We start from the raw sequence: 113,722 nt of genomic DNA, 5'->3' as shown, positions 1-113,722 counted from the left end.
CGTCTACAGCGTCGGGGACGAACTTGTCAGGCACATGGCGTTCGCGTGGTCGTGGGGCTGGCGGCAGCACAGTCATGTTTCAGAGGGTAGCTTGATGACAGATCAACCAAATGCACCAGCGGACTTTAATTCTGCAACGCCGGCAATTACCAGCTTTGGTGGGTTTGAGGCTTATCACGAAACCGACCACACAGAGGTAGACATGAGGCGCATCACGGGTGCGTGCTTCTATGAGGTGGTTTGGCCAGATGGTTCAGTTGAGACGCTGTATACCAGCCTACGACCCGGCGAAAACTTCGGTTGGAGCCTTAAGGTAATCGAAGCTGCTCAGGCTTGGCGAAATGCTGGCGGTGTTATTCCGGAATGGGTTCCGCCAACACCTGAAGAAATACGGGCGTTGATGCCAACTTTGACGGCCCGGCAGTTCCGGCACGGTTTGCTGAACACCAACACATTGCCGTCTGAAGTGGACGCGATCATTGCGGAAATCGAAGACGAATTTGAAAAGGAAGCCGCCCGGATCGATTGGGAACACGCAAACGGGTTTGAGCGGCTGCACCCTCTCGTCGTGGCTTGGGGGGCGCGGTTGGGGTTCACACCGGAAGTCATTGACGATCTTTGGGAGTATTTCCAAACGATCTAACCTGCTGCCAAGACCGAAACATCCCCCGCCTTTGAGGCGGTTTTTTTATGCCCGAAAGGCTCTGACTTGAAACTGGTTTCAGACTGGTGCGCGGTCCTGCAAAGGGCTTGGAGCGTACGCCTTATGCTGTTTGCCGCGCTGCTCTCTGGCGCGGAAGTGGCGTTGCCCTTTCTGGGCGACTTCATTGCGCCGGGCTTACTCGCTGCCCTTTCTGCGCTGACTGTGTCGGCCGCCTTCGTGGCCCGGCTTCTCGCACAAAGGAATATGAACGATGGGACGTAAAACCCGCCTTGTCGGCGGCATCGGCGCGGCTGCGATTGCGCTGGTCGGTGCCTGGGAAGGTCTGCGCCTGACGGCATACCGGGACGTTGTTGGCGTTCCAACCGTCTGTTACGGCGAAACGCTCGGCGTCAAGCTTGGAGACAAGCACACACAGGCCGAGTGTGACGCAATGCTGTTGGCCTCGTTGCAGCGGCATGAAGCCGGAATGAGAAAGTGCCTCAAGCGGCCGGATGCCATTCCCGCAAAGTCCTATGTCGCGTTTGTCAGCCTCACCTACAACATTGGGGTCGGGGGCTTTTGCCGGTCGACTGCGCGCAATCGTCTCGATGCCGGGGACGTGCGTGGCGCCTGTAACGCAGCCAAATGGTTCAACAAGGCAGGCGACCGGACGATCCGGGGACTTGTAAACCGCCGGGCGGCCGAGCATTCGCTATGCCTGGAAGGGCTGCAGTAATGCCGGTGATCGCCTGGATACTCCAAAGCCGCACCGCGTGTGCTGCCCTCGCCATTGCCGCCGTTCTGGGCGGCTTTTTTGTTTGGCACAAGGTCGACAAGTCGAGCGCGGTTCGCCGGGCCGTTGTCGAGTATGTGGCCGACGCGGAATTGACCGCAGCCCGGGTGCAGCTTGAAGAACTGAAACGCCGGAAGGTTGTCACGGAACGGGCAAACCGGCGTTTTCTCTCTCTTATCGATCAGGCCAACGCGGAAGCGGAAGCCGCAGCACAGGAGTTGGAACACTATGTTTCGACCGTTGGGGATGGCTGCACTTTGCAGCCTGATCTTTTTGAGCGCTTGCGCAACCAATGACGAGCGGTTGCGAAGGGCCGCCGCACTCTCGGCGCAGGTGGAAGCCTCGAAAGAGTTGCCGGGCTATCCGGACGACTGCAGGCGGAAGGAAACGTCCGGCGTTCAGATCGGCGAGCCGCTGGATGTTGCCCTTATCCGGACAGACCTGGCGCTTGGCCGGGCCAATGCCCGCGTGATGCGGTGCGGCCGGTGGTACAACGAAATCAAACAGGGTTACGCAGGGGGCGTGCAGTGAACGAAGATCAGATGCGGGAAATTGCCCGCGAAGGCGGCAAGGAGGTCGGCCGGGAAGCCGCGCAGGAGGTTCTGCGAGCACTTGGCGTCGACATAGAACATCCGTTGGAAGCTCAGAAAGACATGCACTTTCTGCGTGATCTGCGCAAAGGCACCTCCAGCGTCAAGGGCAAGGTGATCAATACCATTGTGGGGGCACTTGCACTGGCTGGACTGTACAAACTCTTGTCAGGAATTAGATGGGGAGCCTGAAATCTCTAAGGGCATCGTTCGGTGGCTTGACGCACTGTTCACCAATCTAAGTCTAGTTGTTAAAAATTTTGAAGACTATCTCCAAATATCGAACAGAAACTTTTGCGTTGCAAAACTTTGGAGATCAAAATGTCCGAGCCGTTTAAAACAATCCTACATATCAATGCCTCTGCTCGTGCCACCGGTTCGGTGACGCGTGACCTCGGGCAGACCTTCGTGGCACGTCTATTGGCAAAATCACCAGATGCTGAAGTCATTGCACGTGATGTCTCCAAGGGACTGCCCTTTCTCAATGAGGAGTGGATTGGAGCGACTTTTACAGATCCTGCTGCACGGAGTGCAGAACAGAATGAGGCGCTTGCTTTGTCTGATACGCTTGTTGGAGAATTGAAGGCCGCGGATACCATTGTAATTGGCACGCCTGTCTACAACTTCTCTGTTCCGGCGGCGCTGAAAGCCTGGATCGACATGATCGCGCGGGCAAGAGAAACATTCCAGTATACCGAGAATGGGGCGGTGGGGCTGCTTCAGGGTAAAAAGGCCTTTATCATCATTGCCTCGGGTGGCACCAAAGTCGGATCAGAGATTGACTTTGCCGGGACTTATCTTAAGCATATCCTGGGCTTCATCGGCATTACCGATGTCACGATTATTGCCGCTGATCAGTTGATGATTGATCCTGACAACCGAGATGTCGCACTGGCTCAGACATTGGAGCTAGCCGCCTGAGTGAAGTCCCGGGTTGAGGACGCTGAAGCGATTTATGAAATTGCAGAATGCAACTGGCGTCATTCTGGATAAAATTTTTAGTTGTATTTCTTTAGTGGAAAAAGTTGGCCCTTTTCAGGGAGGGAAGTTACGCTTTCCTTCCCGCAAAACCTGGCAAGCTAACAATAGCTGCTTCCGCCCAGCGACTTTTACGGCTGCACCTTCTGGTGCAGCCGACTACGCCGGGAAACTATTTTTTTTTGTTGAATTGTCCTGCCGTCCACTCAGCGCAGCTCGTTTTCTTTTATTTCCTGCCGTTTGGTTCAGATGACACCAACTACGATTGCAGCCAAAAATGCAAAGGCTGCGAGGAAGGCAATCATGTTCAGGTTCCGTACAAGGGTCATATGTCCGCTCCCGATTACCTCTTTCTGACTGGGCGATACTAAGTCAGCACAATGCGGAAACGAAGCAAAAAAGATGCTGCAGCGCAGCGGAGGTGTGCATTCCAGGGTTGTGGTTGTTGAGGAAGCATTAAGTAAAGCCTTGAATGGAAACGGTCCCTGCCGTTCCGTGGAAAAACAGACCTGATTTGCCCAGGCGACGCCAACGCGGGCTGCGAAGAATGGTTTGGCGGATCGAATTGATTGCGGGACGGCCGTCCGGTTTCATGCACTTCATCCAGGTTTGCCGACGTCAACGGTAGCTTAATGTTAAGAGCCGACTGGTAAGGCTTACGCATACGCGACTGGCGCGTCGGGGTGTTGATGTTCAATCTTGCGAAACTTGCTGAACTGGCGCGAGACTCAAGTGCTGCGGGGCGCAAAAGCCTGGTCGGCACGCTGACTGACCTATTCGTGAGTTCCGGCGATGATCGCGATGAGCAGATCAGTCTGCTTTTCGGGGACATTGTTCTGAAGGTGCTCGGTCAGCTGGAAGAAGAAACCCGGATCATTCTGTCCAAACGTGTTTGCAAGGAAAAAGACGCACCCCGTGATCTGATGGTCAAGCTGGCGCAAGACGCGTTTCCCGTTGCTGGGCCTGTCCTGGAAAACTCGCCTGCTCTTACTTCAGACGATCTCGTAACGATTGCATCTTCTGCCTCGATGGAGCACCTGGGAGCAATTGCCGGACGTGAAACCGTCGACAAGGCAGTCACCAGTGTATTGGTCGACCGCGGAGATACGTCGGTCTTGAGCAAGGTTGCTGAAAACCAGGGGGCAGAGTTCGCAGATGCATCGTTTCTGAAATTGGTAGAAAAAGCCAGGTCAAGCGAAGCAATCCAGGCGGCATTGATTAACCGCACGGATTTGCCGGAAGAAGCCGCGCATGCCTTGTTACCTTTCTTGACAGAAGAGTTGAAGGAGAGAGTGAGCGCGCTCGGGGCCGACAATACGCTTGTCCAGCTTCTAGCCGAGCGCGCTGCTACTGAAGTGGCTGCCCGTGCCCACAAGCTCGAAGAGGCCCGCGAACAGTCCAATGCCTTGATCCGCGACGTGGTCAGCAAGAAGACCAAAATAGATGAGGCCGTGACGTTGTTCGCGCGGTCTGACCGAACAGCGGAACTTGGGATCCTGCTTGCCAAGGTCAGCAACCTGCCACCTGCGGCCGTATCTCAGCTTTTGTTCAGCTCAAGTGACAAACCATTGATCATTCTTTGCAAGGCAAACGGGGTCACTTCCGAAGCCTACAAGGATATTCTGACGATGCGCGCCCGCCGGTTGCGCATTGGCGGATTGGAGTTGAATGCCGCCATCCAGCGCTATGCCGCGCTCAGTGAAGACGGAGCGCGCAGGTCACTTGAAACTTTGAAACAGTCGGGTGCAAATTTCGGTCTGAAGACCGAAGAGGAAAAAACCGAAGCTGTTCGGACCAAGAAAAACATTCCCTTCGCGTCCAATCGCTGAGGTTGCTCTTCTTAATTTGCAGATCTTTGCAACGTCGCCGTCATAGCTGCGGCAGAGATCAGGAATGCACCGCCTACCCTGTTTATAAGCTTCAGCAAAGACGGGTTTCTCAGTTTTTGGCCGAGAGCCGCCGCCGCGTAGGCGTAAACGGCTGCATTCATGATCCCCAAAACAACGAACGTCGTTCCCAGAAGTGCGAGTTGTGGAACAACAGGGGCTTGGGGGGCGATGAAGTGAGGCAAGAAGGCCATGAAAAAAACGATACCCTTGGGGTTGAGCGCTGTAACCACATAAGCGTGCCAAAATATCTTTTGAGCAGGGACATCAGCAACCTGATGCGGGCCGAGGGCTGTCGGCCGGCTTCTCCACATCTTCACTCCAAGCCAGACCAGATAGATTGCGCCGACCCACTTGAGTATGCTGAAAGCCGTCGCCGAAGTTGCCAGAATGGCGCCAAGACCCATGAGTGATGCGGTTGCCGCTGTTGCGTCTCCCAAGCCCACCCCGAGAACACTGGCAACTGCAGACTTACGCCCCTGAGTGAGGGCATAGCTGACAACAAGCATGATAGTTGGTCCTGGGATCGCTAGGACGATCAAGGTGGCGACCACGTAAGCGGCGAAAAGCTCAAGTGTCATGAGGGTCCCTCAATTTGACCTCATTGCAACCATAGACGCGGGACACGCGTTGTTCAATCATGACGGTTGTTAATCATCGAAGTTGGCGGATCAGGGAATGCAGATAAGCCTCGTGTTTGTTTCCGCAGTTTTGATGGTGCATTTCCTTCTGCCTCTGCACGCTTACGCAAGCCCTCCATTGCCGAAAGAAAAACCCATTCAGGAGCTCGGTGAAAGGGGCTTTATTGAGGGGATCGACGTGCCGGAAGCCAAGCCTGCTAAGGACGCCAAATCGTCTCCTACAGCGCCAGTTGAAGGTGGCAGAAAATCGTCAACAACTGAAACGCCTGAGCTTGCGTCCTGTGATATCCAAGGGGCAGTGTTTGATCGACTTGCCCCGTTGCATGGAGATGAGGGCAACGAGGGTTGTGGGATTGCTGTGCCTGTAAATTTGACAGGGGTAAGCAGCGAAAGTGTTGAGGTGGCCTTCCCGACCAATGCCACTTTGTCTTGCGGGTTTGTCAAGACGCTCACCGAGTGGGTTATTCAAGATGTCGTGCCACTGGCACAGGCAGAATTTGGGAAACCTGTATCGGAGTTTTTCACGGGGCCAGGTTATCAGTGTCGCCGAAGAAACAATCAGCCAGACGGAAAGCTCTCGGAACATGCGCTTGGAAAAGCCATCGATATCACGGCTTTCCGATTGAGTGATGGGACCGAGATTTCAGTTGAAACGGATTGGGCAAGTAAGACCAAGAAAGGCAACTTCTTGGCGTCTGTCCACAAGGCCGCCTGCAAACGCTTCACAACCGTGCTCGGGCCGGATGCAGACCCCAATCACAAGTCCCACTTTCATCTCGATATCGGGTGCCATGGCAAAAGCTGTACCTACGTTATTTGCCAATAATCCGATCCCAGCTTGCAAATCAGCCGCAAGCTTGGTCCTTTCTACCCGATGACTTCTAACGCCGGAACGACTGATGGAACGATATAAAACAGCAATTGACGCCGCCCTGGATCTTCGTCCCGATCAACCCGTTTATTGTTTCCGACCGGACGTGCTGAAACACGACGCACAGCAATTTCAGTCACTCTTTCCCGGCAAGACCGCTTATGCGGTCAAGACAAATGGAGAACCGTTTGTTCTTGAAGCACTCGCAAAGGCCGGAATCAGCTGTTTCGATGTGGCATCACCGGCCGAATTTGCTTCTGTGAAGAAGGCCGCGCCAAAAGCCGAGATGCTTTACATGCATCCCATCAAAGCGCAGTCAGATATTCGATTGGCACTTGAAACCTACGGTATTCGAACGCTTTCACTCGACCATGAAGACGAGGTCGCGAAGATCCTGCGCATTGTTCGGGCCCTTGATATTGATCCTGGAACGATCACGCTTTTTGTTCGTATCGCGACCAAGGGGCACGCAGCCTACGAATTGTCGAAAAAGTTTGGGGCAGCTCCCGGCCATGCGGTTGAGTTGCTGCAACGGATCAACCGCATCGGCTTCAAGTGCGGTTTGTGTTTTCACGTTGGCAGCCAGATCGAAGAGCCTGAAACCTACGAACGGGCGCTGGCTTCTGCAGACTGGATCAGGTCACGTGCCGGGGTCCCCATCGTTGAACTGGATGTCGGAGGTGGATTTCCTGCCGTTTATGGTCACGATCCCCGCCGTAAGGTTCCGGAGATGCCCACACTTGAGGAGTTGATGGGGCAACTGAAGGCCGATATCGCCGATTGGCAGTTCGATGACCTTCCTCTTGTCGCCGAGCCGGGGCGCGTGATTGTTGCCCGGTCAATCTCGCTTATTGTGCGGGTGCTGCTGAAAAAAGGCCGGCGCCTTTACATCAACGATGGAATTTGGGCTTCTCTTTCGGACAGTTGGACTGGAAAGATCACTCTGCCGGCTCGTTTTATTCCCGACCCGGCTCGCAAGACGCGCGCGGGACAGCCCGACAAGATTGTGCCCTTCAAGGTCTGCGGGGCCACTTGCGACAGCGTGGACATTCTTTCCAGGCCTTTCTGGCTGCCGGAAACGGTCGATACAGGAGACTGGATCGAGATTGGCCATATCGGTGCCTACAGTTTGTCGCTGCGCACGCGTTTCAACGGGTTTTATCCCGACAAGGTGATTGAGGTCGCTACCCCCTTCGACGCAGGTGAAGCACCGGAAGGTTTTGCTTCCATCGAAACCATGGCGGATTAAACGACAGAGCCGGTTCAACGAAACGGCTTGGCTGCGGTTGGTGCTCATTGGGGTTCGGCACATCGATGCGTGCCGGGTTATCAGAAAAAAGGCAACAAACGGGTGATCGGTACGGCCGATCTGTCGTTTGTTGCCGCAAGTTCTTGAGTACCACCAAGGCCTAAGCTTATTGACAGAAACGCTGTTCACCCTGGTAGGTGGTGTAGGTGCCGGTTGATGGGTTGAACGACCGATATTTCGAAGAACAATATTGATACCAGGCAGGGCTCCATGGCTGATAGCCGATAGCCGTTTGGACTTGGCCCGGATACGGTGCTGGGTAGGGCGCCTGCGGGTAGTGGTTCACTGGCGGTGGGCCTGCGTAGCTTGGCTGGCGGGTCGCACCCAGCAGGATTGCACCAGCCGCCAGACCAATGACGCCCGCAGCGACGGCTGCGCCCAGATTATCATTGTTTTTGTGTCGGTTATGATTTCGGTTATGGTGTCTGTTGCTCTGGTGGTGGCCGCCACGGTGGTCACGCCAGCCGTGGCGCGAACCGGCTTCTGCGGACGCGAAGGTCGGCAAAAGAAGGGCGCCCGTCAGGGCGGCGGCAACGAGACGTTTGCTCATGGTCTTCATCGGTTTTCTCCAAAGGCAGGCGCTGTTTCCGTTGGCGCCGTATCTGATGGTGAGACATTCGCATAGAAGGGCTGAACCGGTTCTGAGATGGCTGTTCATCTGATGTTCAGGTTCAGTGGCGGGGTGCAACCATGAGATTGGAAGTTGATCTGGCCGAAAGGCAGCAGAATTTGGAGGGGCCGTGAGCCTGGAAAAAGAACCGAAATCAGTGATCCGTCCGACCGATGATCAAGCCAGAAGGTTGGCGAAGGAACTGATAAGAACGGCTAGATTTGGCGCGTTGGCGGTAATTGAAGCTGAAACACGGCATCCGCTGGCGAGCCGCGTGGCAGTTGCGACTGACCTCGACGGTACGCCTGTTATTTTGACAAGTACCTTGTCCGGGCATACCTCGGCAATACTTGCGGACCCTTCATGTTCGCTGCTGGTAGGTGAACCGGGAAAAGGCGATCCACTCGCGCATCCGAGAGTTTCTCTCTTTTGTTCGGCATTGAAGATCGCAAGAGAAAGCGCCGAGCACGAACGACTGCGAAAACGATACCTGTCTCGGCATCCGAAAGCGGAACTATACATTGATTTCGGAGATTTTTCCTTTTTCAGACTGGAGCTTTCACGAGCAAGCCTGAACGGAGGATTTGGCAAGGCTTTCGAGCTGGAAAAACAGGATCTGCAAACAACTGTCAGTCCTCTTGAAGACTGGGCCTCCATGGAGGCGGGGGCGGTTGCGCACATGAACTCTGATCATCGGGATGCTGTAAAACTCTACGCGCAAACCCTTCTGAAAGCCGGGGAAGCCAACTGGCGGCTTGCCTGTCTGGACCCCGAGGGACTTGATCTCGTTGCAGGAGACAAAGTTGAGCGCCTCTGGTTTGCGAACCCATTGAAGGATCCGTCAGAACTTCGGCCCGCATTGGTGGCCTTGGCTTTGCAAGCGCGCAACACCTGACGGTAATTCGACTGGCATACGTGAGAAGATGCGAGGTTACCGTTGTGTGTTGTTGCTGCCAGCGGTATCGAAAGTCTTCTTTTTCAATCTGGACGTTTGTTTTGCCAACACTCTGACCGGTCATCGATCCCGCCATGCATTCACTTGAGTGCGTCATGAACTTGTTCGTCCTGGCGGCGGATCGGGGCCGGTATGGCTTGGCCATGCGCATCTGATCCTGTTCAGGTTCATCGCTCATATTTCCATTTTTCCAGCCAAACTGAGCGCCGTGAGCTGACGCTTTCGGCCGTCCCGACTGCCTGTGACGGACTTCCCGTGCGAGGAAGACCCGCGGAATGTCGTCTATATTGAACGTTGAATGGATTGTTGTCCGTTCTGAAACTCCAAGCATTAAACGCCCATGCCAACGCTGCGGAAGTGCGAAGCCTTTCGGCTCCACCGGCAAATTTCGATTGAACGCGAATGGTGGCCAGCTCGACGCATGGTTGATTTATCGCTGCAAAGATTGCGGCAGCAGATGGAACAGGACCATGTTTGAACGCCGACCTGTCGGTAGCCTGCAGCCAGAACTGCTGGAGGCATTGCAGGGAAACGATCAAAGGCTGGCAAACACCTTTGCCTGCAAACTTGCCGGGGTTTCCGGGGCTTGTCCCGATACGGGTTTCGGTCTTGAAAGCCGGCTGGTGTCCGGTGTGAGTGCGCACGCTGAAAAGGCAGTGCTAACGCTGCTCAATCCGAACCGCGTGGAAGCGCGAGGTGACAGGGTGCTTGCGATGGGGCTCGGTCTGTCGCGGAGCGGCCTTGCCACTATGGTGAAACAAGGGTCCCTGAAAGTGCCGCTGAGCACCGCGAAGGTTCTGAAGAGGCGTGTTCCCGAACAGCTTGTTATTGAATTCGTCCGCTCTGCAGGATCGGATGAAACGGTCCCGTTTGGACGGTTGCTCGCTATCAACCTTCCATAAATAGGGGACAAGTCAGAAGCTGAAATTCAGGGCTGACGAGATCCTTGCGACGAGACGAAATTTCCCCCGCATGGAAACGCTTGGCTCTGTTGCCAGCCTTTATACCTTGTCCGATTTGCTGGTTTCCGTGTCCGCGTTGCGGACACGGGCGGTTCAATGTTTGGTGCTTAAAATGTTAGAAAGGCAGAGATGAGCGTCCGCATCGGTCATGCTGCGCGCAGATGTCCCAGAAAATCACTCAATCCGTCTCGTATTGTCGTGATCTGAGACGAGATGTTCTGGATGCTGCTGACAACCTCTTCAACCCGGTCACCTGAAATCTGGGCCGCTTGGTTTACCTGGGAAATGTTGGCTGTGATGTCAGCGCTGCCTTGCGCGACCTGATGGGCGTTCTGGGCTATTTCTGAAGTGACGGCGTTCTGTTCTTCGATCGCCGATGCAATTCCGGATATCTGTTCCCGAATTTCCATCATGGCCTTTACCACAGTGGTAATCGCATCGGAGCAGGTTGCGGCACCTGTCTGGACACCGCTTAGCTGAGAGCCGATCTGGTCGGTTGCCTGTCCGGTTTGAGTTGCGAGGGTTTTCACTTCAGATGCGACAACGGCAAAGCCCTTGCCTGCTTCACCGGCTCTTGCCGCTTCAATTGTTGCGTTCAGGGCAAGCAAGTTCGTTTGGGCAGCAATGTCGCTGATAAGCTTGAGAACATCCGTGATCTCTTCAGCAGATGCTGACAGCTTTCCAACGGTCTCACCGGAGACTTCCGCCTGTTCAGATGTGCGCGATGTGGACGAATTGGCAAGCGTTATCTGCCGGCTGATTTCGTGGATGGAACTTGCCAACTCCTCAGATGCGGACGCAACGGATTGAACTGAAGCCGTCGCCTGTTCAGCTGCGGCAGCAACTGTGTTGGATCTCTCAATGGTCTCATGACTGTTCCGGGCCAATTCGTCGGCACCGATTGCAAGTTCGCTCAAGGCGGATACGGCCGTATCGCAGCTGGTCATCAGAAGTTTTTCAAGTTCATCTGCCAACCTGAGCCTGGTGTCCCGGCGGTCCGCTTCCGCCTGGATTTCCTCCTCGCGCGCCTGATCCTGGAGGCGCTTCATTTCGATAGTGTTTTCCCGAAACGTTTCGAATGCCCTTGCGACCCGGCCGATTTCGTCTCTTGTACGAACATTGACTTCCACATCCGTGTTGCCTCTCGAAAGCTCAAGAAGTCCTGTCGTGACCTGGTGCAACGGGCGGGAAATGAGAAACTTCGCAAAAAGTACCGAACCAATTATGCAGAATATCAAAGTCAGTCCCGCTGTGATCGCTATTTGCCGAAAGGCCTGTTTTTCGTGATTTTCTGCTGTGGTTGCGGCTACTTGGGTAAAGCGTTCTATCTCGGCCAGCAACGAGACAAGTTCATGATCCAGACGGGTCTGTTCTTTTTCCAGTTCAGCGAGCAATTCACTTGCACCCGTCAAATTGTTCTGTTCGATTTTCTGCAAGATCTCTGCAATTTCAGCCGAGTAGATCTGATATTCACTTTCGATGCGTTTCAACTGTTCCAGTGTTTTTGAAAACTCATCTCGTTCAATCGTGCTGGAAGATTTTTCGAGTGCCAAGTTGGCGAGAGCTTCCGCTTTCAGGATTTCGCCGGAAACCTGTTCATTCAAAGCCGCCAAGGTCGATTTCAGCTCATCGGTCGATGAAGCGTCGTCTTCAGATGTGAGGCCGGAGACGCGCATGATCCGTTCAATGACTGCTGCCTGTTGCAACTGATGGCTGGCAACCTGACTGATCGCCTGCGAGAGTGGAATATCCTTCTCGGCAATGTTCTGGAGTTCCTTACCGATCAATCCCATCTGAATAATCGCAACGGCAGCCACGACAAGCAGACCGAGGCTGAGTAAGGCAACCAACGCGAGAATTTTCGCTGCAACCGAGGTTGCAATGGGATTTGTTGCCAACATTATTCAAAAACCCGAATTTCTCTGCACTATAGGCAGTACCTGAGTTGAAGCTGGTTAAGTTTAGGCGGACTCAGGTTGAAAAAACGGTAAACTTTTTACCTGAGAGATAAGATATTTCCCGTCTGGGTAGAAATGACGATGTTGTATTCCCGGAGGTAACTACAAAAAAACGGCCGCCTCGACAGGCGGCCGTCGTTACTCATCAAATCGTGCGATTTGGGCTCAGGCTTTGCCCCATCCACCGGCCGTGGGGGTGATCACAGTGACCGCTTCGCCTGCTTCAAGCACAGTCTGATCACATCCTTCGAGCTTTTGGATTGTACCGTCCAGTCTTCGAACTTCGGTTCGGCCGAGCTCGCCGTCGCTGCCGCCAGCCAGTCCTTTTGGCGGAACGGTGCGGTGCGACGCCAGGATCGCGCAGTCCATTTTCTCAAGGAACCGCAGGGTCCGTTTGGTGCCATCTCCTGCGGACCACTTGCCTTTGCCTCCGGTGCCCTTGCGGATGTGGAAGTCTTCCAGGAGAACCGGGAAACGGAACTCCAGAACTTCCGGGTCAGTGAGGCGAGAGTTGGTCATGTGGGTGTGGACGCCGTCCGTACCATTGAAGCCAGGTCCTGCTGGCGACCCGGAGCAGATGGTCTCATAGTATTGATATGTGTTGTTGCCGAATGTCAGGTTGTTCATCGTTCCCTGAGCATTGGCCATGGCACCAAGCGCTGCGAAGACGGCGTTGGTAACATGCTGTGATGTTTCCACGTTACCTGCCACGACCGCTGCCGGATAGGACGGCCGCAACATGCAGTCGTCCGGAATGATGATGTTGATCGGCTTCAGACAGCCGGCGTTCATCGGAATATCGCCGTCTACCATGACCCGGAAGCAATACAGGATTGCCGCGCGGGTTACAGGTTCCGGTGCATTGAAGTTGTTCGGCTTCACACCGGAGGTGCCGGTAAAGTCGACCGTTGCCTCGCGCTTCGATTTGTCGACGGTGATCTTTACCTTGATCACGGAGCCCTGGTCTGTCGGATACTCGTATTCTGAGTCCTTCAGAGCCTCGATCACGCGGCGAACACTCTCTTCCGCGTTGTCCTGGACGTGCCCCATGTAAGCCTGGACGACATCCAGTCCGAAATGGGCGACCATCTTGCGCAGTTCCTGAATGCCTTTTTCGTTCGCGGCAATCTGTGCGGACAAGTCAGCAACGTTCTGGTGCGGATTGCGGGCAGGGTAGGGATGGTTGGTCAGGAGCTCAACCAGTTCCTGCTCGCGGAAGCGGCCTTCGTCAACGATCTTGAAGTTGTCGAACAGAACGCCTTCTTCGTCCACGTTGGTTGCACGCGGGGTCATGGAGCCGGGGGCTGAGCCTCCGACATCGGCATGGTGGCCACGGGACGCCGACCAGAACAGGATCTCTTTACCGTCGTCATCAAAGACGGGGGACACCACAGTGATGTCCGGCAGGTGCGTTCCACCGTTGTATGGGGCATTGAGCGCGAACACATCACCCGGCTTGATCTTGCCCTTATTGAGCTTGATCACCGTTTCAACGGAACGGTCCATGGAGCCCAGGTGCACAGGCATGTGCGGAGCATTGGCAACGAGCGCGCCGTCCGCATCGAAGACCGCGCAGGAGAAATCCAGCCGTTCCTTGATGTTGACCGAATAGGCCGTGTTCTGAAGCGTGACACCCATTTGTTCGGCGATCGACATGAACAGGTTGTTGAACACTTCAAGCATGACAGGGTCAGCATGCGTGCCGATGGCTTCAGCGCGCTTCAAGGGCACGATACGTTTCAGGATCACGTGGTCCTTTGAATTGACTTCGGCCTGCCAGCCATCTTCAACGGCGATTGTCGCATGTGGTTCAATGATCACTGCAGGGCCGGTCACCTTCATGCCCGGTTTCAAGGTCTCGCGCTTGAAGATACCCGCCTTGTGCCAGCTCCCTTCGGAGTAGATGCTGGTGGACGTGTTCGGAGAGGGGGACTCGGAGGACAATGTCAGGTCCGGCTCGGTGAGGCCTGCGCCGCCACCGGCAGTTTCGACTTCGAGAGCTTCCACGACCACCGGCTTCTTCTCATAGGCAAAGCCGAACTGTTTCTTGTGCGCATCCTCGAAGGCCGCCCGCATTTCGGACACAGACCCGAGCGGGACAGGCAGCGGAGTATCCGTGCCGTCGTAGCGCAGATGGGCAGTCGCAGTCGTGCGGCGGGCATTGGCGGAGATCGACTGCCTGTCGAGTTCCGCTTCCGTCTGGCTGGCAAGCTGGTCGCGAAGGGCCTGAAGCTCCGGAATGAGCTCGTCCGTCAGCGTCTTGACGACGGCCTGTTGCCGGTCTGCCCGGATATCGGCCAATCCCATGCCGTATGCGGAGAGGATGCCTGAGAACGGATGCAGGATGACAGTCTTCATGCCGAGACTGTCTGCAACGCGGCAACCAGTCTGACCACCTGCGCCCCCAAAACACGTCAGGGCATATTCGGTCACATCATATCCGCGCTGGACAGAGATCTTCTTGATGGCATTAGCCATGTTCTCGACCGCGATTTTCAAAAAACCGTCGGCGACGTCTTCCGGCGAGCGGCCGTCGCCGATGCGCATGGCCAGATCCGTGAAGCGTTTGCGGACTACGTCGCCGTCGAGCGGCTGATCCTGATCCGGGCCGAAGATTTTCGGAAAGAACTCCGGTGCGAGCTTGCCGGTCATCAAGTTGGCGTCGGTGACGGTAAGAGGGCCGCCGCGGCGATAGCAGGCTGGTCCCGGATTAGCGCCTGCGGAATCCGGGCCAACCTGAAAGCGACCGTCCGCATAGTGAAGGATCGATCCGCCTCCGGCGGCAACCGTGTGGATCATCATCATCGGCGCGCGCATGCGTACACCGGCGACTTCCGTCTCGAATGCGCGTTCGTAGTCGCCATCATAGTGGCAGACGTCAGTCGATGTACCGCCCATGTCGAAGCCGATGATCTTTTCGAAGCCCGCCATACGGGAGGTTTCGACAGCGCCAACGACACCACCGGCCGGACCGGAGAGGATCGCGTCCTTTCCCTGGAAGAGATCTGCGGCGGTGAGACCACCGGAAGACTGCATGAACATCAACCGGGGGCCTTCGCCCAGTTCTTCCTGAACCTGGTTCACGTAGCGGCGCAAGATCGGCGACAAATAGGCGTCCACCACGGTGGTGTCGCCACGGCCCACCAGCTTCATCAGCGGTGACACTTCGTGAGAGACGGAAATCTGGGGGAAGCCGATGTCTTCCGCGATCTTCTTCAGAAGCTGTTCGTGCGCCGGATAGGCATAGGCATGCATCAGCACGATTGCGATGGAACGAATTCCGTCGTCCCACGCAGCCTGCATTTCATTGCGCGCCTGCCCTTCATCCAGCTCAAGTTCCAGTTCCCCGTCGGCTCGTACGCGCTCGACGATCTCGTGGACACTCTCGTAGAGGAGTTCGGGCTTAATGATTTCCTTGGCGAAAATGTGCGGGCGGGCCTGATAGCCTATTTCAAGGGCGTCCCGAAAACCTTTGGTGATGAACAATGCTGTCCGCTCGCCCTTACGCTCCAGTAGGGCGTTGGTGGCAACGGTTGTGCCCATCTTGACGGTCGAGATCTTGTCCGAGGGGATGGCAGCGCCTTTTTCCACGCCAAGCAATTCCCGAATGCCCTGGATGGCAGCGTCACGGTAAGCCTCCGGATTTTCGGAGAGCACCTTGTGCGGATGCAACGTGCCGTCAGGCGACCGGCCAACAATGTCGGTAAACGTGCCGCCGCGGTCGATCCAGAAATCCCACTTGGCTGTCATGATCTTCCCTCTGATGCTGCCGGCTTCGGGAACTCGCGATTCCGTGCCGGTGATTAGCGTATTGATAGCAGATGATTTTATGCTGACATTTTATCGATAAAATGTCGATGAAAAAATCTGAATAGGTTTGCATTTGATCTTTTTATCGCTTCCACCGTTCCCATATGTCCCTGTGAGACAAAGAGAAATCGAGAAAGCGCCGATGTCGGATAACGAAAGATCAGGAGACCGGGACCCAATCTTGTCGCGTCTGGTGGATGCAGTCGATTTTACGATCAGCGTTCTGACTGCGGACATCTGGTTTGTTGCTCTCGGCCTGCTGATTGCGTTGCTATTGGGCGCTTCTCTGTTGGGGCTGCTCTTGGAGTTTGCAATTGGCGCACTCGTGCTTGCCGTCGTAGCGCTCTGTTTCTGGCTGTATTCGGAGTGGGGTCCAGTCGAGTGAGTTTATTCTGCCTGCCCGCGCTCCAGAAGCGTAAGGCCACTCGCGCCCCATCCAAACCGTCTTGCTGCCGGGGAGTTTCCCCTCGGACTGAAGGCTTCTTCCGCTGCGCGCATTTCCTCACTGCTGGTGTGGACGACCAACAGCCATCGCGCATTTTCAGTGCCTTGTCTAAGTTCATCGACTGTCTCGACTGCCGTGAAGGCGTCCGGATCGCGGAGATAATAAGACAGGGCAGGGGCGGCAAAGCCTTTGTATAGCAGCAGATGATCTCCTTCGCCTGTCAGCGCGCGATAATCTTGTGCGATCTGTCGCCACTCCGGGCGAATTCTTTCCAGCAGCGTGAATTTCAGTTCGGGGTAGCTCAGCCATATGGCTAAAGCGAGTAAAGCAACCGGCGCGACACGTGGAGCCAGGCGCTGGGCAGTTGCAGAGGCCAAGAGGATAACTCCCGGCCAGGCGGCAATCAGATATCGGTCGAAGAGGATCGGCTGCACGAAAATGGAATAGAGATAGGCCAGAAGCGGCGGACCTGCAGTGTAGGCAAGGCAGATGAGGACAGCGTTTGCGCTCTGCGGCTTGCCGAAATATCTGCCTGGCAGGTGGAGGCAGGCCAGGAGACTTGCCAAGGCTAGTCCTGCCAGGATCCAGAACAATGGCAGCGACCCGGCCAAGCTGAAGGCAATATTGGCGAGAAATGCCGTATCCGGATAGGCAATCCAGAAGCCTTGTTCGGCCACCGACTTTACCCGCATAGCCAGAATGATCAGCCAGGGCAGGAAAGCTATGGTGCTCACAGCCATCGCGAAGCAAATCGTAAGTGCGTTGGAAAGAACGAAACGTCCGGAGCGGAACATGCTGCTCAAAGCGAGGATTGCGCAAGTTATGCCGACTGAGGCAAATCCCAACAGCGCATAGATATGACTGTACAGGAACAGGGCCCCTGACAGGGCTAGTGCGATGAGCCGCCACGCGGATGGCTTCTCCAAGGTTTTCAGAACCATAAGCAGGAAAGCGAGACCGCAAGCAGCCAGCAAGGCGTACATGCGCGCCTCAGTCGAATACCAGATATGGAACGGGGAAACGGTCAGAAGAGCTGCTGCCAGCAGTCCCGTGGTCTTTCCAGCCAGGGTCTTGCCTGTCAGATAGATCAGCCAGACGGCAAGAACGCCGAGCAACACGGAGGGGAGCCGCAACACCGTTTCGCTGTCTCCGGCGATGGGCATCGTCAGCCAGAGAATGATGTTGTGCAGTGGCGGGTAATTATCTGCCGCAACGGCGGTGAGCAGCTCAGTCAATGATCCCTTGGACTGGTTCCAGCTCACGGCTTCATCATACCAGAGGCTCGTTCTGTCCAGGTTCTGAAAACGAAGCAAAGCCGCTGCCGCCAGAATGAGTGCCAAAGTCACTTGGTTGGCTCTCAATCCGGCCAGGACGCGATTGTTGTGTGGCAGCGCCAATTCAGGTTTCCTCATTGTCTGGCCTGAACGCTAGCCAATCCTGTTGACGGAGGAAAGCTCGCTATGCTTTTCGATAATCACAATTTATCGATAAATTGTTGATGTTGTCGCTTTTTCCGTCTAGTGTTCTGGCAGATGCGCTTTCCAAGGTGTTCAAAGAATGCACCCAGAGCAGCATCCCGACGGGCAATTCCCGCTTCCAAGAGGAGAAAACCATGCTGCAATCTCGTTTCCTGACCCGGGCCGGAGTTCATCTGGCTGCCGCCGCTGCATTTAGCCTGGCGGGTTTGACCGCTGTTTCCGCTGAAACAAAGTGGGACATGCCAACGCCTTATGGTGACAGCAACTTTCACACACAGAACATTGCCGCCTTCGCTGAAGAAGTGAAGGAAAAGACGGATGGGTCTCTCGTCATTCAGATCCATTCGGCCGGGTCGCTGTTCAAGCATCCCGAAATCAAGAATGCCGTCCGCAAGGGTCTTGCCCCGATTGGCGAAGTCCTGGTCTCCCGCCTTTCCAACGAAGATGCTGTCTTCGGGGTGGATTCCGTTCCCTTCCTCGCACCGTCCTATGATCAGGCCTGGAAGCTTTACCAGGCGTCGAAGCCGGCACTTGAAGAGAAGCTCGGCGAGCAGGGGCTGCAACTGCTCTATGCCGTGCCGTGGCCGCCCCAGGGCATCTACGCCAAAAAGGAAATCACCAAGGGTGACGACCTCAAGGGCCTGAAGTTCCGTGCCTACAACACCGCAACCGAGCGTCTTGCCCAGTTGGCTGGTGCAGTGCCGACACAGGTTGAAGTTCCGGATATTCCGACAGCCTTCTCCACCGGCCGTGTCGAAGCCATGATCACGTCGCCGTCCACCGGTGCAAATTCCAAGGCGTGGGACTTCCTGAGCCACTATCACGACACTCAGGCCTGGTTGCCGAAGAACATGGTAATCGTCAACAAGGGCGCTTTTGATGCCTTGAGCGACGAAGAAAAGGCAGCAGTTCTGGGAGCCGCAGAGGTTGCGGAAAAACGCGGCTGGGAAGCCTCCAAGGTGGAGACCAAGACGCAGACCCAGGTTCTTGTCGACAACGGCATCACTGTCGTTCAGCCGAGCAGCCAGCTGATCCAGGATCTTGCTGCAATCGGTGAGACAATGGCCGCCGAATGGCAAGAGGAAGCCGGTGAAACCGGGCAAGCTGTTCTCGAAGCCTATAAAAACTAAACAGCTAGAGAAGCGCCGGACCAAAAAGTCCGGCGTTTTTTTAATATCAGCTGCACATCCGGTAGGGGAAGCCGATGCGAAAGGCTTTGAATGCGCTTTATCAAGCGTCAACGGCCATGGCTGCGTGTTGTCTCGTCGTCATTGCCAGTCTCGTGGTTCTTCAGGTATTCGGGCGTATATTCGACTGGGCCAGAACGGTCGTCGGTCTGGAGCCGCTTGGACTACAAGTTCCATCGCTTGCAGAAATTGCAGGTTTTCTGTTGGTAGGCGCATCTTTTCTGGCGCTTTCCGGAACGCTTCGGAATGGTGATCACATCCGTGTGGCGATCCTGCTTCAGTCCGTGCCCAAGGTCGGAGCGCGCATTCTGAACGTCTGGGCGGTTGCGGTCGCGCTTGCTCTGGCGGTGTTCTTTACCTGGAACGCCGGCCTGCTCGCTCTCGACAGCTACAAATTCAACGAGACCTCCTATGGCGTCATTCCGATCCCGCTGGTCTTTCCGCAGTCGGTGATGACCTTCGGTCTGCTGGTGTTTTCCATCGCACTGCTGGACGACTTCATCATGGCTCTCATGGGCAAGGCGCCCAGTTTTGAATCGGTCGTGAAGGCCGATCCGATCGAGGGGAAAGAATAATGGATCTCTCCCTCATCGCCCTCCTGCTAGGCCTTGGAATGCTGGCGGCGCTTGCGACCGGTATCTGGGTGGCCGTTGCTTTGTTTTCGGTCGCGCTGGCCGCAATGATGGCACTTGTCTCGGCGCCTGCCGGTCCTGTGCTGGCAACGACGGTCTGGGGCGCTTCTAATTCCTGGGACCTGACGGCACTGCCCATGTTCATCTGGATGGGCGAAATCCTGTTCCGCTCTCGTTTGTCGGAGGACATGTTCGCTGGTCTTTCTCCCTGGATGCGCAACCTGCCGGGCCGGCTGCTGCATGTGAACATTCTCGGATGCGGTATCTTCGCCGCTGTTTCGGGATCCTCTGCTGCCACAACCGCCACGATCGGGCGCATGTCGCTGCCGGAACTGAAGCAGCGTGGGTATGACGAGCGCATGGCCATCGGTACGCTGGCGGGTTCCGGTACTCTTGGCCTGCTCATTCCGCCATCGATCATCCTGATCGTCTATGGCGCGGCGACCGAGCAGTCGATTGCCCGGCTGTTCATGGCGGGCGTTCTGCCCGGGGCTATGCTTTGCCTCCTGTTCATGGGGTATGTTGCGATCTGGGCGCTGCTGAACCGGGATAAGATGCCCGCGAAGGAGGAGGTTGTTCCTTTTCTCGAGCGTCTTCTTGCGACACGCAGGCTGTTTCCGGTTATCGGTCTGATCGTGGGTGTGATCGGATCGATCTACGCGGGCCTTGCATCGCCGACAGAGGCCGCCGCTATCGGTGTGATGCTGGCCTTGCTTTTGTCGTGGATGAGCGGAACCCTGAACCGCAAGAGTTTCTCGGAAGCTTTGATGGGGGCAACACGTACCTCCTGCATGATTGCGTTCATCTTGGCGGGGGCAGCATTCCTGACCGTTGCCATGGGCTACACCGGCATCCCGCGCGAACTGGCGGCGTGGATCGGCTCGCTGAACCTGTCACCCTATGCCCTCCTGATCGCCCTGACCCTGTTCTTCGTGGTGCTCGGCTGCTTTCTAGATGGCATTTCGGTGGTGGTGTTGACGACGTCGGTGATCCTGCCGATGGTCGAGCAGGCCGGCTTGGATCTTATCTGGTTCGGCATCTATCTGGTGCTGGTCGTTGAAATGAGCCAGATCACCCCGCCTGTCGGGTTCAACCTGTTCGTGCTGCAAGGCATGACCGGGTACAATATCTTCAAGGTTGCCCGCATGGCCTTGCCGTTCTTCCTGTTGATGATCCTGGCAATCGTCTTGATTGTGGCCTTTCCGGGCTTGGCTCTTTGGTTGCCGCAGACGATGTTGAGCAACTAGTGCATTTCATCCGTCCCTTAACGGGGGCGGATGGCGCGCACCTTCGAAACGATCAGAAAACGGGCCACCAGCCGGTTTTTGTAGGTGGCCCGCTGAAACATTAAACTGTGCCGGAGATCAGATGTGACGGATAATCCCGACTCCAGAAGCGATGCCCCTATCGGGCCTGTTGTCTCTGCTGCGCATCTGGCCTCCGGCGCGATGCCTGCCCTGTCTGAGATCGAATTCGCGGTGACCATGATGGTCAATGCCTATCACCGCTGGATGGTGCGCTGCATGGCGGCCAGCGGATCTCAAGGGCTCGGGCCTCTGGATGTGCTTGTGCTTCATTCGGTCAATCACCGCGGCCGTGCCAAGACACTCTCCGACATTTGCCTGGTACTGAACATCGAAGACACGCACACGGTCACCTATGCGCTCAAGAAGCTTGAAAAGGCCGGTCTGATCGCTTCCGGCCGTCGGGGCAAGGAAAAGACCGCCGAAATCACCAAGTCCGGCGAAACCGCCTGCCTTGAGTATCGACGTCTGCGTGAGGCTCTTCTGGTAAAGCCCATGAAAGCGCTGGGCTTGGACGAAAACGAACTCTCCAAACTTGCCGCCACATTGCGTCTGGTTTCTGGCAATTACGATCAGGCCGCCCGCGCCGCTGCTGCCATGTGACAGCAAATGCGAAGAGGACCAGAGGCTTCATTTGTTGAATATTCCAAAATTTCTTGTAGTGTCGAATTATGGAAGATCAGGAAGCCGTGTCCGCATTGGGCGCCTTGGCACAGGAAGACAGGCTGGCAGCGTTCCGGTTGCTGATGACGGTTGGGCCGGGTGGGTTGCCGTCCGGCTCGGTTGCCGAGCGGCTGGACATACAGCCGACCAGGATGTCGTTTCATTTGACGACGTTGGAGCGGGCCGGGCTGCTGACGACGCGCCGGGAGGGAAGGCACATTCTTTATGGGGTCGATTATGACCGCATGCGGGAACTCCTCGGCTTCCTGATGGAAAACTGCTGCGGCAACGATCCTGCCGTCTGTTGTTTTCCGACTACCTCTTTCAAGAAACCTGCGGGACTTTGACAGGACGAAACTTCATATGAGCATGATCATTTATCACAACCCGAACTGCGGCACGTCCCGCAACACGCTGGAGATGATCCGCAAATCCGGCGTCGAGCCTCAGGTCATCGAATATCTGAAAACGCCGCCGAGCCGGGAAGAACTCGTCGATCTGATTGCACGGACGGGTCTTCCGGTGCGCGATATTCTTCGCCAGAAGGGGACTCCCTACGATGAGCTGGGTCTTGGGGACGACAAGTGGACGGACGATCAGCTCATCGATTTCATGATGGAACATCCGATCCTGATCAACAGGCCGATTGTGGTATCGGAAAAAGGTGTCCGCCTGTGCCGGCCCTCCGAGAAGGTTCTTGACTTGCTGCCGCAGGACATAGGTTCCTTCACCAAGGAAGATGGCGAAGTGGTCTCCTCCGGAGCATCCGATGCCTGACGGAATGTCTGGTGACGACCTGAAGAACGTAAGCGCCGCAGACTTTAGGCAAATCGACCGGGAGCAGTTGCTGGCGCAGGACGGGCCGTCCCATCCGCCCCGGATATTGTTGCTCTACGGTTCGCTGCGCGAACGGTCCTACAGCCGCTTTCTGGTTCTTGAAGCGCAAAGGCTGCTGCAGGCCTATGGGGCGGAGACCCGGATATTCGATCCTTCCGGTTTGCCGCTGCCCGACGACAGCGGTGCCGATCATCCCAAGGTTGCCGAACTGAGGGAGCTTTGCGCCTGGTCCGAGGGGCAGGTCTGGTGTTCGCCCGAACGTCATGGCGCGATGACCGGTGTTCTCAAATCCCAGATAGACTGGATTCCGCTGAGCTTCGGGGCCATTCGGCCAACACAGGGCAAGACACTGGCCTTGATGCAGGTGTCGGGCGGCTCTCAGTCTTTCAACGCGGTCAACCAGATGCGTGTTCTCGGCCGCTGGATGCGGATGGTCACCATTCCCAATCAGTCGTCGGTACCCAAGGCCTATCAGGAATTCGACGATGACGGGCGGATGAAGCCATCTGCCCTCTATGACCGCGTCGTCGATGTCATGGAAGAGCTCGTCAAGTTCACACTCCTCGTCAGGGGTCGGTCGGACTATCTTGTCGACCGCTATTCCGAACGCAAGGCGGACCGGGAAAAGCTGTCGGCAGCTCAGGAAGCGGCGGTCGGGGCATTGGGACGTCCGGTTCAGCCCCTTCAGCCAAATCGGGACTAAGGGAGAGCCGTCTTCATTCTGCGACCAGAGCGCTATTGGGGACAGAAGGCCGTTGATCTGGTCAAACCCACCCTGTGCCGATAAGAGTCTGCAACGCATCGATTCATGCGGTTCGCGGCAAGCTGTCCTGCCTGCCTTTTCCTACCGGCCCAGCGGGAGCTGAACAGTGAGTGTCTGGAGCAGCATCGGAGCAATTGTAAGTGCGATCGGAACGGGGGGCGCGCAGATCGTCGACCGCCTGGTTCAGCTTGTGCTTGCGCGTCCGGAGGGAACCAGCAGTGTCGGCTTCACGGTCGCGATGATTGCCCTGTCAGCCAAGATGGCCAAGGCGGACGGTGTGGTCACCACGGATGAAATCCTGGCGTTCCGCGAGCTGTTCGATGTGCCGCCCAACGAAGAACGCAATGTCGCGCGCCTATTCAATCTGGCGCAGGAAGATATCGCGGGTTTTGAGGTCTATGCCAAGAAACTGGCGGATCTGTTCCCGTATGACCGCAAGACGTTGCTCGATATTCTCGACGGGCTTTTTCACATTGCCAAGGCGGACGGCGTCGTCCACGAAAGCGAAATAGGGTACCTTTCCCGTGTCGCGGAGGTGTTCGGGCTCGATGATCGGGAATTTTCCAGGATCCTTGCCAGGCACGTGCGCAATGACGGCAATCCTTATGAGGTCCTCGGCTTGGGACCGGAAGCAAGCGATGGCGAGCTCAAGGCTCACTATCGCCGCGAGGTTCAGGAAACGCATCCGGACCGGCTAATCGCCAGGGGCGTTCCGGAAGAGTTCGTCAGGATCGCGAACGACCGACTGGCGGCCCTGAACGAAGCTTGGGCGAAAATCTGCGCGGAAAGAGGCATATGAGCGTTGCGACTGATACCGGTGTGAAGGCCAGGGTCCATCCGTCTCCCAATCATGGTGAGAGGCCTGAAGGGGTCGCGGTGGATATGGTCGTGCTTCATTATACCGGCATGCCAAGCGCCGAAGCGGCCTTGCAGCGCCTATGCGATCCTCGCTCGGAAGTCTCCGCCCACTATGTCGTGAACGAGGATGGAAGTATCCTGCAATGCGTGCCTGAAGCGCGCAGGGCCTGGCATGCAGGCAGAAGTTCCTGGAAGGGCGCGAGCGACATCAACTCCCGCTCAATCGGTGTCGAGATCGTCAATCCCGGACACGAACACGGCTATCGCCCCTTTCCGGAGGCGCAGATCGAGGCCGTCATCGCACTTGTCGGCGATATTTGCACCCGCCACGGTATCCAGCTCTGGATGGTGCTGGGGCATTCGGACATTGCCCCGGCCAGGAAGGAAGACCCAGGTGAATTGTTTCCCTGGGACCGCCTCGCGGAAGCCGGGGTCGGTCTTTATGTAACGCCGTTTCCTATTCGCACCGGCCTTCTGATGCAGGAGGGCGACAGTGGCCAACCGGTTGAAGCGCTGCAAACGATGCTGGCGCTTTATGGATACGAGTTGGACATCACCGGAGACTTCGATTTGAAGACACGGCAGGTGGTTGCCGCTTTTCAACGCCATTTCCGGCCGGAGAAGGTTGATGGTGTTGCTGATCAGTCCACGATCGAAACGCTGAATGCGTTGCTCCGGAAGCTGCCGTCCCTCTCTAGCTGACTGGTGGCCGACGCTTCGTTTGGTGTGATCGGACGTTCCAGCCAACCGACAAAACGCACAGTCGACAGATTTGGTTCCCGCTTCGCTGGCTTCCTGGGGCGGCCGGAACAAGAAGCTGTCACATAATATCTTCTGATGGCCAATCGATGGTCGAATTGCTTGCAAGTTTTCGCCATAAACTACACAAAACACCTAAAAATCACATAAAATCGCAGTCATTTCCTGAAATAAATTGAAATAATTCGTGATCATTTAGCGCCCAATTTCGTCCCATAGCTCCGGCATTCCTCCGCCCAGATTTTAACGCAACGAAAACCAAAAGGGCTGGACTGAATGTTACGGTCATTCCAAAAACTCACTGGGGCGCTGTGCCTTTTCGCCTACGCAACCACTCTTGCAGCACCGGCTGCAATGGCAAGCGGTACGGGGTCCGGTTCGGAACCCATTCTCCACATCATCGATCCGAACAAGAAGAGCGAGACTGCAGAATCCCGCCCGTCGGTCGGTTCGGGTTCCAAGCCGATCCTGCACATCATCGAAACCGATAGCCAGGAAGCGCAGGACAAACCTGCCAAGAAGACGAGAACCGCCAGCCTGACGCGCAACGTGTCGCCGAAGCGGACAGCAACCGTCAGCAACGATAAATACGCAAAGCTTATCCGCAAGGCTGCCGCCAAACATGGTGTGCCGGTCAAGATCGCCAAGGCGGTCGTACAAGTGGAAAGCAATTTCAACCCGCGTGCACGTGGCAGTGCCGGTGAGGTCGGACTGATGCAGATCAAGCCGGCAACCGCACGGGGCATCGGCTACCGCGGGTCGACCAAGGCACTCTATGACCCCGAGACCAATCTGGAATGGGGCATGAAATATCTTGCCGGAGCACACAAGAAGGCAGGTGGCGACGTGTGCGGCACCATTCTGCGCTACAATGCCGGTCATTTCGCAAAGCGGATGAATCCGGTCAGCAAGCGGTACTGCTCCAAGGTCAAGCGGATCATGGCGTCCAGCTAATCTCCGCAGGGCGGTCAGCCGTGGGCAAATTGAAAACCCCGCCGGAATATCCGGCGGGGTTTTCTTATGTCTTTCAGGGCTATTGGCTCATGCAAATTTCTTGCGGGCGGCGGGCACGGACGCAGGAACCCGTGTTTCTGCGGGAACATCCGGCGCGGACAACGGTTGGCCGAGAGCGGTTACGACCGGCACGACACCTGCCCAGATATCCGTTCCAAGGTCTTCCTTGTCATCCACCGGTCCACCTGTGCGGACCTTTGTGCTGACATGATCGATCTCCAAGACAAGTACGCCTGTTGCCTTGTGCTCCTTCGACATCATTTCCCGGCATTCGTCCCAACGGCCCGGCAAAAGGTGGTCGGTGATGGCAGCAAGGGCGTCGATCTGTTCCTGCTGGCTTTCCACATGTCTCGCAGTGCCATGCACGATCGCACAGCGATAGTTCATCGAATGGTGGAAGGCCGAGCGCGCGACCACCAGTCCATCCACCAGCGTGACCGTGAGGCTCAGCGGTACACCTTCCGCGTTTGATTGGATGATACGGGTGGTGCTGGCTCCATGAATATAGATGCGGTCCCCAATCCGGGCATAAGCCATCGGGATCACCATCGGCCGGTCTTCGTGAATGAAGCCGCAATGGGCGACAAGGCCTTTGTCCAGAATGTCATAGGCAACGGCCCTATCATAACCGCCGCGGTTCATCTGGCGGATCCTGGCATAGCCGGGCAGGTTCTTCGCTTGCCGTTTCTCCAGGGTGGACATAATCGCGTCTCCATTTGACTGTCTGTCTTGTGATTTGCTGTTTCTCCGATAAATTGGCTCCAAAGAAGGTCCGGTTTTTGGAAAATGAAAGAACCAGTTTTTCCTGAAGGCATCTTGTCTCTCAAGCGGTCGGGAGAGATCCCGCTGGCGGAGCAGATTTATCGCGGGTTTCGGGAAGCCGTGCGCACAGGCTTGCTGCGGTCCGGAACCAAGCTGCCGTCTACGCGGCGGCTGGCTGTTTCGCTCAACGTCGGGCGAAACACTGTCAACACGGCGTATGACCTGTTGCAAGCCGAAGGCGTGATCACCGTACGCACCGGGGCCGCGCCTCGCATCACCGAAGGGCTGTTGCTTGAAGGCAGTCGCCCGCAGCGAACGGCTGATGCATGCGGCCCAGCACTGTCCCGGCGCGGAAAGACGCTGAGTGCCAATCTGCGCGGCGAAGGGTGGGCCTATCGACAGGGGGGCTTGCAACCTGGTGCACCGGCGCTTGATCTCTTTCCGTATGAAGAATGGGCCAGATGTTTGCGCAGGGCTGCGCGGCTCGAACGCAGTGCGGATCTCCACTATCAGAATTTCGCCGGTCTTGAGGCCCTCAAGCAGCAGATTGCCCGCCACCTTGCGGCCGAACGCGGGGTCAGGGCTGAACCCGACCGAATTCTCATCACCAGTTCGACGCAGGCGAGCCTGACGATGCTGACGCAGGTGCTTACAGATCCGGGGGATGAAGTCTGGCTTGAGGAGCCTGGGTATCTTGGAGCCCGTACGGCCTTTTCTGGCGCCGCATTGACGATCCGCCCCCTGCCGACAGACGGCGAGGGCGCTGATCCTTCGAAGATGGAGCACCTCAAGTCCCCGCCGAAGCTGATCTACGTCACCCCCTCGCATCATTATCCGTTGGGCGCGCGCATGCCGTTGTCGCGGCGTCTTGCGCTTCTTGACGCGGCGCGGAGCTGCGGTGCGGTTATCCTGGAAGACGACTACGACAGTGAGTTCCTGTTCGAAGGGAGGCCGGTTGCCGCATTGCATGGATTGGCGGATGAAGGACAGGTCATCTATCTGGGCACCTTCGCCAAGAGCCTGCTTCCGGGGCTGCGGATTGCCTATTGCGTCGTGCCGGATGTTCTTGTCGCTCCGCTCACCCAGACTATGCGCAACATAGGCTGCTCCGCCAACGTGCAGGCGCAGGCAGCGCTCGCCCATTTCATGGACAGCGGCGCTTATCAGAAACACCTGAAACAGATCCGTCCGGTCTATCTGGAACGAGGAACACGGCTTGCGGACACGCTGAAGCACCGGCTGGGAAACCGGGTTGAAGTCGCGCCGCTTACCGGCAATGTGCAGTTGACCGTGATGTTCCGTGAGCCGGTCAACGATATTGCCGTTGCACTGGCCATGCAGGACCGAGGTTTTGCCGTTTCACCGCTCAGCAACTGTTATCTGTCGGAGACTGGCCGGCCGGGGTTGATTGTCGGATTTGCAGGAGCGAACCCGCGGCAGATCGAGGAGGGTGTCGACGCTCTTGCCAATCTGTTGGGGGCGGACGAGGCCTGCTGATCAGGCATGATCAAAGCCGCATCGCCGGAACGTCGCCGTGCACGATCAGCGATGCTTCAGTTGCCGTCAGAACGTCATCGACACTGACGCCGGGCCCGGTTTCGCGCAGCACCAGGCCGTCCTCCGTCGGTTCGATCACAGCCATTTCCGTGACGATCAGGCTAACACGCCGGCGGGCCGTCAGGGGCAGGGTGCATTCCTTCAGGATTTTGGGTCGCCCCTTCGCCGTGTGGACCATTGCGACGATCACCTGCTTCGCACCGGCAACGAGATCCATTGCGCCGCCCATGCCCGGAACCATCTTGCCGGGGATCATCCAGTTGGCGAGATAGCCCCGCTCGTCCACCTGCAGACCGCCCAGAACGGTCATGTCCAGGTGGCCGCCACGGATGAGGCCGAAACTCATGGCGCTGTCGATGGATGCGGCTCCAGGAACGGCGGTGACGAAGGCTCCGCCGGCGTCGGTCAGGTCCGGGTCCTCCATACCTTCCGGTGGGCGTGCGCCCAGGCCGATCACGCCGTTTTCGGCCTGAAAGAAGACGTGGACTTCCTTAGGAAGGTGGTTGGCAACCAGCGATGGCAGGCCAATGCCGAGGTTGACGAGCGTATCGGGCCGGATTTCCTGGGCCACGCGCCGGGCGATGATTTCCTTGTCGTCCATCAGGCTGCCCTTTCCAGAAGATGATCGACCAGAATGCCCGGAGTTTTCACGCTGTCTGGCGAAATTACGCCCACGGGCACGATGGAGTGGGGCTCTGCAATGACGGTCTTGCCTGCAAGCGCCATGATCGGGTTGAAGTTGTGGGCCGTGAGGGAATATTCCAGATTGCCGACATAATCCGCCCGGTACGCGGCCAGAAGGGCGAAATCACCGTGGATGGGCGTTTCGAGAAGATACTCTTTTCCATCAACCGTGATCTTCTGCTTGCCGTCCTCGACAAGCGTGCCGATGCCCGTGGGGGTGAGGATGCCACCCAGACCGACGCCGGCGGCCCTTATGCGTTCGACAAGGGTTCCCTGAGGCACCAGTTCAACGTCAATTTCGCCGGAAATCATTTTCTGCTGGGTTTCCGGGTTCAAACCGATGTGCGAGGCGATGATCTTCGAAACGCAGCCCGCGCTGACCAGCTTGCCGATGCCGCGCCCGGGCATTGCTGTGTCGTTGGCGACAATTGTCAGATTTCTGGCGCCTTTGGCAACGATGGCGTCGATCAACCGATGCGGTGACCCGACCCCCATGAACCCTCCCACCAGAAGGGTGGCGCCGTCTGGAATGAGATCCGCGGCGTCCTGAGTCTTGAGCGCGTGTTTCACGAAAAACGTCCCCTGGATTGAGATCCTGAGGGGACGTTAGCCGTTGGCGGTGCACAAGCAAAATGAAGTTTGTGCGATGCAGTGTTTTTACGGAGCCAGCACGCTTTGCGAGTGCTGGCTCAGGGCGGCTTATGCGGCGCGGACCTTGCCAAGGAATTCCTGCATGGCGTGGCGCAGAGTGCTGGACTGTTCGTGCAACTCTCCCACGGCCTCGTCCATGGCGGAACTCAGGTTCGCAGTTTCGCTGGCGGCGCTGCTGACCTCGGAAATGGATCTCGAAACACTCTCGGTGCCCTGGGCCGCCTCGGAGACACTGCTGGCGATTTCGGTCGTCGCCAGGTTTTGCTCTTCCGTTGCACCCGACATGGCGTGGGTGTTTTCCGAAATCTTCTGAACGAGGCCAGCAACAGATTCCGTCGCTTCTGTCGAAGCATCCGCAGCCTGGCGCATTTCGGTGATCTGCCGGTCGATTTCCTCGGTCGCCTTCGAAGTCTGTTCGGCAAGCGCCTTGACCTCGGATGCCACGACGGCGAAGCCCTTTCCGGCTTCACCGGCACGGGCTGCCTCGATGGTTGCATTGAGAGCGAGAAGATTGGTCTGTTCGGCAATATCGGTAATCAGTTTCGTGACATCGCCGATGCGCGAAACCACCTGCTGCACTGTTTGCACCGCTTGGTTGGAGCGTCCGACTTCGCTTTCTGCTTCCTGCGCAATTTGGGAGGAAGAACGGACCTGATCCGTGATCGCGCGGATGGAGGCGGAGAGTTCCTCTGTCGCGCTGGCAACGGTGTTCACGTTTGTGGTTGCCTGCTCTGCGGCCGCCGAAACGGCCAAAGCCTGTTCGGTCGTGTTGTTGGCAATTGTCGACAGCGATCCGGCTGAACTGGTCAGGGCGTCAAGCCTCGTAATCATGCTGTCGCAGATGGCGAGAACCGTCGCTTCGAAGTCGCTGGCGACTTTCTCCATTTCCTCGCGCTTCATCTTCTCGGCATTGAGCCGTTCCGCTTCGGCCTGTTCTTCCAGCTCACGGGTGCGGATCAGGTTTTCCCGGAAGATGCCTAGCGCACGGCCGAGCAGCCCAATTTCGTCACGCCTGTCGCCGACATCCGCCGACAGCGAGGTGTCACCAGCCGACAGTTTGTCGGTTACGTTTGCCAGCCGCGAAAGCGGTGCGGAAATGGCGATGTGATTGAGGAAGCCAAGGATCATCGCAAGAACGGTCAGAACCAGAGTGCTGGCAATGGAAACAATCTGGACCATCTGCATGGCCTGGTTCTGTGCGACGACGGATTGCTTCCGTTCCAGCCCGACATCTTCCGCAAGCTGACGGCTTTGCTGCTGCACGGCCTTCAGCAGGCTGGCGCTTTCGGGTGTGAGGTCGATGGCTCGGGCCATGTCGACCGTTTCCGGTGTCCGCATCAGTTCGATCTGGCGGGCGGCAATCTGGCTGTACCAGGTTTCCCAGCTGGCTTTCAGCTGGGTCAGGTGATCTTTAAATTCCGGCATGGTGGCGTCGACACGAGAACCCACGTCGGAAAAAACGGTCTGGATTTCGGTGTTCAGGTCCTGAGACCGGGTCAGGAGGTCCCGGTTGCCGGTGAGCAGAAAGGATTTGACCGATAAGGCCTGCGCAGCGATTTTTTCCGTGAGTTCGGCCGTTTCCGCATTGAGATCCGAAAGATTACTGGCCGTTTTGACCTCATTCAGTGCTGAATGGGTCTTGTAGGCACTTACGCCACCTGCCACTGCACCAATCAGTGCGAGCGTCAGGAAGCCAGCAGCGATCTTCTTGCTGACAGAGAGGTTTTTGAACATGGTTTTTCCCGCTTAAGATCCTGTGCCCTGACGGCGCATAAGTTCTGTCAGATTGAATTCTACCGTGGCTGCCCCGATGGCTTTTTTCGTTTCGGGGTCGGTGATCGTCACATTGAGCTGGGCGCGCCAGATCTTGCTGTCGTCGTCCCATTCCGCTGCATCGATGAACACCGCCTCGGGGCCGTTCGGAAAGGTTTTCTGGAACTTGTCTTCGTCGCCTTGCCAGTAATCGCTCGTAATGCCGCTTTGGCCGACGTTCAGGCCGTTGGCATCCATGACGAAGATTTCAGGATAGAGACCGAGCGACCCTGCCTGAACGCGCAGAAGATAGATTGACAGGGGCGCGGACAAGGTCGCGGAGATCAATGGTTTGTCCGCGGCCTCACGCTCCTGCCGCCACTGCTTGTCCAGCGCGTCAATTTCAGCCTGGGACAGTGCACCGCGCAAATTGTTCTGCGCGTTGATCGACAGCGCGACGATCGGGTTCGAAAGCCATTCGGTGACGGTTTCCACCATGTCAGACTGGATCAGCGCTTTCGCGTCCGGCGGCGTATCGGCAGCATGAGCCGCAGTTGCCAGCATGAGGGCTGGCAAGAAAGTGCACAGTCGACGCATTATTGTCTCCTTGTTTGTTTGGATTACCCTCCGTCACACCCGTTTCTTATTGCTTAATATTTGCGCAACAGCGGCGAAAAGATTTTATTTTTCACGGCTCAATCAAAATCATTGTAAAAAGTCATATTGTAAGAAATTACAGTTTCGTTGAATGTTCTCTTCCACTCCTCGAAGCTGTCGATGAGATTGGTGAAATCCTTATCGGGAAAACCCTCTCTTCGGTGTGCCTGACGATAGATTTGCAAGATCAAACTTGCGCCAGGATTGCGGGTGAGGCGGACGAGAGCGAGAGTGCTCCCACGTTTGGAGCGGCGGCAGGAAAAGAGCTATCCTCTTCACCGCTTGTGATGTAAGCACCCGTTGGTAAATCCGGTCACCGGATGGTTTCCAGGTAATTCACACGTCAGCGCATCGTCTGTCGCTTGACCTTGTGCTCAAAGCCTCCTAAGTCCCATGCGCCAGTCGGCCGGACAGCCGCTGCCGCAAGTGCCGAAAGGCCGCGGGGGAGGAAAGTCCGGGCTCCATGGAAACACGGTGCCGGGTAACGCCCGGCGAGGGCGACCTTAGGGAAAGTGCCACAGAAAGCAAACCGCCCCGGCCAGATCGAGAGATTTTCCCGGGGTAAGGGTGAAAGGGTGGGGTAAGAGCCCACCGCGCAACTGGCAACAGCGGCGGCATGGTAAACCCCACCGGGAGCAAAACCGAATAGGGACAGCGCGGACCGGAGCAATCCGGTCCAGGCCGGTTTCCGGGCCAGTTGTCCGGGTTGGTTGCGATAGGCGTCTGGCAACAGACGTCACAGATGAATGGCTGTCACGTCCGCGTCAGGTCTCGTATCTGGCCGGGCCATACAGAACCCGGCTTACAGGCCGGCTGGCTCTTATCTTTTCATTTCAGCCCGCTGCGTATTGCGGCGTGCTGTCGAGAAACGTCCCGTAGGCATCCGCATTGGGGTAGGAGAACTGCTCTGCCAGCGGGTTTGCACGTTTTCGCCTGGTCGCCCCCATATCTGCCAGCAGTTCGTCAAAATGCCGGAAATGGAAGGGGGCGGAACAAAGGCCGCCATAGACCTGGGCTGCCGGGCGTTCCTTACGCCGCCAATACAGCATCTGGTCGATATTGGCGCGCATTTCCGCGTCGGTCGGTTGGTGCGCCAACTGGCCGTCTGCGTAGCGTACCAGCCAGTTGGCGATCATTTCCGCCGACAGAACGGTACAGAAGCTGGAGTTGAAGCCGACAAATCCCATATCGGGCAAGTCTGGATTTACCGACAATCGGTAGACCCGGTATTGCCCGTCCGGCTCTATCAGTTTGTCGCGGTATTCCTTCGCCAGATAGGGAATGCCAAGTTTCCAGCCAACGGCCAGCACTGCCAGATCACAGGGGATCGCCTCACCGGTCGACAGAACGACCTTGCCTGTCTCATAGTGGTCGAAAGTTCCGCGGACAGGCCGAATACTGCCCGCTTCAAATCCTTCAAACAGTCCAGGTGTCACGATCGGCAGCGAACAGGACGCATCCTTTTCGATCGGTATGTCCGGCACCATGTCCCACTTCTTCAGTTTGAGCTGGAACTTCAACAGGGTTTCAAGGCCTCGGAAATTTGCCCAGATCAGTGGTCTGAAGGCGGCGGAGACCGCTTTTGCAATGCAGGATCTGCCCCAGCCGTTGAACTGCTGTTCCTGCGCGCGCATGTAGAGCAGCCGTTTGAAGTTGATGCCGCCGACAAAATAGGGCACCCGCCAGACCGGTTCGCGGTAAACCAGCGTGACCGATTTCGCGCCGTTCCTGGAAGCGTTGACGACAAGATCCGTGGCGGATTTAGAGCCGCCCAGGACGACTACATGCTTGCCCTGTGCAAGACTGCTGTCGGTATAGTCCGAACTGTGCAGCACCGTGCCTCCAGCGGCTTCAAAGGCTTCCTGTCCGGGATGGGAAATGATGTTCTTGTCGGAGAACTGGCCCGTGCAGATGGCGACAAAGTCGACATCTTCGCTCCAGGTTCTGCCGGCGGCCTCAAGGGTCAATGTCCAGCCTGGCTTGCCGTCGGTTCGCCGGTCCATAGACAGGACATTGGTATTCAGCCGGAACAGCCGGCCCAGCTTGTGTTTCTTTGCATAGGCGTGCAGATAGGCGTGGACCTGAGGGCCCTTCGGCCATTCGGGATAGTCTTCGGGCATTGGCAGGTCGGTGAAGCGGTACAGGTCCTTCGGAGACTGTGTCTGCACGTCCGGATAGGATCGGGACAATTCCCAAACACCGCCGAAATCGTGGCTTCGTTCGAAACCCAGCACCCGGTGCCCGCGCTCGTCGAAGGCTTTCGCAGCCGCAAGCCCGCTCACGCCGCCACCGATAACGGCGACAGTCTTGCGTTTCGTCATTCTCGATGTCCTCTCGTATCAGGGGCGGCCAGCGCTTCAGCGCACGCTGGCAGACCACCTGGTCACTTCAAAAGATGAGCTTGCCGTGTGCCTTCAAGCCTGATCGGGAGGCGGCAGGAAATCGACCTCGTGCAGAGCTGAAAGCCGTACCAGTTCAGCCGGATCCTTGACGCCGTCGAGAACCGTGAACAGATCGAACAGTTTGCGTGACGGGGCGACGCCGAAAACGCAGGTCGCCGTCTTGCCGGACCGGTTGAAGATGCCGTGTGCCTCGCCCATCGGCATTCGGATTGTGTCGCCAGCTTTGGCCTTGTGGGTCTTTCCGCCCATTTCCACTTCCAGCTCCCCATCAAGCATCACGATCCATTCGTCCTGGGTCGGATGAATGTGGGGCGGGACGAAAGTTTCTGCGGGAACGACTGCGTGCCAGATGAAGGCGTTGTCGCTCAGAAGTTTTGGCGTATATGTGTGCCCGACCACATTCCAGCTGGTATTGTCCAGTCCCGCGTCAGCTGCGGTAATGCCTGCGCCATCTTGCATGATTGTTCCCCTCATCGCTCATTTGGTGCGCTTTGGTCTTTCGACGGGAAAAGGCTACGCTCAGGTTCGCGGATTTCTTTATCCAGAAAGCGAAATTACTTGGCTGAATGCAGTAAAATCACGCATTGCGCAGACTCTGACACTTGAACGGGTTTCGCAGCAGGGGCATGCTTTCGGCATGTTGTCCCACGCAGGAAGCAAAACACCGCTGGAACGTTTCAGATGCTTCGAAACCTCTGATGTTGACGAAGCTCGGGAGATCGTCGCCCGGCACTTCTGCAATCACCGACTGGGCCGGTTTTCGGCCTCCGACCGGTTTGATGCCTGCCAGAACCGGGTCTGCGGACAACATCTTTCCCTCAATTATTTACGCTACGGCGCTGACGTGGCGATCGAGCCCGGAGAACTTTCGGACTTCTATCTGGTCCAGGTTCCGATCACCGGGGCTGCAGAAGTGCGCAACGGTTGCCGGTCGATACTGTCTACACCAGTGGCGGCTTCCATTCTCAATCCCGACCGGCACACGGCCATGCGCTGGCATGCCGGCTGCGAACAGATCCTGCTTCAGATAGAGACGGGCTTGCTGCAGAAAGTAGCCACGAGAATGGCGGGTGTCTCGGTCGAGCAGGTTCGCTTCGAGCCCGAATTCAATCTTTTGTCGCGGGATGGGGCAGCATGGGCTCGCCGCCTGCGCGGCGTTCTGGGAGGCGTGGAAGAGGGACGCGTCTTTCACGGAAGCAGCAGCCCGGAGCAACGCCATCTGGAAGAGGCGCTTGTCGGTGCGCTTCTGGAGTTTCAGCCGAACACCGTCTCGCCTCTGCTTGAGCGGCAGGAGACTGGCAAGTCACCTGCAATCCTCAAACGGGCGGTCAAGCTGATCGGCGAGCGGTTTGCCGATGACATCAGTCTCCTGGATATCAGCACCCACGCACAAACCTCGCCCAGGAACCTTCAATTGCAGTTCCGGCAGGAATTCGGGTGCAGCCCGCTGCAATATCTCCAGAATGTGCGTTTGAGCTACGCAAGGCACCTGTTGCTGTCGGAGGGGCGAAGCCTGCCTGTGGCGGAGGTTGCCTATCGCTCCGGCCACCGGCATCTGGGTCGCTTCTCGGTCGCCTACCGGGAACGGTTCGGCGAAACGCCGGGGGCCACGGGACGCACGCACAGGTTCGGTTGAGGCGCTCGGCGCGACAGCCTTTCCATTCTCCACAAGTCTTTCGTAATGGGCAGAAATTGCCGGGTTTCAGGGCCTTGGTACGGAAAACCTCCGTATTCCTGCGAATCCGATTCTTCGATTGTGTCAAGGCTTCATTAAGCATGTTTGGCTTAAGGTCATTCGACGGGGTCGTGTGCGATCAAATCGAGCCGGAATCCATGAGATTCCATTGACCGCCCATCAATTCCCATGGTATCCCATAGGAACCCAGAACGGGGAGCGCGGGCCCATGTCAGTAGGGTCCTGGACATCGCTTTAACGGCTCGGAACGTGCCGCTTTGCAAATTGCATGTCCGGGCAGGTTGCCGGCCTTCCTCTTCATTCACGGGTGACTTTGGGATTTGAGCGGGTGGGGACCCGTTTCGAGGGGATGAATGGCCGGCTTTGTTTCTCACTTTACCAACCGGCTGGATGCCAAGGGTCGCGTGTCGATCCCTGCACCCTTCCGCTCGGTATTGGTGAGAGATGGTTTTGAAGGTCTTTATTGCATTGCTTCTCCACACTGCGCGGCTGTTGATGCGGGCGGAAACGATCTGCTCGCTGAAATCAACAAGCGCTCGGAAACCTTTGCAAAGCTCTCCCCCGATCATGATGCGCTGGCTATTGCCTTGTTCGGTGCCAGTGAAAACCTGCGGATCGACGGGGATGGCCGTATGACCATTTCCGACACGATCCGCGATCACACCGGAATTACCGATCAGGTCACCTTTGTCGGCATGAACTACAAGTTCCAGATCTGGGAGCCTGAAAAGTTTCGCGAGTTCCGCGCAGAGGCCCAACGGCGTGCGCTCGCGATGCTGTCGGAGCAACGCTCCGCATCCTCTCAGGGAGAGCCGGTATGATGGCGCTTGGCGACAGAGACGTTGCTCCTGACGCTGGCGGACCCGAGCGCCATGTGCCGGTTCTCCTGAAAGAGGTTCTGGAGTGGCTTGCGCCGCAGCCCGGCGAAGTTTTCGTGGACGGCACATTTGGTGCGGGTGGGTATTCCCGCGCCCTTCTGGACCGCGGTAGCCGTGTGATCGGTATCGACCGGGATCCGGACGCGATTGCCGGCGGGCGGGAGCTTGTAAAGGCTTCCGACGGCCGGCTGATGCTGGTGCCGGGTCAATTCGCTTATCTGGAAACGCATGCCCGCTCCTGCGGGTTTGAAGGTGTCGATGGTGTGGTTCTGGATCTTGGCGTCTCGTCCATGCAGCTCGACGAGGCCGAGCGCGGATTTTCGTTTTTGCGCGACGGGCCGCTGGACATGCGCATGGAGCAGGCCGGGCCTTCGGCGGCTGATGTCGTCAACGAGTTGCCGGTGAAGGATCTGATCCGCGTCATCGGTCTGCTGGGCGAGGAAAAGCGGGCGACGACTGTTGCCCATGCCATCGACAAGGCGCGCAAGGAGAAGCCTTTCACCCGGACGCTGGAGCTGGCGAACCTGATTGAAAAGGTGCTCGGCCGGTCGCCGAAGAAGGCGCAGATCCACCCGGCGACGCGAACCTTTCAGGCGCTGCGGATCTATGTGAACGGCGAACTGCATCAGGCTGCCGAAGCGCTGGGCGCGGCTGAGCGTATCCTCAAGCCGGGCGGCCGCCTGGTGCTGGTGAGTTTCCATTCCCTTGAAGACCGTATCGTCAAGCGGTTCTTTCAGGACCGGACCCGGACACGTGGTGGCGGGTCGCGGCATATGCCGGAAGAGGACGTTCCCCCGGCGACATTCGAATTGTTGACGCGCAAGGCGGTGGAAGCTGCCGACGCGGAAACGGACATTAATCCGCGGGCAAGGTCCGCAAAGCTTCGGGCCGGGCGGCGGACCGAGGCTGAGGCGCGAGAGCTGGACATCCATCAGGCGGGTGTTCCACGTCTTGCGGCCTTTCATGGTCTAGGGGGCTGAAAATGGTTCGAACGCTGAACATCGTGTTCATACTGGCGGTCGTGATCGGCGCGGCGACCGTGTACGACATGAAACTCGCGGCAACGAAGTCTGCGGAGAAGGTTGCCGAACTCAAGCGGCAGATCGACGAGGAGCGCGACTCCATTCGCCATCTGAAAGCGGAATGGAGCCTGCTGAACAAGCCGGACCGTCTGCAGTCGCTGGTCGAGCGCTACAACGACTATCTTCTTCTGGAACCGCTCGATGTGAAGCAGATCGTGACAACGGAAGATCTTCCAGCCCGTCCCGTCATGCTGGAGCCAATCGGTGGCAGTCAGATGGGCGGCTATGCCGGCTCTTCTGCTGTGATCCAGTGAGGGGGCGGTCATGACGATGGTTAGCGAACCGGCGAGCTTCCTTCAGGTGCGGCGGGCCCATCCGCGAGCCGCGAGGGACTCTGTTTCCGCCAGTGCGGTCAAATCCCGTGTCTATGTGGCGATGCTCGCCTTTGCTTGCGTCTACGTTGCGATCGCGGGACGGCTTGTCATGCTGGCGCAAATGGAAGAAGCGCCGTCTCATGCCTGGATTTCGGCGCAGGATTCCGTTGCCGCTTCGCGTCCGGATCTGGTCGACAGAAACGGCGAAATCCTGGCAACGGATATCAAGACCGCCTCGCTTTACGCAGAGCCGCGCCGCATCATGGATGTGGACGAGGCGGTTGAAGGGCTGATCCGTATCCTGCCGGATCTGAACGAAGGTCTCGTGCGCCGCCGTCTGGAAAGCGGTGCCGGCTTTGTCTGGCTGAAGCGGGAAATGACGCCGCAGCAGGCGGAAAGGGTGCATAATCTCGGCCTGCCGGGGATCGGCTTCCTGTCGGAGAACCAGCGGTTCTACCCGGGCGGGCCGACCGCAGGGCATATTGTCGGGTCCGTGAACGTTGACAATCAGGGCCTCGCAGGGATCGAGAAATACATCGACGACTCCTGGCTGAGAGATCTCCAGTCTCTGGGCTTCACGTCGGACCGTACGATGGAGCCGGTCAAACTGTCCGTCGATCTGCGCGTTCAGCACGTCGTGCGCGATGAGCTCGTAAAGGCGATGGAGCGCTACAAGGCCATTGCCGCTGCCGGTATCGTGCTGGATGCAAAGACCGGCGAAGTGGTGGCCATGTCGTCCCTGCCCGACTATGACCCGAACGACCGTGCCCAGGCGCTGGAAAAGGATCGCCTCAACCGTGCGACCGGCGGTGTCTTCGAAATGGGATCGGTGTTCAAGACCTTTACCACCGCCATGGCGCTGGATTCGGGTGCTGTTTCCATCAATGACAGCTTTGATGCGACCCGCCCCATCAGGGCCGGGGGGCGGACGATTTCGGATTTCCACGGGAAACACCGCATCCTGTCAGTGCCGGAAATCTTCATCTATTCGTCCAACATCGGCACCGCCAAAATGATGCTGGCAACCGGCATCGCCCGGCAGCAGGATTTCCTGAAGCGCCTGCATCTGACCGACCGTTTGCAGACGGAACTGCCGGAAAATGCGGCGCCTCTGCTGCCGCCGAAATGGAACGAACTGGCGGCTATGACCATTTCGTTCGGACACGGTATTTCGGTCACACCGATGCAGACGGCTGTTGCCGCGGCCGCCCTCGTCAACGGTGGTACGCTGCTGCCGCCGACCTTCCTGCCACGCAGCCCGGAAGACGTGCAAAAGCTTGGAAAGCAAGTCGTTTCCCCGGAGACGAGCCGCATCATGCGCTATCTCTTCAGGCTGAACGTGCTGTCTGGTTCCGGCCGCCGGGCCGACGTGCCGGGGTATACGGTCGGTGGCAAGACTGGCACCGCAGAGAAGATTGAAAACGGCCGGTATGTCAGCAACAAGCGCCGCAACTCGTTCCTCTCGGCCTTCCCGATGGACGACCCGCGGTATGTGGTTCTTGTCGTGATCGACGAGCCGAAACCGGAGCGCGAAGGCATCGGTGCAACGGCAGGTCTCAATGCCGCGCCGATGGTCGGGGCCATCGTTCGCCGTGCCGCTCCGATGCTTGGTGTCATGCCGCGTTTCAGCAAAGGGGATGAACCAATCGAGATTTCCTATTAAGGAGACGAGTCGAGCTTTGAAAACCGGCGGGGTCGCAGCCGAAATCCGGTTTTCTGAATGAGCTTAATGAAGACGACGCACCAACCGGATGATCGGGTGAAATGGATCTTGAGTATTTAGCTGCCGGGCTGACCTTGCCCGAAGCGGCAGGGGCTCGCAAAATTACGGGGCTGACGGCTGATAGCCGGAAGGTTCAGCCGGGTTTTTTGTTCGCCGCCTTCAAAGGGGTTTCCGTCGACGGGACAAAGTTCGCCCCGGACGCAGCAGCGGCCGGGGCAATTGCCATTCTGTGCGCTGAAGATGCAGTGACGGAGGTGCGTGCGCTGGTGCCGGAAACGGTTGCCGTTGTCAGCGCCGTTGAACCCCGGCAGGTCTTTGCAAAAATGGCGGCCCGTTTCTACGGCGCGCAACCTGACACCATCGTTGCGGTCACAGGCACCGCAGGCAAGACGTCCGTTGCCCATTTTGCCCGCCAGATCTTCCAGGCAGCCGGCCACCCGGCGGCAAGCCTTGGTACCCTGGGGCTGATCAAGCCGGACGGTGAAAGCTACGGCGGGTTGACGACGCCGGACCCGGTGGCCTTGCACAAACAACTGGCCGAGCTGGAAGACGAAGGCGTCAATCATGCCGCGCTGGAAGCCTCGTCTCATGGGCTGGATCAATATCGTCTGGACGGTGTGCGTCTGACGGCGGCTGCCTTCACCAATCTCGGCCGCGATCACATGGATTATCATCCGACGATCGAGCACTACCTCAATGCCAAGCTTCGGCTGTTTGCCGAGTTGCTGCCTGCAGGCGGGACTGTTGTCCTCGATCCGGGTGAGAAGTATGCGGATCGTGTCATGGCTGCCGCACAGGAGCGTGGTCTGCTGGTCTTCACCGTTGGTGAAACCGGCCGGAACCTGACCCTGACCGGGTTGAGGCCGGTTGGGGCGGGGCAGGAGCTGACGATCCAGAGTGCGCGCGGCGAATACAAGGTGACGCTGCCCCTGATCGGCCGGTTCCAGGTGTCCAACGCTCTTCTCGCGGCCGGTCTTGCAATTGCCTCCGGCATCGACACGGGAACGGCCTTGCGGGCACTGGAAAACCTCAAGGGCGCTCCGGGCCGTCTTGAGCTTGCCGGACGGACACCTGCAGGCGGACTGATCTTCGTCGACTATGCCCATAAGCCGGACGCGCTCGACAACGCCCTTTTGGCCTTGAAGCCTTTCGCGCGCGGAAAGCTGTCCGTGGTGATCGGCGCAGGCGGCGACAGGGACCCTGGAAAACGCGAGCTGATGGGCGAGGTTGCCGCCCGACGGGCCGATCTGGTCATCGTCACCGACGACAACCCGCGTTCGGAAGACCCGGCCACGATCCGCAAGGCGGTCATGGGCGGAGCCCCCGGGGCGATCGAGATCGGTGACCGGTATGAAGCGATCGCGGAGGGAGTTCGCCGCCTAAAGGATGGCGATATCCTGTGTGTGGCCGGAAAAGGTCACGAAACGGGCCAGATTGTTGGCGACACAGTGATTCCCTTTTCCGATCACGAAGCCGTTAAGCGCGCTATCAGTCTCGAAGGAAACACATGAGCGACCCGCTTTGGACCCTTGATGCCTTTGTTGAAGCTGCCGGTGGCCGCCTTCAGGGTGACGCTGGCGCTGAAATCACCGGAATTTCCATCGATAGCCGGACACTGGAGCCGGGCGATGCCTTTGTCGCGATCACCGGCGACCGTCTGGACGGGCACGATTATGTGGCCGCGGCGCTGGAAGCCGGTGCCTCGGTTGCCCTGATCGCGGAGGATCGTCTGCCCGATCTTCCGGAAGACGGCCGGTATGTGGTGGTGGGCGACCCGCTGGACGCCCTGCGCAAAATTGGTGTTGCCGCGCGGGATCGCAGCAATGCCCGTATCGTTGCGGTGACCGGTTCGGTCGGGAAGACCGGCACGAAAGAAGCGCTGCGCCTGACGCTCGCCGAGTCCGGCAAGGTGCATGCGTCGGTTGCCTCCTTCAACAATCACTGGGGCGTGCCGCTGACATTGGCACGCATGCCCGCCGATGCGGATTTCGGTGTTTTCGAGATCGGTATGAACCACGCCGGCGAAATCTCTCCGTTGGTGAAGATGGTGCGTCCGCATGTGGTGATCATCACGACCGTCCAGCCGGTGCATCTTGAGTTCTTTGACAGCGTCGAACAGATCGCCAAGGCCAAGGCGGAAATCTTCGACGGTCTGGAACCGGGCGGCATTGCCATCCTGAACAAGGACAATCTGCAGTTCGATCTTTTGAAATTCCTGGCGGCCGCTGCCGGCGTTTCGAAAATTCACACGTTCGGCGAAGATCTTTCGGCGGACAGCCATCTTCAGAAGGCTGTCTCCTATCCCGCCGGGTCGAGTGTTGACGCCTGCATTCTGGGGCAGGAAATCACCTACAAGATCGGGGCTTCCGGCAAACATCACGTCAAGAACAGCCTGGCGGTTCTGACTGCGGTTGTGGATCTTGGGGCTGATCTTGCAAAAGCCGGTCTTGCACTTGATGCCATGCGCGCGCCCAAGGGGCGAGGTGAAGTGACACGGCTGCCGATGCAGAAGGGCGAATTCAATCTCATCGACGAGAGCTACAACGCCAATCCCGCGTCCATGAAGGCCGCACTTGCGGTTCTGGGCGAAGCGCCGGTGACACGGCCGGGTCGCCGCATCGCCGTGATCGGGGACATGCGCGAACTGGGAAGCGACGCCGACCGTTTGCACGCCGAGCTGCTGAAGCCGATTACGGATGCCAACATCGACGCTGTCTATTGCGCCGGCCCGCATATGCATGCGCTCTGGAAGCTGTTGCCGCATGATCTGCGTGGACATTACTGCGAAGAGGCAAAAGATCTGGAAGACGTGCTTTTGAGCGACGTCCGGTCTGGCGATGTTGTTATGATCAAGGGATCTCTTGGAACCCGGATGGGCCCGCTTGTCGAGGCCTTGAAAAAAGAATATCCGCCTGCGGACGATACCGCAGCAGCGTAAGGGGCATTGGATGTTTTATTTCTTGGGGCTATTCGCTGATCAGATTTCAGCGCTGAACGTGTTCCGATACATCACCTTCCGGACCGGCGGCGCGATCATGACAGCGCTGTTTTTCGTGTTCCTGTTCGGACCGAAAATCATTTCAAGTCTCAGGATCCGTCAAGGGCATGGTCAGCCCATCCGTGCCGATGGCCCCGAAAGTCATCTCCTGTCCAAGAAAGGCACGCCCACGATGGGTGGTCTGATGATCCTGTCGGGCGCGCTGGTTGCGGCGCTCCTGTGGTCGGATCTGTCCAACCCCTATGTCTGGGTGGTCATCGGCGTGACCCTCGGTTTCGGCAGTATCGGCTTTTACGATGATTATCTGAAGGTCACCAAATCCTCTCACAAGGGTTTTGGCGGCAAGGCCCGTCTCGGCCTGGAATTTCTGATTGCGGGTAGCGCGGCCTTTGCAGTGACACTTCTGGACTCTTCCGAATATTCAGAAGCGATCACCTTTCCCTTCATCAAGGATCTGACGCTCAATCTCGGGCTTTTCTTCATTCCCTTCGCAGCCTTCGTGATGGTTGGCGCAGGCAATGCGGTCAACCTGACCGATGGTCTTGATGGCCTGGCCATCGTTCCGGTGATGATTGCCTGTGCCTCTTTCGGTCTGGTTGCCTATCTTTCCGGGAACGCGGTCTTTGCCAGCTACCTGCAGATCCATCACGTTGCCGGTACCGGCGAACTTGCGGTCATTTGCGGCGCCGTGATCGGGGCCGGTCTCGGCTTCCTGTGGTTCAACGCCCCCCCGGCTGCGATCTTCATGGGCGATACCGGGTCGCTGGCGCTCGGCGGCATGATTGGCGCCATCGCTGTTGCCACCAAACACGAGATCGTTCTTGCCATCATCGGCGGTCTGTTCGTGCTCGAGGCCGTGTCGGTTATCGTGCAGGTGTTCTCCTACAAGCTGACCGGCAAGCGGGTTTTCCGCATGGCGCCGATTCATCACCATTTCGAGCTTCAGGGCTGGACGGAAAGCCAGGTGGTGATCCGTTTCTGGATTATATCCGTCGTGCTCGCCCTCATCGGCCTCGCAACCTTGAAGCTGAGGTGAGCGCATGATCCCCGTCACCACATTCGAAGGCAGAAAAGTTGCCCTTTTCGGGCTCGGCGGGTCCGGGCTTGCAACGGCGCGCGCGCTGAAGGCGGGCGGTGCGGATGTGGTCTGTTTCGACGATAACGAAGCCCGCGTCACACAGGCTGCCGGCGAGGGGCTTGCAACGCAGAACCTTCGGGATCTCGACTGGTCGGACGTTGCAGCGCTGGTTCTTGCCCCCGGCGTACCGTTGACCCATCCGGTGCCGCACTGGTCGGTGGATCTGGCGCGCGCTGCTGGCGTCGAGATTGTTGGCGACGTCGAACTCTTCTGCCGTGAACGGCGCAAGCAATGTCTGGCGGCACCGCTGATCGCAATCACGGGCACCAACGGCAAGTCGACGACCACGGCGCTGATCGCCCATCTGCTGAAGGCGTTAGGCCGCGATGTGCAGCTTGGCGGCAATATCGGCACGCCGGTTCTGGAACTGGATCCCCCGCAGCCCGGCCGCCACTATGTGGTCGAGTGCTCGTCCTACCAGATCGATCTGGCCCCCACCCTGGATGCGACGGTCGGCATTCACATGAACCTGTCTCCGGATCATCTCGACCGGCATGGGTCTATGGAAAACTATGCCGCCATCAAGGAACGGCTGGTGGCTGGTGCCAAGGTGGCTGTGGTGGGTGTCGACGACCGTCTGTCCTCTGCAATTGCCGACCGCATGGAACTTGCGCGCAAGCCGGTGTGCCGGATTGCGGGAGAAAAAGAACTCACCAACGGCATCTATGCCCGGCATGGGCGGCTGATCGAGGCGCATGACGGCAGCCAGGTCGAAGTTGCGCTGCTCGGCGGGATCGACAGCCTCCGGGGTGATCATAACGGGCAGAATGCGGCGGCTGCGTTCGCGGCGCTGCGGGCGCTGGAAATTCCGGCGGCCCAGATCGCCGAGGCCCTGAAGACATTTCCCGGACTGCATCACCGGATGGAAGTGGTGGAGAAGAAAGGCCGGATTCTTTACATAAACGATTCCAAGGCCACCAACGCGGACGCGGCTGCAAGGGCATTGGCAAGTTTCGAGCGGATCTACTGGATCGCCGGTGGCCGGGCCAAGGCAGGTGGCATCTCCTCGCTGGACGAATATTTCCCGAGGATCGCCAAGACCTTTCTGATCGGCGAGGCCGCCCAGGACTTTGCCAAGACGCTGGATGGGCGCGTTCCCTTCAAGATCAGCGTAACGCTGAACCAGGCTGTGCAGGATGCCGCCGCCGAGGCGGCGGAAGATGGCGCAGAGGAAATCGCCATACTTTTGTCGCCAGCATGTGCGAGTTTTGATCAATTCCCGAATTTTGAACTGCGGGGCGCTGCTTTTGTAGATGCGGTGCGTGCCTTGCCAAATTCCGGCAACACCCAGGAGGTCGCCTGATATGGTTTCGCGCGCCGATCGCAGCCGCTTTGCGGAATGGCTCTGGACAGTCGATCACTATCTGCTTGCCGCCTTCAGCCTGCTGATGGTCGGCGGTGTCGTGCTGTCGTTTGCCGCCAGTCCTCCGGTTGCCGAGCGCATCGGCGTTGAAACCTTCTACTTCGTCAAACGCCAGGCCATGTTCCTGATCCCGGCCTTCACCATCATGCTGGCCGGCTCGTTGATGACGCCGCGTATGGTGCGGCGCGCGGCACTGATCCTCTTCATCGTTTCGCTGACGATGATGGTCGCCACCCTGTTCCTGGGCTTCGAGGCCAAGGGCGCCCGGCGCTGGATCTATGTTGCCGGGCTGTCGATCCAGCCGTCCGAATTCCTGAAACCGGCCTTTGTGATCCTGATTGCCTTCCTGTTGTCGGAAAGCGGTCGCCGGCGCGAGGTGCCGGGGGTGCTGTTCGCTTTCGTACTGTTCGCGGTTTGCGCAGCGCTTCTGATTGCCCAGCCGGACTTTGGCCAGACCATGCTGCTCGGCCTTGTCTGGGCGGGGCTGTTCTTTCTGAACGGGATTTCCTGGCTCATCATCATGGCGCTCGGCGTCATCGGGATCGTTGGCCTTTTTGCCGCCTATGCCTTCCTGCCGCACGTGACCAACCGTGTCGATCGGTTCCTGGACCCCAGCTCCGGTGACACCTTCCAGGTGGACACGGCCAAGGATTCCTTCCTGGCCGGTGGATGGCTCGGCCGTGGTCCGGGCGAAGGGACGGTGAAGCGGATCCTGCCCGACAGCCATACCGATTTCATCTTTGCGGTGGTTGGTGAAGAGTTCGGCGTCATCGCCTGTCTGCTGCTCGTCTCCGTCTTTGCCTTCATCGTTCTGCGGGGGCTGCGCCATGCCAGCCGGGACCAGGATGCTTTCAGCCGTCTCGCAACGGCAGGCCTCACGGTGCTGTTCGGCTTGCAGGCCACGATCAATCTGGCCGTGAACCTCCACCTTATTCCATCGAAGGGGATGACCCTGCCATTCGTGTCCTACGGCGGCTCGTCGCTCCTTTCGTCCGCCATGACCGCCGGTGCCATTCTGGCGCTCACGCGCAGACGGCCACAGCCGTCGCGCGGTGAAGTCGTCACCGTGAGCCGGCTTTCCCCCTCATCCTTGATGTAAGGCCAAAAGCCGAACTTATGAGCAAAACTGTTTTACTGACGGCCGGCGGAACGGGCGGCCACCTTTTTCCCGCACAGGCGCTGGCCAGTGAGCTGATCCGGCGTGGCTGGACCGTGGAGCTTGCAACGGACGAACGAGCCGACAAATACGGCACGGCCTTTCCGGCTCGCAACGTGCATATCATCGCCTCGGAAACCATTCGTGGCCGCAATCCCTTTCTGCTGGCCAAGACGGCAGTGAAACTGTTTCTGGGCACGCTGCAGGCGCGCAAGGTGATCAAGGCGTTGAAGCCTGACGTCGTGGCCGGTTTCGGCGGCTACCCGACATTCCCGCCGATGTATGCAGCCCGTCTCACCGGTACGCCCTCCGTGCTGCATGAGGCAAATGGCGTCATGGGGCGTGCCAACCGCCTGTTGGCGAAGGGCGTGACCGCGATTGCCATCAGCGTGCCGATTGAAGATCTTCCGGCAGACTTCAAGGCCAAGCTGACTGAAACAGGCAATCCGGTTCGGGATGCTGTGCTGGCGGCTGCGGAATTGCCGTATTCGGCACCGGTCGCGGACGGGGCATTCAACCTGCTGGTCTTCGGTGGGTCCCAGGGCGCACGCTTCTTTTCCGATCTCTTGCCGCCTGCGGTGGAACAACTGCCTGCCGACATGCGTGCCCGATTGCGTATCGTGCAGCAATGCCGCCCGGAAGATATGGAGCGGGTGCAGGCGGTTTATGACAGCCTCAATGTTCAGGCCGAATGTGCGCCGTTCTTCCAGGATATGCCTCAGCGGATCGCTCAGTCACACCTCGTGATCTGCCGATCTGGCGCCTCCTCCGTCAGTGAGCTCAGCGTGCTTGGCCGGCCGTCCATTCTGGTGCCGCTCCCCGGTGCCATCGACCAGGATCAGGCAGCCAATGCCAAGGTGCTTGAAAAAGCAGGCGGTGCCTGGCCGATCCGTCAGGCCGACCTCGTACCGGAGCGGCTGGCCCAGGAACTTACCCGTTTCATGAATGCACCCGAACTGCTGGGCGAGGCGGCGCAAAAGGCGCGCAGCGTTGCCAGGCCCGACGCGGTGAAAAGACTTGCCGACCTCGTTGAGAAGGTCGCAAAAAACCAAGGAGAACGGCCATGAAGATGCCGCAGGACATCGGACCGGTTCATTTTGTCGGCATCGGCGGTATCGGCATGAGCGGCATTGCCGAAGTGCTGAAGACCCTCGGCTATACGGTGCAAGGGTCGGACATGGCGGAAAACGCCAATGTACAGCGCCTGCGCGACAACGGCATCAAGGTAACCGTCGGCCATGCCGCGGAAAACCTGGGTGATGCCGAGGTGCTGGTCGTGTCGTCCGCCATCAAGAAGGACAATCCGGAACTGGTTGCGGCCCGGGAGAAGCTTATTCCGGTGGTGCGGCGGGCGGAAATGCTGGCCGAACTGATGCGCTTCAAGCAGGCAATCGCGGTCGGCGGCACTCACGGCAAGACAACGACCACCTCCATGGTGGCAGCCCTTCTGGATGCCGGTGGGCTGGACCCGACCGTGATCAATGGCGGCATCATCAATGCCTACGGCACCAATGCCCGGATGGGCGAGGGCGACTGGATGGTGGTCGAGGCAGACGAGAGCGACGGTACCTTCGTCAAGCTGCCGGCGGACGTTGCCATCGTCACCAACATCGACCCGGAGCATCTGGACCACTACGGCGACTTCGCCGGCGTGCGCGCCGCTTTCCGACAGTTCGTTGAAAATGTTCCCTTCTATGGTTTTGCCGTCATGTGTCTCGATCATCCCGAAGTTCAGACGATGATCGGGACCATCGAAGACCGGCGGGTTGTGACCTATGGCGCCAATCCGCAGGCCGACGTGCGTTACACGGATGTCTCGATGGATGGCGGCAAGTCGATCTTCTCCGTCACGCTTCGCGACCGCCGCAGCGGAGAGGTGATCGAGCTGAATGATCTGACGCTGCCGATGCCTGGTCTTCACAACGTTTCGAATGCCACCGCGGCGATTGCGGTTGCCTCGCAGCTTGGCGTCGGTGCGGACGAGCTCCGAAAAGGCATTGGCGCCTTTGGTGGGGTGAAGCGGCGCTTCACGCACACCGGCACGGTGGACGGCGTTCAGATATTCGACGACTACGGCCACCATCCGGTTGAAATCAAGGCGGTGCTCCATGCCGCACGCGAGTCGACCAAGGGCAAGGTGATCGCGGTCATGCAGCCGCATCGCTACACACGCCTGCACAGCCTGTTCGATGATTTTTCCAACTGCTTCAACGATGCCGACGCGGTGATCATTGCGCCGGTCTATGCGGCTGGTGAGCAGCCCATCGAAGGCGCCAAGCATACGGATCTCGTCTCGGGCATGAAAACCCGCGGCCACAGAAACGTTCAGGCGATCGAAGGACCAGAAGACCTGCCGGCCTTGATCAAGGACATGGCAGCACCCGGCGACTTCGTTGTCTGCCTCGGGGCCGGCAATATCACCCAGTGGGCCTACGCGCTGCCGAAGCAGTTGGAAGAGCTTTAAGGAGGGCGTCTCATGGCGTTTCCCGATCTGCTGGAGCAGCATCCAGAGCTTGCCGAAGGCATCCGGGGCAAGCTGACAGCCAACCAGGCATTGTCCGCGGTCACGTGGTTCCGCACGGGTGGTCCGGCCCAGTTGATGTTTCAGCCAGCGGACGAAGGCGACCTTGCAGCGTTTCTGAAGAAGCTGCCCAGGGATATTCCGGTGCTGCCGGTCGGCCTCGGCTCCAACCTCCTGATCCGCGATGGCGGGCTGAAGGGTGTTGTCATCCGCTTGAGCGCCAAGGGCTTCGGGGTCATCGAGGACATCGGCGGCAGCCGGCTGAAGGCGGGTGCTGCTGTTCCCGACAAGCGCCTGGCAGAAGCCGCGGCCAAGGCCGGTCTTGGCGGCTTTGCCTTCTACACCGGCATTCCGGGCGGTCTTGGCGGTGCGCTGCGCATGAACGCGGGTGCTCATGGCACGGAAACCCGGGAGCGCATGGTGGAGCTGACCGCCATTGACCGGGACGGCAACCGCCACGTTCTGACAAATGCCGATATGGGCTATGCTTACCGTCATTCGGATGCCTCGAAAGACCTGATTTTCACCTCCGCCGTGTTCGAGGGCGTGCCACAGGACGAGGCTTCGATCCGGCAGGAAATGGCCGATGTTGTCGCTCACCGTGAACGGGCGCAGCCCATCCGGGAGAAGACCGGTGGGTCCACCTTCAAGAACCCGCCTGGAACCTCGGCGTGGAAGGAAGTCGATGCGGCCGGTTGCCGTGGCTTGGCCGTCGGCGGCGCGCAAATGTCCGAAATGCATTGCAACTTCATGATCAACACGGGCACGGCCAGCGGACACGATCTCGAGCTGCTGGGCGAAACCGTTCGCGCACGCGTTCTGGCGCACAGCGGCATCCGGCTGGAGTGGGAGATCAAACGCCTGGGAGAGTTCGGCGCCGAAGCGGCCGTCGAACCGTTTCTGGGCCAGGAAGGGGAGGCCGCCTGATGGCCAGCAAACACGTCGCCGTTCTGATGGGGGGCTGGGTTAACGAGCGGCCTGTCAGCCTTGCAAGCGGCAAGGGCTGCGCAGATGCGCTGGAAGAAGCGGGCTATCGGGTAACCCGGGTCGATGTCGACCGCAATATTTCTGCTGTTCTGAAGGATCTGAAGCCCGATGTGGTCTTCAACGCTCTTCATGGTCCCTTCGGCGAGGACGGTTGCGTTCAGGGAATATTAGAAGTTCTTAACATCCCGTACACACATTCAGGTGTGCTCGCCTCCAGCCTTGCAATGAACAAGGTGAAGGCAAAAGCAGTGATGAATGCAGCCGGAATTCCGGTGACCGAACACCTTGTCGTGAACCGCCGGGAGATCACCCGAGAGCACCCGATGAAGCCGCCCTACGTGCTTAAACCCATCAACGAGGGGTCGAGCTTCGGGGTGCTGATTGTCAAGGAAGATCAAGAGTTTCCACCCCAGGAGCTGGGCCGTGAAGACTGGCCTTACCCTGATGAGCTGATGTGCGAGAAGTTCATCGGTGGACGGGAGCTGACCTGTGCCGTCATGGACGACACGGCCCTGGGCGTCATTGACATAGTGCCGTTAGGTCACGGCTTCTACGATTACGACGCAAAATATGCACAAGGTGGTTCAAAACACATTCTTCCTGCAAAAATTTCACCGATTGTTTACCAAACCATAGAGACACTAGCGGTTAAGGCGCATCAGGCTTTGGGTTGCCGCGGTGTTTCCCGTGCCGACTTCCGATTCGATGAAAGGGAAGACGGGTCCGGAGAGCTGATCTGCCTAGAAGTGAACACGCAACCAGGCATGACGCCGACTTCCCTTGTGCCCGAAATGGCGGCCCACAAGGGGATGAGTTTCAAGGACCTGGTCAGTTGGATGGTTGAGGACGCGAGTTGCTGTCGATAAGGCGCAAACATTACCGGGACACGATGACCCCGCTGGAGGCCGAACTGGCTCCGCGCGGGCGCGGTGTGCCGCGTTTGCACCGCCAGCCGGTGTGGCGGTCGGCCGGGCGCCTGGCAGATCTGCCGCGCTGGACCGGCTCTGCTGCTGCGCTGACTTTCTTAACCTTAACAATTGGTTATGGAATAGTCATAGGGGGGCATGGCCGGCTTGTCGCCGACAGCCTCCTGTCCGCCGCGGGCTTCGGGATCGAAGCTGTCAAACTGTCCGGTCAGCGCGAGATCAACGAGTTCCAGATCCTGGAAGCTCTGGAAATCCACGAAGGCTCCTCGCTGGCCCTGTTCGACGCCAACAGTGCCCGCGAACGTCTTAACGAGATGCCCTGGGTGAAGAGCGCTTCGGTGATGAAGCTCTATCCGAGCACGCTGCAGATCAACATCGAGGAGCGGGTGCCCTATGCGCTGTGGCAGCGCGGCGACCTGGTCTCGATCGTAAACGAATCAGGTGATGTGATCACCGATGAGGTGGATGGGCGCTATGCCAATCTGCTGCTTGTCGTGAATCACGGTGCTCAGCGCCGGGCGTCCGAGATCAATAACGCGCTGGAAAAGGTTCCGGCCCTGCGCCCGCGCGTGCGCGCGGCGTTCCTGATCAGCGATCGCCGCTGGGACCTGCAGCTTGAGAATGGGATTTCGATCCGCTTGCCCCAAGACAACATCGACGCCGCTTTGGCAGATCTGGTGAAAATGGATGAAGAAAGCGGGCTACTGTCCCGGGATATCGTTGCCATCGACATGCGTCTGGGCGACCGCGTGACCGTGCGCCTCTCCGACGAGGCTGCCGAGCAGCGCAAGGTCATGACGGGCGGCAAGGGCCGCTCCGGCAAGAAGGAGCGTGATACATGAGCCGCTCCTCCAACAACCTCTACCTGCCGAAGATGCGCCCGCTGCCGAGCCGCCGCGCCGTCATCATGTCGGTTCTCGACGTCGGTTCCACGAAGGTTTGCTGCCTGATCGCCAAACTGGTGCCGCAGGAAGAAAAAGCGATCCTGTCCAGCCGTTCCCACAAGGTGGAAGTGCTCGGGTATGGCTATCAGCGTTCGCGCGGCATCAAGTCCGGTGTCGTCGTCGACATGGATGCGGCCGAACAGGCCATCCGCCTGGCGGTCGACAGCGCCGAGCGCATGGCCGGTGTTACGGTGGAGTCGCTGATCGCCAACATCAGCTGCGGCCGCCTGCAGAGCGAAATCTACAGCGCCAACGTTCCGCTGGCCGGCGAAAGCGTTTCGGAAGCCGACATCCAGCGGGTGCTGTCCGCCGGTTCGAGCCATTCCGTGACCGACGGCCGGGCCGTGACCCACGCGCTCCCGATTTCCTATTCGCTGGATGGCAGCCGGGGCATCCGCGATCCGCGCGGCATGATGGGCCACAAGCTGGGTGTCGACATGCAGGTCGTGACGGCAGAAATCCCGCCGGTGCGCAATCTGGAACTGTGCATCAACCGCGGTCACCTTCATGTGGAAACCATGGTTGCGACGCCGTTTGCCAGCGGTCTGTCCACCATCGTCGATGATGAAGCCGAGCTTGGCGTTGCTTGCATCGACATGGGCGGCGGCACGACCACTCTGTCGGTCTTCGTAGACGGTCACATGGTGCACCTGGATGCGATTGCCGTTGGCGGCAATCACGTCACCACCGATATCGCACGTGCCTTCGCAACCCGTCTGCAGGATGCGGAGCGCCTGAAAACCCTTTACGGCTCGCCGCTGGCGTCCAGTTCCGACGACCGTGACATGCTCACGGTGCCGCCGCTGGAAAGCGACAGCGACTTGCCGAACCAGATCCCACGCTCGGCGTTGACCCGGGTTATCCGGCCGCGCGTGGAAGAAATCCTTGAACTCGTGAGAGATCGGCTTACGGCGTCCGGCTTTGCCGGGCGTGTCGGTAAGCAGATTGTTCTGACCGGGGGCGCAAGTCAGCTCACGGGTCTTGGAGAAGTTGCGCGTCACATCCTGGGGCGCAACGTCCGTCTTGGCCGGCCTCTAGGCGTCGCCGGTCTTCCCGAGGCTGCCAAGGGTCCGGCTTTTGCCGCCGCTGTTGGCCTCTTGATTTATCCGCAGGTCGCTCAGATCGAACAGTTCGAACACAAGAACAGAAGATCTGGGTGGGGCGGGCAATCTGGTTACCTGGCTCGTGTGGGCCAATGGATCAGGGAAAGCTTCTGACGACATGAGCCAAGAAGACGACATCCAGGAAGTTGAGCTGCCAGGAATGGCAGAGGAGATTAGGGAAGAAGAGGCTACTCCCGTACCGGGGGCGCCAGTGGGTCGCGAGGATAATATGACCATCAACCTGAAGATGCCCGACATTCAGGAGCTGAAGCCACGTATTACGGTCTTCGGCGTAGGCGGCGCGGGCGGAAACGCCGTCAATAACATGATCACAGCTGGTCTCCAGGGCTGCGACTTCGTCGTTGCCAACACGGATGCCCAGGCACTGGCCATGAACCATTCAGACAGGCTCGTCCAGATGGGCGTGGCCGTGACCGAAGGTCTTGGTGCAGGCTCCCAGCCGGAAGTCGGCTGCGCGGCCGCCGAGGAAGTGATCGACGAAATCAACGATCACCTGTCCGGATCGCACATGGTGTTCATCACCGCCGGTATGGGCGGTGGAACCGGCACCGGCGCTGCCCCCGTTATCGCACGGGCGGCCCGCGAGCAGGGTATACTGACGGTAGGTGTGGTGACCAAACCGTTCCAGTTCGAAGGCGCACGCCGTATGCGGATCGCCGATTCCGGTATTGAGGAACTGCAGCGGAGCGTCGATACACTGATCGTCATTCCGAACCAGAACCTGTTCCGGATTGCCAATGCCCAGACCACCTTCGCCGACGCTTTCGCGATGGCCGACCAGGTGCTGTATTCTGGCGTTGCCTGCATCACCGACCTGATGGTGAAGGAAGGTCTCATCAACCTCGACTTCGCCGACGTTCGCTCCGTGATGCGCGGCATGGGCAAGGCGATGATGGGTACCGGCGAAGCCAGCGGCGAAAAGCGCGCGCAGCAGGCGGCTGAAGCTGCCATTGCCAACCCTCTCCTCGACGAGTCTTCGATGAAAGGCGCAAGGGGCCTGCTCATCTCCATCACCGGCGGCAATGACCTGACGCTGTTCGAGGTGGATGAAGCAGCTACCCGTATCCGTGAGGAAGTCGACGCGGACGCCAACATCATTCTGGGCGCGACCTTTGACGAAACACTGGATGGCCTCATCCGCGTGTCCGTCGTTGCAACCGGCATTGACAGGGAGGAAGGCCTTGCGGCTAACACGTTTCCCGGGGCAGCAGCTCAGCCTGTAAAGGCAGAAGCTCCGGCAATGAGCCGGACGCCGGAAATCAACACCGCACGCCAGGCCGCAGTCGCCGAAAAGGCACACGCGGAAGATGCCGCTGCAAAGGCCGTTGCAAACCTGGAACGCGAGCTGGCCATTCCGGACCCGCAGCCGGTTGCTGTTGCAAGCGACCCGGCAGTGGAAATCAAGAAAGTGCAGCCTTCTGCAGGATCGCTTGCGGCCAAACCGCAGATGCTCGACATCGAAGACGAAGCCCGGGCCCCTGTTGCAGAAGATACGCCGGTCAGCCAGCCTTACATTCCGCCGGTTGCCGCCGAGCACAACCCGGCTCCGCGCATGCCGCGGGTCGAGGATTTCCCGCCGATCGCTCAGCGTGAGATTCAAGCCAAGCAGCAGACTGCACCACTAGCCCAGCCTCAGCAGCCGGTCGCTCAGCAGCGTCCGCAGCAGCCTGCTCCGGCACCGAGCTACGAAGAACACGGCGAAGACGACCGCCGCCCGATGGGGCTGCTGCGCCGTCTTGCAAGCGGCCTTGGCCGTCATCACGAAGAAGATCAGGAGCATCATGACATGGCTGCCGCACCGGTTGCCCGTCCCGCTCCGCAGATGCAGCCGGCCCAGCAGGCCGCTCCGCGTGCGCCGCAGCAACGCCCCGCAGCCCATGGTGCTGCCGGTCAGCTCGACAACACCGGACGGGCAACACCGAAGCCGGTCAGTGCGACTGAAGACGAACAGTTGGAAATTCCGGCGTTTCTCCGCCGTCAGGCCAACTGATTCGACACTCGATCATCTTCCCTGATCGGTACAGCCCGGAGTTCACACTCCGGGCTGTTTCCGTTACGGAACAAATTCCCTTATTAATTCAGTGTGTTGCTGGCCTGTGAATCGTTACAAACCGTAATAAAGCTTTATTTCGCCCAAAAGGGGTTCGGGACTATGTTCCCAGCCAACGTGGGATCGTTAAAAGTCCGTAACCCTTCGTGGGTAAACAAGGGGCTTGTTTCCGTCGCAAACCGGAAGGGCAGGGTTTATGACCGCATATGTTGACCGACAGACGACGCTAGCCGATCAGGTAACCCTGACCGGTATAGGCGTTCATTCGGGCAAACCCGCGTCGATCACTCTGGTACCCGCCGAAGCTGGTGTGGGGATTGTGTTCACCCGCACCGATCAGGAAAATTCAGTCGAAGTTCCGGCTCTCTGGAACAAGGTGTCAGCGACGGCGCTTTGCACCGTTCTTGGTGATCCTTCCACGGAAGGTGTCGCGACTGTCGAGCATCTGATGGCAGCTCTGTTCGGCATGGGTGTCGACAATCTGATTGTGGAAATCGACGGTCCTGAAATGCCGGTCATGGACGGCAGCAGCTTTGCATTTGTCGAGGCGATCGAACAGATCGGCCTCAAGCGCCTGGACCGCGGACGCCGGTACCTGAAGGTGAAAAAGACCGTTCGTGTCGACAATGGCACGGCCTGGTGCGAGCTGCACCCGTACAACGGCACCAAATTCGATATCACCATCGACTTCGACACGCCGCTGATCGGCCGTCAGCAGTTCTCTTCCGACATCACGCCGGACGTATTCCGTGATGAACTGTCCCGGGCGCGCACCTTCGGTTATGTGAAGGATGTCGAGCAGCTCTGGAAGATGGGTTTCGCCCTGGGCTCGTCCCTGGAAAATTCCGTGGCTATTTCCGAGGACAAGGTCCTCAACCCGGAAGGCACACGCTGGCCGGACGAGTTCGCACGTCACAAGGCGCTGGACGCTGTTGGCGATCTGGCTTTGGCTGGCCTGCCGATCCTGGGTCTCTATCGCTCCTACAAGGGCGGTCACAAGATGAACCACGCGATCCTGGTCAAGCTTTTCGAGGACCCGAGCTCATTCGAAATCGTTGAGTCCCCCGCGTTCCGCAAGGTCGGTCAGGTGGACAAGGGTGGCATCGCAGCCGCCGCGGCTTTCGGCCCGGACGTTTCCTGATACAATTGTGATCGGCCGCTTCCTGGGAGCGGCCGTTTTGTTTCGGCGGAATTCGGAAGCTATTTGCACCGGTTGCCATAAAATTGCTCAAAAAAACCGTCAGATGGCCGATGAGGACGTGACGGGGACCGGTGATTTCCGCTAAACACTCCTGTCGATAAATTTGCAAGGCCGCATGACATGGGCCTTAGGGACCGAAAAGGTCCGGGAGTATAGGCGTGAACGGAATGGATACTGGTTCTGAAGTGAGCAGAGCCAAATACATGAAAACCTTCCTGAGACTGGCCGTTCTGGCTGTGCCGCTTGCGCTGGCCGCGTGCGGAGGCAAGGACGATCTCGATGAGCTGGCGCTCAACGATACCCCGCCGGAGGTTCTGTTCAACGAAGGCCTGTCCCTGCGTGCGCAAGGCAAACTGCGCGATTCGGCCCAGAAATTCGAAGAGCTCGACAAGCTTTATCCCTATTCGGAATATTCCAAGAAATCGCTGGTGAACCTGGCGTTCCTGAATTACTCGCGCGGCAAATACACGGAAACCGTGACCGCGGCGAAGCGGTTCGTGACGCTCTACCCGGGCGATGAGGATTCCGCCTACATGCTGTATCTGGCCGGTCAGGCCTATTTCCGTCAGATGCCGGATATTACCCGCGACCAGGCCGTGACCCGCAAGGCCGCAGGTGCCTTCAACGAATTGATCCAACGTTTCCCGGATTCAGAGTATGTGCCGGATGCCGAAAGCAAGCTGCGGATCGTGCACGACCAGCTTGGCGGCAAGGAAATGCAGGTTGGCCGGTTCTACCTGCAGAAGCGTAACTACATCGCTGGCATCAACCGCTTCAAGACGGTGGTGGTCGATTACCAGACCACCCGCCACGTGGAAGAAGCTCTGTTCCGTCTGACCGAGGCCTATTACGCGCTCGGTGTCGTCAACGAAGCGCAGACCGCTGCGGCCGTGCTCGGACATAACTATCCGGACAGCCAGTGGTACAAGGATGCCTATTCGCTGCTGAACAAGGGCGGATACGAGCCTTCTGAAGACAGCGGAAGCTGGATCAGCCGCGCCTTCAAGAGCGTCTGACGCCCAGATCACTCCCGAATTGGCTTCAGCCTCGCAAATGAGGTTGAAAAGGCCCCAACAGGCTCTTTCAAGACGCTTCGGTCCTCCTATATGGTGGGCCGAACTTTAAGGAGCATCCCTTCATGCTGGTCGCGCTGTCTATTCGTGACATCGTATTGATCGACCGTCTTGACCTCGAATTTGCCACCGGAATGTCGGTTCTGACCGGCGAGACCGGTGCCGGCAAATCCATTCTCCTCGATTCCCTGTCGCTGGCACTCGGTGCTCGCGGCGATGCCGATCTTGTGCGCCACGGCGAGGCGCAAGGGCAGGTGACGGCCGTCTTCGATGTGGCGGCGGACCATCCCGTGCGGACTTTCCTGCGGGAGAATGACGTCGATGACGACGGTGACATTATCCTGCGCCGTATCCAGACCTCCGACGGGCGAACCCGGGCGTTCGTCAATGATCAGCCGGTCAGTGCCGGGCTGTTGCGTCAGGCGGGCGCACTGCTGGTGGAAATTCACGGGCAGCATGACGATCGTGCCCTGGTCGACCCGGAAAGTCATCGTGCCCTGATTGATGTTTTCGGTGGCCTGACGGCCGAGGCCGAATCCGTTGCGCAGGCCTATGCCACGTATCGCGCTGCCGACAAGGCGGTGACCGATCACGAGAAGCGGATTGAAGCTGCGCGCAATGAAGCTGATTTCCTGCGCGCTGCCGTCGACGAACTGTCAGCCCTGAAGCCGGAGACCGGCGAAGAGGAACAACTGGCCGCCCGGCGCACCGACATGATGGCGGTCGAGAAGATCGCGGGCGATCTCAACGAAGCCTTCGAAACCCTGAACGGCACGGCGTCGCCGATCCCGGAACTTGCCAGCCTGCTGCGCCGTCTGGAGCGCAAGGCCGACCAGGTGCCCAACCTGCTTGGAACGCCTGTGCGCACGCTCGCCGAAGCACTGGACCTTCTGGAAGAAACGCGCGGCGGTCTGGAAACAGCGCTGCGCGAGACGGAATACGACCCTCGGGAACTGGAAGCTGTCGAAGAGCGCCTGTTTGCGCTTCGCGCTGCCTCGCGCAAATACTCCGTGCCGGTCGATGAGCTGGCAGCGCTTTGTGCGCGTATGAGCGGCGATCTGGCGGATCTCGATGCCGGTGAGGACAAGCTGGCAGCGTTGGTGAGTGCTGCGGGCAAGACCCGGGCGGAATACGACAAGAAAGCAGCCAGCCTTTCGGAAAAGCGGCGCAAGTCCGCCAAGGCCTTGGAAAAGGCGGTAGAAACCGAGCTGCCCGACCTCAAGCTCGAACGGGCGAAATTCATTGTCGAACTGGAAAGCAATCCGGAAAGCCGCAGCCGGTCGGGTATCGATCAGCTGGAGTTCCATGTCCAGACCAACCCGGGTACCAAACCTGGGCCGATGATGAAGGTGGCATCCGGCGGGGAGTTGTCCCGGTTCCTGCTGGCGCTCAAGGTCTCGCTGGCCGACAAGGGGTCGGCACCGACGCTGGTGTTCGATGAAATCGATACAGGGGTTGGCGGTGCGGTTGCCGAGGCCATCGGCCTGCGGCTTGCGCGCCTTGCAGGCAGTGTTCAGGTTCTCACCGTCACGCATGCGCCGCAGGTGGCAGCCCGTGCCGCAGGGCATTTCCTGATTGCCAAGGAAGCCACCAAAAAGGATCGGGTCGCAACCCGTGTCCAGCGTATCGACGAAGACCACCGCAGCGAGGAAATTGCCCGCATGCTGGCCGGCAGCGTCATTACCGAGGAAGCGCGTGCGGCCGCACGCCGATTGCTGACCGCCGCTGAGTAGGGCTGCTCGTCCGGACGCATCTGTTGACCACAAAAAAAGAGGGCGGAAGCTTTTGCTCCCGCCCAGTGGTGCGTTTCTGCTGATAGCTGCCGGTCTTACGGCTCTTTCACCAGCGGTGCTTCCTTCATGTCCGGCAGCTTGAGTTCGCCTTCGCCAACATTCGGCACATTCAGCTCGATGCTCAGCTCATCGTCATTCGTAAAAAAGCCATTGGCGTAGAGCAGGCCGCCAGCGATCAGTGCAACGACAAGCGCTCCGGCCATGAACCAGCCAGCGCTGTTGCCCGTCGACTTCTCGACATAATGCGTTTCACGGTCCTGATAAGCCATTTGTGTCTCCTAATTCCAACATTCACCAGCATCGAGATTTGCCGGTTCGATGTGCTATGAACGCTTGAGCCGGTCATTCGGTTCCGGTATCCGGTTTAATCTGGCGATCAACCCGTCCTCTCCTGCTGACACATTTCGTGAAGACACCATGACCGATACCTCCTTCGCCCAAACCGACATTGATGCCCTGACGCAGGAGGAAGCGCAGGTTGAGCTGAAACGGCTGGCGGCGGAAATCGCCGAGCACGACAGGCGCTATCACCAGGAGGACGCTCCGGTCATCTCGGATGCGGAATATGATGCCCTGCGCCGGCGCAATGCGTCCATCGAAGCACGGTTTCCCAATCTCATTCTCGAAGACGGTCCGTCTGCGCAGGTGGGGGCGGCCCCGGCGTCCGGTTTCGGCAAGATCACCCACCGGGTGCCCATGCTGTCGCTGGACAATGCGTTCAACGACGACGATGTCCGGGATTTTGTCGGCCGTGTGCGCCGGTTCCTGAAATACGATCCGCTGATGGGAGCATTGGCGGTGACAGCGGAGCCGAAGATCGATGGCCTGTCGCTGTCTCTTCGCTATGAAAACGGCACGCTGGTCTACGCGGCGACACGCGGGGACGGCACAACGGGTGAAAACGTCACCGAGAACGCGAAGACCATCAAGGACATTCCGGCAAAGCTGTCCGGCACGGTGCCGGACATCGTTGAAGTGCGCGGCGAGGTTTATATGGCGCACAAGGATTTCCAGGCACTGAACGAGCGCATGGCAGCCAATGGCGGCAAGGTGTTCGCCAACCCGCGCAATGCGGCGGCCGGCTCTCTGCGCCAGCTCAAGTCCGAAATCACGGCCTCCCGCCCGTTGCGCTTCTTCGCATATGCCTGGGGCGAAATGAGCGCGCTGCCGGAAGACACCCAGTTCGGTATGGTCAAGCAACTGGAAACCTGGGGCTTTCAGATCAACCCGTTGATGAAGCGCTGTGAAACCGTCGAGGAGCTTCTCGGTGTCTATCACGGTATCGAGGAAAGCCGCGCCCAGCTCGATTACGATATCGATGGTGTGGTCTACAAGGTCGACAGGCTGGACCTGCAGGAGCGTCTCGGGTTTGTCTCGCGGTCTCCCCGCTGGGCGATCGCTCACAAGTTTCCTGCAGAACAGGCCTATACCATTCTCAACGACATCGAGATCCAGGTCGGTCGCACCGGTGCCCTCACGCCGGTCGCCAAGCTGGAGCCGATCACGGTGGGTGGTGTCGTCGTTTCAAACGCGACCCTTCACAACGAAGACTATATCAAGGGCATCGGCCAGGACGGAGAGCCGATCCGCGGCGGCAAGGACCTTCGCATTGGCGACACGGTGAAGATCCAGCGTGCGGGCGATGTCATTCCGCAGATTGTCGATATCGACCTGGACAAGCGCCCCGAGGAAGCGGAAGCCTTCGAGTTCCCGACGATCTGCCCCGCCTGCGGCAGCCACGCGGTGCGCGAGGAAAAGGAAAAGACCGGCCGCCGCGATGCCGTGCGCCGCTGTACCGGCGGCCTGATCTGTCCGGCGCAAGCAACGGAAAAGCTGAAGCATTTCGTCTCGCGCAACGCCTTCGACATCGAAGGCTTCGGCGACAAGCAGGTCGACGCCTTCTACAAGGAAGGTCTGGTGATGGCCCCGGCGGATATCTTCACGCTGGAAGAACGGGACAAGCGCTCTCTTACCAAACTGCGCAACCGGGAAGGCTGGGGAGCCGTTTCGGCCAAAAATCTTTTCGAGGCGATCAACGCCCGGCGTGAGATCGATCTCCACCGCTTCATCTTCGCCCTTGGCATTCGCCACGTGGGTGAGGGCAACGCCAAGCTGCTGGCGCGTGCCTATGGCTCCTGGGCGGCATTCTACGCAGCCATGAAGGCTGCGCATGATACGGAGGGCGAGGCCTGGGCCGAGCTCAACGATATCGACGGCATCGGCCATATCGTTGCCGAGGCGCTTGCGGAATTCTTCGCCGAGCAGCACAACCTCGACCAGCTTGATGCGCTTCTGGTCGAAGTGTCGCCAAAGGACGCGGAAAAGATCAACGCCTCCGGCTCGCCGGTCGCCGGCAAGACGGTGGTCTTCACCGGCTCGCTGGAGCGCATGACTCGAGACGAAGCAAAAGCCATGGCCGAACGCTTCGGTGCCAAGACGGCAGGCTCCGTATCGAAAAAAACCGACCTCGTGGTCGCCGGTCCCGGTGCCGGCTCTAAGCTGAAAAAGGCCCAGGAGCTGGAGATCGAAGTCATCTCCGAGGATGACTGGTTCGATCTGGTGGGGGTCTGAGGCGCAGCAACTTTCTCTATCGCGGTTTTGCCAGGATAAGGCAGGGGTGGCTTGATGCACGGGCTCCTGCGTTTACTGGATCCCCGCCTGCGCGGGGATGACAAGAGAGAGGCTTCATGACATGCCTTTGCTTCTTGTCATCCCGGTTTGACGCGCAGCGGCAAGACCGGGATCCAGTAACCTCTGAGTTGGCTGGTGCCACTTATCACCGGGTTTCCTGAAACCGGTATCGGCTTTGCCGAAACAGCAGCACAAACAGCTGTCCGGAAAAAATTCAGCAAAGGGTCCGCGTTGCATCTCGATCAGCAATACTTTGTCTATATGCTTGCAAGTGGACTGGGCGGTACGCTCTACGTCGGGGTGACGAATGACCTGTTGGGCAGGGTTTCGCTTCACCGTGAAGGCGTCGGCAGCCAATTTACCGCCAGGTATGGCGTGCATCGCTTGGTGTATTATGAAGTGCACGAAGAAATCGAGCAGGCGATCAAACGAGAAAAACAGCTCAAACGCTGGAATCGTTCCTGGAAGATCCGGTTGATCGAAGACCAGAACCCAAACTGGGATGACCTGTTTCCGAAACTGGCCTGACACTTTTGCGTTGTTTCGTTTGTTTTCAGGGCTTGGCCAGTTCTCCCGAAGCCTGGTCAACTAACTGGCTCCGGCGGCTACTGGATCCCCGCCTGCGCGGGGATGACAAGAGAGAGGCTTCAGGAAATGCCTTGGTTTTTGTCATCCCGGTTTGACGCGCAGCGGCAAGACCGGGATCCAGTACCCCCTGTGCTCGTTGGCGACACTAACCACCGGGTGTCCTGAAACCGTTCTTGGCGATAGTCGAACCGTGATTGCCTCACGCAGATGCCGGGCCAAACGAGTTTCCCCGGCTCTTGTCCCCACCAAATCGGTCATTCGCGCCTCGCCAGCGCCGGTTTGTTGCTATATTGTTCTCAAAACAAGCGCTTGAAACCGGACCAGTAAATCATGACCGACCCGGACGGGTACGACGACTCCTTTGACGATCCATTCCAGCCTGTGGGTACGCGGTCCGAGCCCGCGCCAGCACCCGTGCGGCCGCAAGGCGGGATCGCGGCGAGGGCGATGGCGGCACGGCGGGCGCCGGATTATCTGACAGGGCTGAACCCGGAGCAGCGGCTGGCGGTGGAGACCACCGAGGGGCCGGTTCTGGTGCTGGCAGGGGCTGGAACCGGCAAGACGCGTGTTCTGACGACCCGTATTGCCCATATCCTGGCAACCGGCTTGGCCCGTCCCTCCGAAATTCTGGCCGTTACCTTTACCAACAAGGCCGCGCGCGAGATGAAGGAGCGCATTGCAGGCTTTGTCGGCGGCAATGTGGAAGGCATGGCGTGGCTCGGCACGTTCCACTCGATTTGTGTGAAGATCCTGCGCAAGCATGCCGAACTTGTCGGTCTGAAATCGTCCTTTTCGATCCTCGACACCGACGACCAGATCCGCCTGATCAAGCAGATCATCCAGGCCGAGGGGCTGGACGACAAACGCTGGACGGCCAAGGCTTTTGCCGGGATTCTGGATGGCTGGAAGAACCGGGCGCTGGGGCCAAAGGATATCCCGGAAGGTGAGGCGAGGGCGTTTGCCAACGGCAAGGGCCGCAAGCTTTACCAGGAATATCAGGAGCGGCTGTCGATCCTGAACGCGGCCGATTTCGGTGATCTGCTGCTTCACGTCATCACGCTGTTCAAGACGCAGCCGGATGTTCTGAAGGAATATCAGCGCCGCTTCCGCTACATGCTGGTGGACGAGTATCAGGACACGAACATCGCACAGTATCTGTGGCTCCGGCTGCTTGCTCAGGGCAATCCGAATGTGTGCTGCGTCGGTGACGATGATCAGTCGATCTACGGCTGGCGCGGAGCGGAAGTGGACAACATTCTGCGCTTCGAGCACGACTTCAAGGGCGCTGTCGTCATTCGTTTGGAACGCAATTACCGCTCGACGAGCCACATTCTGGCAGCAGCGTCTCACCTGATCGCCTTCAACGAGGGCCGGCTCGGCAAAACATTGTTCACGGATTTCGAGGAGCCCGACCACGATCTGGTGTCGGTGACGTCCGTCTGGGACAGTGAGGAAGAAGCCCGCACCATCGGCGATGAAATCGAATCCCTTCAGTCCAAAGGTCACTCGCTCAATCAGATGGCGGTCCTTGTGCGCGCGTCGTTCCAGATGCGCGAGTTTGAAGACAGGTTCGTCACGCTGGGGCTGAACTACCGGGTCATTGGCGGTCCGCGCTTTTATGAGCGAATGGAAATCCGTGATGCCATGGCCTATTTCCGCTGTGTGGCACAGCCTGCAGACGATCTGGCGTTTGAGCGCATCGTCAACACGCCGAAGCGCGGTCTTGGCGATGCGACGCTCAAGCTTGTGCATGGTGTTGCCCGGGCGGAGAGGATCCCGCTGATGCAGGCGGCGAGCCAGTTGATCGATACCGAAGAACTGAAGCCGAAGCCGCGCAATGCGCTGAAGACCGTGCTCGACAACTTCGAGCGCTGGCGGCGGCAGCTCGACCAGATGAAACACACCGAACTGGCGGAAATCATTCTGGATGAAAGCGGCTATACGGAAATGTGGCGGCAGGACCGCTCGGCGGAAGCACCGGGGCGGCTCGACAACCTGAAGGAACTGATCCGGTCGATGGATGACTTTGAGTCCCTGGCCGGGTTCCTGGAGCATATCTCTCTCGTCATGGACAGGGACAGCGCGGATGCGACGGACGCAGTTTCCATCATGACGCTGCACTCGGCCAAGGGGCTGGAGTTCGACACCGTATTCCTGCCCGGCTGGGAAGAGGGCCTTTTCCCGCATCAGCGTGCGCTGGACGAATCCGGCCGTGCCGGTCTGGAAGAAGAACGCCGGCTGGCCTACGTCGGCATCACCCGGGCAAAGAGACGCGCGAAGCTCTACTTTGCGTCCAACCGGCGCATTCACGGCCTCTGGCAGTCAACCGTTCCTTCAAGGTTTCTGGATGAACTGCCGCCGGACCATGTCGAGATCGCCGAAGCCTCGTCCAACTATGGTGGATATGGCGGCGGCGGGTATGGCCCATCACGTTTCGACAGCCACGATCCGTTTGACAAGGGCAGCTATTCCACACCGGGCTGGCAACGGGCGCAGCGGGCCAGGCAGTCTTCCAGCGGGTTTTCCGATGGTGGCGGGCGCGGCTATCAGTCCGCGCGGCAGAAGCGACAGGGACCGTTGACGATCGAAGGGGAACTGGTCGCGAAATCCGTCAGCGATACGCCGTCGGAATTCTCTGTTGGCGAACGCGTGTTTCACATCAAGTTCGGCTATGGGGCGATCAAATCGATCGAAGGCAACAAGCTGACCATCGATTTTGAAAAGGCCGGGGTGAAGAAGGTCATCGACAGTTTCGTCGAACGGCACTGACCGGCGCGCTGCCAGAACGTTGACCGGAATTCTCCCGCAGGCTGTTTCTCTTGGATAGGAGCGGCAAAGCGAGGGTTGCTCGATCAACTTCGTTAAAGGTCAACGCCTTGTGGCTTGATCAACATGTCGCGCTCCTTCAAGAACGGGTGAATGCCCACCGCTTCCCGCAGGACTTCCTGTCCGGCTTCCACCCGGCCGAGTGTCATCAGGATGATTGCCTTGCCGGACAAGGCTCCAAAGTGGCGCGGTTCCAGGGCAAGGGCGCGTTCGATGTCCTCCAGGCTGGCTTCATAGTTACCTTGCAGGAACAGGATGAAGGCGCGCTGGTTCCAGCCCTCCGAATAGTCCGCAGCCTCTTCCACCACCTGGTCGAGCAGTTCCTTCGCCCCCTGAAAGTCATAGCCGTCGCGCCGACGCATCGCCTCGTCCACCTTTTGCCGGATATCCGGGCTTGGGGCGGCATCCAGCCAGCTATTCCAGATATCGTCTTCAATCCGGCTGGCGTCTTCTTCGGTCGGGGCATTTTTCAAGGCGTTGAACAGCGCGTCCTGCTCGGGCGTTGCGCCGGCCGGCGGAACATGCACTGTGAGACAGAGGGCTGCGGCCAGCAGGAGAAGACCTGCAGAGTGCCGGAAAACTTGCGAAAAAAGGCGTGTCATGGGTGTTTCCTCGCATTTCCTATGGAAATGGGGCGGAGACCGGGTTTGCCCAGTCCCCCGGCCGTTTCAAGCTGGCATCGGCTGCCGCTTCCCGCTATACCGCACGCCTTGACCCCAACAACAACAGGCGCGAGCGGCAATGAAAACCATCCGGGTGCGGATCACGGCTGAAGAACTGGAAGCCAAGCGGATTTCCGAAATCCTTGAACGGGCGTTCGAGGACGACGGCAATCCGGTGACGATCTATGAAGCGACACCGGATGGGCGCCTCTGGGCGGCTGAAATCCTTCTGTTCGACATGGAACCGGAAGAGGCGGCCGCGACCGTGCGCGACCGTGTCGGCGCGGATGCCTTTGCCGCGCCGCTGGAAGCGGAAGAACTGCCGGACATCAACTGGGTCGAAAAGAGCCTGGAAGGGCTGAAGCCGGTAAAGGCCGGACGGTTTGTCGTTCATGGCAGCCACGACCGGGACAAGGTACCGGGCGGGGCCATCGGTATCGAGATTGAAGCAGCGCTTGCTTTCGGAACCGGTCACCACGGCACGACGGCGGGCTGTCTGGAGGAAATCGACCGGCTGCTTGCCATGCGCGAGTATCACAGCATTCTCGATCTGGGGACAGGAACCGGTGTGCTGGCAATCGCCGCTGCGCTTCAATCCCGCCAATCGGTGCTGGCAACCGATATCGACCCTGTTGCGACGACAACCGCCTTGGAAAATGCCCGGCTCAACGGCGCGGGGCATCTGGTGAAGGGCTTCACGGCCAACGGTATCGATGACCGTCGTTTCCGTCATTACGGCCCATTCGATCTGGTGATCGCCAACATTCTGGCGCGGCCCTTGATGAAAATGGCCAAATCCATCGGCGAACGCATGACGCCGACGGCGACCCTTGTGCTTTCAGGTCTCAGGGTCGAAGACGGCCCGCGAATCCTGTTCGCATACGGATGCCAGGGGTTCATTCTGGACCGGCGCGGTGAAAAAGACGGCTGGTTGACGCTCACGCTCGTGCGGGGCAGAAAGCACGCCTGATCGCTGTTGCGGGTTGTCGGGTGCCTGTGGTGTCCTGATCCTGACCTTCAGGAGCGCGCGTGCGTGCGTTTTGCGGGGTGCCCTAGGTGTGCCGCTCATCTTTTGAGATGCCTGTCTTCAAATATAAAAAGGCCCGCCGGACATTCCGGCAGGCCTTTTGTTTTGCACAGTGGTCTTTGACTAGAGCGTGTCGCGTTTAATCGAATGTATCTGTCATCGCTTCTTGCGTTGAAATCTCTGATTCCAGACAGTGAAAAGCGATTGCGATAAACGCGACGGTTCTAAACCGTCCTGAGCCCCTTAGAACGCGCTGGTTGATGTGCCTTCGCGCTCAAGCTGGGCGCGGTCATAGCCGTGAGAGGCCAGGGTCGCGTCGTCCAGCGACAGCAGGTAGCCGTTGACATAACGACGTGCCTGGATAGAGCGAGCTTCAATCATGCGGTCGAAAGCGCGGCGCATGAAGCTGCCGCCAGCGCGGGTCGAAGTGGTCGTTTTCATGGTCATTGTGATCAATCCCATTTGAAGGTTAAGAGCTTCCCTAGGGAGAACGTCTTTTTCTTGTGTGACCCCTATATGCGCTTTTGTCGGAGCCGCAGGTAGGCCTTGCAGCGCATGACAGCCTTGCACTGTTCGCATATGCGAAAGAAATTGCTGCGGTGCGAAATTTGAGGAAAATAATGCTGCTGAAACAATTCAAGCGGAAAAAATATCCAGCTTGATCCCGTGCGGCCGCGAAATTATCTTGCGGCCATGTTCCAGACTTTTGACGATCTCAGTGATCCTTCCTGTGGCGCGCCGCATGTGGCGCTCCTCAGAGCCGAACTCTCCCGCCGTGGTCTTGACGGCTTTCTCGTGCCGCGCGCCGACGCGCATCAGGGCGAATATGTACCGCCGCACGATTGCCGGCTGCAATGGCTGACCGGATTTACCGGGTCTGCGGGCACGGCAGCGGTTCTGGGAGAGGATGCGGCCATTTTCGTTGACGGCCGTTACACCATCCAGGTCCGGGATCAGGTCGACATGGCGGTGTTTCCGGCGCGCCATCTGATCAATGAACCTGTGACCGACTGGCTTGCCGAGCGGCTGCAGCCGGGGCAGAAGCTCGGCATCGATGCCATGCTGCATACAGTGCGCGAGGTTCGCCGGTTGGAGGACATCTGCGAGGCGGCTGGTGCCACGCTTGTCAAGCTGAACGATAACCCCGTCGACAGCGTCTGGAAGGACCGGCCGGAACCGCCGCTCGGTCAGGTTTCGCTCTATCCGGTGGAGCTTGCCGGACGCGCGTCAAAGGACAAGATTGCCGAAATCCAGTCGGCTCTTGGCGAGAAGAAGGCTGATGCCTGTGTGCTGACGCAGCCGGATTCGATTGCCTGGCTGTTCAACATCCGCGGGTCCGACGTCACGCATACGCCGCTGCCGCTGTCTTTTGCCACCGTTCCGGCAGAAGGCAAACCGTCTCTCTTTATAGATGGCCGCAAGCTGTCCAATTCCGTTCGCGACGTACTTGCCGACCTGACTGACCTCAGCGAGCCGACCGAGTTCAAGCCAGGGCTGGAGGCGCTCGGCAAGGCGGGTGCCCGGGTGATGATCGATCCGGCCCTTGCGGGGATCGGCATTGCAGATGCCATTACAGAGGCGGGCGGGACGCTGCTGGAAGCACAGGATCCTGTCCTGTTGCCGAAGGCGATCAAGAACGAAACGGAACTGAAGGGCGCGCGCACCGCACATATCCGCGATGCCGCGGCATTCGTGAATTTCCTGTGCTGGTTCGATGACGTTGCTCCAAAGGGCGATCTCGATGAAATCAGCGCCGCCGAGAAGCTTGAAGAGTTCCGGCGGGACACCGGGGTCCTGAAGGATATTTCCTTCGATACGATTTCCGGTGCAGGCCCGAACGGAGCGATCTGCCACTACAGGGTCAGCCGGTCCAGCAATCTGAAGATCCCGGTTGGCAAACCGTTCCTGATCGATTCGGGGGCGCAATATGAAGATGGCACCACCGACATCACCCGCACGCTTGCAGTCGGTGAGGTGAGCGCTGAAATGAAGAAGCACTACACGCTGGTGCTGAAAGGCCATATCGCCATCTCCACTGCAAAATTCCCGGAAGGCACCACCGGAGCCCAGCTCGATACGCTTGCGCGGATCGACCTTTGGAAGGCGGGTCTTGATTTCGACCACGGCACCGGTCACGGCGTCGGGGCGTACCTCGGCGTTCACGAGGGGCCTCAACGCATTTCGAAAACCGGCACCGTACCGCTGAAACCGGGCATGATCCTGTCGAATGAGCCGGGCTACTATCCGGCCGGCGAATACGGTATCCGGATTGAAAATCTGGAAATCGTGACCCCGGCGCGGGATCTGCCGGGCGGGGAACGGCCGATGCTCGGATTCGAGACCATCACCCTTGTGCCGATGGATTTGCGGCTGATTGAGCCCGCACTGCTGACAGCCGCCGAAAGGGACTGGCTGAACCGCTACCATGAAAAGGTTCGCAACGAGATCGGCCCGCTGGTGGGGGCGAAAGAGCGGATCTGGCTGGAACAGGCGACAAAAGCGATCTAAAAGACGCAGGAGGCCGGTTTGGACCGGCCTCTCTGTTTCGAATTCTTCTTTATCGAGCTGAGGTTTTTCAATGCGCGCCGCGGATGTTCTCAAGATGCCGCTCTATGCTGCCGAGCTGGCAACCGGGGCCAAATCGTTTCGGGACAACCCGCTGATCGGCAGCCGCCGGCTGAACGAAGCGGGTTTGCACGCCAAGCGCATCCTGCTTGCGGAAAAGATGGCCGACGCGCGTCGCCGCAGGCTGGAGCATCTCCTGCCGGAAGCCGATCGCGAGGCCTATGCGAGAGACGGCTTCATCGCCACCCGGGACGTATTGCCGGAAGCCGAACTGGCGGCGCTGCGCAAGGAAGTTGAAACAACGCGGTTCGACGCCTGGGACATGCGCCAGGGCAATGCGGTCACGCGTTTCATTCCGCTGCCGCCAAGTGTTCTGGCGGATCTGCCTCACCTCAAAGCATTCGTCTGGAGCAAGCCGTTTCAGAACGGACTGCGGTATGTCGGGTCGACCAACGGCGATCCTTTGGTCTATCTGCACATCGTCATGACCAATCCGGACACCAAGCGGCGGGCGGATCCCCAAACCGCGTTCCACTCCGATACGTTCCATCAGACGGCAAAATCGTGGTTCTTCCTCTATGACATCGACGATGCCGAGGGACCCTTCACCTATATTCCCGGCTCGCACCGCCTGACGCCGGAACGGCTGGAGTGGGAACGCGAACAGAGCCTGTCTGCCTGCGGCGACAAGAACACGCTGCATGCGCGTGGTTCCTTCCGGCTTGCGCCTGAGGAGCTGGAACGGCTGAAATATCCTGAGCCGGTACGCTTCGCGGTTCCTGGCAACACGCTTGTCGTTGCCGATACGCACGGCTTCCATGCCCGTGCCACCAGCAAACGGCCGTCGGTCCGGGTCGGTATCTACGGTTCGTTGCGGCGGAACCCGTTTTTGCCGTGGGCCGGTCTCGATCCGTTTGATCTGCCGGGAATCCGAGGGCGGCAGGCCCGGTTCTACATGGCGCAAAAGGATCTGCAATTCCGCCTGAAGGGAAAGACCTCCCATAGATATGCCGGGAAGATCCTGGCTACCGAACCTTCAAAATTCTGATCGGGCCGGGGGGGCTGGCTGAGGCGCAGTCTGCCGCCCGTCCTTAATGATGTTCTTCTTCGTTGGCCTTGATCAAGGCCTCGTTGAAGTGATTGAGCGCCCGCACGTGACGCGCCTGCCCGATGATACGGGTCGCATCCCCCTTGCTGACGACCGGCAGCAAGGCTTCACCGCAGGAATCGAAGCTTTTCAGTGCGCTTTCCAGCGAGTCGGTCTCATGCAGATAATTGCCGTCCTCGCCAGGCCGGAAAACCCGGTCTTCCTCGTTGGCAGGGGGAGGGTCCATGAAGTCCTTCACCTTCACCGTTTCGCCCAGAAAGCGGTGAATGCCATCGTTCACGAAATAACCGCGCAATCCGAGCAGCCAATGGAAATAGGATTTTCCATGCACAGCCTGGGTCAGGCCGGTCGCGATCGAGACGGTCAGCAGCAGGGCGATGGAGAGCGTGTAGCCGCCGGTCAGTTCGAACACGATCATGGTCGTTGAAAAAGGCGCCCCAAGGACGGCGGCGGCAACGGCACCCATGCCCAGAATTGCGTAAAGGCCTTCGCTTGAAGCCAGTTCGGGAAAGACCGAGGCAGCAATCAGCCCGAAGGACCCGCCGGTCATCGCACCGAGATAGAGCGAGGGCGAAAAGATGCCGCCGCCAAAGCGGGAGGCGAGCGTTATCGCGGTTGCCACCGTTTTGGCAATGAGCAGCGCGAGCAGCATCATCAGCGGGAGCTGGTCTTTCAGGGCGGCATCCGTGGTCTCGTAGCCGACGCCGAGAACATCGGGAAAGACCAGCGCAATCAACCCGACCAGGAAGCCTCCGGAGACGGGTCTCAGCCAGACGGGCATCGAGATGTTGCGTGCAAACCAGTCCGTGCCGATCAATGCGAACTGGAACAGGATTGCCACAAGAGCGGAAACCATGCCGAGGAGGGCGAATGCCGGAAATTCCCAGTAGGAGGTGATCTGGTGTCCCGGGATCACGAAGGCGGCGACATCGCCGAACCAGAGCCGGGAAAACACGGTGCCCGTGACGGCTGCAATGGCAATCGGCGAAATCGCCGACATGGCGTAGTGCCCGAGAATGACCTCATGGGCGAACAAGACCCCCGCGATGGGCGCGTTGAACGAGGCCGAGACCGCGCTGGCAACGCCGCAGGCCAGCAGAATGCGATGGGCGGAGTCAGGGAGTTGAAACAGGCGGCCGACCGAAGCGCCGATGGTTGCTCCCAGATGCACGACAGGGCCTTCGCGTCCGGCACTTGCGCCGAAGCCCAGCGACAAGGCGGTGATGAGGGCCGACGAAATGCCCGGCCAGAACGGCAGTCCGCGCCCACCCTTTACCCTTGCCTCGATCACATCAGCCACACTGAAGGTTCTCTGCATCGGCTGCATGTACTGAAGCAGCAGGCCGACAAGCAGACCGCCGATGGTGGGGCCGGCGACGATCACATACCATGGCAAGGTCGCTGCGGCGCTGACGACACGTTCCGTCGCCGTACCGAGCCAGGGCAGTTGCACCAGGCTGATGATCTCGCGGAAAACAATGGCCGCCCAGGAGACGAAGCTGCCGATCAGAAGGGCCAGCAGCCAGACGATGTGGCTTTTCTGGCGGAGAAAGTCTCTGACATTGAGCCCGATCCCTGAGAAAAGCCTGGCGACGCCGGACCGGATGGCAGGAAAGAGCACGGAAAAGAAGTTCAGTCGATCTGGCATTTGGTCGGCGGGACTCACCTGGAAACAAGAGCCAATCTGGCACAGGAGGCCATATTAAGGAGGAACCGCTCCACTTCATCGACAAAATCAAAAAAATTGAGCTTGTCCCTTGATTTTCATGTGTTCAGGTTTAAGGAGGGGGCGTCGAAGCCTTGGGCCACGTTGCCGTTACGGTCGCCTAGACCGGTTGTTAGAGGCTCCGGCAATCGCCATAGTTTGCCCTCTCAGCCAAAAAGTGTTGGCCTGCCATGTCCGTTGTTGAACCGTCCGATACCCAGCCACTGTCCAGTGATGGGACTGCCGACGCGAGAAAAGAACGCGTATTTTCTGTTCCATTGCTGTGTCTTGTTGCGTTCTTTATCGGGATCGTTGCAGCCATAGGAGCGGTATTCTTCCGATATCTTATTTCGATCGTTCACAACCTTTTCTATTACGGCAAATTTTCGACCGTCTATGACGCAAACCAGTTCGCTGATCCGAGCCCTCTCGGCGCCCTGGTCATTCTGGTCCCCGTCATCGGCGGGCTGATCGTGGTTTTTCTGGTCCGGACCTTCGCGCCCGAAGCCAAGGGCCATGGTGTGCCGGAGGTCATGTTCGCGATTTACCACAAGAAGGGCGACGTGCGTGGCGTCGTGGCGCTGGTCAAATCCTTTGCGTCGGCGATTTCCATCGGTACGGGGGCATCTGTCGGTCGAGAGGGGCCCATCATCCAGATCGGCGCTTCCTTCGGTTCAACGATCGCCCGGGCGCTGCATCTGCCGAGATGGCAGAAAATCACGCTGCTGTCAGCTGGCGCCGGGGCGGGGATCGCGGCAACCTTCAACACGCCGCTCGGCGGTGTGCTGTTTGCGGTCGAAATGCTCTTGCCGGAAGTCAGCAACCGAACCTTCCTGCCGGTGGTTGTTGCCACCGCAACGGCGACCTATGCCGGCCGCATTGCCTTCGGTCTGGATCCCGCCTTTATCGTACCGATCTCCGCGGAAGAGGCAATTGAGGCTATCGACCCCATCCAGCTTGGCGCCTATGCACTGCTGGGCGTGCTGGCGGGCATCGCGTCCTGGGCTTTCATCCGCACGCTTGCATGGTGTGAGGATCTGTTCCCCAAGCTTCCGGGCAATGATTACACCCAGAACATCATCGGCATGCTGATCATCGGCACGCTGAGCTATGCACTGATGCTGACCACCGGTCACTACCATACGGCCGGTGTCGGATATGCCACGATCCAGGATATCCTCAATTCGACGCCGTATACGCTCGTTCTGCTGGCTGTTCTTTTCATCGCAAAGATCATCGCGACATCCATCAGCCTCGGCGCAGGGGCATCCGGCGGCGTGTTCTCGCCCTCACTCTTCATCGGCGCGACTTTGGGGGGCATGGTCGGTGTCCTGTGTTCACACCTCTTCCCCGACAGCGGCTTCACGGCGGTGGAATTCGCCCTTGTGGGCATGGGGGCTCTCGTGGGCGGGGCAACCGGTGCATCGATGACTGCCATCGTGATGATCTTCGAGATGACCCGCGATTATAACGTCATCGTGCCGCTGGTTCTGGCGGTCGCGATTGCGGTCGGTATCCGGCGCTGGCTGATCAAGGACAACATCTATACCGTCAAGCTGCGCCACCGCGGCAAACCGATCCCGCTGAACCGGCACACCAACATGTATCTGGTGCAGCCGATCAAGGAAGTGATGGCAAAGAACTTCGTGATCCTGCCGCTCGACACGCCGATCCAGGAAGCCATTTCCGCCGTCAGTGCCGATGGGGCTTCCCACATCATCGCGTCCGATGGGGCCCGCATCGCCGGTTTCGTGCGCCTTGGCACAATTCCGTATCAGGCCGACCGTTTTGCAGGGCAGACCCTGCGCGCGGTCCTCTCGAGCGACTTCGTGGTTGCTCCGGCGACCAACATCATGAACTCGGTGATTACCCGCATGAACAACCGTAGTCGCAGTTGCGCGATCATCGTCTCCGGCGATGGCCGCATTCCGCGTCCTGACGATGTGGTCGGTGTTGTCGATTCCGCCGAAATTGCCGGCGTCGTTGTATCCAACCACTACGGCTGAGGCCGTCGGTCATGCCTTGAGCCCGTGGAGCGGTTTCCCGCTCCACGGGCTTTTTTGCGCCGATCAACTGCTTTGGCTCCTCACCCTAAGGCTTCTTGCGGATTTCGATATAGCGTCCGGCACGTTCCGGTCGCGGCAAGGCTCGATGGGCCTCCGACAGGGCTGTGAGATTGGCTGTGATGTCCTCCGGCCAGGGAGCAACCTTGCGGGCCTTCATGTCGACGTGAAGACTGAGTTGCTCGGATGTCGCCGACAGCCAGCCTTCTTCCGCGTGGCGCAGTTCCTGATAGAAATGGGCACGCTTGGCGTCGAAATCGACAAGCTGAAGCGTTGCGATCACCGGCATGCCGGCGCTGAGTTCGCGCACGTAGCAGACATGCACTTCCGCGGTGAAATACGACGCGTCGCGGGTCTTTACATAATCGGGGCCAAGGCCGAGACGCAGAAAGACCTCATCGACGGCGGTATCGAACAGGACATTGTAGTAGGCCATATTCAGGTGGCCGTTGTAATCGATCCAGTCCTCCCTGACCGTCATGATTTCGCTTTCCACCGGCTTTGCGTCCCAAGTCACCTTTTCACTCCTCCTTGCGCCATTGTGTCCAACCTTGCGGGAAATACCCATTAGGCTTTGACCTTTCGGGCCGGGGCTAACATATTCGGTTTTTTACCGCGCAGACAAAGGCGCGGCCCTAGGAGGAAAGAAAATGCCGGAATTGGCAAGCGCGCCGGATGCAGCGCAAGTTCTTGAAAAGAATAGCGGGATTGGCGCTGCCATCGAGAAGTTGACGGATCTGTTCAAGGATCGTTGCTCCACGTCCATGGCCTTGCGAGAACAGCACGGCCACACCACCACCTGGCTGAAGAATCAGCCGCCCGACGCTGTCGTTTTTGCCGAGACGACCGAGGAAGTCGCCGAAGCGGTGAAGATCTGCGCGGCTCACAAGGTGCCGGTAATCGCGTTCGGAACAGGTTCATCGCTTGAAGGTCATGTGAATGCGCCGTTCGGCGGTGTTTCCATCGACGTGTCGCGCATGAACAATATTCTGGAAGTCAACGCACAGGACCTGGACTGCCGCGTCGAGGCGGGCGTAACGCGCAAGCAGCTCAACAGCTTCATCCGCGACACCGGCCTGTTCTTTCCGATTGATCCGGGTGCGGACGCCAGCATCGGCGGCATGGCGGCTACCCGTGCGTCGGGCACCAATGCCGTTCGCTACGGCACAATGAAGGACGCTGTCCTCGGCCTCACCGTGGTGACGGCGGACGGACGCATCATCAAGACAGGCGGAAGAGCGAAAAAGTCCTCGGCCGGCTATGATCTGACCCGGCTTTTTGTCGGCTCGGAAGGCACCCTCGGCATCATCACGGAGGTGACCCTGCGCCTCAATGGTCAGCCGGAAGCCATTTCCGGTGGCGTCTGCCCGTTCCCGGATGTCGCGTCCGCCTGCAATGCGGTGATCATGACCATCCAGATGGGGCTGCCTGTTGCGCGTATCGAACTTCTGGACGAGGTTCAGGTGCGCGGCTGCAACGCCTATTCCAAGCTGGATCTGCCTGAAACCCCGACGCTTTTCCTGGAGTTCCACGGATCTGAGGCCGGCGTTCAGGAGCAATCCGAAACCTTTTCCGCAATTGCCGAGGAATTTGGCGGCGGGCCATTCAAATGGGCAACGGGGGCGGAAGAGCGGACAAAGCTCTGGGCCGCGCGGCACGACGCCTATTGGGCCGGCAAGGCGTTGAAGCCCGATGCCAGCATCATGGTGACCGACGTCTGCGTGCCGATCTCGCGTCTTGCCGATTGCGTTGCAGCGACGGCCGAGGATATCCGCAACGAAGGCTTTCTTGCGCCAATCGTCGGCCATGTGGGCGACGGCAACTTCCATGTCCAGATCCTGGTCAATCTGGACGATCCGGACGAAAAACAGCGGACGGAAGACTTCGTCGGACGGCTTGCGCTGAGAGCGATTGAAATGGGCGGAACCTGCACCGGCGAACATGGCGTCGGCCAGGGCAAGCAGAAATACATGGCCAAGGAACATGGCGAAGCGCTTGACGTGATGCGCGCTATCAAACAGGCGCTTGATCCTGACAATTTGATGAATCCCGGCAAGATCCTGCCGCAGTCATGATATTGTATCGAATCAGTTCAATAAGCTCGTTTTACTCCGCCGGGCGCCGCAATGCGGCGCTCCGGCCAGCGCCGGTAATCCCGTGTTTGCACTGCAGCAAGGATCGGCTACATCTATCCGGTACGATTTCCGGTGACTTTGGAGAACAAGGAGACAAGGCCTGAACTCCGTCTACATCACGTTGGGTGTAACAGTCATTCTGGTGCTGGTGGCAGCGCTGGTCGGGCCGTTCTTTATCGACTGGACCGTTTATCGGTCGACCTTCGAAAGCTACGCAGAGCGCGCGCTGGGGCACAAGGTGACTGTGCTGGGCGAGGCGGACCTGCGTCTTCTGCCCGCACCCTCCATCAGTTTTTCCGACGTTCGCGTCGGCGGCGCGGAAGATCCGCTTCTGGTTGTGTCGCGCTTCGATATGCGGATCGAGCTGCCGTCGCTGCTGAAGGGCGAAATTCGCGTTCTGGATATGGAACTCGACCGCCCGCATCTGGCACTTTCGCTGGATGAAGCAGGTCGTCTGGACTGGCTCACCGCCATGACCTCGAACGGTGCCATCGCCAAACTGGCACCGGATGATCTGACCTTCGAAAACGTCACGATCCGCGACGGGGCATTGACGATTGTCGATGCGCGGTCCGGAGAGATCAACAGGATCGACAACGGCAACCTCGTCGTGTCCGCACGCTCGCTTGCCGGGCCGTTCCGGGCCGCGGGCAGCCTCACGCTCAACGGTGCACCCTATACGGTCAGTCTGGCGACAGGCCGCGCCCAGGAAGATGCCGGGCTGCGCGTGAAGGGGGACGTGACGCCGACCAACCGACCGGTCAGTTTCGCTTTCGACGGCCAGCTTCAGGTTGCCGACGCAGCGCCCGAATTCGATGGCCGCTTCACCATCGCCTCGGTCGCGCTGGAAGAAAACGATCCGAACATGTGGCAGGCCGAGGGGCAGTTCACTGCCGATATCGCCGAGGTCGCCGTTCCCGAATTCGAATTCCGTTATGGACCTGAAGACCGGCGTTTAAGCATGACCGGCAATGCGGATCTGGTTTACGCCGGTGACAAACGGTTCGAAATCCGCGCGAAGTCGAAGCAGGTCGATCTGGACAGGTTGCTTGGCGGCGGGCCGCAGTCGCCGGTGGATATCAACGAAGCGGCAAAGCGGCTGATCGCGGCCCTTCGCGTGGTACCGCTGCCGTCCATCGACGGCGCCGTTTCCATGGATGTCCCGGCGCTGGTCGCCGGTGGCGGCATCATCCAGAATGTCCGTCTGGATCTTGAAACCATGCTGGGTGGCTGGCGCGTGGCCCGCCTAGCCGGACGCCTGCCTGGCCGCACGACGGTGGCGACCCAGGGCGATCTCGGTCTCGAGCCGTCTTTGACCTATCGCGGCGCGGTCTCGATCAGTTCCGATCAGCCAGGTTCGCTGCTGAGCTGGTGGCGGAAGAAGGAAACCGGTGTCGGCACCATCGATCCGGTGAGCCTGGAGGGGCGCCTGAACCTCGTGTCCGAAGGCGCGGCGCTGGACAATCTGCGGCTGACCATTGCCGGGTCCGAAGCCCGTGGCGGCCTGGCTTATCGCATTCCCCGCAGCGGCAATTCGGAGTTCTCGCTTTCGCTGGAAGCGGATCGGCTCGATCTCGATCAGATCGAAAACATGGCTGCCCTGCTTCACCCGCAAGCGGGCGCGGCCGGGGAACCGGAAGATCCCAAGGGCCTCGATGTGTCCATACGCCTGCGTGCCAAGCAGGTGGTCGCGCGCGGTGTCGAAGGTGAAGGTCTGGCGCTGGAAGCGGAATATTCGGACGGCGGAGTACGGATCGACAGGCTGTTTGCGGCCGATCTTGCAGGTGCGCGGCTCGATGTCTCCGGCGATATCCGCAATCTCTTTTCGGCGCCCGAAGGGGCTGTGTCCGGTACGCTCGATGCGCGGGACCTGAGCGGTCTTGTGGCATTGGCTGGCGGATTGTTTCCTGAAACCGTGTTCGCAGAGCGGCTGGAGCGTGCGGCCGCGAGCCTTGTGCCTGCCAGGTTCGATGCCGAGTTGAAGGCTGCGGCAGCAGGCGAGGCAACGGACATGACGCTGCGCCTCGATGGCAGCGCGGGCGGGGCGGACACTGCCATCAATGCGGAACTCAAGGGCCGTGTCGATCAATGGCACGAAGCGGAAATTGCTGTCGGCGTGGAACTGAAGGGCCCGGACGGCGGCAGACTTCTGCAACAGCTCGGCTTTGACGTCATTCCGGTGGAAGCTGCCGGCAACGGCCATCTGGCGCTGAATGTTGCCGGCATTCCGGCCAAGGGGCTTACAACGCGCCTTGCCACCGAAATCGGTGGCTCCAAGGTGGAAGCCGACGGCACCTTGACCCTGAAGAAGGATGAAGCGCCGGAATACCTGATTGCCGTGGACGCAGAAACCGCCGATCTTGGGCCGCTGGCCCTGATGGCCGGGCGGGTTCTGCCGATCATGAGCGGCAGGATTCCGGCAGCGCTTTCGGTTGATCTGGAAGGCGTCGGCAGCTCGCTGGCGGTCAGCAGGGCTGAAGGCTCGCTCGGCGCGACCTCATTCGAGGGCCGTCTAGAAGGTGATCTGGAACCGGCGCCGGGTGAACGCAACAGACGGTTCTCCGGTGAGATGACGGTTTCAGAGGCTGATCTGCGCACCATGACGGAACTCGTGCTTGGCCCGGACCAGTGGTTCTCGGCGGGGGACGGTTCCAGTATGTGGCCGACAACCCCGTTCGGCTCGCCGCTTCTGGATGGTCTGGACCTGACCTTGCAGCTCAAGGCAGACAGGATGCTGCTGGATGAGGGAACGGCAATCACCAATCCCAGTGCCGAGCTGCGGGTTTCGCCGAGCCTGTTCCGCCTCGACGGTCTGAAGGGAGCCTTTGCAGGTGGTCAGCTTGACGGCAGTCTTTCGATCCGCAGAACGGAAGCGGAGGCAGCGGCGTCCGGCCGGGTCAAACTCGACAATGCCGACTTGAGGCAGGTGTCCTGGCGGCCGGACAACAGGGCAGTCGCCTCCGGCACGCTAGACCTTTATCTGGAGTTCGAAGGGGCAGGGCGGTCGATCTCGGCCATCGTGACCGGCCTCAACGGCGGCGGCACGTTCTCGATGGAAAATGGGGACTTCCGGGGCCTCAATCCGCAAGCCTTCCCGCTGGTGACCCGCGCAGTGGACGCGGGACTGGACCTTCAGGACGACAAGATCCGCGATGTTTTCGTCAGCCACATGGCTGCGGGCAGCCTGCCGTTCAAACGCGTTGACGGCACGTTGACACTGGTCGGCGGACGATTGAGCGCACGCAACGTTGTCGTCGATGCCGAAAAGGCAGAGATCTTCGGCAGCGCCGAGGTGGACCTTGCCAACTACGATCTTGATGCGGATTTCTCTTTGAAGGTGGATCCCGGCGAGGATGCAGTGACCGGTGCAGAGCCACAGGTCGGGCTTCTGTTCGAAGGGCCTGTAGAAGCACCGGAACGCCGCATCGATATAGCGCCTTTCACCGCTTATCTCACGCTGCGGGCATTTGAGCGGGAAGTCGAGCGCGTTGAGAAACTTCAGGCAGAAATCCTGGAGCGGGACCGCCTTGTTCGGGAGTTGAAAAACCAGCGGGAAGGGGATGCCCGGCGGAAGCGTGAAGCCGCACGTGCCGCCGAGGAAGAGCAGCTCCAGCTGGAACAGGTGCCGTCCGGAGACGGCAGCCAGCCTCAGGCAGATCCCGACAAACAGGAAAACTCTGCCCTGCCGCCAAAGACCGACGATGCGCCGCGCAGGGAAACCCGCGCCGCGCCGCCGCCTGTGCCGACGCCAGCTCCTGCACCGGCCCCCTTTGCCGAGCGCATTCGAGCTGTGCTGGAATCTCCGGACCTGGAAGACCTGACGGCAGCGCCAGACACCGCTCCGGCCACCACTCCTTCAAATGGCCTGCCACCTCTGGATCCGCCCGTCTCCATTGAAGACCTGCTGACACGCGATGTCGGTGCACCACTGGTCCTGCCCGGGGCGCAATGACAGGCCTGTACGACGAGCCTTCGCTCGTCGATATTGGGCAGGTGTTGCCTGACGCCAATTGAACGGTGATCCGAAAAGAAGCTGCCAGTCGTTTTCACTCAAAGTTTCAGCAACCTCTCCTCATCCTGAGGAAGGCCGATAGGCCTGTCTCGAAGGATGGGCCGCTTGCTCAGAATGTGTCGCCATCCTTCGAGACGCGCGCAAGCGCGCTCCTCAGGATGAGGGAGATGTGTGTTGCAAAGGTGGCAAGAGGGCTGAAGCTCAGAGGCGGTCCGGGCATTTCCAACAGCGCTCTGGGGCACTCCAGAAACAGGGGGGCTGCAATGTGATTGTCAGCCGTTCATCCCTCCGAAAGCAGACCAGCATCCGCTTGCACCCGTTTCAAGGCCCAGACCCTGACTGCCGAAGACAGCGGGTCTTCCGGGTCGCGGTTGTCGTCGATCTCGGCGATCAGACCGGCGAGAGATTTGTGTGTGGCATCGGCATGGGCGTCGACCACGTCCCAGAACTCCGGTTCCAGCGCCAGACTGGTGCGGTGGCCGTGAAGGGACAGGGAGCGTTTGAGCAGAGCCATTGGCGGTCAGTCGCCGTTGCCGGAAGGCTTTGGGACTTGAAGATTCTGGCCGGAAGACTCCAGAGCGGATTTGTCTGTGTCGGATGTTTCAGAACCGGAGTGTTCAGCACTCAGTCCGTCAGGCTTTTCCAGCAGATGGCCGTCGACATGAGCTTCCAGGGTTTCCCGGCGCTGGCGGGCGGCGTCGCGTTCGGCTTTGGACCGGCCATATTTGCGCCGGTTGTCCTCGGCGGTCTTGTCCTTGTCCTCACGCTTCTTCTGCTTGCGCGCCATGCGCAGATTGATGATCTCCGCGCTCATGGGAAAGGCTCCCGATCTCAGGTCTTCTTGCGGAATGCGTCCAGGGAAACGACTTCGCCGCCACCGTCACTGTTTTCAGTGGCCTGAGCGGAAGGTTTGGTCTTCGGTTCGGCTGAGGCTGCTTCCCGGTCACCGTTGCCATCGTCCTGCTTGGCTTCGTTGTCGCTATGCTCCTGCTCGGCCCTGGCAAGTTCTTCAACGGCTTCCAGCAGTTCTTCCGGCAGTTCTTCAGCCGTCTTGCCAGGATCGAACTCCAGCGCGAACTGGACGGACGGATCGAAGAATCCCTTGATGGCGGAGAAAGGCACCAGCAGTTTTTCCGGCACGCCGCCGAAGGACAGGCCAACTTCGAACGCATGTTCGCCGATGGCAAGATCCCAGAACTGGTGCTGCAGCACGATGGTCATTTCCTGCGGGTAGCGTTCCTTGAGCCGCTGGGAAATGCGTACGCCCGGGGCATTGGTGTCGAACGCGATGTAGAAGTGGTGGTCTCCGGGCAGCCCGGTACGACCGACTTCGGCAAGTATTTTCTTCACCGCTCCACGCAGCGCGTCCTGGATCAGAATATCGTATCGCAGAAGGTCTTCAGACATCGGGTTTCGTCGAATCTCGCTGGAAAAGTCCACTATCAGGAGCACATTGACGGGCCGAGATCAAAAAGAAAAGGCTCTTTTCCAAGTGAACCCAGATTAATGTGCGCAACCGGGCAATGATCGCTCGCTGCTCCTGCAAGCTATTTAGGACGGTTCAAATACATGGGAAGACCAAGTGGAGGCTTCTGTTGCCAGGTGCCTCCGAACCCCGCCCGTGAGTGCTACCTCAAAGGACTTAGTGGACTACCGGCGCAGCGTTACGCTGCGACAGCGTTGTCCATAGCATAGTTGTCATTTGCAACTATTAAGAAAGCCCGATAACGGTGGTACAATGCCGAGCAAAAGCACAGTCTTTACGCCCTCGTCGATCCTATTTCGCCCCCGCCGAAACCCATGGAGTTTCTGAAGCTTAGCTTCATGGGCTTGGGTGGAGGCGCCGGGTACCGCCCCCGGGTCCGATAGGTTTATTTCACTGACCATTTATTGCCATAGCTGGCGAACCAGCAGCCCTGATATAAGGTCTTCGGTCTTGAATTGAAAGAGGCTTCTGGCAATCCGTTTCGTTTGCCGGCTTGGCTCATGGCCATTCTTCCACAGTTCGCCCAAGTTGGGGAAAGTGCAGGGAAGGGGCTGTCTTTTCGGGAAAATCTGCCAAGTTAACCTCAAACTCCAGATCTCACGACCGCGAAGGCTTCCGCCGTGCAGCAATATCTCGATCTCTTGTCAAAAATCCTGGACGAAGGCGTTGACCGGGGCGACAGAACCGGAACGGGCACGCGCTCGATCTTCGGCCACCAGATGCGCTTCGATCTTTCGCAAGGCTTTCCCTGCACAACGACCAAGAAGCTGCACCTCAAGTCGATCATCCACGAGCTGCTGTGGTTCCTGGCAGGCGATACCAACATCCGGTATCTGAAGGAAAACGGCGTGAAGATCTGGGACGACTGGGCAGATGAGAATGGCAATCTCGGCCCGGTCTACGGCTACCAGTGGCGGTCCTGGCCGGCGCCGGACGGGCGGTCCATCGACCAGATCGCCAATCTCCTGAAAATGATCCGGACCAACCCGGAAAGCCGGCGGCTGATCGTCTCGGCCTGGAACCCGGCTCTGGTCGACGACATGGCCCTGCCGCCGTGCCATTCGCTGTTTCAGTTTTACGTGGCCAACGGCAAGCTCTCCTGCCAGCTCTACCAGCGCTCGGCGGACGTTTTCCTGGGCGTGCCCTTCAACATCGCCTCCTATGCGCTTTTGACCATGATGGTGGCGCAGGTGACCGGCCTGAAACCCGGCGACTTCGTGCACACCTTCGGTGATGCGCATCTTTATGCCAATCACTTTGATCAGGCACGCGAACAGCTCACGCGCTCGCCGCGGCCCTTGCCGGAAATGAAGATCAACCCGGAGGTCACCGATCTGTTTGCCTTCAAGTTCGAGGACTTCGAACTGACCGGTTACGATCCGCTTCCGCATATCGCGGCACCGATTGCGGTCTGACCATTTAAGCCACTTCGAACCACGTCATCATGCCGGAGGCGGCATGGCCCAGCATGTGGCAATGGATCAGCCACTTACCGGGATTGTCCGCAACAAAGGCGATCTTGACAGTCTCGCGCGGTTGGCTTGTGAAGGTGTCACGCCAGTCCGGGTGCTCCAGTTGCGTGCCGTCGCGCTCGATCACCCGAAAATGGTGACCATGCAGATGGACCGCATGGGGGAAGGCCGTGTCGTTGCGGCTTTCCAGAAGGATCGTGTCGCCGCGTGTTGCGGAAAACATCGGATCCCCGTCCATTCCGGCGACGCCATTGAAGGCCCAGAAGAGGCCTTCTGACATCATCTGGTGCATGTCCATCTCGACGCCGTTTCTCATCATGGATCGCATTCCGCCCATGGCTCCTCCCGCCATCACCAGCGGCAGTTCCCAGGAGGAACTCAGATCGGGTTCCGGCAGTTGGTTCGGCGGTGGCAGAACCAGTGCAAGATCTTCGCTGTCGGTTTCCGAGACGATGAAGTTGGCGAAAGTGAACGGCTTGCCGGTCATCATCTCGAACGGCAACTTGCCGGTTTCCTCAGGTCGGAGCACCAGGTCCATGCGCTGTGCCGGGGCCAGTTGCACGGTTCCCTCAATCTCTCGTGCGGTATCAAGGGCCTGGCCGTCCAGGCCGATCAGCCTGGCGCCGAACCGGGCCGGGGCGAGGTCGAGAATGCGCGCGGTTGAGGCGTTGATCAGGCGCAGCCGGTGCCAGCGGTCCTTCTTCAACGCAATGTCCGGCATCGAGATGCCGTTGATGGTCAGCCAGTTGCCCAGCCTTCCGGCATGGGCGAAATCATGCATGGCGCCAAAGCTGGCGGTTTCCAGAGTGCCGTTTTCGTCCAGTCGCCAATCATTGAGGATCAGCGTGATATCGCAGTCCGGATCGAAAGTTGGTTCGTCATCCTCGACGATCAAGGCGCCAGCGAGGCCGCGGGGCACCTGATTCCAGCTCATGTTGTGGGCATGGTACCAATAGGTGCCTGCATCGGGTGCGACAAAGTCGTAGTCGAAGCTGTCTCCGGGGGCGACGGCAGGCTGGGTGAGGCCGGCAACACCGTCCATGGCATTGTCGATGCGGATGCCGTGCCAGTGGACCGAGGTCGGTTCCTCAAGGTTGTTGGTGAAACGCACTCTGACGCGTTCGCCGCGTTTGACCCGGATCTGCGGACCGGGCAGCCGATCATTATAGAGCCAGAGGTTGGAGAGGCCGCCGTCCTTGCCGTAAAGACGGGCCTGTCCCTTGACTGCGGCAAGATCAAAAAAGCCGTCTTCGGTTTTTGCCAGGGCAAAGACGGGTGACAGGGCAGCCACGCATCCGGCTGCAGATGCTTTCAAGAACGCGCGCCGATCCATCTGGCCAGCTTCCTCACACTGATTTTCTTAATCGGAATATGGTGGTTCCAGTTGGTGGAAGGTCAAGCGTCGACTGTTGGATAATATGCGCCAAATAGTGCTCGCATTTGGCGATAAAACTGCCGACACTTCCCACAGGTTTTGAACAAGGGGTCCGCTCATGAATTCCGGCGCCGGTCTGTCGCTTTCACCTCACGCAGCCGCGGCCGAGCGCCGCGGGTTCGGCACCTCCCTGGGACGCAAGCTCTGCGCCGGTGTCGAAGCGGGTCTGCTGCCGCATCTTCATGCGGTGCTTGCGGAGCGGGGTGGTGAAACCGTTCTGGAAAGCTATGGCAAGGGGCAGGACGAAAACTGGGGGCGCCCGATCGGGGAGGTGACGTTCGGTGCCGAAACCCTTCACGACCTGCGCTCTGTCACCAAATCCATTGTCAGCCTGCTTTACGGCATCGCGCTGGAGCGGGGAGAGGTGCCGAGGCTGGATACGCCGATCCTGGAGCTCTTTCCCGAATATGCCGATCTTGCCGGCGACCCTAAACGGATGGATCGGACCGTGGAGCACGCCTTGACCATGTCGCTCGGCATGGAGTGGGACGAGACCCGGCCATACACCGATCCGCAAAATAGCGAGATCGCCATGGAAATGGCCCCGGACAGATACCGCTACATTCTGGAGCGGCCGATGGTGGACGAACCGGGCAGCCGGTGGATCTACAGCGGAGGGGCGACCGCCCTAGTGGGGGAGATCCTGCAACGGGGGACGCGGCAGAAGCTTGCCGACTATGCGAGCGAGCGTTTGTTCGCGCCGCTTGGAGTAACGCAGTTCGACTGGTCGGTCGGACGGGACGGAACACATTCCCCGGCGTCCGGGCTGAGGCTGACCGCACCGGACCTGCTCAAGATTGGACGCCTGGTTCTCAACAATGGAATCTGGGAAGGCAAGGAGATCATTCCCGAGGCCTGGCTGCGGGCATCGCTGAAACCGATCATCGAAACAAGCGAAGGGCCGGGATATGGCTATTTCTGGTTCTGTGGCCAGGCGCCGGTACCGGCATTCAGCGGGCCGGTGCCCTGGTTCGCCGGCTTCGGCAACGGCGGCCAGCGGCTCTGGCTGTGCCCAAAGGCAGATGTCGCGGCCGTCATCTACTCCGGCAATTACAATGACTGGACTGCCTGGATCCCGCCGACCCGGGTCTGGAGCGAGATCATTCTGGCCAATTTGCGGGAAGCGTAGCCTCGCCTGATAATGTCGAAGCCAAGACGACCTCATCCTGAGGAGCGAGCCTGCTCGCGTCTCGAAGGATGGGCCCACGCACAGAATATGCCGCCCATCCTTCGAGACAGCGCTGCGCGCTTCCTCAGGATGAGGGGGAGGTTAAGTTAGGCGTGCATGCTGGTTGCACTGATCGTCCATGCGGGCGAAAGCTCGAAGGAAATTCACCCCTGCCGATGCGCCTCCAGGAAGTCCCGGTACCACAGGGCACTGTTCTTCAGCGTGCGGACCTGGGTGTCGTAATCCACGTGAACGATGCCGAAGCGCATTCTATAGCCTTCGGCCCACTCGAAATTGTCCATCAGGCTCCAGAGGAAATAGCCCTGCACGGGCACCCCAGCCTCGTGTGCATCGGCGATGGCGCCGAAATGTCTTTCCAGGTAGTCGATCCGTCGCTGATCGTTGACGACGCCGTCCTTCGGTTCGTCGTTATAGCAGGCACCGTTTTCGGTGATGTAGCAATCCGGTAGGGGGTAACGCGTGTCGAGATCCTTCAGGAGGTCCGACAGGCCCTTTTCATGGACTTCCCAGCCGATATCGGTCAGTTCTGGGCCGGGAACCGGCGGCACCGTCTCGGCCATCGGATAGACCGCGCCGACATGGGTGTCTGCTCTCACGCGTAGCGGCGTGTAGTAGTTGAGCCCCCACCAGTCGAGAGGCTGATGAATGGTCTTCAGATCACCGTCGCGAATGTCCATGTGTTGGCCGAAGGCGTCGAGCACATCCGCCGGATAGCTTCCCTGGAACATCGGTTCAAAGAAAATGCCGTTGTTGAACTGGAAGGCGCGCTCTGCCGCTTGTCTGTCCTGCGGCGCGTCGCTGGCCGGATAGACGGAATGCGCGTTGATGACGATGCCCATCGGCAGATCCGGTTTCACCGAGCGGGTAGCCTGAACGCCAAGTCCGTGCGCCAGATTCAGCGTGTGCACGCTCGCCGCGAAGGCTTCGACGCTTTTTTCGCCGGGGGCATGAATGCCGTAAAGGTGGCTGAGATGGCAGATGCACCAGGGCTCGTTGATGGTCGCCAGTGCATCCATCCGGTCGCCGAGCCGTCTGACAACAAGCTCAGTGTAGTCCGCAAAGGCTTCCGCCGTGCTGCGGGCTGTCCAGCCGCCGTCGCCCGCCAGGGTCAGAGGCAGGTCCCAGTGATAAAGCGTCGGATAGACCTTCAGACCGCGCGCGACCATGCCGTCGATCAGCCGGTCATAGAAGTCGAGGCCCTTTTCGTTCACCGGGCCACGGCCATCCGGAAGAATGCGCGGCCAGGCGATGGAGAAGCGATAGGCGTCGACGCCGAGCGACTTGATCAGATCGAGATCGCTTTCCCACAGGTGATAGTGATCGCAGGCAATATCGCCCGAATGCCCCTGATAAACACGCCCGGGCATCTTGGAAAAGGCATCCCAGATGCTGGGCTTGCGGCCGTCTTCACGGGGGGCGCCTTCGATCTGATAGGCGGCGGTTGCAACACCGAACAGGAAATCGCCGGGAAAACGGAGTGCGAGGTCTTTGGGAGATGCCATGGGAACTCATCTTGAGCAAGAACACGATTGGGAAGGTCATAGGTCTCAAAGCGCTTTGGATCAAGTGATTTCATCATGTGCCCAACGATCTTGCTCTCCGTCCTGCCTGTCAGCCTGGAGGCGCGTGAAGGCTCATCAGCCAGCCCCAAAACGGCAGGGCCGGTTCGATCGCCTCTGCTATCGCCTCATGGCCGTCCGGCCCCTGCACCGAGCCGATGTCCCGCAGGTCGCGCCAGACGGCGAGGCCTTTGTGGCGGGCAAGATCCTTGCGTGGGTGATTGGCCGGAAAACCGCGTGGAGGTTTGGCAAGATCAGGCTCGGACAGGTCAAAGCCGGCGTCAGTCACCTGGCCGATCAGGCGTTCAATGTCCTCGCCTTCCCGTGCCTCCAGCCTTTGCAGATAGGTCCCGAGAACCGGTTTTGAAAACTGCATGCAGCCTGTGCCGGTTCGCACGTGATCGCTTTCCACGGACAGAAAGAAGCTCGGCGGCTGTGCGTCCTTGCCCTGGAATGCAGCTCCGTTCGGCCAGAAGGCCATGCGGATATGGGGGTTATAGGGTGTCTTGTCTTTGGAAAAACGCAGATCCCGGTTCATGCGGAACTGTTTTGAGGTGAGGTCATGCTTGCTGAGCCGGGAGAGGCTATCGGCCAGGCTTTCGCGCACTGCCTCGGCAGGCTCCTTGATGAAGCGCTGATAATCGGTCTTGTGCGCTTCGAACCATTCTCTGGAGTTGTTGGCGGCGAGCTCTTCCAGAAAGCGGAAGGTTTCGGGCCGGAAGCCGGAGGCGCTCATTTCGCGGTCCTTCCGGGCTTCGGTGTTTTGGGCTTTTCAGTCTTTGTTTTTGCTGGCTTGGGTGGCAGAGCGCTGACATAGGATCTTGCCATCTCGATCCAGCTTTTCAGATCGTCGTCACTTTCAATTCCCTCCGGCTCTACCCGGATGAAGCCGGGCATGGGCCGGTCTCCCATCCTGCAAACCGAGGCAAAGGGCCTTGCGACCGCCTCGGCCTGTTGCTCGGTGCCGACGCGCGCCATCAGTCCGCGTCTGGAGGCGCAAACCAGCATGTTGCCGTCGATCATGAAGCAGGTGGAGCCGAACATGCGTTTCTGCTCGACATTGTCGTCCGGGATCAGTGCGCGTGTGCGCTCGATCAGGACAGTTTCCATCAGGTTGGACATTGCCAAGGCCTCCTGGTTGTGTGGATCCAGTCTCCAGGACGTTTCAACGGTCGGTCATCCGACAGCCTGAACGGAAAAAATGCCTGGGGTTTTTCATGGCTCCCGTTTCCATGCTAGGAGGCAATGATTGAATTTAAAATCGGATTCGGAGATGTCCTTGCCGGAACTTGTCTTGATTGCCGCGGTGGCGCGAAACGGGATCATCGGAGCCGACAATGACATGCCCTGGCGGTTGCCGTCGGATCTGAAGTCCTTCAAGCGGCTGACGCTTGGAAAGCCGGTGATCATGGGACGCAAGACCTTTCTGTCCTTTGGCGGCAAACCGTTGCCGGGGCGTCCGCATGTGATCGTTTCCAGAAATCCCGATTATGCCCCGGAAGGGGCGGAAGCAGTGACGTCCCTTGAAGAGGCGTTGCAGCGGGGAGAGGAACTGGCGGCGGGGCTCGGTGTCGATCAGGTCATGTGTATTGGTGGCGGACAGCTATACGCGCAGGCAATCGGCAGTGCGGACCGCCTTGAGATCACCGAAGTGGATGCCGAGCCGGCAGGAGACACCCGTTTTCCGGATATCGACCCGGCCGTCTGGCAGGAGGTCCGTCGTGAGCCGGGCGTGCGCACCGAACGCGACAGCACCGATTTCACCTTCGTTACCTACCGCCGCAAGGCATAAGATACCGGACCCGATACCATGGGCTTACCCGCCAATCTGTCGGCCAGATGGGCCGCTTTCAATGAGCTCAGCCTCGACGATCTCTATGACCTGCTCAGACTGCGCCAGACTGTGTTCATTCTCGAACAGGCTTCGTTTTATGCGGACATCGACGGCAAGGATCAGGCTGCCCTGCATTATCTGATGCGGGAAGGCGAGGCCGGACCGCTTTTGGGAGCGATTCGTCTTTTCGCAGAGCCTGAAAACGCATGCTCCCGTATCGGCAGGGTTGTGATCGCGAAAGCGGGCAGGGGCTCCGGTCTTGGACGTGTCATGATGCAGGCCGGTATCGACAAGGCGGATGCCCTGGCGCCCGGCTGCGTGATTCATGTTTCCGCCCAGTCCTATCTGGAAGCTTTTTACGGGTCTCTGGGGTTTGAGGCGGTCTCCGAAGAATACATCGAGGACGGTATCCCCCACGTCGACATGATCCGTTCTGCCCGCCCGAAATAGCGCTGCCGTCAGGGACAAAGTCCCGTTAGGTGCGGCCAATTGTTACGCCAAACTTGACAGACCACCCTGCTGCCACCACCTGCGGCACGGGAACACGCAGGTTTCGGGAGGTTTTAGACCGGTCTTTCCGTTGAAAGCGCACGGTAACCTCCCTATAACCAACGGTGAGTCAGAACGGGTGAAAATCCCTGTCCGGCACAGCCTGTCGGACGACAAAGAAGGAAGTTTTGATGCCTTGGAGCAATCAGTCAGGCGGCGGTGGCCCCTGGAAAGGTGGCGGAAACAACGGCGGCCCTTGGGGCGGCGGTGGCGGCAACAATAATGGCCCATGGGGTGGAGGCCCCAACCGCGGAGGCAACAACCCGCCGGATCTTGAAGAGCTTCTGAAACGCACCCAGGACCGCATGCGCAACGTCCTTCCAGGCGGTGGCGGCGGTGGTCTGGGCTTCATTGGCGGTGGAATCGTGGTCGGTGTGGCCCTCATCGTATGGCTTGCCTTCGGCTTTTACGTTGTCGATGAAGGTGAAGTCGGTGTCGAGCTGGTGCTCGGCAAGGTTGAGGATCAGACCCCTCCGGGCCTGAACTACAACTGGCCCTATCCGGTGGGTGAGGTTTACACGCCCAAGGTCGAACTGCAGCGTGAAACGACAGTCGGCACCGAAGAAAACGTCAGCAGCTCCGGCGTTGTGCGCGCGCGCGACGTTCAGGAAGAAAGCCTGATGCTGACCGGTGACGAAAACATCGTTGACGTCGGCTTCAAGGTGCTGTGGCGTATTCGGAATACCAACCAGGGTATTTCCGACTACCTATTCAATATCCAGGACCCCGAAGCGACCGTGAAGGCTGTTGCCGAAAGCGCGATGCGTGAGGTTGTCGGCGGTTCGAAGATCGACTCCATCCTGACGGAAAACCGTGTTTCCATTCAGAACGACGTTGCCAGCCTGATGCAGAAGACGCTCGACAGCTATCAGTCGGGCATCGAGATCGGCGAAGTCCAGATGCAGCGGGTAGACCCGCCGGCACAGGTCATCGACGCCTTCCGTGACGTGCAGGCTGCACGTGCCGACGAAGAGCGCATCAGCAACGAGGCCAAGGCCTACGCCAACCGCGTGGTTCCGGAAGCCCGTGGTGAAGCAGCCCGTGTTCTGGAAGCTGCGAACGCCTACAAGGACCAGACGATTGCCGAGGCTACCGGTCAGTCCCAGCGTTTCACCAAGATCTATGAAGAGTATCGGAAGGCACCGGACGTGACCCGCGAGCGCCTGTATCTCGAAACCCTGGAAAAAGTTTTGGGCTCGAACAACAAGATCATCATCGACAGCGACTCGACAGGCTCCGGCGTGTTGCCGTACCTGCCGCTGAATGACCTGAACGGGCGTCAGACCGCCCCTGCACAGCGCGCGGGAGGCAACTGATCATGCGTAGTGGTATTCTTGCAATCGTCCTGCTGATCGCGGCGGTGGTCGCTTATCTCTCGGTGTTCATCGTCAATCCGACCCAGCAGGCACTCGTTCTGCAGTTCGGTAAGATCGTTGAACAGCCGAAGAAGGACCCGGGCCTCTACTTCAAGATCCCGTTCGTTCAGAACGTCGTCTATTTCGACAAGCGCATCCTGAACCTGAATATGCCGCCGCTTGAGCCGATCACCTCGGACAAGAAGCGATTGATTGTTGACGCGTTCGCGCGGTACCAGATTTCCAATCCGGTGCTGTTCTACCAGCGTGTCCAGAACATTCAGACCGCCAACCGGCGCCTATCGACGTTCCTGCAATCCTCGCTGCGGTCCGAAGTTGGCCGGACCAGCTTCGTGGCGCTTGTTCGCGACGATCGTACCGGCGTCATGGAAAACATCCGCCGCGATATCGACGCCAATGCCGAACAGCTCGGCATCGAGGTGATCGACGTGAAGATCCGCCGTGCGGATCTGCCGGACGCCAACTCGCAGGCGATCTATGCCCGCATGCAGACCGAGCGTCAGCAGGAAGCAACTGAAATCCGTGCTCAGGGTGAAGAAGCTGCCCGCAGGATCCGGTCCCGTGCGGATCGTGACGCAACCGTTCTTGTCGCTGAAGCGCGACGGGATTCGGAAATCATGCGTGGTACGGGCGACGCGGAAAGAAACCGGATTTTTGCCGAGGCATTCGGTGCCGATCCGGAGTTCTTTGCCTTCTACCGGTCCATGCAGGCCTATGAGGCAGGATTGCGGTCCGGTGACACCAGCCTTGTGCTGTCGCCGGATTCCAGCTTCTTCCGTTTCTTCAAGGACCCGTCCGGCATCTTGCCGGCTCCGGGCGCCGACGGGAACGGCAGCCAGGGCGTCTCTGACCGGAACCCGTCGCTCGCCGCACAATGAGCGATCTGGTAACGGCGCTTGCCCTAGTGCTGGTGCTTGAAGGAATTCTCTACGCGCTTTTGCCTGGTGGCATGAAGTCCATCATGCGAAGCGCGCTGGAGACACCGGACCAGACCTTGCGGGTCACAGGCCTGATCGTAGCGGTTATCGGCGTATTTCTTGTGTGGATCATTCGCGGATAACGAAAAGTTTTCGGGCGGGAGGCGCAAAATCTTCCCGCCCGTTCTATATTCTGAACCAAGGACCGGAACAAACCTGTCGACTGTCAGCGCATTGACTGCAGTCCAACCGGCCGGGATGAGGAGAAAGCCCTATGGCTCCACAAAGTATTCGCCGTCGGATGACCAGGATCGCCGCAGCTGCGGCTGGCATCTTTATCGGTGGAATGGCAGCTTTTCAGCCTATCGAGGCAGCATACGCACAAGGACCTGTGTCCGTTGCGGATCTGGCGGAAGGCCTTGCGGATGCAGTGGTGAATATTTCTACCGCTCAGACCGTTCAGGGTCGCCGTTCCGTACCGATGCCGCAGGTTCCGGAAGGATCGCCCTTCCAGGAATTTTTTGAAGAATTCTTCAACCGTCAGAACCGGGATGACGACCAGCCGCGGCGCGTTCAGTCGCTCGGCTCGGGCTTCGTTATCGACGGTGAAGCCGGCATCATCATCACCAACAACCACGTGATCGAAGGTGCGGACGAAATCACCGCCAACTTCAACGACGGCACCAAGCTGAAGGCGACGCTTCTCGGCACCGACGAGAAAACCGACCTCGCCGTGCTGCAGGTCGAGCCGACCACCCCGCTGAAGGCCGTGAAATTCGGCGATAGCGACGCCATTCGCGTTGGCGACTGGGTGATGGCCATCGGCAACCCGTTCGGCCTTGGCGGCACGGTGACCGTCGGTATCGTCTCGGCGCGGAACCGCGACATCAACTCCGGTCCCTATGATAACTTCATCCAGACCGACGCCTCGATCAACCGGGGCAACTCGGGCGGACCGCTGTTCGATATGGAAGGCAACGTGATCGGCATCAACACCGCCATCATCTCGCCCTCCGGCGGCTCCATCGGTATCGGCTTTGCGATCCCGGCCAACACCGCCATGAACGTGATCGATCAGCTGCGCAAGTTCGGCGAAACCCGCCGCGGCTGGCTGGGTGTGCGCATTCAGGAAGTCACGGACGAGATTGCCGACAGCCTGGCAATGGACAAGGCCATGGGTGCATTGGTGGCCGGCGTGACTGACGATGGCCCGGCAGCCAAGGCCAAGATCGAACCGGGAGACGTGATCATCAAGTTCGACGGCGAGGATGTCGACACGATGCGCGAACTGCCGCGCATGGTGGCCGAAACGGAAATCGGCAAGGAAGTTGAGGTCACTGTCCTGCGCAAGGGCGAGGAAGTCACCATCAATGTGATCCTCGAGCAGCTTGTCGAGACCGAGGTGGCCGAAGCCAGCGCGACCGAGGACGAACAGCCAGCCGAAAAACCGGTCGAAAAGAGCGAAGTGCTCGGCATGTCGCTTGCTGTTCTCGATGACGCACTGCGCAAGCAGTTCTCCATCGACGAAGACGTCAGCGGCGTTGTGGTGACGGAAGTCACGCCGGGCTCTTCCGCAGAAGAAAAACGGGTGATGGCCGGCGACGTCATCAAGGAAGTCGCTCAGGAAACGGTCGAGACGCCGGAAGACGTCATGGCCGAGATCGACAAGCTGAAAAAAGACAACCGCCGCTCGGCCCTGCTTCTGCTGGCCAACCCGACGGGCGATGTCCGCTTCGTTCCAGTGCGGATCGAGGACAACTGATCCTGCCGAACGTTGGAACGTGAATAAAAAGGGCGCCGCGTGGCGCCCTTTTTTTGTCCGGGTGCGATGACTGCACACTTTTCTTATGATGGACGGCGGGCTGTAATCGAAAGGGCGAGAAGGGGGCATCGGAGCAAGGTGCCCATCCTTCGAGACAGCGCTTCGCGCTTCCTCAGGATGAGGTTGAGGGGGAAGAGCGTTGGGGGAAGGGGCGTGGGGATTGGATATCTAGCGTAGATGTGGCGGCCGGATTTCCCGTGAGATGCAGCCAGGCTGGAGTGCAGGCAAAACCTCGCTGAAGCGCGGTTTTTGGGCCCCTCTCAACATACTCTCCCTCATCCTGAGGAAGGCCGCAGGCCTGTCTCGAAGGATGGGCTGCAAGTGCCCGTGGAGGAGATGATACTCCGGAGGAGCCAGGGGAGACCGCTCATCGGAGGAGGGGGCTGCAAACCGATCAGATCAGAATTGCAGTACCCGTGACCGTCAGCTCAGAACGAAGTCGCTCTCCGCATAACCTTGCAGGTAGAGCAGCGCCGTCAGGTCACCGTGGTCGATGCGGAAGTCGGCGGCGGCGGCGACCGCGGGTTTCGCCCGGTAGGCAACACCGGCGCCGGCGCGTTCGATCATGGCGAGGTCGTTGGCGCCATCGCCGACAGCAAGCGTATCGGCAAAATCAAGACCGCGTTCGGCGACCAGATATTCCAGGCGTGCGCGCTTGGCTTCGCGGCCGAGGATCGGTTCTCCGACCTTGCCTGACAGTTTGCCGTCTTCTTCCAGCAGCGAGTTGGCCTGGTTTTCGTCAAAGCCGAGCAGTGTCGCGACTGCGGAGGTGAAATGAGTGAAGCCGCCCGAGACCAGTGCGCAGTAAGCGCCGTTTGCCTTCATGGTCTGGACCAGCGTGCGGCCGCCCGGCATCAGCTGAATTCGCTTGCTGAGCACTGTTTCAATGGCAGAGACCGGCAGTCCGGTCAGAAGGCCAACGCGCTCGCGCAGGGCTGGCTCAAACTCGATTTCGCCGCGCATTGCCCGTTCGGTGATTTCCGAAATGCGATCCTTCAGGCCAAGTTCTGCCGCCAGCTCATCGATGCATTCCTGGCGGATCATGGTGGAATCCATATCCGCGATCAGCAGGTGCTTGCGGCGGCTCTCTTCCTTCTGCACAAAGACATCGACAGGGGCTCGGCCGATGACTTCGCGCAAGATACCGTCCGCGGCACTTGCATCGAGGCCCTCAAAGCGGATATCCGCTGCGACACCTGCAGAAAGACGCGTCGAGGTTCCGGTAACGCCGAGCGCGTCGGATGCCTGCTGAACCAGATCCTCGTCGACTGCCGGCGCAGTAGGAGTGGACACCAAAGTGGCAACTAAAGACATGGACGGTTCCCTGGAAGACGAAGACGATACGCCTGCATCTGCCAGGCGCGCCATTCTGATAGCCGGGCCGACAGCCAGCGGCAAGTCCGCTTTGGCGTTGTCGCTGGCCAAAAGGCTGAATGGTGTCATCATCAACGCAGATTCCATGCAGCTCTATGAAGACCTGCGGCTGGTGAGCGCTCGCCCCAGCGCCGCCGAGGAGGAAGAAGCGCCTCACCGGCTTTACGGTGTGCTGCCAGCTTCGACTGCCTTTTCGACGGGCGCCTGGTTGCGGCTGGCAGAGCGGGAACTGCGAGCCGCTTGGGCGAACGGGCAGATGCCAATTCTCGTCGGCGGGACGGGGCTCTATTTCAAGGGGCTCACAGAAGGCTTTGCGGAGATGCCGGATATTCCGCTGGAGATCCGGACCCGGGCGCGCGCCATTGCCGACGCCGGCGGCGTGGAGGGGCTGAAGCAGCAGCTGATTGCCGGGGGCGATCCGACATCCGCCGAGACACTGGCCGATCCGCAACGTCTTGCCCGCGCCCTGGAAGTGTTGCTCGCGACCGGCCGCCCGTTGAAGGCGTGGCAACAGGAGGCTCAGTCATCGCCGCTTCTGGCGCCACAGGCATGCTACAGGATCGTTCTGGCACCGCCGCGGCCCTGGCTGCACGAGCGCATCGAGCAACGGGCCGGACTGATGGTCAGTGAAGAAGGCTTCAGGGAAGTGCGGGAGCTGCTGGAAAAGGGCCTATCGGATAAGTTGCCGGCCATGCGCGCAATCGGCGTGCCGGAACTCGGCGCCTATCTTGCCGGAGAGGCCGATTATGCAGAAACGATCCACAGGCTGACTGTTGCAACGCGTCAATACGCAAAACGTCAGGAAACCTGGTTTCGCAACCAGATGGCCGATTGGCAACGGGTTGATCCTTCAAACCTAATCCAGATGGAGACCGTTCTCCGAACGATTTGACGGCTCATCGTCAACTTCTGATGTGTGCGGTGCAGCAGTGGTGTGAGCGTAACTCGTTGGTATTACGAATATATTTTTTCCAAAATTGATCTTATACTTTTGTCTGCCATCGCATTGGCACAATTCAGGGTTACAAGGCTCTCATGCTTTCAGTGGCGGGATTCGCCGCTGCGCACACGGCCTGACGAAATCCTAGACCGGGAGGACACGGTGCAGACGATCATACTCGAATGCGGTTCAGTGCGGCTCGTTCCTTTCAAGCCAACCGATATTCATCTCGTCAAGGACCTCCATTCCGACCCTTACGGCAACCGGTGCACGGAATATTCCACCAACTGCACCGTTGTTGATGCGGAAGAACTGGTGAGATCTGCCCAGCAGACTCAGGATGATCTTGGCTTCGCCAAATGGAAGGCGGTGTCTTCGGATGGTGCATTCCTTGGCTGGGCCGGTTTCACGCCCGTCAGCGAAACTTCCGAAATCAGCCTGAACTATTGTCTGCGTCTCGATTTGCTGGAAGAGGATCCGGATCTGCCCAAGCGCCTTTGCGCTGCGTTGGCGAACTGGTTCTTCGAAAACACCTATTTTTCCCACCTCGTCGCGGTGGTGCGCACCGACAACCGTACAATGCGCGAAGTGGTCAAGAGCAACGGGTTCTATCACCGCGAGAGCAAGGTGATTGAAGGCATGCAGGCGGATGTGTTCCAGCTGCTGAGCCCGTCCATGCAGTCTTATTTGATGAGCGCTTAGTGCTTTCCCAGGTTTTGACCGTCACCGGAAAATATGGTTGGACCGTGCCTGCCACGGTCCTTTTTTTGAAAGAACTCCCTTTTGAAAACGCCCATTCTAACAACCGACAGACTGCGCCTGGTGCCCTTTACTGAAGATGATTTTGCTCTGCTGCAGGATCTGCACTCCGACCCGGAGGTGAACCGGTATCTGTCGCCGGGACTGGCCATCATGGATCCGGAAGAAGTGCGGCGCCGACTTGCTAATTACATCGGCGACCACCGCCTGACCGGCATATCCAAATGGAAGGTTGAGACGATTGACGGGACCTTCATCGGGCGGGCAGGGTTCTCCTTCCTGAGCGAACCGGAAGGCTACGAACTCGCCTACAGCCTGAAACGATCAACCTGGGGGCAAGGGTATGCGAGCGAAATTGCGCGGGCCCTCGTCGGATGGTTCTTCGATACATTGCCGTACGATCATCTGCTTGCTTTTGCGGTTGCCGAACATGAGGCGTCGCAGCAGGTGATGCGCAAGGCGGGACTGCATTTCTGGCAGGAACGCGAACAGGATGGGCTACCTTGCCGATTCTACCGGATCTCGCGCCAGCAATATCTTCAGTCTGTGGGACTGTCCGCGACCGGCTGAATGCTGGCGGTTCGGCCTGTTTTCAGGCACCTGCAACTTTCAAGGCCGCAGGCAGGGCGGCGGCCGTCACCGTTTCGGCCAGAGCCTCATCCGACATGGCCCGTGCGGTGGTCAGTCCTCCGATCAGGATGCTGAGAAAGGCCCAGGCGCGGTTTTCCCGTTCTGATGGGCTTCCCTCCCTCAGACCGTCTGCGATCAGGTCCGCAATGGTCTTCATCTTGCTGTCGTAGAGGTTGCGAGTCTCGGGTTTGGCGCGTGCAACATCGGGCGACAGCGCGGTCATCGCGCACCCGCAGGCACGATCTTTCCGGTGCGGGCTGCCGAGATAGTATTTCGCAAAAGCCTCGATCCATTTTTCGCCGTAGCGGTCTCTGTAGTCCGGAATGGTGGCGATCACCTCATCCAGCCCCTGCTCCAATGCGGCGTGAAAAGCGCCGTCCTTGGAGCCGAGGTGGGCGTAAAACGCGCCGGAGGTTGCACCGGCCGCCTTGGCGATCGCATCAACGCCGACCCCCGAAAAACCTTCGCTCCGGAAGGCCCGGCTGGAGGCGGCAAGCAGAGCCTTCTGTGTTTCTGCTTTGCGAAGTCGTTGTTTTGCCATGCGGTTCTCTCGCTCAAAGAACGATCGTTATATAAATATTGACAACATAACGATCGTTACATAAATAGGGTGTGTCAGAAAATATAACGAACGTTATATTTAATAGAGAGGAACGAACATGCCACTTGCATTGAATTACACCCAAGGCGTCATGACGGAGGAAGCCGGTCTGACGGCCGGCAGGAAAATCACCGAAGCTTTCCTGAAATGGCATGGGCTTGGCGGCAACAAGGTCATGACACCAAATGTCACCATGCAGATCCAGGCGTTGCCGAAAAACGGCGCCCTGTCTGGCGGAGAGCCGGTGGAGGGAGCCTGGCTGGAGTGCAAGACACCCAGCTTTGCGCTGGCCGCGCGCGACATTCAGGTTGGCTTCTTCAAGGAAGCGACCGACATCATTGCCACGGCCGCCGAAGGCCGTTTGCCGGTGGATCGCATTTATTCAAATGTGGTGCATACGGTGGACGGAACCTGGAATCTGGACGGGGAAGCCATGACCAACAGCCAGCTTTCCGATCGGATCTCACAGGGCTGACGATTCAAAGCGGATTGAAAAAGGGCCGCTTCTGCGGCCCTTTGATTGATTGATTGAGGTTCTTTTTCCTGCCAACTACGAGTCAGGATTTCAGGCGCCTGGCCCGGTGCTGGTGTTGGTGCTGATGCGATATGCGCGGAGAAACCGTTTCAATTGTCGGGGGTGGGTGAAGACATAGCGCTCGCCTGAGAACTCCGCCACGCTTTCCAGATCTCGTTCCCGCCGCGACTGCCTGTAATTGAGAACGAACTTGAAAAACGGCCAGTCGAACCGCTCCAGGCAGCCGTCCGGCAACTCGCCGCCGCGTGTGCCGCCGCGGCCAAGAAGGGATCGTTTCAGCACTCTTGTCGCGCAGACAGGCGTCGAAAAATCCAGATAGATCAGTGTATCGGCTGCCTTGAGACGAAGATCCAGGGTGCTGCCGTAGTTGCCATCCATGATCCAGCGCGGGCGCGCGATGAGCTCTTCCATGATGGCGTGCCAGGTTTCAGGGGACGGGCGCTGCCAGCCTGGCTGCCAGTAGTGAGTATCCAGATGAATGACCGGCAAACCGGTCAGGGCGCTCAAGGTTCTGGCGGCACGGGATTTGCCAGCGCCCGGGCACCCGGCGATCACCACGCGCTTCATCTTTCCGGCCATGCAAAGGCGTTCCATCTGGTCGGCCTCCCCACAAAACAAAGCCTCCTGTACCTTACCGGAAAACCAGTGGCACAGGAGGCTTTTCACGTCTTGGACGGCAGCGTTCCGCTTTCAGTTGAGTGAAAACAGAAGGTCTTTCCGGCGTCAGACGGCGGCAAGTGCGCCCGGGTTGCCGGTCTGCTGGCGCAGGGCCAGCTTGTTCATTGCCGATACATAAGCACGGGCAGACGCAACGAGCGTGTCGGTGTCGGCTCCCTTGCCGGTGGCGATCCGGCCGCCGGCTTCCAGACGAACGGACACTTCGGCCTGTGCGTCTGTGCCCTCGGTCACCGCATGCACCTGGTACAGCGACAACTTCGCTTCGTGCGGCACGATTGCCTTGATGGCGTTGAACGTGGCATCGACCGGGCCGTCCCCGGTGGCTTCCTTGGTGACGTGCTGGCCGTTGACGTCCATGGTCAGGATCGCCTTCTGTGGGCCGCCCGTGCCGGCGATAACCGTCAGCGCGATCACCTTGGTGCTTTCGCCCAGGACGCTGATCTCGTCCTCGACCAGGGCTTCGATGTCCTCGTCGTAAACGTGTTTCTTGCGGTCGGCGAGGTCCTTGAAACGGCGGAAGGCGTCCTGCAGGGCGTTGTCGCCCAGTTCGAAGCCCAGTTCCTTCAGCTTGTCGCGGAAGGCGTGACGGCCGGAATGCTTGCCCATGACCAGCGACGTCGCTTTCACCCCGACGTCTTCCGGACGCATGATTTCATACGTCTCGGCGTTCTTCAGCATGCCGTCCTGGTGGATGCCGCTTTCATGCGCAAACGCGTTCTTGCCGACGATGGCCTTGTTGTACTGGACCGCGAAACCGGAAGCGCCGGCCACCATCTTGGACGCACGGACCATGAACTTCGGATCGATCTGGGTCATGTAGGGCAGAACGTCGGCGCGGGTGCGGATCGCCATGACGATCTCTTCCAGAGCGGCGTTGCCTGCGCGTTCACCCAGGCCATTTATGGTGCATTCGATCTGACGCGCCCCGCCGGCAACACCGGCCAGAGAGTTGGCAACCGCCAGGCCCAGGTCATTGTGGCAGTGCACCGAGAAGATCGCCTGATCGGAATTTGGCACGCGCTCACGGATCTGCTCAAACATGGACTTGTATTCGTCCGGGGTGGCATAGCCGACCGTGTCCGGCAGGTTGATGGTGGTGGCACCGCATTTGATGGCAGCTTCCACGCAGCGGCACAGGTAGTCGATCGGCGTGCGCGTTGCGTCCATCGCGGACCATTCGACATCGTCGATCAGGTTGCGTGAGCGGGTAACCGTGTCGGTGATGATCTCCAGCACCTGCTCTTCGTTCTTGTTCATCTGGAACTTCAGATGGATCGGAGAGGTGGAGACGAAGGTATGGATACGGCCCTTGCCGGCGTGTTTCACGGCTTCGCCGCAGCGGTCGATATCGGCATGGATAGCGCGGGCGAGACCGGCAATGACGGAGTTTTTCGACCGTTTGGCGATTTCGCTGACGGCTTCAAAGTCGCCGTTGGAGGCAATCGGGAAGCCGGCTTCGATGATGTCGACACCCATGTCGTCGAGAATTTCCGCGATCTGCAGCTTTTCTTCCAGCGTCATGGAGGCGCCGGGCGATTGTTCGCCGTCGCGCAATGTGGTGTCGAAGATCCGGACCTGGTCCTTCTCGGAGGTGGCAGTCATGTCGTTTCGTCCCTGGCTTGGATCGGGCCTTAGGTCGCTCGGGTAAGAATAGGCGTGGCGCGATCCGATGGTCGTGATGCGGTTTTTTGAAAACTCTCCCCTAAGTGCCCGTTCCGCCTAATGACAAGCGAAGCAGCCGACGCTCAGGGGCATCTAAGAAGGAGGAGATCGCCAAGTAGAATGAGGCCGCCGCGCTGAGCCAGCGCGTTGCGAGAAGATCCAGAGATGTCGCGAACCGCGATCATGGGTCTGTCTTGGCCTTTGGTCGTCTTTTCAACTGGTCCGCCAAGCGTGGCGCAAAAGCGTGACCTGACGGTTAATGGGGATTGTTCATAAGTCAGGATGAACCATGATGCAACCAGCTTTTCCCAAGCTTGCACATTTGGCAAAGCCCACACTTCGGATTTTCACGCCTTATGTCTGGCTTCAACCGTTTCTGGCAACCGGCATCGGGGCATCGGCGAATTTGGCCTGGATCTTCTCCACTTCCTTCCTTTTGCCCAGGAAGGCGGCAACGCACTCCGGATCGAAATCGCTGCCGGCCTTGTCTTCCAGAAAACGGAAAGCCTGTTCGTTGGTCCAGGCGGACTTGTAGGGGCGTTCCGTTGTCAGGGCGTCGAAAACGTCGGCAACGGCCGCAATCCTGCCAACCAGCGGGATCTCGTCACCGCGCAAGCCGTGTGGATAGCCGCTGCCGTCCCAGCGCTCGTGGTGTGTCGCGGCAATCTGGGTCGCCACCTGCAGCAACCGGCAGCTTGAGCCCTGAAGAATACCGGCACCGATCTCCGTGTGCCGGTTGATCTCCTCGCGTTCCTCCGGGGTAAGGGGGCCGCGTTTGCGCATGATCCGGTCCGGGATGCCGACCTTGCCGATGTCGTGCATCGGTGCGGCCATCTTGAGGTCGTGTCGGAAATCCATGCTCATGCCGAGTTCTTCCGCGATGAGTTCGCAGAAGTTCGCCATGCGCAGGGTATGCATGGCCGTGTCGAGGTCCTTGTACTCGGATGCAAGGATCAGCCGGTGAACGATTTCCTCGCCCCGTTTCCGGAGTTCCGTCGTTGCCCTGTCGACTTCCTCCTTCAGCCATTCCGCCCGCATCGACAGCTTGCGCTGCGCCTCGGCCAGTTTGGTGAGGTTCCGGACGCGGGCCTTGAACTCCACGATCTCCAGCGGCTTGTTCAGAAAATCGACGGCACCGGACGTCAGCGCCTCGATCCGGATATCCCGGTCTTTGTCGGCCGTCACGATCACCATGGGCTTGTCGGTATGCGCGGGGTGCTGATGGACTTCCTTGATGAGCTCTATGCCGTTGAGGTGCGGCAACAGATAATCGACGATCCCGACGTCGAACTCGATCGTGTCGAGCGCGGCAATCAGGTCGAGAGGGTTGTTGAAGCTGATGGCGTGGCAGCCGTGGATACGTTCCACGAGCCGCTCCATGATCATGCGGTTGGTCGGATCGTCTTCGACCAGCAGAATGCGGAAATCGGTGTCGGCAAGCGGTGTATCGGTCATATCGCTATCTTCCGGTATCGGTTCTTTGCTTTTTCCAGTTCCACGGTCAGGCGTGTCTCCTGATTGGGAGTGTCGATGCTGGTTCGAAGCGCCTCGGCCGTTCGTGTGAGGGCCGTAAAGCCGAGGTTGTCCGACGCGCCTTTCAGCGCGTGCAGCAGCCGGTCGTATGTCTCTGCATCACCTTCTGCCGCTGCCTTGGTGATCTGCGGGACGAGTTTGTCCGCATGCTCGAAAAACTCGTTCAGAAGGGATTGGAAGACGTCTTCGCCCAGTTCTTCCAGCAGTTCTGCACGCCTGGCGTCGCCCGTTTCGTCTCCTGCGAGGTGAACCACGTTGGCGCGCGGCAAGAAGGCATCGGGTTCTGCCGAGGTTTCCGGTTCACAAGCGGCCGAAACTCCCGATGCCGTGATGGCCGGCCCGGTGACGTCAATTGCTGAAAGATGGGAAGGTCCGTGTGCGCGCAAAATGGCAGCGAACCGCTGGAAGGTGACCGGCTTGGACTCGAAGCCGTTCATGCCTGCGTCCAGACAGTCCTGTCGGTCCTGGTCCGACGCATTGGCCGTCATTGCGACAATTGCCAGCCTGTCGAAGGGCGCCCCGAGCTTGCGAATGAGGCGCGTTGCCGCGATGCCGTCGAGATCCGGCATCTGCACGTCCATCAACACGAGGTCGAAGGCCGCATTGCGCACCTGTTTGATCGCCTGCCTGCCATCGCAGGCAATGGTGACGTCCTGGCCCAGCTTTTCCAGCAATTTCGCCGCGACCCGCTGATTGATGGCATTGTCTTCCACCAGCAGGACCCGCAGGCGCGGTATCGGGCCGGACAGCGCCGCGTCCTCCTCTGGTGCGCCTGGTATGCAGGCAGGCGCTTTTGCCCGTTGAACCGGTATGGTGAAGCTGAAGGTCGCTCCTTCACCAGGCGTGCTGGAAACGCCAATCGTGCCCTGCATCGCCTCAACGATCTGCTTGCAGATGGCAAGGCCGAGGCCAGTGCCTCCAAAGCGCCGGCTGATCGAGGAATCGACCTGGTGGAAAGCCGTGAAGAGTTGTTTTTGTGCTTCTGAAGCGATGCCGATACCGGAGTCCCTGACGCTGACATTAAGCTCGAGCGTTTCGTCAGTGACATTGCTGGCTGTCACCTCAAGCCAGACGGAACCGTTCTCGGTGAACTTGACGGCGTTCGACAGCAGATTGAGCAGGACACGCTTCAGTCGGGTGGGATCACTCTTGATGAAGGCGCCGTCAAGGGCAGGGTCGATGTGCAGCTTCAGCTCGTTGTTCTGCTCAAGGACCTGCCCTTCAACGACGGCTGCCGTATCGCGCACCAGGTCATCGAGCCTGAAGATGATCTCCTCCGATTGTTGCGATCCATATTCAATCTTCGCGTAATCAAGGATTTCATTGATCATTTCCAGCAAGGCCCTGCCAGACCTCGTAATGGTGCGCACGTAACCGCTTTCTTCCGCCGGAAGGGGCTTTTGCGCCAGAAGTTCGGCCATGCCCAAAATGCCGTTCAGGGGCGTTCGAATTTCGTGTCCGATGGTGGCCAGAAAGGCTGACTTGGCCTTGTTGCCTGCTTCGGCTGCCTCGTAGGCTCTTTCGAATTCCGCAGCGGCCTTGTTCATGCCCTCACGGGTCTGCTTCACGATTCGGACCTGAACAAGCATGTGGAAGGCCAGGAAGAGTGCGGCAACAACGATTGCGAACATGAAGAGAAAGGCCAACATCTGCCCTTGAAAGACATCGTTGCGCGCGTCGGCGCGTGCTTCGGAAATCGTTGCGTTCGTGCGGACCAGAAATTCGTTGGTGGCGAAGCGAATTTCCTCCAGCGTTGCCGCGACCGGCGCAAATTCGACACCGGTATAGTTCTTGTTTGCGGCGATGCCGTTGAACACTGGTTCAATGGCCAGGATCTTGTCCTCAATGCTCGCGAGCCTGGTTCTGAAGTTCGGGCTCTGTTCGAAGAAGATGTTGTATTTGGAGTTGGCAAGAACCGTGAGGCGTGAATAGAGGATGTCGTATCGCGTCACCAGATCGCGCGGTGCCACGGCTTCTTCTGCTGCTTCCACGCCAGCATCGGCGATACGATGCGAGACACGCTGCACCATTTCGAAGACTGCCCGAGTCTCGCGATCAAGCTGATAGACCGCCCAGATAGCATCTTCGCGGATGGCATCGTGCAATTCGCCTTCCCGTTTCACCAGCATGGAAAAGATGGCAAGGACCGTACAGACAAGAAAGATCTGGACGGCGAGTACGAACTTCGTCGCCCGGGCTGCCTGTTCGACGGCCTTACCGCCTATTTCGAGCTGGTTCTTCACTCGACAACTTCAACTTCACGGATCTGCCAGACCGACCGGGAAAAGTATTTCTCGTTGAAGAGTTCCGGGTTGGTGTCGAAGGGATAGATCAGGAAGACCGGACCCTTGTTGCGAACGGACATATGCTCGCCGTTCATTTTCGTCGCCAGCATGGTGTCGTAAGTCTCAGCGTCTTCCATCGGGACTTCGGCGCTGTAGTCGTTGAGTGCCTTGACGATCAGTTTGGAGCCACGCGCGCCGACTTTCTCAAGAACCGCGCGCAGTTTCGGGCCGGAAAAGGCGGTGGTCCCGTCAGTCCAGGGCGTCTCGAGCGTCTTGGAGAGGCCATCGAGGCTTTCCAGCATCTCCATGTCAAATTCGGCGCTGTCACCCTTGTTGGTGTTTTCGATATTCCCGGTGACAACGAGGATGACATCGCCGGATGGAGCTGGAAGATTAGCTGCCTGTGCAGCCTCGCACAGCAGGAGTGCCCCTGCTAGGAAGCTTAGTAAAGTCCTCATGGCGTTTCCCGTTTTCTTATGTATTACTGTTATTTTTGACAGTAATTTTTATTTTTTCTCCTATAGGAACTTTGATACATGATGAGCCTTTAATCAAATGCAAATTGATTGGGCAAATATCCAGTTAAGTTCATTTGATAAAGTAATCGTCTTTTGAAATTTTGTTATATTATTCAAAGTCTAAGGTAGGGTCGAGCGACTGCCGGTTCGTTCAACTGTTGCTCGTGAATACTGTCATCCAAAAACCTGACATCTGACAGGAATGCAGAGGCTCGCGGCCGGAACTGCTTCGACCTTTTGCGAGGTCGCCCGGCCGCCGCTGTCGGTCGGGCTGTCAGAGGCCATCTCTTTCCGTCAAGCGCCCTCGCCACTGACCAGTTCAGCCAGCCTGCCGAAGCAGCCGTTCCACCCGCCACCGACACCGCGGCGGGCATCTTCGGTCTTGATCGCTTCGTGACGCAGCTTGACCTCGGTCGCCTTGCCTACCTGGGTAAAGGTCACGGAGACTTTCGATGTATCGGTCGCTTCCCGTGTGCCGTCGGCGAATTCAAGAACGTGTCGCCAGGAGAACTCAAGGCGGTGCGGCGCATCGATGGTCAGATATTCGCCTTCGAAGTGGATCTGTTTTTCCAGGGTCTTCTCGATGACGAAACACCAGCGCCCGCCAACCTGAAGGTTGATTTCAGCGGACACCAGTCCGCCGGATTTCGGCACGAACCAGCAACGGACCTCATCGGGCTCGGTGAATGCCCGGAACACGCGGTCCGGATTGGCCCGGAAAAGCCCTTCCACAAGCACCGGTTCCTGACCCGGCGAGGACTGCAGATAGGTGGCAGCTTGCTGATCAGCCGTCATTTTTCATTCTCCTTGGCAAGGTGACGGGCGAGGGAGTCGAAACGGTCGATCCAGAAAGCTTCATATTTGCTGAGCCAGTCGACGGCTTCCTTGATGGGCGCGCCGCGCAGGCGGCAATGACGGGTGCGGCCACGTTTTTCGATATCGACCAGCCCGGCATCCGAGAGAACCCGCAGGTGTTTGGACACCGCCGTCAACGACATGTCGAAAGGTTCGGCAAGTTCCGACAGGGAGGTTTCGCCGTCGGCAAGCCGGGCGACGATCGCGCGGCGGGTTCCGTCGCTGAGTGCTGCAAAGGTGGCATCGAGCTGCGGTATGTCTGTCGCCATCATAAAGTGAACCTTTTGGTTGACTGTTCTTTCGTTCTATTATAGTCAACTAATTGGTTGAGTAAATGGGTGGTGTGTGAGACCCGCTCAAATTCATCCCGGTCAAACGCGCGGCGTTTGCAAACCCGATGCGCCGGTTAAAACCGGTCTGACAGCAAGTGGAGTGAAGGACATGAAGTTATATACAGCAGATATTTCGCCCAATTGCCGCCGTGTCGAGGCGGTGCTCCACCATCTCGATCTCTATGATGAGGTCGACGTGTGCCGGTTGAACCTGCTGGCAGGCGAACATATGAGCAGCGATCTGAGCGCCAGCAATCCCAACGTGAAGGTGCCTACGATTGTCATGGGTGACATGAACCTTTGGGAAGCCAATCCGACGATGATCTATCTGTGTGACAGGGCCGGGGCTGAAGGGTTCTGCCCGACTGACCCCAAATCGCGCTTTGAAATCCTGCGCTGGATGTCCTGGGAAGCGCAGCATTACAACCGGGCGATCGCCGAAATCACCTGGGAGACGATGGTCAAGCCGCTGTTCGGCATGGGAGAGCCGGACGAAGCCAAAATTGAATCTGCCGGCCACAACTTCCACCGTTTCGCCGCTGTTCTGAACTCCCATCTGGAGGGGAGGTCCTACATGCTTGGCGACAGCGTGACCGCGACGGACTTTGCCGTTGGGGCTTACTCCGCGTTGGCGTCAAATCCGCTCTCCAGGGTCCCGCTGGACGATTATGCCAATGTCACGGCCTGGTATCAGCGGCTTGAAGCCGTGCCGGGGTGGGCGGCAACCGCTCCGATACGCTTGATGGAAGCCGCGGAATAAACGGTTGCGCGGCAGCCTGTTCCGGCCGCCGCGGCTATCCTCAATCTTAAGCGGTCACAGGTTCTGACCGCCGGAGACTTCAATGCGCTGGCCGGTCATCCAGCCGGTATTGCCGCTCAAAAGGGCCGTGACAGCCCCGCCGATATCGTCCGGAAGACCGGCGCGGCCCATGGCCGTCATGGCGGCGACGACCTTGTTGACTTCCGGATTGTCGCGCACGGCACCGCCACCGAAATCCGTCTCAATGGCACCGGGCGCTAGCGTGTTGACGGCGATGTGCCGGGCCCCCAGCTCCTTGGCGAGATATCGGGTCAGCACCTCCACCGCGCCTTTCATCGTTGCGTAGGCGGAATATCCGGGCAGGGAGAAGCGGGTGAGGCCGGAGGAAACGTTGAGAATGCGTCCACCATCGGCAATCAGGGGCAGCAAGTGCTGCGTCAGAAAGAAGACGCCCTTCACATGAACATTCATCAACTGGTCGAAGTCGGCTTCCGTGGTCTCAGCGAAAGGCCTGTGGATGCCGGTGCCGGCGTTGTTGACCAGAAAATCGAAATTCTCGCGTTGCCAGGTTTGTTGAAGCGCTGTTTGCAACGCAGCCGTAAATGCCGGGAATCCGGCCGTGTCAGCGGTATCGAGTTGCAAGGCGACAGCCCTGGCACCCAGCGCTTCAACTTCGGCAACCACCTGTTTGGCCTCGTCCTCGCTGGCTCTGTAAGTCAGAACTGTGTCGATGCCACTCTTGGCAAGATGCAGCGCCGTGTTGCGGCCAAGGCCGCGGCTGCCGCCTGTGATGAGCGCGATTTTGGGGGATGGGGTCATGGCATTTTCTCCAGAAGTACGGGGTTTGATGTCATCGACCCTGAAATAATCCGTCTCGAGCAGCGATGTGTGCCGGTTTCTCCAGAAGACCTGCCTGTTTCTCCAAACCAGAGCAGTTGAATGGTTGCCATCTCCAACTGGCGAGCGTATCGCTGGGGTTTCAGGGGAGCGAACCATGCCGCCAGACGAGTTGATCCGGAAACTAGTCGCATTTGCTGACGATCACGGAGCGGGTGGAGACCCGTTTCCCGTAGGTGCGGGCGGCATGACATTGGTGCGTCAACGCCAGCCAACCTTGATTTACCCTGTCGTCTACCGGCCGATTTTCTGCCTGGTTCTCCAGGGCGAGAAACAGACTTATTTCGGATCGCAAACCGTCCGGTTCGGCGCCATGCAGTCGCTGATTGTCGGGCTGGACCTGCCGGCGCAAGCGCGGGTGGTAAGCGCCAGCCGTACCGAGCCTTATGTCGCGCTGGCTCTTCCACTGGATATGGCCCTTGTCCGTGAACTGGCTCTGGAGATCGACCGGCCAGGCAAATCGTCTCCGGCTTCCGGGGCGGTGGCAAGCGGAAGGGCGGATGCGGCTATCGTCGATGCCATGCGGCGCATGTTCGAGCTTTCGCAGATGCCTGAGGCCGGCAAGGTCTTGCTGCCGCTGCTTCTGCGGGAGATCCATTATTGGCTTCTGACGGCGAAACACGGCGCCATCCTGCGCCAGGTTGCCGAACAGGACAGCCATGCCGCGCGCATTGCCAGGGTCATCGCCGGTATCCGCCGGGACATCGCCGCGTCCCTGCGGGTCGATGATCTGGCTGGCGACGCGGGCATGAGCGTGTCGGCCTTCCACGCGCATTTCAAGGAATTGACCGGCACCAGCCCGCTGCAGTTTCAAAAACAGTTGCGGCTCATGGAGGCGCGCAGGCTTCTGCAGGCGGAAAAACTGTCCGTCTCCCGGGCTGCGTTTCAGGTGGGTTATGAAAGCCCGACCCAGTTCAGCCGTGAATACTCCAGGCATTTCGGGTTGCCGCCGCGCGCAGACAAGGCGCATGGCCCCTCCCAGGCGGCGCTTTGACCGTCAGCGAGCGAACCGGTTTTTTCTAGATGAACAACTCGCCTCTTGCGACCATCGTCGCCTGACCGCCAATCCTGACCGCATGCATCTTGCCGCCCTCGATGTCGATTTCCAGATCGATCAGAGACGGACGCCCCATCTCGAAGCCCTGTTCGATGCGGATATGGTGCGTGCCGTTGGGCAGGTCGTCATAATAATCGACGACACCGGCAAAAGCCGCGGCAGCCGAACCTGTTGCGGGATCTTCGGGAATGCCCATGTCGGGTGCAAACAGGCGGGCGTGGAAGGCGCTGTCATGGGAGCGGGTCTCCCGGCAATAGACGTAGGCGTCGGTGTGGCCGTTCTTGCCGAAGCCGGCGTTCCACATGGCAGGCATCGGCTTGGCCCGCGACAGCGCATCGAGATCACGTACCGGCACAAAGGTGAAAGCCGGGCCGACGCGGAAGCGGGAAGGGCCGTGGTTTTCGAAGCCGATGTCGCTGGGCTCCAGATTGAGCGCAGCGGCGATCAGCTCGATGTTGTGGGTCGGTCCGGCGGGTTCCGGCAGGCTTGGAACGTCGAACTCGGCAAAGGCGGCGGCATGCTCGCGCAGGATCACTGCGCAGCGCACCGTGCCGATCTGCTGCTTCAGAACGACAACGGCGTCCTGTTCGCCCGAAATCTCGCCAAAGCGTTCGGTTGCCAGAAGAATGGCCGTGCCGACTGTCGGGTGACCGGCAAAGGGCAGTTCCATCTTTGGGGTAAAGATCCGCATGGTGGCCGAATGGCCGGGCTTTTCCGGCGGGAAGACGAAGACCGTCTCGGAGAGATTGAACTCACCGGCGATCTTCTGCATCTGCTCGTCGCTCAGGCCCTCGGAGTCCAGAACCACCGCCAGGGGGTTCCCGGCAAGGGTCGTGTTTGTGAAGACATCCAGGATCGCATAGCGGCGGCTCATACTTCTTTTCTCCCTGAAACCGCCTGCCTGCCTTCAAAGGAAGCCGGGCAAGGGGCTCGAATGCTGTAAAACAATCAACCTGTCCTCAACGGACGGCCCCAGTCAAACCCAGGGTGCCGGGTTCAAAGGTGAGCGGACTTTTGCATTTTCAGGCAAGTCCTGCCAGTGCTTAGTGCGTATTCTTGGTGAACAAAATATTGCCGTTCCCGGCCGCTTTGCCCTGCGCCAGTCATGGCAGCAGATATTCGCCAAGCGAGCGGGCGTAGGGCACAATGGCACTGTCCGCCAGGTCCGCGCGCGTGCGGATGATGCGTATGTCCGCCAGTTCCTGTTCTTCGGATGCCTCGGAGAAACGCAGGATCTCCGTGCGCAGTTGTTCAGCGGGACGAGGTACGTCCATCACCTGACCGATGGAAATCCGCCAGCCGTCGAAAGTCACCAGCAGTTCCGCTGGCCGGACATCCTCTGGCTTCAGGCCGGTTTCCTCTGAAAGTTCCCGGTAGATCGCCCCGACGACATCGACCTTGCCGTCTTCGGTAAGATCGGTCGGGTCGAGATTGCCACCGGGCGGATAGATCATCCCCGCCGTCGCCGTTTTCCCGGACATCACGCCGTAGAGCAATGCGCCCTCGGATGAGCGCAAGATGGCGGAGCCGAAAAGATTGTACGAGGTTGGATCGGGAGCGCCCCAGTCGCGCCACGCCAGAAACGCGGCGAAGGAACACTCCGCGCAGGTGCCGTTGAAGGTTCCGTCGTTGAACTCATATCCGGTCAGCTTCATCGTGCGGCCATTCCACAGCAGCGGAATGCGCTTCCTGGCGTCCTCGAAATACGCATTGATGGCCTCCGCATGCGCGCTTTCGAAGGCCCAGGGTTTGTTTGAAACCTCGATGTTCAGCTTATCAACCCGGTAAACTGTCGGTGCCAGCGGTTTTTCCATCAAGGGAATGTCCTTGCGGGGTGACATCTCGCTTGGCCGTGTAGCCAGGGTCTTGAACCCGCGCTTTTCATAAAACGGGCCTGCATGGGCGTCGCTTTCCAGGTAAAGGCGGCTCAATCCCTGGCGGTGAGCATGGTCTTCGGCGCGCTTCAGCAGAAGATCGCCAATGCCCTGGCGCTGGGCTTCGGGGGCAACAAACAGGAAGTCGATAAGGAGGGTATCTTCGCTTTGGGGAGATAGCCCTGAAAAGGCGACCGGAAGGCCGTTCCGCTCTGCGACGGTCAACGTCAGCGACCGGATGGTTGCCTCGGAAATCTGCCAGTATTCGCGAAACTCCGCCATCTTCTCCTCCGGATAGCCCCAGGAGGCCTTGGCGCGGTGGAGAATATCGGTGAGGGCGGGGATATCGGCCTCGGTGGCCGGGCGCAGTTTCAATGGCATGGGCAGTCCAGTAGGTTACGTCCCGGACAGCCCTAGCCAGACATTGTGAAAGTTACAAGGCAGCAGGCCTCGTTTAGGTCTGCTTGATGAACGTGCCGTTCTGCAGTTCGGTGACGGCCTGTATCAGTTCCTGGCGCGTGTTCATCACGATCGGTCCGTGCCAGGCGACGGGTTCCTTGATCGGGGCGCCGGAAACGAGCAGGAAGCGAATGCCTTGCTCTCCCGCCTGAACCACGATCTCGTCTCCGGACCCGAAGATCACCAGAGAGCGGTTGCCGGTCTCGTCGCGGATCTTCAGTTCCTCGCCGCCGAATTCCTTCTCCGTCAACACACCGAACGGGTCTGATGCCCCCTCGAAAGTTCCCGAGCCCTCGAAGATATAGGCGAAGGTCTGCTTGTAGGTGTCGACCTTGAAGCGCTTCTTCTGACCGGCCGGTACGTGGATGTCGAGATACTGCGGATCGGCGGCAATGCCGTCGACCGGGCCGCGCTTGCCCCAGAATTCGCCACAGATGATCCGGGCCGAAGTGCCGTCGTCGTCGGTCACAACCGGGATCTCTTTTGAAGCGACATCCTGGTAGCGTGGTGCTGTCATCTTCAGCGAGGAGGGCAGGTTTGCCCAGAGCTGGAAACCGTGCATGCGGCCGTTGGTGTCGCCCTTCGGCATTTCCTGATGCATGATCCCGCGTCCGGCGGTCATCCACTGGACGTCACCCGCCCCCAGGTTGCCGCTGTTGCCCAGGCTGTCGCCATGTTCAACGGTGCCGGCCAAAACGTAGGTAATGGTCTCGATGCCGCGATGCGGATGCCAGGGAAAGCCCTTCAGGTAGTCTTCGGGGCGTTCGTTGCGGAAATCGTCGAGCAGAAGGAACGGGTCCAGCATTTCAGGGTCCTGAAAACCGAAGACCCGCTCCAGCCGGACGCCAGCGCCTTCCAGGGTCGGTTGCGTGCTGCCAATGTGCGTTACGGGACGGATGGACATGATCTTTTCCTGCTTCGAATTGAGTTCGATTTGACTGGAAGATAGTGGTTTGGCGGGCAAAACCTAGTCGCGGGTCCGCAGACGCAGTGTTTCGTCAGACGAAACAGTGATGTCGCCAACCGGAATCCCTGCAAAGGACCGTGGCGTCGGCCACTGGCTTGCATCTTGCGGCCTGTCCGCCCACATGCGAGTGTGCCCGCCTGTTTGGCCGTCTGGTCAAATCCCCATTTCCGAACCGGTTGAAACGATGGCTCCGATACTTTCCGTCCGCAACCTGGAAAAAACCTACGATGGTGGTTTCCAGGCTCTCAAATCCGTGTCTCTGGATATCCAGCAGGGAGAGGTGTTTGCGTTGCTCGGGCCGAATGGCGCCGGCAAGACGACCCTTATCAGCACGATTTGCGGTCTTGTGCGGCCGACCTCCGGCAGCATCCACGTATGCGGTCATGACGCCTTGAGCGAATACCGCGCCGCCCGTCAGATGATCGGTCTGGTGCCGCAGGAAATGCCCACGGCGCCCTTCGAGATGGTGGGGGATACGGTGGCCTTCAGCCGCGGTCTGTTCGGCATGAAACCGGATCCGGCGCGGATCGAAAGCATCCTCAAGGACCTGACGCTCTGGGACAAGCGCAACAACCCGATAATGGCCCTGTCCGGCGGCATGAAACGCCGTCTTCTGGTCGCCAAGGCGCTGGCACACGAGCCGAAGATCCTGTTTCTGGACGAGCCC

107 protein-coding genes and 2 other RNA genes (2 of these 109 only partly in view) are annotated in these 113,722 nt (G+C 59.1%); 71 read left to right on the top strand and 38 right to left on the bottom strand.

Translation table 11 applies throughout. The annotated features are described in order from the left end of the window. The 10 genes from V1T76_RS08260 to V1T76_RS08215 form a co-directional block, all read left to right on the top strand. Positions 1-95 carry the final stretch of a hypothetical protein gene (locus tag V1T76_RS08260; RefSeq protein WP_330560172.1) on the top strand. It extends 1,867 nt beyond the left edge of the window, so only the last 95 of its 1,962 coding nucleotides appear in the window; its start codon lies beyond the left edge, outside the window; its stop codon occupies positions 93-95. Continuing rightward, a complete protein-coding gene (locus V1T76_RS08255; protein ID WP_330560171.1) occupies positions 95-643 on the top strand; it encodes a hypothetical protein in 549 nt (182 codons plus the stop codon). The genes V1T76_RS08260 and V1T76_RS08255 overlap by 1 nt, the downstream gene beginning before the upstream one ends. 66 nt (positions 644-709) lie before the next feature. Beyond that, on the top strand, positions 710-925 hold the full coding sequence (locus V1T76_RS08250) for a DUF7940 domain-containing protein (protein WP_442970095.1): 216 nt from the start codon (positions 710-712) through the stop codon (positions 923-925). Next, complete coding sequence (locus V1T76_RS08245; protein WP_330560169.1) at positions 915-1,379, top strand: lysozyme; 465 nt, start codon at positions 915-917, stop codon at positions 1,377-1,379. Before V1T76_RS08250 ends, V1T76_RS08245 begins: the two co-directional genes overlap by 11 nt. After that, the gene (locus V1T76_RS08240) at positions 1,379-1,732 is read left to right on the top strand and encodes a hypothetical protein (RefSeq protein WP_330560168.1); all 354 of its coding nucleotides are present in this window, start codon (positions 1,379-1,381) and stop codon (positions 1,730-1,732) included. Before V1T76_RS08245 ends, V1T76_RS08240 begins: the two co-directional genes overlap by 1 nt. A 7-nt stretch (positions 1,733-1,739) precedes the next feature. Further along, the gene (locus tag V1T76_RS08235) at positions 1,740-1,967 is read left to right on the top strand and encodes a hypothetical protein (protein ID WP_330560167.1); all 228 of its coding nucleotides are present in this window, start codon (positions 1,740-1,742) and stop codon (positions 1,965-1,967) included. Then, a complete protein-coding gene (locus V1T76_RS08230) occupies positions 1,964-2,218 on the top strand; it encodes a hypothetical protein (RefSeq protein ID WP_330560166.1) in 255 nt (84 codons plus the stop codon). Before V1T76_RS08235 ends, V1T76_RS08230 begins: the two co-directional genes overlap by 4 nt. 129 nt (positions 2,219-2,347) lie before the next feature. Further along, the gene (locus tag V1T76_RS08225; protein ID WP_330560164.1) at positions 2,348-2,947 is read left to right on the top strand and encodes an FMN-dependent NADH-azoreductase; all 600 of its coding nucleotides are present in this window, start codon (positions 2,348-2,350) and stop codon (positions 2,945-2,947) included. Positions 2,948-2,981: 34 nt separating this feature from the next. After that, a complete protein-coding gene (locus tag V1T76_RS08220) occupies positions 2,982-3,257 on the top strand; it encodes a hypothetical protein (protein ID WP_330560163.1) in 276 nt (91 codons plus the stop codon). Between the two features lie 670 nt (positions 3,258-3,927). Beyond that, positions 3,928-4,833: a DUF2336 domain-containing protein gene (locus V1T76_RS08215; protein ID WP_330560162.1), complete on the top strand. Its 906-nt coding sequence runs from the start codon at positions 3,928-3,930 to the stop codon at positions 4,831-4,833. A gap of 11 nt (positions 4,834-4,844) precedes the next feature. On the opposite strand, the gene V1T76_RS08210 is transcribed toward V1T76_RS08215, so the two are convergent. Next, positions 4,845-5,471 (bottom strand): LysE family translocator, encoded by a 627-nt coding sequence (locus V1T76_RS08210; RefSeq protein WP_330560161.1) that lies wholly within the window; start codon positions 5,469-5,471, stop codon positions 4,845-4,847. A 97-nt stretch (positions 5,472-5,568) separates the two neighbouring features. Here V1T76_RS08210 and V1T76_RS08205 point away from each other — a divergent pair, with 97 nt between their 5' ends. Continuing rightward, positions 5,569-6,357 carry an extensin-like domain-containing protein gene (locus V1T76_RS08205; protein ID WP_330560160.1) on the top strand — a complete coding sequence of 263 codons (789 nt, stop codon included), beginning with the start codon at positions 5,569-5,571 and terminating at the stop codon, positions 6,355-6,357. A 73-nt stretch (positions 6,358-6,430) separates the two neighbouring features. Next, positions 6,431-7,651: an alanine racemase gene (locus tag V1T76_RS08200; RefSeq protein ID WP_330560159.1), complete on the top strand. Its 1,221-nt coding sequence runs from the start codon at positions 6,431-6,433 to the stop codon at positions 7,649-7,651. Between the two features lie 166 nt (positions 7,652-7,817). On the opposite strand, the gene V1T76_RS08195 is transcribed toward V1T76_RS08200, so the two are convergent. After that, the gene (locus tag V1T76_RS08195; protein WP_330560158.1) at positions 7,818-8,270 is read right to left on the bottom strand and encodes a BA14K family protein; all 453 of its coding nucleotides are present in this window, start codon (positions 8,268-8,270) and stop codon (positions 7,818-7,820) included. A 181-nt stretch (positions 8,271-8,451) separates the two neighbouring features. Between V1T76_RS08195 and V1T76_RS08190 the strand changes: the two genes are divergently transcribed. Both V1T76_RS08190 and V1T76_RS08185 read left to right on the top strand, forming a co-directional pair. Next, on the top strand, positions 8,452-9,216 hold the full coding sequence (locus tag V1T76_RS08190) for a HugZ family pyridoxamine 5'-phosphate oxidase (protein ID WP_330560157.1): 765 nt from the start codon (positions 8,452-8,454) through the stop codon (positions 9,214-9,216). A gap of 347 nt (positions 9,217-9,563) precedes the next feature. Then, on the top strand, positions 9,564-10,178 hold the full coding sequence (locus V1T76_RS08185; protein WP_330560156.1) for a DUF1062 domain-containing protein: 615 nt from the start codon (positions 9,564-9,566) through the stop codon (positions 10,176-10,178). 206 nt (positions 10,179-10,384) lie between these two features. Here V1T76_RS08185 and V1T76_RS08180 read toward each other — a convergent pair whose 3' ends face one another. Together V1T76_RS08180 and V1T76_RS08175 are read right to left on the bottom strand one after the other, a co-directional pair. Next, entirely contained in the window at positions 10,385-12,139 is a 1,755-nt protein-coding gene (locus V1T76_RS08180) for a methyl-accepting chemotaxis protein (RefSeq protein ID WP_330560155.1), read from the bottom strand. Positions 12,140-12,361: 222 nt separating this feature from the next. Next, positions 12,362-15,946: a hydantoinase B/oxoprolinase family protein gene (locus V1T76_RS08175; protein ID WP_330560154.1), complete on the bottom strand. Its 3,585-nt coding sequence runs from the start codon at positions 15,944-15,946 to the stop codon at positions 12,362-12,364. A gap of 202 nt (positions 15,947-16,148) precedes the next feature. On the opposite strand from V1T76_RS08175, the gene V1T76_RS08170 reads away from it, so the two are divergent. Further along, complete coding sequence (locus V1T76_RS08170) at positions 16,149-16,391, top strand: hypothetical protein (protein ID WP_330560153.1); 243 nt, start codon at positions 16,149-16,151, stop codon at positions 16,389-16,391. Between the two features lie 2 nt (positions 16,392-16,393). Here the strand turns inward: V1T76_RS08170 and V1T76_RS08165 are convergent, their stop codons facing one another. Further along, complete coding sequence (locus V1T76_RS08165; protein ID WP_330560152.1) at positions 16,394-17,797, bottom strand: glycosyltransferase family 39 protein; 1,404 nt, start codon at positions 17,795-17,797, stop codon at positions 16,394-16,396. Between the two features lie 266 nt (positions 17,798-18,063). Between V1T76_RS08165 and V1T76_RS08160 the strand changes: the two genes are divergently transcribed. From V1T76_RS08160 to V1T76_RS08115, 10 genes are all read left to right on the top strand, one after another. Then, positions 18,064-19,059, top strand: a complete 996-nt coding sequence (locus V1T76_RS08160; protein ID WP_330560151.1) for a TRAP transporter substrate-binding protein — start codon at positions 18,064-18,066, stop codon at positions 19,057-19,059. Between the two features lie 74 nt (positions 19,060-19,133). Further along, positions 19,134-19,691: a TRAP transporter small permease gene (locus tag V1T76_RS08155; RefSeq protein ID WP_330560150.1), complete on the top strand. Its 558-nt coding sequence runs from the start codon at positions 19,134-19,136 to the stop codon at positions 19,689-19,691. Next, a complete protein-coding gene (locus V1T76_RS08150) occupies positions 19,691-20,995 on the top strand; it encodes a TRAP transporter large permease (RefSeq protein ID WP_330560149.1) in 1,305 nt (434 codons plus the stop codon). Before V1T76_RS08155 ends, V1T76_RS08150 begins: the two co-directional genes overlap by 1 nt. A gap of 201 nt (positions 20,996-21,196) precedes the next feature. Next, positions 21,197-21,655, top strand: a complete 459-nt coding sequence (locus V1T76_RS08145) for a winged helix DNA-binding protein (RefSeq protein WP_006935998.1) — start codon at positions 21,197-21,199, stop codon at positions 21,653-21,655. Positions 21,656-21,723: 68 nt separating this feature from the next. Continuing rightward, positions 21,724-22,062 (top strand): ArsR/SmtB family transcription factor, encoded by a 339-nt coding sequence (locus V1T76_RS08140; RefSeq protein WP_330560148.1) that lies wholly within the window; start codon positions 21,724-21,726, stop codon positions 22,060-22,062. A 16-nt stretch (positions 22,063-22,078) separates the two neighbouring features. Next, on the top strand, positions 22,079-22,492 hold the full coding sequence (arsC, locus tag V1T76_RS08135; RefSeq protein WP_330560147.1) for an arsenate reductase (glutaredoxin): 414 nt from the start codon (positions 22,079-22,081) through the stop codon (positions 22,490-22,492). After that, entirely contained in the window at positions 22,485-23,255 is a 771-nt protein-coding gene (arsH, locus tag V1T76_RS08130) for an arsenical resistance protein ArsH (protein WP_330560146.1), read from the top strand. The genes arsC and arsH overlap by 8 nt, the downstream gene beginning before the upstream one ends. A gap of 166 nt (positions 23,256-23,421) precedes the next feature. Continuing rightward, positions 23,422-24,114 (top strand): DnaJ family molecular chaperone, encoded by a 693-nt coding sequence (locus tag V1T76_RS08125; RefSeq protein ID WP_330560145.1) that lies wholly within the window; start codon positions 23,422-23,424, stop codon positions 24,112-24,114. Further along, complete coding sequence (locus V1T76_RS08120) at positions 24,111-24,875, top strand: N-acetylmuramoyl-L-alanine amidase (RefSeq protein WP_330560144.1); 765 nt, start codon at positions 24,111-24,113, stop codon at positions 24,873-24,875. Before V1T76_RS08125 ends, V1T76_RS08120 begins: the two co-directional genes overlap by 4 nt. A gap of 411 nt (positions 24,876-25,286) precedes the next feature. Next, positions 25,287-25,886, top strand: coding sequence for a lytic transglycosylase domain-containing protein (locus V1T76_RS08115; RefSeq protein ID WP_330560233.1), 600 nt, complete (start codon positions 25,287-25,289; stop codon positions 25,884-25,886). Positions 25,887-25,973: 87 nt separating this feature from the next. Here V1T76_RS08115 and V1T76_RS08110 read toward each other — a convergent pair whose 3' ends face one another. Further along, positions 25,974-26,648: a pyridoxamine 5'-phosphate oxidase family protein gene (locus tag V1T76_RS08110; protein WP_330560143.1), complete on the bottom strand. Its 675-nt coding sequence runs from the start codon at positions 26,646-26,648 to the stop codon at positions 25,974-25,976. An 84-nt stretch (positions 26,649-26,732) separates the two neighbouring features. Between V1T76_RS08110 and pdxR the strand changes: the two genes are divergently transcribed. Continuing rightward, positions 26,733-28,205 (top strand): MocR-like pyridoxine biosynthesis transcription factor PdxR, encoded by a 1,473-nt coding sequence (pdxR, locus tag V1T76_RS08105; protein WP_330560142.1) that lies wholly within the window; start codon positions 26,733-26,735, stop codon positions 28,203-28,205. 10 nt (positions 28,206-28,215) lie between these two features. Here pdxR and V1T76_RS08100 read toward each other — a convergent pair whose 3' ends face one another. The 4 genes from V1T76_RS08100 to V1T76_RS08085 all read right to left on the bottom strand — a co-directional run bounded on the left by V1T76_RS08100 (position 28,216) and on the right by V1T76_RS08085 (position 31,949). Then, the gene (locus tag V1T76_RS08100) at positions 28,216-28,866 is read right to left on the bottom strand and encodes a 3-oxoacid CoA-transferase subunit B (protein WP_330560141.1); all 651 of its coding nucleotides are present in this window, start codon (positions 28,864-28,866) and stop codon (positions 28,216-28,218) included. Continuing rightward, a complete protein-coding gene (locus V1T76_RS08095; RefSeq protein ID WP_330560140.1) occupies positions 28,866-29,519 on the bottom strand; it encodes a CoA transferase subunit A in 654 nt (217 codons plus the stop codon). The genes V1T76_RS08100 and V1T76_RS08095 overlap by 1 nt, the downstream gene beginning before the upstream one ends. Positions 29,520-29,648: 129 nt before the next feature. Continuing rightward, positions 29,649-31,334, bottom strand: coding sequence for a methyl-accepting chemotaxis protein (locus V1T76_RS08090; RefSeq protein ID WP_330560139.1), 1,686 nt, complete (start codon positions 31,332-31,334; stop codon positions 29,649-29,651). Positions 31,335-31,346: 12 nt separating this feature from the next. Continuing rightward, positions 31,347-31,949, bottom strand: coding sequence for a hypothetical protein (locus tag V1T76_RS08085; protein WP_330560138.1), 603 nt, complete (start codon positions 31,947-31,949; stop codon positions 31,347-31,349). 458 nt (positions 31,950-32,407) lie between these two features. Here V1T76_RS08085 and rnpB point away from each other — a divergent pair. Then, an RNA gene (rnpB, locus tag V1T76_RS08080) (RNase P RNA component class A) lies at positions 32,408-32,830 on the top strand. Between the two features lie 12 nt (positions 32,831-32,842). On the opposite strand, the gene V1T76_RS08075 is transcribed toward rnpB, so the two are convergent. Both V1T76_RS08075 and V1T76_RS08070 read right to left on the bottom strand, forming a co-directional pair. Beyond that, positions 32,843-34,330 (bottom strand): flavin-containing monooxygenase, encoded by a 1,488-nt coding sequence (locus tag V1T76_RS08075; protein WP_330560137.1) that lies wholly within the window; start codon positions 34,328-34,330, stop codon positions 32,843-32,845. A 93-nt stretch (positions 34,331-34,423) separates the two neighbouring features. Continuing rightward, positions 34,424-34,870, bottom strand: a complete 447-nt coding sequence (locus tag V1T76_RS08070; protein WP_330560136.1) for a cupin domain-containing protein — start codon at positions 34,868-34,870, stop codon at positions 34,424-34,426. Between the two features lie 178 nt (positions 34,871-35,048). Here V1T76_RS08070 and V1T76_RS08065 point away from each other — a divergent pair, with 178 nt between their 5' ends. From V1T76_RS08065 to recN, 20 genes are all read left to right on the top strand, one after another. Next, positions 35,049-36,047 (top strand): AraC family transcriptional regulator, encoded by a 999-nt coding sequence (locus V1T76_RS08065; RefSeq protein ID WP_330560135.1) that lies wholly within the window; start codon positions 35,049-35,051, stop codon positions 36,045-36,047. Positions 36,048-36,460: 413 nt separating this feature from the next. After that, positions 36,461-36,928 (top strand): division/cell wall cluster transcriptional repressor MraZ, encoded by a 468-nt coding sequence (locus V1T76_RS08060; RefSeq protein ID WP_330560134.1) that lies wholly within the window; start codon positions 36,461-36,463, stop codon positions 36,926-36,928. Beyond that, a complete protein-coding gene (gene rsmH, locus V1T76_RS08055) occupies positions 36,925-37,965 on the top strand; it encodes a 16S rRNA (cytosine(1402)-N(4))-methyltransferase RsmH (protein WP_330560133.1) in 1,041 nt (346 codons plus the stop codon). The genes V1T76_RS08060 and rsmH overlap by 4 nt, the downstream gene beginning before the upstream one ends. A 2-nt stretch (positions 37,966-37,967) precedes the next feature. Further along, positions 37,968-38,321, top strand: a complete 354-nt coding sequence (gene ftsL / locus V1T76_RS08050) for a cell division protein FtsL (protein WP_006935966.1) — start codon at positions 37,968-37,970, stop codon at positions 38,319-38,321. A 10-nt stretch (positions 38,322-38,331) separates the two neighbouring features. Beyond that, on the top strand, positions 38,332-40,044 hold the full coding sequence (locus tag V1T76_RS08045) for a peptidoglycan D,D-transpeptidase FtsI family protein (protein ID WP_330560132.1): 1,713 nt from the start codon (positions 38,332-38,334) through the stop codon (positions 40,042-40,044). A 101-nt stretch (positions 40,045-40,145) separates the two neighbouring features. Further along, the gene (locus V1T76_RS08040) at positions 40,146-41,615 is read left to right on the top strand and encodes a UDP-N-acetylmuramoyl-L-alanyl-D-glutamate--2,6-diaminopimelate ligase (protein WP_330560131.1); all 1,470 of its coding nucleotides are present in this window, start codon (positions 40,146-40,148) and stop codon (positions 41,613-41,615) included. After that, positions 41,612-43,042: a UDP-N-acetylmuramoylalanyl-D-glutamyl-2,6-diaminopimelate--D-alanyl-D-alanine ligase gene (locus V1T76_RS08035; protein WP_330560130.1), complete on the top strand. Its 1,431-nt coding sequence runs from the start codon at positions 41,612-41,614 to the stop codon at positions 43,040-43,042. The genes V1T76_RS08040 and V1T76_RS08035 overlap by 4 nt, the downstream gene beginning before the upstream one ends. A 10-nt stretch (positions 43,043-43,052) precedes the next feature. Next, entirely contained in the window at positions 43,053-44,138 is a 1,086-nt protein-coding gene (mraY, locus tag V1T76_RS08030) for a phospho-N-acetylmuramoyl-pentapeptide-transferase (RefSeq protein WP_006935958.1), read from the top strand. Between the two features lie 4 nt (positions 44,139-44,142). Next, complete coding sequence (gene murD / locus V1T76_RS08025; protein ID WP_330560129.1) at positions 44,143-45,543, top strand: UDP-N-acetylmuramoyl-L-alanine--D-glutamate ligase; 1,401 nt, start codon at positions 44,143-44,145, stop codon at positions 45,541-45,543. A gap of 1 nt (position 45,544) precedes the next feature. After that, a complete protein-coding gene (locus V1T76_RS08020; RefSeq protein WP_330560128.1) occupies positions 45,545-46,702 on the top strand; it encodes an FtsW/RodA/SpoVE family cell cycle protein in 1,158 nt (385 codons plus the stop codon). Between the two features lie 17 nt (positions 46,703-46,719). Continuing rightward, on the top strand, positions 46,720-47,826 hold the full coding sequence (gene murG, locus V1T76_RS08015) for an undecaprenyldiphospho-muramoylpentapeptide beta-N-acetylglucosaminyltransferase (protein ID WP_330560127.1): 1,107 nt from the start codon (positions 46,720-46,722) through the stop codon (positions 47,824-47,826). Next, entirely contained in the window at positions 47,823-49,223 is a 1,401-nt protein-coding gene (gene murC / locus V1T76_RS08010) for a UDP-N-acetylmuramate--L-alanine ligase (protein WP_330560126.1), read from the top strand. The genes murG and murC overlap by 4 nt, the downstream gene beginning before the upstream one ends. Before the next feature lie 12 nt (positions 49,224-49,235). After that, complete coding sequence (gene murB / locus V1T76_RS08005; protein ID WP_330560125.1) at positions 49,236-50,207, top strand: UDP-N-acetylmuramate dehydrogenase; 972 nt, start codon at positions 49,236-49,238, stop codon at positions 50,205-50,207. After that, positions 50,207-51,133, top strand: a complete 927-nt coding sequence (locus V1T76_RS08000; protein ID WP_006935949.1) for a D-alanine--D-alanine ligase — start codon at positions 50,207-50,209, stop codon at positions 51,131-51,133. Before murB ends, V1T76_RS08000 begins: the two co-directional genes overlap by 1 nt. Positions 51,134-51,156: 23 nt before the next feature. Then, positions 51,157-52,035: a cell division protein FtsQ/DivIB gene (locus tag V1T76_RS07995; RefSeq protein ID WP_330560124.1), complete on the top strand. Its 879-nt coding sequence runs from the start codon at positions 51,157-51,159 to the stop codon at positions 52,033-52,035. After that, complete coding sequence (gene ftsA / locus V1T76_RS07990) at positions 52,032-53,354, top strand: cell division protein FtsA (RefSeq protein ID WP_330560123.1); 1,323 nt, start codon at positions 52,032-52,034, stop codon at positions 53,352-53,354. The genes V1T76_RS07995 and ftsA overlap by 4 nt, the downstream gene beginning before the upstream one ends. A 115-nt stretch (positions 53,355-53,469) precedes the next feature. After that, a complete protein-coding gene (gene ftsZ / locus V1T76_RS07985) occupies positions 53,470-55,251 on the top strand; it encodes a cell division protein FtsZ (RefSeq protein WP_330560232.1) in 1,782 nt (593 codons plus the stop codon). A 256-nt stretch (positions 55,252-55,507) separates the two neighbouring features. After that, positions 55,508-56,452 (top strand): UDP-3-O-acyl-N-acetylglucosamine deacetylase, encoded by a 945-nt coding sequence (gene lpxC, locus V1T76_RS07980; RefSeq protein WP_330560122.1) that lies wholly within the window; start codon positions 55,508-55,510, stop codon positions 56,450-56,452. Positions 56,453-56,715: 263 nt separating this feature from the next. Beyond that, positions 56,716-57,528, top strand: coding sequence for an outer membrane protein assembly factor BamD (locus V1T76_RS07975; protein WP_442970097.1), 813 nt, complete (start codon positions 56,716-56,718; stop codon positions 57,526-57,528). 122 nt (positions 57,529-57,650) lie between these two features. Further along, positions 57,651-59,318, top strand: coding sequence for a DNA repair protein RecN (recN, locus tag V1T76_RS07970; RefSeq protein ID WP_330560120.1), 1,668 nt, complete (start codon positions 57,651-57,653; stop codon positions 59,316-59,318). A 95-nt stretch (positions 59,319-59,413) separates the two neighbouring features. Here the strand turns inward: recN and V1T76_RS07965 are convergent, their stop codons facing one another. Then, the gene (locus tag V1T76_RS07965; protein ID WP_006935938.1) at positions 59,414-59,647 is read right to left on the bottom strand and encodes a hypothetical protein; all 234 of its coding nucleotides are present in this window, start codon (positions 59,645-59,647) and stop codon (positions 59,414-59,416) included. 148 nt (positions 59,648-59,795) lie between these two features. Here V1T76_RS07965 and ligA point away from each other — a divergent pair, with 148 nt between their 5' ends. The 3 genes from ligA to V1T76_RS07950 all read left to right on the top strand — a co-directional run bounded on the left by ligA (position 59,796) and on the right by V1T76_RS07950 (position 65,366). Beyond that, entirely contained in the window at positions 59,796-61,949 is a 2,154-nt protein-coding gene (ligA, locus tag V1T76_RS07960; RefSeq protein ID WP_330560119.1) for an NAD-dependent DNA ligase LigA, read from the top strand. A 195-nt stretch (positions 61,950-62,144) separates the two neighbouring features. Next, positions 62,145-62,537, top strand: a complete 393-nt coding sequence (locus V1T76_RS07955) for a GIY-YIG nuclease family protein (protein ID WP_330560118.1) — start codon at positions 62,145-62,147, stop codon at positions 62,535-62,537. 390 nt (positions 62,538-62,927) lie between these two features. Continuing rightward, positions 62,928-65,366, top strand: coding sequence for an ATP-dependent helicase (locus tag V1T76_RS07950; protein WP_330560117.1), 2,439 nt, complete (start codon positions 62,928-62,930; stop codon positions 65,364-65,366). Positions 65,367-65,458: 92 nt separating this feature from the next. On the opposite strand, the gene V1T76_RS07945 is transcribed toward V1T76_RS07950, so the two are convergent. Further along, positions 65,459-66,025: a tetratricopeptide repeat protein gene (locus V1T76_RS07945; protein ID WP_330560116.1), complete on the bottom strand. Its 567-nt coding sequence runs from the start codon at positions 66,023-66,025 to the stop codon at positions 65,459-65,461. 139 nt (positions 66,026-66,164) lie between these two features. On the opposite strand from V1T76_RS07945, the gene V1T76_RS07940 reads away from it, so the two are divergent. Next, the gene (locus V1T76_RS07940; RefSeq protein ID WP_330560115.1) at positions 66,165-67,055 is read left to right on the top strand and encodes a 50S ribosomal protein L11 methyltransferase; all 891 of its coding nucleotides are present in this window, start codon (positions 66,165-66,167) and stop codon (positions 67,053-67,055) included. Positions 67,056-67,355: 300 nt separating this feature from the next. Here V1T76_RS07940 and V1T76_RS07935 read toward each other — a convergent pair whose 3' ends face one another. After that, positions 67,356-67,559, bottom strand: coding sequence for a hypothetical protein (locus tag V1T76_RS07935; RefSeq protein ID WP_051990144.1), 204 nt, complete (start codon positions 67,557-67,559; stop codon positions 67,356-67,358). 246 nt (positions 67,560-67,805) lie between these two features. On the opposite strand from V1T76_RS07935, the gene V1T76_RS07930 reads away from it, so the two are divergent. After that, on the top strand, positions 67,806-69,620 hold the full coding sequence (locus tag V1T76_RS07930; protein ID WP_330560114.1) for an aminopeptidase P family protein: 1,815 nt from the start codon (positions 67,806-67,808) through the stop codon (positions 69,618-69,620). A gap of 70 nt (positions 69,621-69,690) precedes the next feature. Beyond that, positions 69,691-70,725, top strand: coding sequence for a phytanoyl-CoA dioxygenase family protein (locus V1T76_RS07925; protein WP_330560113.1), 1,035 nt, complete (start codon positions 69,691-69,693; stop codon positions 70,723-70,725). A gap of 43 nt (positions 70,726-70,768) precedes the next feature. Here the strand turns inward: V1T76_RS07925 and V1T76_RS07920 are convergent, their stop codons facing one another. Beyond that, entirely contained in the window at positions 70,769-72,433 is a 1,665-nt protein-coding gene (locus tag V1T76_RS07920; protein ID WP_330560112.1) for a chloride channel protein, read from the bottom strand. 248 nt (positions 72,434-72,681) lie between these two features. Between V1T76_RS07920 and V1T76_RS07915 the strand changes: the two genes are divergently transcribed. Next, complete coding sequence (locus V1T76_RS07915; protein WP_330560111.1) at positions 72,682-74,496, top strand: chloride channel protein; 1,815 nt, start codon at positions 72,682-72,684, stop codon at positions 74,494-74,496. An 85-nt stretch (positions 74,497-74,581) separates the two neighbouring features. Here the strand turns inward: V1T76_RS07915 and V1T76_RS07910 are convergent, their stop codons facing one another. Further along, positions 74,582-75,121: a thioesterase family protein gene (locus V1T76_RS07910; protein ID WP_442970093.1), complete on the bottom strand. Its 540-nt coding sequence runs from the start codon at positions 75,119-75,121 to the stop codon at positions 74,582-74,584. 82 nt (positions 75,122-75,203) lie between these two features. On the opposite strand from V1T76_RS07910, the gene V1T76_RS07905 reads away from it, so the two are divergent. Beyond that, positions 75,204-76,628 carry an FAD-binding oxidoreductase gene (locus V1T76_RS07905; protein WP_330560110.1) on the top strand — a complete coding sequence of 475 codons (1,425 nt, stop codon included), beginning with the start codon at positions 75,204-75,206 and terminating at the stop codon, positions 76,626-76,628. Between the two features lie 181 nt (positions 76,629-76,809). Continuing rightward, complete coding sequence (locus V1T76_RS07900) at positions 76,810-80,640, top strand: AsmA family protein (protein ID WP_330560109.1); 3,831 nt, start codon at positions 76,810-76,812, stop codon at positions 80,638-80,640. A gap of 340 nt (positions 80,641-80,980) precedes the next feature. On the opposite strand, the gene V1T76_RS07895 is transcribed toward V1T76_RS07900, so the two are convergent. The 4 genes from V1T76_RS07895 to ssrA form a co-directional block, all read right to left on the bottom strand. Then, complete coding sequence (locus V1T76_RS07895; RefSeq protein ID WP_330560108.1) at positions 80,981-81,214, bottom strand: ribbon-helix-helix domain-containing protein; 234 nt, start codon at positions 81,212-81,214, stop codon at positions 80,981-80,983. Between the two features lie 6 nt (positions 81,215-81,220). After that, positions 81,221-81,514 carry a DUF4169 family protein gene (locus V1T76_RS07890; protein WP_330560107.1) on the bottom strand — a complete coding sequence of 98 codons (294 nt, stop codon included), beginning with the start codon at positions 81,512-81,514 and terminating at the stop codon, positions 81,221-81,223. Positions 81,515-81,531: 17 nt separating this feature from the next. Then, positions 81,532-82,107 carry an SspB family protein gene (locus V1T76_RS07885; protein ID WP_330560106.1) on the bottom strand — a complete coding sequence of 192 codons (576 nt, stop codon included), beginning with the start codon at positions 82,105-82,107 and terminating at the stop codon, positions 81,532-81,534. A 174-nt stretch (positions 82,108-82,281) separates the two neighbouring features. After that, positions 82,282-82,651, bottom strand: a transfer-messenger RNA (tmRNA) gene (ssrA, locus tag V1T76_RS07880). A 155-nt stretch (positions 82,652-82,806) separates the two neighbouring features. On the opposite strand from ssrA, the gene V1T76_RS07875 reads away from it, so the two are divergent. Beyond that, a complete protein-coding gene (locus tag V1T76_RS07875) occupies positions 82,807-83,601 on the top strand; it encodes a thymidylate synthase (RefSeq protein WP_330560105.1) in 795 nt (264 codons plus the stop codon). A 4-nt stretch (positions 83,602-83,605) separates the two neighbouring features. Here the strand turns inward: V1T76_RS07875 and V1T76_RS07870 are convergent, their stop codons facing one another. Further along, on the bottom strand, positions 83,606-84,973 hold the full coding sequence (locus V1T76_RS07870; RefSeq protein WP_330560104.1) for a multicopper oxidase family protein: 1,368 nt from the start codon (positions 84,971-84,973) through the stop codon (positions 83,606-83,608). A gap of 178 nt (positions 84,974-85,151) precedes the next feature. On the opposite strand from V1T76_RS07870, the gene V1T76_RS07865 reads away from it, so the two are divergent. Beyond that, positions 85,152-86,222 carry a serine hydrolase domain-containing protein gene (locus tag V1T76_RS07865; protein WP_330560103.1) on the top strand — a complete coding sequence of 357 codons (1,071 nt, stop codon included), beginning with the start codon at positions 85,152-85,154 and terminating at the stop codon, positions 86,220-86,222. A 203-nt stretch (positions 86,223-86,425) separates the two neighbouring features. On the opposite strand, the gene V1T76_RS07860 is transcribed toward V1T76_RS07865, so the two are convergent. The 3 genes from V1T76_RS07860 to V1T76_RS07850 all read right to left on the bottom strand — a co-directional run bounded on the left by V1T76_RS07860 (position 86,426) and on the right by V1T76_RS07850 (position 88,963). Continuing rightward, positions 86,426-87,784 carry a GH1 family beta-glucosidase gene (locus tag V1T76_RS07860; RefSeq protein ID WP_330560102.1) on the bottom strand — a complete coding sequence of 453 codons (1,359 nt, stop codon included), beginning with the start codon at positions 87,782-87,784 and terminating at the stop codon, positions 86,426-86,428. 109 nt (positions 87,785-87,893) lie between these two features. Continuing rightward, the gene (locus tag V1T76_RS07855; protein WP_330560101.1) at positions 87,894-88,577 is read right to left on the bottom strand and encodes a DUF2461 domain-containing protein; all 684 of its coding nucleotides are present in this window, start codon (positions 88,575-88,577) and stop codon (positions 87,894-87,896) included. Beyond that, positions 88,574-88,963 (bottom strand): TfoX/Sxy family protein, encoded by a 390-nt coding sequence (locus V1T76_RS07850; protein ID WP_330560100.1) that lies wholly within the window; start codon positions 88,961-88,963, stop codon positions 88,574-88,576. Before V1T76_RS07850 ends, V1T76_RS07855 begins: the two co-directional genes overlap by 4 nt. A gap of 151 nt (positions 88,964-89,114) precedes the next feature. Here V1T76_RS07850 and V1T76_RS07845 point away from each other — a divergent pair, with 151 nt between their 5' ends. The 6 genes from V1T76_RS07845 (at position 89,115) to V1T76_RS07820 (ending at position 94,279) form a co-directional block, all read left to right on the top strand. After that, on the top strand, positions 89,115-89,633 hold the full coding sequence (locus V1T76_RS07845) for a dihydrofolate reductase (RefSeq protein ID WP_330560230.1): 519 nt from the start codon (positions 89,115-89,117) through the stop codon (positions 89,631-89,633). An 18-nt stretch (positions 89,634-89,651) separates the two neighbouring features. Beyond that, positions 89,652-90,125 (top strand): GNAT family N-acetyltransferase, encoded by a 474-nt coding sequence (locus V1T76_RS07840; RefSeq protein ID WP_330560099.1) that lies wholly within the window; start codon positions 89,652-89,654, stop codon positions 90,123-90,125. Between the two features lie 230 nt (positions 90,126-90,355). Beyond that, the gene (hflK, locus tag V1T76_RS07835; RefSeq protein WP_330560098.1) at positions 90,356-91,540 is read left to right on the top strand and encodes an FtsH protease activity modulator HflK; all 1,185 of its coding nucleotides are present in this window, start codon (positions 90,356-90,358) and stop codon (positions 91,538-91,540) included. Between the two features lie 2 nt (positions 91,541-91,542). Beyond that, a complete protein-coding gene (gene hflC, locus V1T76_RS07830) occupies positions 91,543-92,478 on the top strand; it encodes a protease modulator HflC (protein WP_330560097.1) in 936 nt (311 codons plus the stop codon). Further along, positions 92,475-92,660, top strand: a complete 186-nt coding sequence (locus tag V1T76_RS07825; protein WP_006935889.1) for a DUF2065 domain-containing protein — start codon at positions 92,475-92,477, stop codon at positions 92,658-92,660. The genes hflC and V1T76_RS07825 overlap by 4 nt, the downstream gene beginning before the upstream one ends. Before the next feature lie 131 nt (positions 92,661-92,791). Then, entirely contained in the window at positions 92,792-94,279 is a 1,488-nt protein-coding gene (locus tag V1T76_RS07820) for a DegQ family serine endoprotease (RefSeq protein ID WP_442970092.1), read from the top strand. Positions 94,280-94,762: 483 nt separating this feature from the next. Here V1T76_RS07820 and serB read toward each other — a convergent pair whose 3' ends face one another. Then, positions 94,763-95,653: a phosphoserine phosphatase SerB gene (serB, locus tag V1T76_RS07815; protein ID WP_330560096.1), complete on the bottom strand. Its 891-nt coding sequence runs from the start codon at positions 95,651-95,653 to the stop codon at positions 94,763-94,765. Here serB and miaA point away from each other — a divergent pair. The 3 genes from miaA to V1T76_RS07800 all read left to right on the top strand — a co-directional run bounded on the left by miaA (position 95,637) and on the right by V1T76_RS07800 (position 97,982). After that, positions 95,637-96,605: a tRNA (adenosine(37)-N6)-dimethylallyltransferase MiaA gene (gene miaA, locus V1T76_RS07810; RefSeq protein WP_442970091.1), complete on the top strand. Its 969-nt coding sequence runs from the start codon at positions 95,637-95,639 to the stop codon at positions 96,603-96,605. The two genes, serB and miaA, sit on opposite strands and share 17 nt — an antisense overlap. 210 nt (positions 96,606-96,815) lie before the next feature. Next, positions 96,816-97,355, top strand: coding sequence for a GNAT family N-acetyltransferase (locus V1T76_RS07805; protein ID WP_330560095.1), 540 nt, complete (start codon positions 96,816-96,818; stop codon positions 97,353-97,355). 81 nt (positions 97,356-97,436) lie between these two features. Continuing rightward, the gene (locus tag V1T76_RS07800) at positions 97,437-97,982 is read left to right on the top strand and encodes a GNAT family N-acetyltransferase (protein ID WP_330560094.1); all 546 of its coding nucleotides are present in this window, start codon (positions 97,437-97,439) and stop codon (positions 97,980-97,982) included. 22 nt (positions 97,983-98,004) lie between these two features. Here V1T76_RS07800 and V1T76_RS07795 read toward each other — a convergent pair whose 3' ends face one another. Next, positions 98,005-98,583 carry a TetR/AcrR family transcriptional regulator gene (locus V1T76_RS07795; RefSeq protein ID WP_330560093.1) on the bottom strand — a complete coding sequence of 193 codons (579 nt, stop codon included), beginning with the start codon at positions 98,581-98,583 and terminating at the stop codon, positions 98,005-98,007. 118 nt (positions 98,584-98,701) lie between these two features. Between V1T76_RS07795 and V1T76_RS07790 the strand changes: the two genes are divergently transcribed. Next, entirely contained in the window at positions 98,702-99,118 is a 417-nt protein-coding gene (locus tag V1T76_RS07790; RefSeq protein ID WP_330560092.1) for a 4-oxalocrotonate tautomerase, read from the top strand. Positions 99,119-99,208: 90 nt separating this feature from the next. On the opposite strand, the gene V1T76_RS07785 is transcribed toward V1T76_RS07790, so the two are convergent. The 7 genes from V1T76_RS07785 to V1T76_RS07755 all read right to left on the bottom strand — a co-directional run bounded on the left by V1T76_RS07785 (position 99,209) and on the right by V1T76_RS07755 (position 106,981). Further along, positions 99,209-99,772, bottom strand: coding sequence for an adenylate kinase (locus V1T76_RS07785; RefSeq protein WP_330560091.1), 564 nt, complete (start codon positions 99,770-99,772; stop codon positions 99,209-99,211). Positions 99,773-99,901: 129 nt separating this feature from the next. Next, positions 99,902-101,458, bottom strand: coding sequence for a 2-isopropylmalate synthase (locus tag V1T76_RS07780; protein ID WP_330560089.1), 1,557 nt, complete (start codon positions 101,456-101,458; stop codon positions 99,902-99,904). 426 nt (positions 101,459-101,884) lie between these two features. Next, a complete protein-coding gene (locus V1T76_RS07775) occupies positions 101,885-102,973 on the bottom strand; it encodes an HD domain-containing phosphohydrolase (protein WP_006935870.1) in 1,089 nt (362 codons plus the stop codon). Next, a complete protein-coding gene (locus tag V1T76_RS07770) occupies positions 102,970-105,294 on the bottom strand; it encodes an ATP-binding protein (RefSeq protein ID WP_330560088.1) in 2,325 nt (774 codons plus the stop codon). The genes V1T76_RS07775 and V1T76_RS07770 overlap by 4 nt, the downstream gene beginning before the upstream one ends. Further along, complete coding sequence (locus V1T76_RS07765; protein WP_330560087.1) at positions 105,291-105,794, bottom strand: molybdopterin-dependent oxidoreductase; 504 nt, start codon at positions 105,792-105,794, stop codon at positions 105,291-105,293. The genes V1T76_RS07770 and V1T76_RS07765 overlap by 4 nt, the downstream gene beginning before the upstream one ends. 354 nt (positions 105,795-106,148) lie before the next feature. Further along, the gene (locus V1T76_RS07760) at positions 106,149-106,649 is read right to left on the bottom strand and encodes an SRPBCC family protein (RefSeq protein WP_330560086.1); all 501 of its coding nucleotides are present in this window, start codon (positions 106,647-106,649) and stop codon (positions 106,149-106,151) included. After that, positions 106,646-106,981 (bottom strand): ArsR/SmtB family transcription factor, encoded by a 336-nt coding sequence (locus V1T76_RS07755; protein ID WP_330560085.1) that lies wholly within the window; start codon positions 106,979-106,981, stop codon positions 106,646-106,648. Before V1T76_RS07755 ends, V1T76_RS07760 begins: the two co-directional genes overlap by 4 nt. Positions 106,982-107,150: 169 nt before the next feature. On the opposite strand from V1T76_RS07755, the gene V1T76_RS07750 reads away from it, so the two are divergent. Continuing rightward, the gene (locus tag V1T76_RS07750; RefSeq protein WP_330560084.1) at positions 107,151-107,801 is read left to right on the top strand and encodes a glutathione S-transferase family protein; all 651 of its coding nucleotides are present in this window, start codon (positions 107,151-107,153) and stop codon (positions 107,799-107,801) included. Positions 107,802-107,855: 54 nt separating this feature from the next. On the opposite strand, the gene V1T76_RS07745 is transcribed toward V1T76_RS07750, so the two are convergent. After that, complete coding sequence (locus V1T76_RS07745) at positions 107,856-108,620, bottom strand: SDR family NAD(P)-dependent oxidoreductase (protein ID WP_330560083.1); 765 nt, start codon at positions 108,618-108,620, stop codon at positions 107,856-107,858. Between the two features lie 175 nt (positions 108,621-108,795). Here V1T76_RS07745 and V1T76_RS07740 point away from each other — a divergent pair, with 175 nt between their 5' ends. After that, a complete protein-coding gene (locus V1T76_RS07740) occupies positions 108,796-109,692 on the top strand; it encodes an AraC family transcriptional regulator (RefSeq protein WP_330560081.1) in 897 nt (298 codons plus the stop codon). A 25-nt stretch (positions 109,693-109,717) separates the two neighbouring features. Here the strand turns inward: V1T76_RS07740 and V1T76_RS07735 are convergent, their stop codons facing one another. The 3 genes from V1T76_RS07735 to V1T76_RS07725 form a co-directional block, all read right to left on the bottom strand. Further along, a complete protein-coding gene (locus tag V1T76_RS07735) occupies positions 109,718-110,629 on the bottom strand; it encodes a PhzF family phenazine biosynthesis protein (RefSeq protein WP_006935861.1) in 912 nt (303 codons plus the stop codon). Positions 110,630-110,858: 229 nt separating this feature from the next. After that, positions 110,859-112,010, bottom strand: a complete 1,152-nt coding sequence (locus V1T76_RS07730; RefSeq protein ID WP_330560080.1) for a GNAT family N-acetyltransferase — start codon at positions 112,008-112,010, stop codon at positions 110,859-110,861. Positions 112,011-112,083: 73 nt separating this feature from the next. After that, positions 112,084-112,992, bottom strand: a complete 909-nt coding sequence (locus V1T76_RS07725; RefSeq protein WP_330560078.1) for a pirin family protein — start codon at positions 112,990-112,992, stop codon at positions 112,084-112,086. A 247-nt stretch (positions 112,993-113,239) separates the two neighbouring features. Between V1T76_RS07725 and V1T76_RS07720 the strand changes: the two genes are divergently transcribed. After that, a protein-coding gene (locus V1T76_RS07720) for an ABC transporter ATP-binding protein (protein WP_330560077.1) crosses the window boundary here: on the top strand, positions 113,240-113,722 show its 5' portion. The gene runs 441 nt beyond the window's last position; the window shows 483 of its 924 coding nt (coding positions 1-483); its start codon is at positions 113,240-113,242; its stop codon lies off the right edge, out of view.

Origin of the sequence: Roseibium sp. FZY0029, assembly GCF_036350355.1 — a bacterium.
Classification (GTDB): domain Bacteria; phylum Pseudomonadota; class Alphaproteobacteria; order Rhizobiales; family Stappiaceae; genus Roseibium.
The sequence above is the reverse complement of the archived record's forward strand: the minus strand, read 5'-3'. Positions and strand labels throughout refer to the sequence as shown.

Excerpts from the sequence above, each read along its gene's own strand:
- V1T76_RS08255 (WP_330560171.1), top strand. The coding sequence starts at position 95 with ATGACAGATCAACCAAATGCACCAGCGGACTTTAATTCTGCAACGCCG.
- V1T76_RS08245 (WP_330560169.1), top strand. The coding sequence starts at position 915 with ATGGGACGTAAAACCCGCCTTGTCGGCGGCATCGGCGCGGCTGCGATT.
- V1T76_RS08240 (WP_330560168.1), top strand. The coding sequence starts at position 1,379 with ATGCCGGTGATCGCCTGGATACTCCAAAGCCGCACCGCGTGTGCTGCC.
- V1T76_RS08225 (WP_330560164.1), top strand. The coding sequence starts at position 2,348 with ATGTCCGAGCCGTTTAAAACAATCCTACATATCAATGCCTCTGCTCGT.
- V1T76_RS08220 (WP_330560163.1), top strand. The coding sequence starts at position 2,982 with ATGAAATTGCAGAATGCAACTGGCGTCATTCTGGATAAAATTTTTAGT.
- V1T76_RS08215 (WP_330560162.1), top strand. The coding sequence starts at position 3,928 with ATGGTCAAGCTGGCGCAAGACGCGTTTCCCGTTGCTGGGCCTGTCCTG.
- V1T76_RS08210 (WP_330560161.1), bottom strand. The coding sequence starts at position 5,471 with ATGACACTTGAGCTTTTCGCCGCTTACGTGGTCGCCACCTTGATCGTC.
- V1T76_RS08205 (WP_330560160.1), top strand. The coding sequence starts at position 5,569 with ATGCAGATAAGCCTCGTGTTTGTTTCCGCAGTTTTGATGGTGCATTTC.
- V1T76_RS08200 (WP_330560159.1), top strand. The coding sequence starts at position 6,431 with ATGGAACGATATAAAACAGCAATTGACGCCGCCCTGGATCTTCGTCCC.
- V1T76_RS08195 (WP_330560158.1), bottom strand. The coding sequence starts at position 8,270 with ATGAAGACCATGAGCAAACGTCTCGTTGCCGCCGCCCTGACGGGCGCC.
- V1T76_RS08180 (WP_330560155.1), bottom strand. The coding sequence starts at position 12,139 with ATGTTGGCAACAAATCCCATTGCAACCTCGGTTGCAGCGAAAATTCTC.
- V1T76_RS08175 (WP_330560154.1), bottom strand. The coding sequence starts at position 15,946 with ATGACAGCCAAGTGGGATTTCTGGATCGACCGCGGCGGCACGTTTACC.
- V1T76_RS08170 (WP_330560153.1), top strand. The coding sequence starts at position 16,149 with ATGTCGGATAACGAAAGATCAGGAGACCGGGACCCAATCTTGTCGCGT.
- V1T76_RS08160 (WP_330560151.1), top strand. The coding sequence starts at position 18,064 with ATGCTGCAATCTCGTTTCCTGACCCGGGCCGGAGTTCATCTGGCTGCC.
- V1T76_RS08155 (WP_330560150.1), top strand. The coding sequence starts at position 19,134 with ATGCGAAAGGCTTTGAATGCGCTTTATCAAGCGTCAACGGCCATGGCT.
- V1T76_RS08150 (WP_330560149.1), top strand. The coding sequence starts at position 19,691 with ATGGATCTCTCCCTCATCGCCCTCCTGCTAGGCCTTGGAATGCTGGCG.
- V1T76_RS08145 (WP_006935998.1), top strand. The coding sequence starts at position 21,197 with ATGCCTGCCCTGTCTGAGATCGAATTCGCGGTGACCATGATGGTCAAT.
- V1T76_RS08140 (WP_330560148.1), top strand. The coding sequence starts at position 21,724 with ATGGAAGATCAGGAAGCCGTGTCCGCATTGGGCGCCTTGGCACAGGAA.
- arsC (WP_330560147.1), top strand. The coding sequence starts at position 22,079 with ATGAGCATGATCATTTATCACAACCCGAACTGCGGCACGTCCCGCAAC.
- arsH (WP_330560146.1), top strand. The coding sequence starts at position 22,485 with ATGCCTGACGGAATGTCTGGTGACGACCTGAAGAACGTAAGCGCCGCA.
- V1T76_RS08120 (WP_330560144.1), top strand. The coding sequence starts at position 24,111 with ATGAGCGTTGCGACTGATACCGGTGTGAAGGCCAGGGTCCATCCGTCT.
- V1T76_RS08115 (WP_330560233.1), top strand. The coding sequence starts at position 25,287 with ATGGCAAGCGGTACGGGGTCCGGTTCGGAACCCATTCTCCACATCATC.
- V1T76_RS08110 (WP_330560143.1), bottom strand. The coding sequence starts at position 26,648 with ATGTCCACCCTGGAGAAACGGCAAGCGAAGAACCTGCCCGGCTATGCC.
- pdxR (WP_330560142.1), top strand. The coding sequence starts at position 26,733 with ATGAAAGAACCAGTTTTTCCTGAAGGCATCTTGTCTCTCAAGCGGTCG.
- V1T76_RS08100 (WP_330560141.1), bottom strand. The coding sequence starts at position 28,866 with ATGGACGACAAGGAAATCATCGCCCGGCGCGTGGCCCAGGAAATCCGG.
- V1T76_RS08090 (WP_330560139.1), bottom strand. The coding sequence starts at position 31,334 with ATGTTCAAAAACCTCTCTGTCAGCAAGAAGATCGCTGCTGGCTTCCTG.
- V1T76_RS08085 (WP_330560138.1), bottom strand. The coding sequence starts at position 31,949 with ATGCGTCGACTGTGCACTTTCTTGCCAGCCCTCATGCTGGCAACTGCG.
- V1T76_RS08075 (WP_330560137.1), bottom strand. The coding sequence starts at position 34,330 with ATGACGAAACGCAAGACTGTCGCCGTTATCGGTGGCGGCGTGAGCGGG.
- V1T76_RS08070 (WP_330560136.1), bottom strand. The coding sequence starts at position 34,870 with ATGCAAGATGGCGCAGGCATTACCGCAGCTGACGCGGGACTGGACAAT.
- V1T76_RS08065 (WP_330560135.1), top strand. The coding sequence starts at position 35,049 with ATGTTGTCCCACGCAGGAAGCAAAACACCGCTGGAACGTTTCAGATGC.
- V1T76_RS08060 (WP_330560134.1), top strand. The coding sequence starts at position 36,461 with ATGGCCGGCTTTGTTTCTCACTTTACCAACCGGCTGGATGCCAAGGGT.
- rsmH (WP_330560133.1), top strand. The coding sequence starts at position 36,925 with ATGATGGCGCTTGGCGACAGAGACGTTGCTCCTGACGCTGGCGGACCC.
- ftsL (WP_006935966.1), top strand. The coding sequence starts at position 37,968 with ATGGTTCGAACGCTGAACATCGTGTTCATACTGGCGGTCGTGATCGGC.
- V1T76_RS08045 (WP_330560132.1), top strand. The coding sequence starts at position 38,332 with ATGACGATGGTTAGCGAACCGGCGAGCTTCCTTCAGGTGCGGCGGGCC.
- V1T76_RS08040 (WP_330560131.1), top strand. The coding sequence starts at position 40,146 with ATGGATCTTGAGTATTTAGCTGCCGGGCTGACCTTGCCCGAAGCGGCA.
- V1T76_RS08035 (WP_330560130.1), top strand. The coding sequence starts at position 41,612 with ATGAGCGACCCGCTTTGGACCCTTGATGCCTTTGTTGAAGCTGCCGGT.
- mraY (WP_006935958.1), top strand. The coding sequence starts at position 43,053 with ATGTTTTATTTCTTGGGGCTATTCGCTGATCAGATTTCAGCGCTGAAC.
- murD (WP_330560129.1), top strand. The coding sequence starts at position 44,143 with ATGATCCCCGTCACCACATTCGAAGGCAGAAAAGTTGCCCTTTTCGGG.
- V1T76_RS08020 (WP_330560128.1), top strand. The coding sequence starts at position 45,545 with ATGGTTTCGCGCGCCGATCGCAGCCGCTTTGCGGAATGGCTCTGGACA.
- murG (WP_330560127.1), top strand. The coding sequence starts at position 46,720 with ATGAGCAAAACTGTTTTACTGACGGCCGGCGGAACGGGCGGCCACCTT.
- murC (WP_330560126.1), top strand. The coding sequence starts at position 47,823 with ATGAAGATGCCGCAGGACATCGGACCGGTTCATTTTGTCGGCATCGGC.
- murB (WP_330560125.1), top strand. The coding sequence starts at position 49,236 with ATGGCGTTTCCCGATCTGCTGGAGCAGCATCCAGAGCTTGCCGAAGGC.
- V1T76_RS08000 (WP_006935949.1), top strand. The coding sequence starts at position 50,207 with ATGGCCAGCAAACACGTCGCCGTTCTGATGGGGGGCTGGGTTAACGAG.
- V1T76_RS07995 (WP_330560124.1), top strand. The coding sequence starts at position 51,157 with ATGACCCCGCTGGAGGCCGAACTGGCTCCGCGCGGGCGCGGTGTGCCG.
- ftsA (WP_330560123.1), top strand. The coding sequence starts at position 52,032 with ATGAGCCGCTCCTCCAACAACCTCTACCTGCCGAAGATGCGCCCGCTG.
- ftsZ (WP_330560232.1), top strand. The coding sequence starts at position 53,470 with ATGACCATCAACCTGAAGATGCCCGACATTCAGGAGCTGAAGCCACGT.
- lpxC (WP_330560122.1), top strand. The coding sequence starts at position 55,508 with ATGACCGCATATGTTGACCGACAGACGACGCTAGCCGATCAGGTAACC.
- V1T76_RS07975 (WP_442970097.1), top strand. The coding sequence starts at position 56,716 with ATGAAAACCTTCCTGAGACTGGCCGTTCTGGCTGTGCCGCTTGCGCTG.
- recN (WP_330560120.1), top strand. The coding sequence starts at position 57,651 with ATGCTGGTCGCGCTGTCTATTCGTGACATCGTATTGATCGACCGTCTT.
- V1T76_RS07965 (WP_006935938.1), bottom strand. The coding sequence starts at position 59,647 with ATGGCTTATCAGGACCGTGAAACGCATTATGTCGAGAAGTCGACGGGC.
- ligA (WP_330560119.1), top strand. The coding sequence starts at position 59,796 with ATGACCGATACCTCCTTCGCCCAAACCGACATTGATGCCCTGACGCAG.
- V1T76_RS07950 (WP_330560117.1), top strand. The coding sequence starts at position 62,928 with ATGACCGACCCGGACGGGTACGACGACTCCTTTGACGATCCATTCCAG.
- V1T76_RS07945 (WP_330560116.1), bottom strand. The coding sequence starts at position 66,025 with ATGACACGCCTTTTTTCGCAAGTTTTCCGGCACTCTGCAGGTCTTCTC.
- V1T76_RS07940 (WP_330560115.1), top strand. The coding sequence starts at position 66,165 with ATGAAAACCATCCGGGTGCGGATCACGGCTGAAGAACTGGAAGCCAAG.
- V1T76_RS07935 (WP_051990144.1), bottom strand. The coding sequence starts at position 67,559 with ATGACCATGAAAACGACCACTTCGACCCGCGCTGGCGGCAGCTTCATG.
- V1T76_RS07930 (WP_330560114.1), top strand. The coding sequence starts at position 67,806 with ATGTTCCAGACTTTTGACGATCTCAGTGATCCTTCCTGTGGCGCGCCG.
- V1T76_RS07925 (WP_330560113.1), top strand. The coding sequence starts at position 69,691 with ATGCGCGCCGCGGATGTTCTCAAGATGCCGCTCTATGCTGCCGAGCTG.
- V1T76_RS07920 (WP_330560112.1), bottom strand. The coding sequence starts at position 72,433 with ATGCCAGATCGACTGAACTTCTTTTCCGTGCTCTTTCCTGCCATCCGG.
- V1T76_RS07915 (WP_330560111.1), top strand. The coding sequence starts at position 72,682 with ATGTCCGTTGTTGAACCGTCCGATACCCAGCCACTGTCCAGTGATGGG.
- V1T76_RS07910 (WP_442970093.1), bottom strand. The coding sequence starts at position 75,121 with ATGGGTATTTCCCGCAAGGTTGGACACAATGGCGCAAGGAGGAGTGAA.
- V1T76_RS07905 (WP_330560110.1), top strand. The coding sequence starts at position 75,204 with ATGCCGGAATTGGCAAGCGCGCCGGATGCAGCGCAAGTTCTTGAAAAG.
- V1T76_RS07895 (WP_330560108.1), bottom strand. The coding sequence starts at position 81,214 with ATGGCTCTGCTCAAACGCTCCCTGTCCCTTCACGGCCACCGCACCAGT.
- V1T76_RS07890 (WP_330560107.1), bottom strand. The coding sequence starts at position 81,514 with ATGAGCGCGGAGATCATCAATCTGCGCATGGCGCGCAAGCAGAAGAAG.
- V1T76_RS07885 (WP_330560106.1), bottom strand. The coding sequence starts at position 82,107 with ATGTCTGAAGACCTTCTGCGATACGATATTCTGATCCAGGACGCGCTG.
- V1T76_RS07865 (WP_330560103.1), top strand. The coding sequence starts at position 85,152 with ATGAATTCCGGCGCCGGTCTGTCGCTTTCACCTCACGCAGCCGCGGCC.
- V1T76_RS07860 (WP_330560102.1), bottom strand. The coding sequence starts at position 87,784 with ATGGCATCTCCCAAAGACCTCGCACTCCGTTTTCCCGGCGATTTCCTG.
- V1T76_RS07855 (WP_330560101.1), bottom strand. The coding sequence starts at position 88,577 with ATGAGCGCCTCCGGCTTCCGGCCCGAAACCTTCCGCTTTCTGGAAGAG.
- V1T76_RS07850 (WP_330560100.1), bottom strand. The coding sequence starts at position 88,963 with ATGTCCAACCTGATGGAAACTGTCCTGATCGAGCGCACACGCGCACTG.
- V1T76_RS07845 (WP_330560230.1), top strand. The coding sequence starts at position 89,115 with ATGTCCTTGCCGGAACTTGTCTTGATTGCCGCGGTGGCGCGAAACGGG.
- V1T76_RS07840 (WP_330560099.1), top strand. The coding sequence starts at position 89,652 with ATGGGCTTACCCGCCAATCTGTCGGCCAGATGGGCCGCTTTCAATGAG.
- hflK (WP_330560098.1), top strand. The coding sequence starts at position 90,356 with ATGCCTTGGAGCAATCAGTCAGGCGGCGGTGGCCCCTGGAAAGGTGGC.
- hflC (WP_330560097.1), top strand. The coding sequence starts at position 91,543 with ATGCGTAGTGGTATTCTTGCAATCGTCCTGCTGATCGCGGCGGTGGTC.
- V1T76_RS07825 (WP_006935889.1), top strand. The coding sequence starts at position 92,475 with ATGAGCGATCTGGTAACGGCGCTTGCCCTAGTGCTGGTGCTTGAAGGA.
- V1T76_RS07820 (WP_442970092.1), top strand. The coding sequence starts at position 92,792 with ATGGCTCCACAAAGTATTCGCCGTCGGATGACCAGGATCGCCGCAGCT.
- serB (WP_330560096.1), bottom strand. The coding sequence starts at position 95,653 with ATGTCTTTAGTTGCCACTTTGGTGTCCACTCCTACTGCGCCGGCAGTC.
- V1T76_RS07795 (WP_330560093.1), bottom strand. The coding sequence starts at position 98,583 with ATGGCAAAACAACGACTTCGCAAAGCAGAAACACAGAAGGCTCTGCTT.
- V1T76_RS07790 (WP_330560092.1), top strand. The coding sequence starts at position 98,702 with ATGCCACTTGCATTGAATTACACCCAAGGCGTCATGACGGAGGAAGCC.
- V1T76_RS07785 (WP_330560091.1), bottom strand. The coding sequence starts at position 99,772 with ATGGAACGCCTTTGCATGGCCGGAAAGATGAAGCGCGTGGTGATCGCC.
- V1T76_RS07780 (WP_330560089.1), bottom strand. The coding sequence starts at position 101,458 with ATGACTGCCACCTCCGAGAAGGACCAGGTCCGGATCTTCGACACCACA.
- V1T76_RS07775 (WP_006935870.1), bottom strand. The coding sequence starts at position 102,973 with ATGACCGATACACCGCTTGCCGACACCGATTTCCGCATTCTGCTGGTC.
- V1T76_RS07765 (WP_330560087.1), bottom strand. The coding sequence starts at position 105,794 with ATGAGGACTTTACTAAGCTTCCTAGCAGGGGCACTCCTGCTGTGCGAG.
- V1T76_RS07760 (WP_330560086.1), bottom strand. The coding sequence starts at position 106,649 with ATGACGGCTGATCAGCAAGCTGCCACCTATCTGCAGTCCTCGCCGGGT.
- V1T76_RS07755 (WP_330560085.1), bottom strand. The coding sequence starts at position 106,981 with ATGATGGCGACAGACATACCGCAGCTCGATGCCACCTTTGCAGCACTC.
- V1T76_RS07750 (WP_330560084.1), top strand. The coding sequence starts at position 107,151 with ATGAAGTTATATACAGCAGATATTTCGCCCAATTGCCGCCGTGTCGAG.
- V1T76_RS07745 (WP_330560083.1), bottom strand. The coding sequence starts at position 108,620 with ATGACCCCATCCCCCAAAATCGCGCTCATCACAGGCGGCAGCCGCGGC.
- V1T76_RS07740 (WP_330560081.1), top strand. The coding sequence starts at position 108,796 with ATGCCGCCAGACGAGTTGATCCGGAAACTAGTCGCATTTGCTGACGAT.
- V1T76_RS07735 (WP_006935861.1), bottom strand. The coding sequence starts at position 110,629 with ATGAGCCGCCGCTATGCGATCCTGGATGTCTTCACAAACACGACCCTT.
- V1T76_RS07730 (WP_330560080.1), bottom strand. The coding sequence starts at position 112,010 with ATGCCATTGAAACTGCGCCCGGCCACCGAGGCCGATATCCCCGCCCTC.
- V1T76_RS07725 (WP_330560078.1), bottom strand. The coding sequence starts at position 112,992 with ATGTCCATCCGTCCCGTAACGCACATTGGCAGCACGCAACCGACCCTG.